This is a genomic window from Desulfosporosinus sp. SYSU MS00001 (genome assembly GCF_049943955.1).
Taxonomy (GTDB): domain Bacteria; phylum Bacillota; class Desulfitobacteriia; order Desulfitobacteriales; family Desulfitobacteriaceae; genus Desulfosporosinus.
Window position 1 is genome coordinate 115,343 of sequence record NZ_JBNFTW010000005.1, and the last position, 115,343, is coordinate 230,685.

73 protein-coding genes and 1 pseudogene (2 of these 74 running past the window's edge) are annotated in these 115,343 nt (G+C 38.3%); 25 read left to right on the plus strand and 49 right to left on the minus strand.

Going from position 1 to position 115,343, the window contains the following annotated elements; translation table 11 throughout:
- The 8 genes from ACPUYX_RS10990 to ACPUYX_RS11025 form a co-directional block, all read left to right on the plus strand.
- Nucleotides 1–530, plus strand: the end of a protein-coding gene (locus ACPUYX_RS10990) for a pyridoxal-phosphate-dependent aminotransferase family protein (protein ID WP_426379705.1). Its footprint begins 634 nt before the window's first position; only the last 530 of its 1,164 coding nucleotides appear in the window; the start codon falls outside the window, past its left edge; it ends in the stop codon at nt 528–530.
- Between the two features lie 274 nt (nt 531–804).
- On the plus strand, nt 805–1,791 hold the full coding sequence (locus tag ACPUYX_RS10995; RefSeq protein WP_426379706.1) for a (Fe-S)-binding protein: 987 nt from the start codon (nt 805–807) through the stop codon (nt 1,789–1,791).
- Entirely contained in the window at nt 1,791–2,990 is a 1,200-nt protein-coding gene (locus ACPUYX_RS11000; protein ID WP_426379707.1) for an LUD domain-containing protein, read from the plus strand. Before ACPUYX_RS10995 ends, ACPUYX_RS11000 begins: the two co-directional genes overlap by 1 nt.
- Before the next feature lie 153 nt (nt 2,991–3,143).
- A complete protein-coding gene (locus ACPUYX_RS11005; protein WP_426379888.1) occupies nt 3,144–4,037 on the plus strand; it encodes a class I SAM-dependent methyltransferase in 894 nt (297 codons plus the stop codon).
- 587 nt (nt 4,038–4,624) lie between these two features.
- Nucleotides 4,625–4,828 (plus strand): hypothetical protein, encoded by a 204-nt coding sequence (locus ACPUYX_RS11010; protein ID WP_426379708.1) that lies wholly within the window; start codon nt 4,625–4,627, stop codon nt 4,826–4,828.
- A gap of 397 nt (nt 4,829–5,225) precedes the next feature.
- On the plus strand, nt 5,226–6,401 hold the full coding sequence (locus ACPUYX_RS11015) for a metallophosphoesterase family protein (RefSeq protein ID WP_426379709.1): 1,176 nt from the start codon (nt 5,226–5,228) through the stop codon (nt 6,399–6,401).
- Complete coding sequence (locus ACPUYX_RS11020) at nt 6,391–8,823, plus strand: ATP-binding protein (RefSeq protein WP_426379710.1); 2,433 nt, start codon at nt 6,391–6,393, stop codon at nt 8,821–8,823. Before ACPUYX_RS11015 ends, ACPUYX_RS11020 begins: the two co-directional genes overlap by 11 nt.
- A 134-nt stretch (nt 8,824–8,957) precedes the next feature.
- Complete coding sequence (locus tag ACPUYX_RS11025; RefSeq protein WP_426379711.1) at nt 8,958–9,770, plus strand: EFR1 family ferrodoxin; 813 nt, start codon at nt 8,958–8,960, stop codon at nt 9,768–9,770.
- A gap of 161 nt (nt 9,771–9,931) precedes the next feature.
- On the opposite strand, the gene ACPUYX_RS11030 is transcribed toward ACPUYX_RS11025, so the two are convergent.
- Nucleotides 9,932–11,080 (minus strand): glycosyl hydrolase family 18 protein, encoded by a 1,149-nt coding sequence (locus ACPUYX_RS11030; RefSeq protein WP_426379712.1) that lies wholly within the window; start codon nt 11,078–11,080, stop codon nt 9,932–9,934.
- Nucleotides 11,081–11,651: 571 nt separating this feature from the next.
- On the opposite strand from ACPUYX_RS11030, the gene ACPUYX_RS11035 reads away from it, so the two are divergent.
- Nucleotides 11,652–12,641: a DMT family transporter gene (locus tag ACPUYX_RS11035; protein WP_426379713.1), complete on the plus strand. Its 990-nt coding sequence runs from the start codon at nt 11,652–11,654 to the stop codon at nt 12,639–12,641.
- 276 nt (nt 12,642–12,917) lie between these two features.
- On the opposite strand, the gene ACPUYX_RS11040 is transcribed toward ACPUYX_RS11035, so the two are convergent.
- A complete protein-coding gene (locus ACPUYX_RS11040; protein WP_088225414.1) occupies nt 12,918–13,118 on the minus strand; it encodes a hypothetical protein in 201 nt (66 codons plus the stop codon).
- A gap of 268 nt (nt 13,119–13,386) precedes the next feature.
- Here ACPUYX_RS11040 and ACPUYX_RS11045 point away from each other — a divergent pair, with 268 nt between their 5' ends.
- The 9 genes from ACPUYX_RS11045 (at nt 13,387) to ACPUYX_RS11085 (ending at nt 24,797) form a co-directional block, all read left to right on the plus strand.
- Nucleotides 13,387–14,046, plus strand: a complete 660-nt coding sequence (locus tag ACPUYX_RS11045; protein WP_426379714.1) for a DUF6483 family protein — start codon at nt 13,387–13,389, stop codon at nt 14,044–14,046.
- Between the two features lie 147 nt (nt 14,047–14,193).
- The gene (locus ACPUYX_RS11050) at nt 14,194–15,384 is read left to right on the plus strand and encodes an MFS transporter (RefSeq protein ID WP_426379715.1); all 1,191 of its coding nucleotides are present in this window, start codon (nt 14,194–14,196) and stop codon (nt 15,382–15,384) included.
- Nucleotides 15,385–15,693: 309 nt separating this feature from the next.
- Nucleotides 15,694–16,620 (plus strand): class II fructose-1,6-bisphosphate aldolase, encoded by a 927-nt coding sequence (gene fba / locus ACPUYX_RS11055; RefSeq protein ID WP_426379716.1) that lies wholly within the window; start codon nt 15,694–15,696, stop codon nt 16,618–16,620.
- A gap of 298 nt (nt 16,621–16,918) precedes the next feature.
- Entirely contained in the window at nt 16,919–17,968 is a 1,050-nt protein-coding gene (locus tag ACPUYX_RS11060) for an acyltransferase family protein (protein ID WP_426379717.1), read from the plus strand.
- 214 nt (nt 17,969–18,182) lie between these two features.
- On the plus strand, nt 18,183–19,193 hold the full coding sequence (gap, locus tag ACPUYX_RS11065) for a type I glyceraldehyde-3-phosphate dehydrogenase (RefSeq protein ID WP_426379718.1): 1,011 nt from the start codon (nt 18,183–18,185) through the stop codon (nt 19,191–19,193).
- A 296-nt stretch (nt 19,194–19,489) separates the two neighbouring features.
- On the plus strand, nt 19,490–20,092 hold the full coding sequence (locus ACPUYX_RS11070) for a class I SAM-dependent methyltransferase (protein WP_426379719.1): 603 nt from the start codon (nt 19,490–19,492) through the stop codon (nt 20,090–20,092).
- 486 nt (nt 20,093–20,578) lie between these two features.
- Nucleotides 20,579–22,105 carry a glutamate/gamma-aminobutyrate family transporter YjeM gene (gene yjeM / locus ACPUYX_RS11075; protein ID WP_426379720.1) on the plus strand — a complete coding sequence of 509 codons (1,527 nt, stop codon included), beginning with the start codon at nt 20,579–20,581 and terminating at the stop codon, nt 22,103–22,105.
- Between the two features lie 150 nt (nt 22,106–22,255).
- Nucleotides 22,256–23,182: an FRG domain-containing protein gene (locus ACPUYX_RS11080; protein WP_426379721.1), complete on the plus strand. Its 927-nt coding sequence runs from the start codon at nt 22,256–22,258 to the stop codon at nt 23,180–23,182.
- A gap of 811 nt (nt 23,183–23,993) precedes the next feature.
- Nucleotides 23,994–24,797, plus strand: a complete 804-nt coding sequence (locus tag ACPUYX_RS11085; protein WP_426379889.1) for a DUF5714 domain-containing protein — start codon at nt 23,994–23,996, stop codon at nt 24,795–24,797.
- A gap of 1,057 nt (nt 24,798–25,854) precedes the next feature.
- Here the strand turns inward: ACPUYX_RS11085 and ACPUYX_RS11090 are convergent.
- From ACPUYX_RS11090 to ACPUYX_RS11225, 28 genes are all read right to left on the minus strand, one after another.
- Nucleotides 25,855–28,830, minus strand: a complete 2,976-nt coding sequence (locus ACPUYX_RS11090; RefSeq protein ID WP_426379722.1) for a DEAD/DEAH box helicase — start codon at nt 28,828–28,830, stop codon at nt 25,855–25,857.
- Between the two features lie 165 nt (nt 28,831–28,995).
- A complete protein-coding gene (locus ACPUYX_RS11095) occupies nt 28,996–29,283 on the minus strand; it encodes a hypothetical protein (protein WP_426379723.1) in 288 nt (95 codons plus the stop codon).
- A 177-nt stretch (nt 29,284–29,460) separates the two neighbouring features.
- Nucleotides 29,461–30,534 (minus strand): restriction endonuclease PLD domain-containing protein, encoded by a 1,074-nt coding sequence (locus ACPUYX_RS11100; RefSeq protein WP_426379724.1) that lies wholly within the window; start codon nt 30,532–30,534, stop codon nt 29,461–29,463.
- A 411-nt stretch (nt 30,535–30,945) separates the two neighbouring features.
- Entirely contained in the window at nt 30,946–32,796 is a 1,851-nt protein-coding gene (locus ACPUYX_RS11105) for an ATP-binding protein (protein WP_426379725.1), read from the minus strand.
- A 129-nt stretch (nt 32,797–32,925) separates the two neighbouring features.
- Nucleotides 32,926–34,065 (minus strand): hypothetical protein, encoded by a 1,140-nt coding sequence (locus ACPUYX_RS11110; RefSeq protein WP_426379726.1) that lies wholly within the window; start codon nt 34,063–34,065, stop codon nt 32,926–32,928.
- Between the two features lie 327 nt (nt 34,066–34,392).
- Nucleotides 34,393–35,163: a hypothetical protein gene (locus ACPUYX_RS11115; protein WP_426379727.1), complete on the minus strand. Its 771-nt coding sequence runs from the start codon at nt 35,161–35,163 to the stop codon at nt 34,393–34,395.
- Nucleotides 35,164–35,413: 250 nt separating this feature from the next.
- Nucleotides 35,414–37,510, minus strand: coding sequence for a UvrD-helicase domain-containing protein (locus ACPUYX_RS11120; RefSeq protein WP_426379728.1), 2,097 nt, complete (start codon nt 37,508–37,510; stop codon nt 35,414–35,416).
- Nucleotides 37,507–43,854 carry a DEAD/DEAH box helicase gene (locus ACPUYX_RS11125; protein ID WP_426379729.1) on the minus strand — a complete coding sequence of 2,116 codons (6,348 nt, stop codon included), beginning with the start codon at nt 43,852–43,854 and terminating at the stop codon, nt 37,507–37,509. Before ACPUYX_RS11125 ends, ACPUYX_RS11120 begins: the two co-directional genes overlap by 4 nt.
- A 14-nt stretch (nt 43,855–43,868) precedes the next feature.
- The gene (locus tag ACPUYX_RS11130) at nt 43,869–48,596 is read right to left on the minus strand and encodes an Eco57I restriction-modification methylase domain-containing protein (RefSeq protein WP_426379730.1); all 4,728 of its coding nucleotides are present in this window, start codon (nt 48,594–48,596) and stop codon (nt 43,869–43,871) included.
- Nucleotides 48,597–48,598: 2 nt separating this feature from the next.
- Nucleotides 48,599–51,418, minus strand: coding sequence for a DEAD/DEAH box helicase (locus ACPUYX_RS11135; RefSeq protein ID WP_426379731.1), 2,820 nt, complete (start codon nt 51,416–51,418; stop codon nt 48,599–48,601).
- A 430-nt stretch (nt 51,419–51,848) separates the two neighbouring features.
- Nucleotides 51,849–52,598, minus strand: a complete 750-nt coding sequence (locus ACPUYX_RS11140) for a DUF6339 family protein (RefSeq protein ID WP_426379732.1) — start codon at nt 52,596–52,598, stop codon at nt 51,849–51,851.
- Nucleotides 52,595–53,461 carry a hypothetical protein gene (locus ACPUYX_RS11145; protein WP_426379733.1) on the minus strand — a complete coding sequence of 289 codons (867 nt, stop codon included), beginning with the start codon at nt 53,459–53,461 and terminating at the stop codon, nt 52,595–52,597. Before ACPUYX_RS11145 ends, ACPUYX_RS11140 begins: the two co-directional genes overlap by 4 nt.
- Entirely contained in the window at nt 53,445–55,340 is a 1,896-nt protein-coding gene (locus ACPUYX_RS11150) for a hypothetical protein (protein WP_426379734.1), read from the minus strand. The genes ACPUYX_RS11145 and ACPUYX_RS11150 overlap by 17 nt, the downstream gene beginning before the upstream one ends.
- Before the next feature lie 194 nt (nt 55,341–55,534).
- Entirely contained in the window at nt 55,535–57,772 is a 2,238-nt protein-coding gene (locus ACPUYX_RS11155; RefSeq protein ID WP_426379735.1) for a Z1 domain-containing protein, read from the minus strand.
- Between the two features lie 71 nt (nt 57,773–57,843).
- Nucleotides 57,844–58,464 carry a 3'-5' exonuclease KapD gene (gene kapD / locus ACPUYX_RS11160; RefSeq protein WP_426379736.1) on the minus strand — a complete coding sequence of 207 codons (621 nt, stop codon included), beginning with the start codon at nt 58,462–58,464 and terminating at the stop codon, nt 57,844–57,846.
- A gap of 87 nt (nt 58,465–58,551) precedes the next feature.
- Nucleotides 58,552–58,917: a gamma-glutamylcyclotransferase family protein gene (locus ACPUYX_RS11165; protein WP_426379737.1), complete on the minus strand. Its 366-nt coding sequence runs from the start codon at nt 58,915–58,917 to the stop codon at nt 58,552–58,554.
- Between the two features lie 52 nt (nt 58,918–58,969).
- Nucleotides 58,970–59,725: a gamma-glutamylcyclotransferase family protein gene (locus tag ACPUYX_RS11170; RefSeq protein ID WP_426379738.1), complete on the minus strand. Its 756-nt coding sequence runs from the start codon at nt 59,723–59,725 to the stop codon at nt 58,970–58,972.
- A gap of 119 nt (nt 59,726–59,844) precedes the next feature.
- On the minus strand, nt 59,845–60,255 hold the full coding sequence (locus ACPUYX_RS11175) for a hypothetical protein (protein ID WP_426379739.1): 411 nt from the start codon (nt 60,253–60,255) through the stop codon (nt 59,845–59,847).
- 137 nt (nt 60,256–60,392) lie between these two features.
- Nucleotides 60,393–60,908 (minus strand): hypothetical protein, encoded by a 516-nt coding sequence (locus ACPUYX_RS11180; protein ID WP_426379740.1) that lies wholly within the window; start codon nt 60,906–60,908, stop codon nt 60,393–60,395.
- Nucleotides 60,909–61,039: 131 nt separating this feature from the next.
- Nucleotides 61,040–64,615 (minus strand): AAA domain-containing protein, encoded by a 3,576-nt coding sequence (locus ACPUYX_RS11185; RefSeq protein WP_426379741.1) that lies wholly within the window; start codon nt 64,613–64,615, stop codon nt 61,040–61,042.
- Nucleotides 64,616–64,619: 4 nt separating this feature from the next.
- Nucleotides 64,620–65,213, minus strand: coding sequence for a hypothetical protein (locus ACPUYX_RS11190; RefSeq protein WP_426379742.1), 594 nt, complete (start codon nt 65,211–65,213; stop codon nt 64,620–64,622).
- Nucleotides 65,214–65,226: 13 nt separating this feature from the next.
- Complete coding sequence (locus tag ACPUYX_RS11195) at nt 65,227–65,799, minus strand: hypothetical protein (RefSeq protein ID WP_426379743.1); 573 nt, start codon at nt 65,797–65,799, stop codon at nt 65,227–65,229.
- Nucleotides 65,777–66,847 carry a hypothetical protein gene (locus ACPUYX_RS11200; RefSeq protein ID WP_426379744.1) on the minus strand — a complete coding sequence of 357 codons (1,071 nt, stop codon included), beginning with the start codon at nt 66,845–66,847 and terminating at the stop codon, nt 65,777–65,779. The genes ACPUYX_RS11195 and ACPUYX_RS11200 overlap by 23 nt, the downstream gene beginning before the upstream one ends.
- Nucleotides 66,848–67,470: 623 nt before the next feature.
- Nucleotides 67,471–72,291, minus strand: coding sequence for a DEAD/DEAH box helicase (locus ACPUYX_RS11205; RefSeq protein ID WP_426379745.1), 4,821 nt, complete (start codon nt 72,289–72,291; stop codon nt 67,471–67,473).
- A 28-nt stretch (nt 72,292–72,319) separates the two neighbouring features.
- Nucleotides 72,320–72,787, minus strand: coding sequence for a hypothetical protein (locus ACPUYX_RS11210; protein ID WP_426379746.1), 468 nt, complete (start codon nt 72,785–72,787; stop codon nt 72,320–72,322).
- A gap of 244 nt (nt 72,788–73,031) precedes the next feature.
- Nucleotides 73,032–73,391 (minus strand): MBL fold metallo-hydrolase, encoded by a 360-nt coding sequence (locus ACPUYX_RS11215; protein WP_426379747.1) that lies wholly within the window; start codon nt 73,389–73,391, stop codon nt 73,032–73,034.
- Nucleotides 73,392–73,442: 51 nt separating this feature from the next.
- Complete coding sequence (locus ACPUYX_RS11220) at nt 73,443–73,856, minus strand: hypothetical protein (RefSeq protein WP_426379748.1); 414 nt, start codon at nt 73,854–73,856, stop codon at nt 73,443–73,445.
- Nucleotides 73,857–74,519: 663 nt separating this feature from the next.
- Nucleotides 74,520–76,664, minus strand: a complete 2,145-nt coding sequence (locus tag ACPUYX_RS11225; protein ID WP_426379749.1) for an SIR2 family protein — start codon at nt 76,662–76,664, stop codon at nt 74,520–74,522.
- Between the two features lie 547 nt (nt 76,665–77,211).
- Here ACPUYX_RS11225 and ACPUYX_RS11230 point away from each other — a divergent pair.
- Nucleotides 77,212–77,787 carry a metal-dependent hydrolase gene (locus ACPUYX_RS11230; protein WP_426379750.1) on the plus strand — a complete coding sequence of 192 codons (576 nt, stop codon included), beginning with the start codon at nt 77,212–77,214 and terminating at the stop codon, nt 77,785–77,787.
- Between the two features lie 53 nt (nt 77,788–77,840).
- Nucleotides 77,841–78,413 carry a hypothetical protein gene (locus ACPUYX_RS11235; RefSeq protein WP_426379751.1) on the plus strand — a complete coding sequence of 191 codons (573 nt, stop codon included), beginning with the start codon at nt 77,841–77,843 and terminating at the stop codon, nt 78,411–78,413.
- Nucleotides 78,414–78,470: 57 nt separating this feature from the next.
- On the opposite strand, the gene ACPUYX_RS11240 is transcribed toward ACPUYX_RS11235, so the two are convergent.
- Nucleotides 78,471–78,863 (minus strand): hypothetical protein, encoded by a 393-nt coding sequence (locus tag ACPUYX_RS11240; protein ID WP_426379752.1) that lies wholly within the window; start codon nt 78,861–78,863, stop codon nt 78,471–78,473.
- 205 nt (nt 78,864–79,068) lie between these two features.
- Here ACPUYX_RS11240 and ACPUYX_RS11245 point away from each other — a divergent pair.
- The 4 genes and pseudogenes from ACPUYX_RS11245 to ACPUYX_RS11260 form a co-directional block, all read left to right on the plus strand.
- Nucleotides 79,069–79,899 (plus strand): annotated as a pseudogene (locus ACPUYX_RS11245) (IS110 family transposase); the annotation flags it as partial.
- A gap of 706 nt (nt 79,900–80,605) precedes the next feature.
- Nucleotides 80,606–81,754 (plus strand): restriction endonuclease PLD domain-containing protein, encoded by a 1,149-nt coding sequence (locus ACPUYX_RS11250; RefSeq protein WP_426379753.1) that lies wholly within the window; start codon nt 80,606–80,608, stop codon nt 81,752–81,754.
- A gap of 11 nt (nt 81,755–81,765) precedes the next feature.
- Nucleotides 81,766–83,622, plus strand: coding sequence for a Z1 domain-containing protein (locus ACPUYX_RS11255; RefSeq protein ID WP_426379754.1), 1,857 nt, complete (start codon nt 81,766–81,768; stop codon nt 83,620–83,622).
- A 14-nt stretch (nt 83,623–83,636) separates the two neighbouring features.
- Nucleotides 83,637–84,593, plus strand: coding sequence for a restriction endonuclease PLD domain-containing protein (locus ACPUYX_RS11260; RefSeq protein ID WP_426379755.1), 957 nt, complete (start codon nt 83,637–83,639; stop codon nt 84,591–84,593).
- Between the two features lie 44 nt (nt 84,594–84,637).
- Here the strand turns inward: ACPUYX_RS11260 and ACPUYX_RS11265 are convergent, their stop codons facing one another.
- The 18 genes from ACPUYX_RS11265 to ACPUYX_RS11350 all read right to left on the minus strand — a co-directional run bounded on the left by ACPUYX_RS11265 (nt 84,638) and on the right by ACPUYX_RS11350 (nt 113,449).
- Complete coding sequence (locus ACPUYX_RS11265; protein ID WP_426379756.1) at nt 84,638–85,690, minus strand: DNA cytosine methyltransferase; 1,053 nt, start codon at nt 85,688–85,690, stop codon at nt 84,638–84,640.
- Nucleotides 85,690–86,040, minus strand: a complete 351-nt coding sequence (locus ACPUYX_RS11270; protein ID WP_426379757.1) for a helix-turn-helix domain-containing protein — start codon at nt 86,038–86,040, stop codon at nt 85,690–85,692. Before ACPUYX_RS11270 ends, ACPUYX_RS11265 begins: the two co-directional genes overlap by 1 nt.
- A 264-nt stretch (nt 86,041–86,304) precedes the next feature.
- Entirely contained in the window at nt 86,305–87,597 is a 1,293-nt protein-coding gene (locus ACPUYX_RS11275) for a restriction endonuclease (RefSeq protein ID WP_426379758.1), read from the minus strand.
- 26 nt (nt 87,598–87,623) lie between these two features.
- Nucleotides 87,624–88,040, minus strand: coding sequence for a very short patch repair endonuclease (locus ACPUYX_RS11280; protein WP_426379759.1), 417 nt, complete (start codon nt 88,038–88,040; stop codon nt 87,624–87,626).
- 113 nt (nt 88,041–88,153) lie between these two features.
- The gene (drmB, locus tag ACPUYX_RS11285; RefSeq protein WP_426379760.1) at nt 88,154–90,046 is read right to left on the minus strand and encodes a DrmB family protein; all 1,893 of its coding nucleotides are present in this window, start codon (nt 90,044–90,046) and stop codon (nt 88,154–88,156) included.
- Nucleotides 90,043–93,564 carry a helicase-related protein gene (locus ACPUYX_RS11290; RefSeq protein ID WP_426379761.1) on the minus strand — a complete coding sequence of 1,174 codons (3,522 nt, stop codon included), beginning with the start codon at nt 93,562–93,564 and terminating at the stop codon, nt 90,043–90,045. Before ACPUYX_RS11290 ends, drmB begins: the two co-directional genes overlap by 4 nt.
- A 20-nt stretch (nt 93,565–93,584) precedes the next feature.
- On the minus strand, nt 93,585–95,102 hold the full coding sequence (locus tag ACPUYX_RS11295) for a hypothetical protein (RefSeq protein ID WP_426379762.1): 1,518 nt from the start codon (nt 95,100–95,102) through the stop codon (nt 93,585–93,587).
- A 5-nt stretch (nt 95,103–95,107) separates the two neighbouring features.
- Complete coding sequence (locus ACPUYX_RS11300; RefSeq protein ID WP_426379763.1) at nt 95,108–96,088, minus strand: hypothetical protein; 981 nt, start codon at nt 96,086–96,088, stop codon at nt 95,108–95,110.
- Between the two features lie 659 nt (nt 96,089–96,747).
- On the minus strand, nt 96,748–97,272 hold the full coding sequence (locus ACPUYX_RS11305) for a hypothetical protein (RefSeq protein ID WP_426379764.1): 525 nt from the start codon (nt 97,270–97,272) through the stop codon (nt 96,748–96,750).
- Nucleotides 97,269–99,509 (minus strand): DEAD/DEAH box helicase family protein, encoded by a 2,241-nt coding sequence (locus tag ACPUYX_RS11310; RefSeq protein WP_426379765.1) that lies wholly within the window; start codon nt 99,507–99,509, stop codon nt 97,269–97,271. The genes ACPUYX_RS11305 and ACPUYX_RS11310 overlap by 4 nt, the downstream gene beginning before the upstream one ends.
- Before the next feature lie 147 nt (nt 99,510–99,656).
- Nucleotides 99,657–100,235: a 3'-5' exonuclease KapD gene (gene kapD, locus ACPUYX_RS11315; protein ID WP_426379766.1), complete on the minus strand. Its 579-nt coding sequence runs from the start codon at nt 100,233–100,235 to the stop codon at nt 99,657–99,659.
- Between the two features lie 1,663 nt (nt 100,236–101,898).
- Entirely contained in the window at nt 101,899–103,335 is a 1,437-nt protein-coding gene (locus ACPUYX_RS11320; RefSeq protein ID WP_426379767.1) for a 3'-5' exonuclease, read from the minus strand.
- A complete protein-coding gene (locus tag ACPUYX_RS11325; protein ID WP_426379768.1) occupies nt 103,307–103,501 on the minus strand; it encodes a hypothetical protein in 195 nt (64 codons plus the stop codon). The genes ACPUYX_RS11320 and ACPUYX_RS11325 overlap by 29 nt, the downstream gene beginning before the upstream one ends.
- A gap of 2 nt (nt 103,502–103,503) precedes the next feature.
- Entirely contained in the window at nt 103,504–106,119 is a 2,616-nt protein-coding gene (locus tag ACPUYX_RS11330; protein WP_426379769.1) for a hypothetical protein, read from the minus strand.
- Nucleotides 106,119–109,184, minus strand: a complete 3,066-nt coding sequence (locus ACPUYX_RS11335) for a UvrD-helicase domain-containing protein (RefSeq protein ID WP_426379770.1) — start codon at nt 109,182–109,184, stop codon at nt 106,119–106,121. The genes ACPUYX_RS11330 and ACPUYX_RS11335 overlap by 1 nt, the downstream gene beginning before the upstream one ends.
- 547 nt (nt 109,185–109,731) lie before the next feature.
- A complete protein-coding gene (locus ACPUYX_RS11340) occupies nt 109,732–110,220 on the minus strand; it encodes a hypothetical protein (RefSeq protein WP_426379771.1) in 489 nt (162 codons plus the stop codon).
- A 356-nt stretch (nt 110,221–110,576) separates the two neighbouring features.
- Nucleotides 110,577–111,023, minus strand: a complete 447-nt coding sequence (locus tag ACPUYX_RS11345) for a hypothetical protein (RefSeq protein ID WP_426379772.1) — start codon at nt 111,021–111,023, stop codon at nt 110,577–110,579.
- A gap of 1,208 nt (nt 111,024–112,231) precedes the next feature.
- A complete protein-coding gene (locus ACPUYX_RS11350; RefSeq protein ID WP_426379773.1) occupies nt 112,232–113,449 on the minus strand; it encodes an ATP-binding protein in 1,218 nt (405 codons plus the stop codon).
- 1,501 nt (nt 113,450–114,950) lie between these two features.
- Here ACPUYX_RS11350 and tnpA point away from each other — a divergent pair.
- On the plus strand, nt 114,951–115,343 hold the 5' portion of the coding sequence (gene tnpA, locus ACPUYX_RS11355; RefSeq protein WP_426379774.1) for an IS200/IS605 family transposase. It continues 3 nt past the right edge of the window; the window shows 393 of its 396 coding nt (coding positions 1–393); the start codon lies at nt 114,951–114,953; the stop codon falls past the right edge of the window.

A 115,343-nucleotide genomic window follows, 5' to 3' on the forward strand; every position in this document is an offset into this window, starting at 1 on the left:
GAGCTCTAGCAGCACGTGAAGCAATAACTGAAGTTCATGGATACTATACTGACATCAAAAATTGGCTTCCTATTATGCAAGACCCCGGAAAATATTATGCTACTCCACCTGTCAACATGATTTATGCCTTTAACAAAGGGATGGAACTTGTTATGGCTGAAGGATTAAGCGAACGCTACCGGCGTCATGCTGCCTTAGGGAAAGCTGTAAGAGCGGGTTTAATAGTTTATGGAATGAAACCTTTGGCTTCAGAGGCTATAGCTGCTCCCACGCTGAGCTGTGTCCTTTATCCTGAAGGCGTTAACGATGTGGAATTTCGTAAACGCCTGGCTGAGAGAGGTATGGTCATTGCGGGTGCATTGGCCTCATTAGCAGGTAAGGCCTTTCGCATCGGCCATATGGGAAATGCCACAGAAGAAATGTTTGTAAAAGCCTTACAAATCGTGGGGGAAACTCTCAACGAAATGGGCCATGAAGCAAATATTGAAAAGGCAGTTGCTGAATTCACTAAAATTTATCATGCTCGCTAAAGAACAATAAGGATTTTTAATTGCATTTTAAAAAGTTTAAATATCACTTAAATTTTGCAATTATTATTTACTTTATTGATACTTCTTTTTTGTTTTTGCTAACAATATATTTGTAATTTTGATGATTGGGGTTGCACGACTGAAAAATCAGTATGGTGCAACCCCTTATTTTATTGAATACATAATACATCATTTAAAATTATTTACATTTGGCTAATTTTTTAATTTAATTATAATAATACTTTAATTCTACATAAAGAATGGATGGGATAATATGGCTGTTGAAATAAAACTTCCTCCTGTATTGGAAATTATACGTGGCAATATCGTTAAAAACGGTAATCCATTAGCACTAAAGGGGTCCGAAGTTGCGGCCTGGGCTAAAGATCTTGACCTGCCCAGCCAAGGAGATCTACTGTTTTATACTGGCGGAGAATATCAGCTGCTGCCTTTTATTGATTCTTTGGTGAGTACAATGACGGTGATGGACCAAGGAAGCAAAGTATTTTCGTTCATGATGGGAGCTCGTAATCTCATTAATAAAACAGGAATTAACGCTGAAAAAATCTATGCCTCTGTGCTGGCCAAAGACCGGGAACGTTTCAACTCAATTTCGTATAAAGCAGCGGTCATTCTGCAAAAGTTGGGTTACGACCTGTGTTATTCAGGTGACAAGGAATTATACAGCGGCGCTTTACTGACCGAATTGGGCTTTAACATTGATATGCAAACTTATGCTCTTAAAGTCTCTAAAGTCTTCAGAGAGAGTAAGGCTAAAACAATAGTCTGTTTATCACCTCATGCTGCCGAAGTGCTTAAATATATCTATCCTAAAATCGTTCAAGATTTTAAATATGACATCAAAACGTTTGTTGAACTAGTTTGGGAAAAAAGGAGCAATCTGCCGCAAATAACACTCAATAAAACGGTTGTCATCCACGATTCATGTCGTTTAGCTCGTGAAATGGAAATAACCGAAGAACTTCGGGATATTTTAAGCAGTATAGGAGTATCTGTCCAAGAAGCCTACAGCAATCGGGAATGGACTACATGCTGCGGCGGCCCCAACAAACTTCTTTATCCTGAACTTTCCCATACTATCGCAGCACGCCGAATTAATGAGCTTAAAGAAACCGGTGCTGATATTATCTTAACCTCCTGCCCCTATTGCCTTGCTGCTTTACTCGGTGGACAAACGAAAGACGACAGTACGATTGTTGAAGATCTCATTGAATATCTCTATAGGGGGTTTGAAGACTAATGACTGATTTACAAAAAGAATTTAACAGTTACAGCAAAGACATCACCATGGCAAGTAAGGATGAAAATATAGAAAAGGCCATCTCACGAGCAGTTAAGTCTTATCGTCAAACGACCGCCGAATCTCTAGAGCGCTTTCCGCATACAAAGGAATTAGCAGCTGAAGTTCGTGAAATTAAAAAAAATTCTATTGCCAATCAACAAGCGTTACTAAAACAGGCTATGGAATCTGTTGACCGCAACAAAGGCAAAGCTTTCTATGCCAAAGACCAGCAAGAAGCTTTAGAATTAGCCGCTAAAATTATTGGGACAGGAAAAACCATTGTCAAAGGAAAAAGTATGCTGGGGGAAGAACTCTCTCTGCGCGAATATCTTCAAGAACAGGGGAATGAAGTATGGGAAACAGATTTAGGGGAATTTATCTTACAGCTTAATAAAGAACGGCCCATGCACATTCTGTCACCTTCAATTCATGTGCCGAGGGAACGAGTAGCAGAGATCTTCTCCAAGTTTTTCGATAAAGAAGTTCCTCCTGATATTGCTCAAGAAGTTGCTGCGGTACGCGATTTCATGAGAGAAAAGTATTTTAATGCTGATGTAGGAATTAGCGGCGCCAATGTTGTAGCAGCAGATACTGGAGCAATGGTGATTATTGAAAATGAAGGCAACGTTCGTCTGGCAACAGGAGCTCCTCCAGTTCATATCGTCATGGTAGGCATTGAAAAAATTGTTCCGACCTTTCAAGAGGCTATGAAAGTAACGGAAGTTACCTGGAGATATGCTCAATATGGTGTTCCCGGTTATGTGAACATCATCAGCGGGCCAAGTAAAACAGGCGACATTGAAAAGGTTACCACTTATGGGGCTCATGGGCCAAAAGAATTCTATGTTATCTTTGTCGATAACGGACGGAGCACTATGGCCAAACAAGATGACTATAAAGCAGCTCTTCATTGTCTTCGCTGCGGGGGATGCATGTATGAATGTCCCGTTTTCCAAATTACTGCCGGCCATTTCGGACATATCTATATGAGTGGAATTGGATCTGTCTGGACAGCTTTTGTGGCCGGTGGTATGGAGAAAGCCGCTCCTCTTGTATTCACCTGTTTGCGCTGCGGACGCTGTGTCGAACGTTGTCCGATGCAAATTAATGTTCCTTCAATGGTTCAAAAATTAAGAGAGAAAATAGTCAATGGTTAGTATTTAGGTTTTTAGACGAAAATATCTGGTTCTATTATATTTTCACAGCAGACATAAACGATTAATATTATTATTCAATTAGTAGCAGCTCAGGTTTTTAAGCCTGAGTTGCTTTTTCTTATTCTATCTTTTGAAACAACTTTCGAAAGAAGTATGACTGGAATAATATACCATATAACCGTGAATAAAGGGGGTGAGGCATTGGCAAGCAGTAAACGTGTTGAAGATATGAATTACTTTGAACTTATCGCCTGGCTTGGTATTGGCAGTTCTCATCCAGGAGGATTTCCCGCTACGAGACAGAATCTAATTGCTCTGCGATTGAAGGCTGAAGACTATGTTCTGGATGCTGGATGTGGCAGCGGCCTCACAGCGTGTTATATTGCCAAAACTGTGGGCTGTAAAATAGTGGGGATCGATATAAATCCAATAATGATAGAAAAAGCTAAAAAACGAGCTGAAAAGGAAGGAGTTTCCCATTTAGTTCGCTTCGAGATTGCAGATGTTTACCACCTTCCTTATGAAGAGAACTCATTTAACGTAATTGTGGCTGAGTCAATAACAGTCTTTTTAGATAAAGTGAACGTTTATCAAGAATTCTATCGAGTTCTAAAACCTCACGGCAAAGTTGCAGATCTGGAAATGGTCTTATTAAAGGAATTACCTTTACCAATTCAAAAACAGATGGAGGACTGTTTCGGTTCCGGAACAAATCCATTGTTATATGAAGAATGGATTAATACTTTAGCAGACGCAGGATTTGAAGAGGTATCCATCGAAAATCCGCAGCCAATGAGAAACAACAGCAACACAATTATAAGTGAACTTAAAAAAGATTGGCTTTTACTCAAAGATCTTCCGCTCAAAATAAAAAATCAACCCGGTTTGTACAAAAGACTTCAACGCAATGCAAATTTTATGAAAAAAAACCTTTACTACTTTGGTTTTGGACTAATTACAGGTTGCAAACCAGAACCGAAACAAAAACCTGCCCTCAAAATAGGCATTCGAAAATGGTTCAGAAATTTATTTCATAAAGAGAAATAACAATACAAGGGTCCATTGCATTATGAATATCTATCTGTTTTTATAAGTGAACTCGCTTACGCTTAAGCTGAACATCAGGGCTTCATATACAATAATGTCCAGTGGACATTATTGGCGAGCCGCCTTTCCCAAAAGGATTCTTAGCGGCGAAGGAGGACTCTACCCCGCCTGAAGTTAACGAAGGACCCACCCCCACTTATAGAAGTGGGGGGCTTAAAAACTGGATAAAACCTTGCATATAAGTAGATTCGAACCGCTATTATGCAGGGTTTTGTTTAATGAGAAGCGTTTACACATTTTGAAACAGCCCCTATTCAATAGAAGGGAAGGGGTTGCGATAAAGATATAAAATATATTATTATAAAAATATTTATCTTCTGATTTTACAAAATATATTGACTCTTTTGATTAGTTCCCTTAAAATATGAGATATAGAAATAAATGTATTTTAGATTTATAGTACTTGAAGCAAAAAGCTCTCTATGGTATTATACAAGTAATATCAGATATAATGAAACGAAGTTTTATTATATGAAACATTTCTCTGACTTCAAACAGATAAGATAGATCTTAAGGAGGTGATCAGGATGACTCAGGTGAGAGAGGAAGGAAAAAGAGGTTCTGAATGGACACAATCTCAAGGAATAGCTGCAGAGTTTAACAGTTGGGAAGAGGGAGCACGAGGAATCTATTCAAATAGCAGCAATGAATTACATCCCAGAGAAGCACGTGCAATGGAAGCATACGACCTTTGTTACGATTGTGAAACTGGGTTTCACTATATGAAATAAACCCTAAAGAATTCCCTCATGGGGATTCTTTTCTTTCGAGCCATTCTTAGATAGCGAGAGAATGAATTAATATTCCATAATTGGTTACTTTAATATTATCCTCCTGATTTTGGGGTCCTGTCGAGTTTTGATGGGACCCTTTTCTGTTTAGGGAAAAGGATAGAGCATCGCTTCCAAATCTAGTCTTCGGTCATGTTATCTTAATACTTTAACGATTTTTTTCGATAATAGTATTGAAAGAAAAACTAGTATAAAAACTAGTACATATTTTTCTGAGCTTAATGGCCTATGGTTTATTGCTTTCGTTCTATAGTAAAATTAAATTATTCCTCTACCTAATAATTTAACCGAAGTAAACATACCAACATACATTGAATATCGGGATTGAGGTGAAGGTATGTCTCCGCAAATTCGTTTTTTACAATGCTCGGGGTGTCGCTTTGACAGTCCCAATTGGGAAGGTCCTGAAGAATGGATTTCACAACGTAATCAAGACTTATGGAAAACATTTGAGACGATGCTTTTAATCTGTCAATCTGAAAAGATTGATTTGCTTTTTATAACCGGGAATTTATTCGAGCAAGAATATACCCGCAAGTCAACGGTTGAACGGGTAGCAAAATCCTTAGGCGCTTTAAAAACAATGAGTGTTTTCATTGTTCCAGGCGAAAAGGACCCTTATGTTATGACATCTGCGTATCGACTTGCTGTATGGCCCAGCAATGTCCAGATATTTTCCGGTGAAATCAGTTGCTTTAACCTTAAAAGTCATAATATCAGCATATATGGGGCTGGCTGGACTGCTTATCAACAAGACAGGACTGTACTCAATCAGGAGTTTCGAGCGAAAGACGATGGAACTCTACCGATTATGCTGCTCCATTCTGAGGCAGCCGAATCAAATAGTCCCAAAAGTTTCTCTCTTAGGTCCGAGCATATTGCGGCCAGCGGGTTGGCATATCTAGGTTTGGGGCATCAAGCGATCTTTAGCGGAATTCAGAAAGCCGGAAAAACCATCTGGGCAGATAGCGGCTTTCTTGAAGCCAGAAGTTTTAACGAGCAAGGGCCCCATGGTGTGATCGTCGGCAAACTAGAACAAGGTCATGTTCAGATAGAATTTCGGGAATTAGGACAGCGGCAATATATTACGAAATATCTTGACTTTCATCATGACTATAAAACCATTATTGCAAAATTATTGTCAGAAACAAGTACTGAAGATCGTGAGCAACATTTATATAGAATAGCCTTAGTAAATCAAGTACCGAAGGAAGCAGACATAAATACCTTACAAAAGTTACTTAGTGAAAAATTTCGGTTTATCGAAGTAGTTACCTCTCAAACTGAAGCCGATTCTCAGTTCGGGTTGGACTTTATGACGCCGGATTTCTCAATATCGAATAAAACCTCACTGGAAGAGAGCAATTATCTTTCCCTAGCTCAAGTTTATTTTCAAAAGATCAAAGAGTATCAATCTACGGCGGGAACTCCGGCAGAACAAGAGCAATGGGAGTTGATTAAAAAAATCGGACTGGCAGCTCTCGAACAGGGAAGGATAAGTTATGAAAATTGAACATATCAAAGGCAGCCGGTTAAAGGGGCTTGGGAATGTCACTTGGACATTTCCTGCAAGCCCTGCTTATCTGCTTTTTAAAGACGAAACCCAACAAAAATCACTGATTGAGTTATTACTGAAATTGTTTAGTCCTCAAACGTCACCGGGTAGTATGAAATTCTTTAATAACACGAGTTTCTTAGAGCTAGTCTTCAGCGGTGATGAAAATAATCGTTGCAGTATACATCAGAATTATCTGAAAGAGAACAATGATTTTATTCCTACCTCAGCTTTAATTAAGGATGAAATAACGGGGCAGGATGTGTCGCTTTCCGACTCATCAGTATTAGGCGAATACATATTTGGCATAAAACTACAACTCTTTCAACTGGGGGTAATCGTCAATTGGTCAGACATCGATGATCTCGATCAACTCCGCCAGCGAATTAATAACCTTTGTTTGAGCGGCGATGAAGAACTATCACCCCTTAAAGTAAAAGCTTGTTTTGCCGGTGCGATGCAGAAATTAAATGAACAAAAGGGGAAAATAGCTCTGGTTAAAGCTAAATACGATACTCTCAGACAAGACTGGGAAGACTCTCACCGTCAGCAAGAGGAGGAACGGTTACTGATCATTGAGATCAATCAGTTCCAGGAAGGTGAAGCAATCCTGGCAAATAAAATTGACTCTATTAATAAAATACAAGAGCGATTGTCATTGTTAAACCAAAACCAAGACTATCGGGAATTACGCCGACTCCAAACGGAAATTATGAATTCAGAAGAGGAAATCCGCTGTGCTGAAATCAATCTAACAGCCTTGACAAGCAATTCAATTATTGAGTGGGAGTTCCTAGAGAGTTTACGGGAAGAATGTATTGAGTGGGCAGATCTTCAAGCTCAGGTAAAACGATACGACCATATCATTAAAAAATTAACCGACATGATAACACAACTTAAAATTTTTTTAGAAACCTGTGGCTATGAAGGATCAAATGAAGAAAAGGAACGAATGAGCAGCTTTTATAATGAAAGGAATTCTGCTCAGGAACAACTCAACAACTCAATTAACTATCAAGAAGCTTTGCAACGTACCCGATTACAATATTCCGAAGAGAAAACTCGCCTTCAGGAATTTGCAGAAATGACAGCTATAACAGAAGACGATAAATATCGAGTTGAACGCTGGGAAAAGCAATTGAAAAAATGGCAAACATCGAAAATCAGTCGCTCAATAGATCATACTTTAAAAAACCATTTAGGCAGAAATAGTATCGAGGAAAAGCTTAGATCGCGTATTAATCGATTATATGAAAGGTTTCATGTTCAAAATTTTGAGGAGTTCCAGAACCGTCTTATGAAGTTTCGTGAACAAAAAGAAAACATCGAAAAAATACAAGAGCAACTAGTTCAATTGCAAACTGAAATTGACAATGAAGAAGCTCTGCTTGAGATCGTCCATACACGTAATGAATTATTAAATCAAACATTTTTCATGACTAATGTCTCTGATTTTCCGGCATGGCTTGATGGATGGAAAAGCTGCAATCAAAAAAGACTTCAGTTATCCCATCTGCATAAAAAACGCCAATCGTTAATTGAAAGTTCAGAGAAAGAAACCAATAAGTTACACTCCTTCACAGAAAGCTTTCAAGAAAAACTCGTCGGCTGGAACATACCTGTAAGCGATCGGGAAGACGTCTTATCTGCAATCCTTAAAGCAGCTCATGAACTAAGAGCAAAAGACCGAGCAGAAAGAAGATTAAGCGAGTGTTCAGCCAAATTACAGTCTATGCTTGGTAATCGAAACTTGGAAGGTCTTTCTAAAAAACTGGAACCATTAGCAGAGCTGGAAAAAGAAGCCCTGATTTCGGACGAGAATCGTCTTGCAAGACTTACCTCTTGGCAAAATGAACAGGCTGAGATGCACAGTAAGCGGTTACAGGCGGAACAGCGTTTACAATTATTACAAAAACGTCCTTCCTTAGTCGTCTTAGAAGAAGAAATTGAGACTGTTAAGAAAGAATGGATGAGTTATGAAAGTTTGCTGCAAGCCTTTCATGACGCCCAAAAGTTATTTGAAAGCTCAATCAACACATGGGAAGTAAATAACGGTAATGCCTTAAAGTATGACGCCGCGAAGATTGTAAGAGAATTCTTCAGCCAACGAGAAATAGGGAAACCACAAAGTGCTCTGGACATGGCAAAACGTGACTATTTTGCTTATCGGATGGCGATTGCTCAGTTAGCTCTTAACTACAACACTAAACTTCCTTTGATCTTCTCCATTGGAAAAATGCCTGATGACCAGAACCTCTGGAATGACATTATTGAATATTTAACAGATCTATCACGTTCGAGGCAAATAATACTAACCACGACCAATTCTCAAGTTTCGGAAAAGCTTAAGGAAGTTGGTTGGACCCAAATTGTTGGATAGAAAGGTTTTTTAATTTTTTATTTTTAATTTGTTATTTCTTTATTTCGTCATCTTTCGCCGTACAAATAGACTATAGTTGTCTCTAAGGATAATGTATACTAGAGAATTTCTTAATTTACGGGGAGGGGTTTCCAATGAGTCGAACCATCAACGCCATTTATTTTAGTCCTACTGGCACTACCGAAAAGATCGTTACCGGAATAGCAGGGAGTATTTCTAAGAAAATTGATCGCCAAACATATTCCATTGATTTTACCTTGCCCGAAGTAAGATTAAAGCCTATCTCATTTTCTGCAGATGATACGGTGATTCTTGGGGTTCCTGTCTATGCCGGAAGAGTCCCGAATGTCCTCTTAAACTATTTGAATAGTATAATCGGCAATGGTGCCTTAGCTATTGCAGTTGTTGTCTATGGAAATAGAAACTATGATGATGCCTTAATCGAATTAAGAGATATCCTTACCAATAATGGTTTTAAAGTGATAGCCGGAGGAGCTTTTATTGGGGAACATTCATTTTCAAAAATCCTTGCCCAAAATCGACCTGATGAACAAGATATGAAGATTGTTGATGGCTTCGCTAATCAAATCGCCAAAAAAATAACATCACCTGAGGAGCTTACTATTGTCAGTGTCAAAGGAAATCAGCCTTATAGAAAATACTATATGCCAAAAAGTAAAGAAGGTAATCCAGTAGACATACGCAAGGTTACCCCTAAAACAAATGACGATTGTAATAAATGCAGACTTTGTGTCTCTGTTTGCCCTATGGGTTCAATTGATCCTGAAGATGTTTCGAATTTAACCGGCATTTGTATCAAATGCGGGGCCTGTATAAAAAAGTGCCCTTCTAATGCTAAGTATTATGACGATGAGAATTATTTAAGGCATAAAGTAGAATTAGAAATAGAGTTTTCTTCACGAAAAGAACCTGAAATCTTTTTTTAACGTTTAAGTTCAAATTTTCATTCTACTATTTTCCTATAAGATGACTAAAAGCAACAGAAAACCCCAAGGGTATGGCAGCAAGTTAAAAATAAGAATTTTCAAAAAGCATGGCTAACCTTCTTATGTGTCTGGTTAACCATGCTTTTAAAGTTTAATCAAATTTACCATTTCCGAACCATAAAATTTTCTTCGAGTAATAGCCAGTTCTGTGGAAACTCGTGACCCAATACCCAGTAATAAAAGCCTCGGATGCCCAACTGTTTGACTAAATCAAACTTACTTTGGATACTGCGGGCATCTTCAAACCAAACTTCATGCTGCCTGCCTTGGAGATCACGATATTTAAACCATGGGGCTTGGGAGGTTTTGCTATAGTGAATCTGAACTCCATATTGAATTGCCAATTTCAGGGCCTGTTGGGAACTAATAGAGCGGGCCCATTTTCCAGGTACATGAGGCAGAGTCCAGTCGTACCCGTAAAGGGGAATTCCCATCATAATTTTATGTCGTGGTATAACGTTCACGGCGTAGTTCATGACGTTGCGCACTAGATTGACTGGAGAAACAGCCATAGGCTCACCACCTGACCAACCCCATTCGTAGGTCATGATAAACATAAAATCTACAATCTGGCCAATTCCCGCATAATCATGCCCTTCATACAAAATTCCTCGTTGTTCACCACTTACCTTAGGCGCCACAGCAGCCGACAAAAAATAGCCATGAGGTTTTACTTTGGCAGCTGCTCTCTGTAAAAAATGAAGATATCCTAGCCTATTGTCTCCACCAAGATACTCAAAGTCAAAATCTAAACCTTGATAGCCTTTTTCTTCCATTAAAAAGAGAGCCTGATCTAAGATATAATCTTGTAAATTTACATCATTAAAAATAGCTGTTGCCAAATCCCTGCTGAATTGCCCGCCAATATAATTAGTTAGCACTAATAATGGAGCAACCCGGTTTCTTTTGGCTGCTGCAATGGGGGCTTGGTCATCGAGAGGACTAAGATTTCCGTTCTGATTTACTGCATGGCTAAAGAGTGCTAAATACGTCAGATCACGTCCAACCTGGTCAATCGTCTGGCCCGAGAGATCTCTTGTGATTCTGGGATCTAAATACGCGCTGACATCAATGGTAGGTTTGGCACTGGAAATTTGATAACTAGCAGTAGGAATAACTAAAGTTTGCCCGACAACCAAACGATCTTTATCAGGAACTTGATTGGCAGAAACGAGCGTATCCAATGGAACCTCATAGAGTTTAGCAATTTTACTTAAGGTTTCACCGGACTTAATTACGTGAATTCCCATTTTAATTCTCCTCTGTACAAAATACAATTATAGTTGATCTAATGTATGTGTCAGAAGCTTGGACGACCAGAGGGAATTTATGGTTTAAGAAGACAAGGCTTGAGAGGGTAGACATAAATATCTTCAGGAAACTTTCAGGAAGTATACAGGTTAGTTTCAACTTTAGAGAGTATCCTTAATTCCAGTAAAATAGCAGATTAAATCCCGCTCTTCAAGCAGCAATGAGTATTCGCAGACTCCAGAATAATTCAACAATGACTTTGACCACTGAGCAAAAGACAAAATTAAAAACAACCTTGCAGAAGAAATTTATCAACAACTTTTAAAATCTTTAAATTAGTTCATTAACCTACATAAAACGTCATTTCTAAGATCAAATATTTATAATCCGCCTGTTATCAGGCGGATTATTTAGTTTCCCTCATCAGAATGATGATTATTTGAGTGATCAGTTTTAACTTAAATCTTTATGATTTAAGTTCCGAAAGCTAGAAGAAATATGGTAATATAAATTGATTTGATTTAACTTAAATCAATCGTCCATTTATCGAGAATTACGAGGCGAATAACAATGGAAGTATCCACAACACCAACTAAGCAGGGCACAAAGCAAAGTTCTCCTAAAATACGAATAAAGGCTTATTCCGTTCTGATTATTTCTTCAGTCTTATATGCCGGAAATGTCATTGCTGGTAAGTTAATTGCCGGTCATGTTCCTTCCGCTGGTTTATCCGCGTTACGGGGAGTACTTGGACTTCTGATCATTGTGCCTCTAACGTGGTCACGGGTCAAAACATCAGCAAAACCTGGCAGAAAAGATTTATTCCAGCTTTTTGTTTTGGGCTTTTTCGGCATTACCCTTGCATATCTAACGTTTATTATCGGTATGCAATACTCTTCAGGTACTAATGCTTCAATCATATCTGCAACGTCCCCAGCCTTAACCAATACTCTTTTAGTCCTTGGATTTAAAGCAAAATTGAATAAGCTTCAATTTTTAGGTATCGTAACTTCATTTTTAGGCCTCTTAATTGTATTTACTGAAGGTTCCTTACATCATCTGCTCACCTTAAAATTAGGTCTCGGAGATATTATTCTTTTTATCAACGTCTCATCAATGGCAATATTCTATGTTCTTGGTCAAAAAATTATGGAAAAACTCTCCTCACTGGTCACATCCATCTACGCTCTTGCCTTTGGCACCATCTTGCTAGTTCCTCCGGGAGTTTGGCAGTTTACCAGTACGCCTTGGCATCTTACATTATTCGACTTTCTATTGATCATTTATATGGGATGTTTTGTAACAGGCTTTGCTTTTTTCCTTAATCTCGTGGGAATTAATCTTATTGGCAGCGGCCAGGCTACAATTTTAAGTAACCTGCAACCAGTACTGACCATTATTTTAAGTGTCTTTATTCTTGGCGAATCGTTATCCAGCTATCACTGGGTAGGTTTTATTCTCGTAATTTTTGGGATCGTATTGTCTCTTGCAAAACCGGAGCAATGTACTAAAAAACTTTGCTCAGGGGTAATCCCGATAGTACCAACGGCAAAAAGGTGACCATTTAACTTTGTCGAGCTTATAATTCCAATTTTATTGACCGCTATATATGGAACACATATACTCCATTTCCATATATTAGTAGTGAAATAACGTTGGAGGTGATACAAATGTTTTTTGGACCTTGGGGATGGGGTTTTGGATTTGGTTTTAGACCATTTTGGCGACCTTTCTGGGGCGGTTTTTGGTGGTAATCCTTGATTATACTTTATTTTGAAATTCTTATACCATCTGAAATAAACCGGGTCTGAAAACCTGGTTTATTTTTCTTTAACTTTATTCGGGAGCTTTTTTGGCTGATGAAGTCTTATGTTCTTTTTCGATGGTAAATATTAATTTCCCCCCCTTTGATTCCAGATTAACCAAACTGGCACCCCGGTGCAAGTTGGCGTTAATTGTTGCGATTTCTTCTCCGGAGATATTCGCTGGATCAACTTCAAGTATGCCCCTAGTAAGCTCGACCGTCTTGAGGTTCATTAATTATTTCCCCCTTAATTTAAGTAGTTCTACATTAAATTAAATAAATATATAATGATCATAGTCTTATTTTTAACGATTTCTTATTCATCATTCGTTCATTTATTTAGTATAAGTAATGTGACATCAGATATTTCCAAACTTAATTAACAGTGACAGGCAGCAGGTAATCGTTGTGTAATCCTTAGAAGAACTATAGAAATCTTTAAAGAAATAAGGATATACTAAACTGTAACTATAAATATGTTCGGGGAATTGGAGTAGAAAAATGTTTGAAGAAAAAGATTATTTAATGAAAATGGTTAAAGAGTTCACCGCAGCAATCAGTAGGATTGCAGGATTAAAGGATGAGAAGAATGTTGAAGAAAGTCAAGAAGTTCTTAATGAGACATTAAAGTCTTTCACTGACTTGGATATAAAAGTTATCGAGGCACTTCCTTATGATATCTTGATCCATAAGATAAGTGGAAATACTATTAATTCTGAGAAACATCTCATGCTCAGTGAATTATTAACATATCAAGCGGATATTTATGACCTTAAAGGAGAGACTTTGAGAGCAAAAAACTTATACAGAAAGAATTTAAATATGATGCTTAATGTTTTAGTGGAGCAAAACAATCCCATCGCAGAACAACATAATAACAAGATTGATGAACTCCTCGAGAAAATTGGATGGTTTAATTTACCTAAGGAAAGCAAAGTATTGCTGTTTCAATATTACGAACTCATACAAAACTACGGAAAGGCAGAGGATGTTCTTTTTAATCTGCTGAAAACGGATAAGCAAAATGATGCCGTTTTAAGGCAAGGAATAGCCTTTTACGAACGATTAACCAAAAAAGACCCAGCTGAGCTTCTTGAAGGAAATTTGCCGATGGATGAAGTGTTTGAAGGCTTAGAAACTCTAAAGAAGTATAAGAAATAGATCATGATAATTATTTTCTTTAAATATTTTCAGGTAATTGAGAGGAAATGAAGAGATAATGTTGAAATCATAAATACGAATCATGCCGTAGTAATTCTAACACTTCGTAATTTAGGAAAAGGACGTAGAAAATGAGGCGATAGAATAGTGAATCCGTATTTATGGTATTTAAGCATCGGTCATATGGTTGTTGATTTGAGCCAAGGGATTCTTCCTATCTTGTCCCCTTTACTGGCCCAAAGCTTTCATTTAAGCTATTTTCAAGTTGGTATCATTGCTCTGGCGTTTACCTTCAGCTCAGCAATTATCCAGCCAATTTTTGGCGTATTAAGCGATCGTCACAGCATGCCTTGGTTAATGCCCCTGGGGCTTTTCCTTTCCGGATTCGGTCTGGCTCTTACTGGAATCGTTAAATCGTACGGCTTACTTTTATTTGTGGTTTTATTGAGCGGCATAGGGGTAGCCGGTTACCATCCGGAAGGATCTAAAATTGCTCATTTTATCAGCGAAGACAGTAAAGCTGGCTCTTCCATGGCAATCTTTTCTGTGGGAGGAAATATCGGATATGGCCTAGGTCCTTTATTAGCTATGTTTGTTCTCAGCTTTTCTGGTCTGAATTCAATTGAAGGTGTAATCATTCCGGGACTTCTAGTATCATTGGGGTTTCTGCTTTTATTGCCTAAATTCAAGAAGATCCTGTCTGAGAACATGTCCAAACAGGGGGACAATAGGGGTCAAGCGCTTACCAGCAGTAATAGGGTAGGAAGCTTAATTTTTCTAATCTTGTATGTTACTATAAGATCATGGATCCAATCCGGCCTAGTCTATTTCATACCTTTTTATTTCCATAACTTAAGTGGTATTTTGAAGCCTGACTATCTTGTCAGTGCATTTTTAATTGCTGGAGCTCTGGGTACCATTATTGGAGGGCCTTTTGCCGATCGTTTCGGAGGAAGGAATGGTCTATTAATTTCCATGGTTCTTTGTCTAATCACTGTCTATCCGTTTTTGCATTTAAAGGGCTCTTGGATCCTAGTTTTTGCTTTTATTGTCGGTGCTTCGTTAATCTCAACATTTTCTACGACAGTAGTTTTTGGACAAAGACTTTTGCCTGGTAATATTGGGCTGGCTTCGGGACTTTTGCTTGGTTTTGGGGTTGGCATGGGTTCAATCGGTGTAACATTACTTGGCGCAATTGCCGATTATATGGGCTTGCCCTTTACCATGAACATTATTTGCCTGCTTCCGGCTCTAGGGATTATTCTTGCCTTAATCCTACCCGATGTGCGAGCCCAAGGATCTTCTCCAAAATTAGCTGAAAAATTACAGAAAGCGTAGTTTCCTTCTTATCGTCTTAAGGAGTAATTGAGAATTTCAGTACTTATTTTTGAATTGTTCATAATACCTACTATAACCTGATATTAATAATCATGGGAATAGAAGATCTGCTAAATGGGGAAAGTGAACTTAATGTTAAATCCTTTTAGTAACTGCTAAAAGGACATGTTTATCATTTCGAGCTTAAGGAGGAAATCGTTAGTTTGTGCCGAAGATGTTAAAGAAAAAAGAGTACAAGCGCGAACTCGAAAAAAGCAACGTTGAAATTATACCTCAACCAAAAAAATTAACTTCTTAGGAGGGAATTAAATGCCACTTGTAACGACAACAGAAATGTTTAAGAAAGTTTATGGTAAATGTGCTGTCGGAGCTTTTAATGTTAACAATATGGAAATTATTCAAGGAATCGTAGATGCAGCCAAGGAAGAAAACGCCCCGCTTATTCTCCAAGTTTCTGCGGGAGCACGTAAATATGCTAAGCATATTTACTTAATGAAATTAGTAGAAGCCGCTGTAGAGGACACCGGTTTGCCCATCGCCTTACATCTAGACCATGGGGAAGATTTTGAAATTTGCAAGGCTTGTGTTGACGGTGGCTTTACATCCGTCATGATCGATGGCTCGAAGCTGCCTTTTGCCGACAATATCGCTTTGACAAAAAAAGTTGTAGAATATGCCCATGCTAAAGGTGTTGTTGTAGAGGCAGAATTAGGAAGGCTTGCCGGGGTTGAAGATGCAATAAATGTTAGTGCCAAGGATAGTAGTTACACTGATCCCCAACAAGCCGCAGAATTTGTCCATCAAACGGGCTGTGATTCTCTGGCTGTCGCCATTGGAACCAGTCACGGAGCCTATAAATTCAAGGGAGAACCGAAACTCGATTTTCCACGCCTCCAAGAGATTACTGCTCTGCTTCCTGGTTTTCCATTGGTATTGCATGGAGCATCGACCGTATTACCCGAGTTCGTAGCTAAATGCAACGAGTACGGGGGAGAACTCAAAGGAGCTCAAGGCGTACCTGAAGAGTTACTCCACAAGGCAGGAACAATGGGGGTATGTAAAATAAACATTGATACTGATCTTCGCCTTGCCATGACTGCTTCTGTCCGTGAACATCTAGCGGTCAATCCAGCTGACTTTGACCCGCGTCAATATCTTAAACCCGCTAGAGAAGCCATTAAAAATATGGTTAAGCATAAAATTAAAGATGTATTAAATTGCAGCAATCAGCTCTAAGCATCGTATCATTAATTACAAAGACATTATTAAACATCGTTTACTATTTTCCCTCAGAATGAATCAATTTTATATGACATATAAATAGACCACTTGCCGTAGAAGAAAGACTTATTTCATTATTTTATAATCCATTGATTGCAAAAAGTCCGGTAAAACTGGACTTTTTGCTTTTGTTTGTTGTTCTTATACTTATTTAGTGCAGCAAACCTTCAGCTCAAATTCAGGAGGGATTAAGATTTAGTTCAGAAATGACGATTATAGTAGTGGATATAAATTATTAAGGGATGAAACACCATTGTCTAAACAAATTCTAGAAAGAGATTTTTACTTTGATAATGCAAAATTTATCTTAATTTTTTTTGTTGTTTTTGGGCATTTAATAGAACCCCTTATAAACCAAGACTCATTGCTAAAGGATATTTATTTAACGGTCTATAGTTTTCATATGCCGGCGTTTATAATTATTTCAGGTTATTTCTATAAAAGGACAGCCAAACTCTCATGTTATCAGCGATTACTAAAGGTTTTAAAACAATTTATTATTCCTTATCTCATATTTGACATATTGTATTGGGCTTTTTACGTTGTAACTTTAGGACAAGATTTAAATATCAACGTGTTAATTCCTATTTGGCTTATGTGGTTTCTCATGAGTTCAACGTTATGGCAAATGGTAACTCCCTATGTGATAAAGCTTAGGTATCCCATTCTCTTGACAACTGTTCTGGCATTGATCATTGGTTATACCTATCATGTTGGATACTTCATGAGTTTATCCAGAACAATTACCTTTTTTCCATTTTATCTAATTGGTTTTTATGCTAAACGGGAATGGTTTAAGAAACTTAAACATCCAGCGGTTCAATTAGTCAGCGTATTATTTTTATGCTTAACTCCCTTGTTAATTCATAAATTAAACCTGGATAATCCGGGTTGGTTTTACGGGAGCTACGCATATTCAAGCTTGGCAATTGTTAATCAATGGACATGGGCATATCGTTTAGCCGTTTATTTAATTTCATTTCTAAATTCTTTTGGAATATTGGCGCTAATTCCACAATTTAAAGTGCCTTTTACAAAAAAGGGATCACGTACAATGATAGTTTATTTGTTACATGGTTTTATTATTAAATATGTTGTTTTTAAATCAACGTTGTTGTATCAAGAAAAGGGGATAGAAGAGATTTTTATTCTCTCAGGATTTGCGGTGTTTATAACATTAGTATTCACATCGGAGATTCTTTATGAAATCGCAGCTCACGTTAACACTTTGTTAAAACCAGTCATTCAAAAATCTTATTCCAATAGTTTAAATAAGAATTTAAACAAGAATATGAAAATTTAAGTTATTGCAACATGTCTTTAAAAACATTTTTAGGAAAATATTCATCACATTAGTATATTTATGTTGGTGAATATAAACTTGGAATACTATTATTAGGGCTTTAATGCAAAAAAATAAGAAAATAATCATCCTCAAAGAAGGAATTTTGATCATAAACGCAGAATTATGTTCTGTGAAATCAACATAGATCGATGTGATTTGAGGAGGTTAAAAAGTGAGTTTCCGCGTAGCAATTACTGGTTTTGGTAGAATTGGCCGCCTAACACTGCGTGCTGCCCTTAGTCAAGCCCTTCCTTTTGAGATTGTAGCCATTAATGATATGGGCAGTCCCGATATGTTAGCCCATTTACTTAAGTATGACACATTTCATGGCACTCTTTCTCAAACAATTGAAGCAGATGGTAACTCGTTAATTATTGATGGAAAACGTATTCAAATTGTAGCCGATAGAAACCCTCTAAATTTACCATGGAGAGACCTTGGCATAGATATTGTTATAGAGTGTACAGGCAAATTCAAACAACGTGACAAAGCTGCCCAACACCTGACTGCTGGGGCTAAAAAGGTTGTTATTACTTCTCCCGCAAAAAACGAAGATATTACTATTGTTATGGGAGTTAACGAAAGCAACTATGATCCATTAAATCATCATATTATTTCTAATGCTTCTTGTACAACAAATTGCCTTGCACCTGTTGCGAAAGTTTTGCTCGACAATTTCGGTATTGAACAAGGAATGATGACTACAACCCACTCAGTTACTAACGATCAACGAACAGTTGATGTTAAACATAAAGATTGGCGGAGATCTCGCGCCGCTTATCAATCTATGATTCCCACAACAACAGGTGCAGCTAAAGCTGTAACTCTTGTTATACCTGAATTGGCTGGCAAGATGAGTGGAATAGCTGTGCGGGTACCTACACCGAATGTATCCTTAGTCGATTTTGTTGCTCTACTAACTAAACCTACAAGTAAAAACCAAGTAAATGCTTGTCTGCGGGAAGCTGCAGAGGGCTACATGAAAGGATATCTGGATTATACAGAATTACCCCTTGTTTCTCATGATTTTAACGGTAATTCTGCCAGTGCCATTGTTGACGGACTCTCAACAACGATGCTTGGTGATCATATGGTTAAAGTGTTGGCTTGGTATGATAATGAATGGGGATATTCGTGCCGAGTTGTTGACTTAGTTAAACATATTGTCGAGAAAGGGATTTAACGGGTGAACTCGTTCAACAGAAGTTGAATCGAAACTATGCTCTAGCTAACAAACTCATATAAAAAGCGTTGTCTTGACGAAAGGCAGCGTTTTTTTATTATCAATACCCTGCCATGCAATTAGATTTTGACGATATATTCTGGACATCTCCACGAGAAAGAATTTTTTATCCTTCGATAAAAAAATAATAAGAATGGTAAAATAAATGGTAATGCTTTACTTTACTAGGATAACCTTATTATTTTGATGCTTCTGTGTATTAGTATTTCAAATTAGAACAGATTGGAGAGATAATAATGGGAAATATCAATATCTTTGAAATGATGGCGAATAGATATGACACAACTGAAAGAATCCAAATTGCGAAGGTTACGTCAGATGCTATTCGTGAGCATTTAGCAGACACAAATCATAAAAAGGCTATTGATTTTGGCTGTGGAACTGGTTTAGTTGGTCTCAACTTATTAAAGGACTTCAATACTATGCTTTTTGTTGATCCATCACCAAATATGCTTAATCAAATAAAACAAAAAATTGCCGACTTTAATATTCAGAATGCAGATACCTTATGCTTTGATTTCGAAAAGGAAGGCCGAAAGGATCTACAGACTGACTATATTTTTATGGCTCAGGTTCTTCTCCATATAAATGATATCGAGTTAGTTTTAGCAAGGTTATACGATATATTAAATCCGGGAGGGCATTTAATAATCGTAGATTTTAATAAAAATGAAGAGGTATCTTCAGATTTAGTCCATAACGGATTTGATCAAGAAGAGCTTATCGATCTTATGACCAAACTGGGGTATCGAGCCTTTCAATCCAAAACATTCTATGCGGGAAGTAAACTATTCATGAACCATGATGCATCTTTGTTTATACTTGATTCTCAAAAGTAAACTTTAAATAAGTATTACCAAAATAATAAAAGATGAAAGCCAGAAAGCGGCCCATATTCGGGTCGCTCTTTAGTTTTAGATAGAAAAAAATAACGATCATCATCAACAAAGAAACAATATGCGCATATACAGACCGGGACTAGTTTGAACTCACTCAATCATTCGTTCACAAGGGTTCTATTTTAGAGTATTAAACCTCATCAAAACCGACAGAACATTTCCTGGCTGTTTTATATCTTTATTTAAATTTAATCATTTTTAACAATAAACATAAAATTTTTTTAAAAAAACTTACAGCACAGTTTTATAACACAGATCGTTAATTTTTAAAATAATCATATTACATATCTCTGAAATGAAAACAAAAGTCCTTTAAATAAACATAGAATAATATTATTATTTGAATTTAACTTAAAGGTATTGTATTATTTATCAAAATAATTATAATTAAGTTTACATTAACTTATTCCAAAGGGGGGTATAAAAATGGCAGCAAATGAAAAGAGCACAGGTAAGTTAACTTTGTTACCATTAGTTTTAATGATTTTTACTTCCGTCTTTGGCTTCACGAATATGCCGAGATCCTTTTACTTAATGGGATACGGTGCTATTCCCTGGTATTTACTGTCCGGAATTACTTTCTTTCTTCCGTATGCCTTTATGTTAGCGGAATATGGCGCTGCATTTAAAAACAAAAAGGGCGGAATCTATTCTTGGATGGAGGAATCTATTGGACCTAAGTACGCCTTTATAGGGACTTTTATGTGGTACGCATCTTATGTTGTATGGATGGTTAACGTAGCATCTGCGATCTGGATTCCCTTATCTAACTCTATCTTCGGTAAAGATACAACTTCAACGTGGACTTTATTTGGTTTGAGTTCAACTCAGACTTTAGGTTTATTAGGAATGGTCTGGATTATCCTTGTTACTTTTATTGCTTCCAAAGGCTTAGACAAAATTACTAAGGTAACATCAATCGGCGGTACAGCTGTAGCCTTGCTAAATATTGTTCTTTTAGTCGGTGCATTGTTTGTTCTTGCAGCTAATCATGGTCATCTTGCTCAACCTATTCTTTCAGCTCAATCCTTTATAAAATCACCCAACCACTCTTATGGAACTCCATTAGCAATGCTCTCCTTTATAGTATTTGCATTATTTGCCTATGGAGGTATTGAAGCTGTAGGGGGATTGGTTGACCGAACGGAAAAAGCCGAAGTAGTATTTCCCAAAGCAGTTACCATTTCTGCCGTAATTATTGCTGTTGCTTATTCATTAGGTATCTTCTTAGTGGGTATTTTTATCAACTGGAATCATGTCTTAGCTTCCAATAATGTTAATATGGCCAATGTTGCCTATATTGTAATGCAAAATTTAGGCTATCAGGTCGGTCATGGGTTGGGTCTAAATGAGGCTTCTGCCTTAACACTCGGTGCCTGGGTCGCACGTCTTGTAGGGTTATCCATGTTTCTGGCCTTGACTGGGGCATTTTTCACCTTGATTTATGCTCCCTTAAAGCAAATGATTGAAGGGACACCTTCTGAATTATGGCCAGGGAAGATGGGTGAAGTAAAAAAAGGTATGCCAATAAATGCTATGTGGATTCAATGCTTCGTTGTCATTGCCATGATCTTTATTGTATCGTTCGGTGGACAGGCAGCATCAGCCTTCTTTAATAAATTAGTGTTGATGACAAATGTAGCCATGACTATCCCCTGTATGTTCATTTCAGGAGCCTATGCAGCCTTTAAGAAAAAGACTGATATTACGAAACCCTTTGTAGTATTTAAGAGCTACAAATCTGCATTGTTCGTAACAATCATTGTGACTTTTACAGTTGGTTTTGCTAATTTCTTTACGATTATTCAGCCAGCCACTCAAGGAGATCTGCAATCAACGCTTTGGATGATTTCAGGGCCTGTATTCTTCACAGTCGTCGCGTTTTGGATGTATCACAAATATGAAAAGAAGAAAGAGGCTCATCAACCACTTCCGAAATATGCCGCGAAGTAATTCCATTCTACTAAGCTAACGTCAACGATAAAATAAAAAACTGCCGAAGCGTTTTGCAAACACTTAGGCAGTTTTTTATTTCATAGTCAGCCTATTTAGGATGACGCGAACATACACTTCCCTTCATATTCTATAGGGGAGGTGGGATAAATGGCTGTTGAACTACAACCAACAGGTCCAGTTACTAGTTGCTTTACGCGGATTACAAATGTTGAAGAGTATCTAAATGCCGTAGACAAAGCGTTTGATAAAATCTGTCCTATGACTGGGAGGTGTGAACTATGGTACCGTGGTCAAAATGAACTAAACCAACCGGCAAAACCCGTTCGGTGGGACCTAATCCCCAGCATCGCTCGAAGTCCGCTCAATCCTCTTATGGAGATTATCTATCTATCAAAGTTTAAATCCTATGCTATTCCATTTGTTCAAGAATTACCATCTTTCCCAATTCCCAATGGTCAGGCCGCATACTGGCACTGGCTATTTATGATGCAACATTATGGAGTTCCGACCCGAATTATGGATTGGAGTCGCGACGCCCTTACTGGTCTTTTCTTTGCTTTGGATGGGCGAAGAACAAATGATGGCCGACCGGATGCAGCAGTTTGGATTCTAAACCCGGTTCGCCTCAATGAAGCATTTTCCTTCCATAGTTTTGTTAAGCCTGGCTATATACCTAATGTTGACGAAGAAATTGTTGATCTTTACTTTGGTCCTAATGCTAAAATTCTTGACAACAAAAAACCAGCTGCAGTTATCGGCCCCTTAAATAACCCTCACATTGTGGCTCAAAAGGGGGTTTTTACTGTATTTCCTCATGAAAAGGAGATTACCCCATTGAATCTCTTTGCAGATGCATCAAATTATTTAGTTGAGATCTGTGTGGCTGCTGACAGAATTTCTGAAATTCTAGCCGAACTTGAACGTTATGGGGTAACAAGATTTACACTATACCCGGATATTACTCAAGTTAGAGATCAAATTAACTTGGAAGTTCGAGAGGAGGGACAGTTGCCCTCAGTTAATCCTAGTTCGATTGTGAATATTTCCAAGACTGGCGTGAATTTATCCAATTAACTGGCGTCAAGGCTGAAAGAGCAAGCCTATCTATAACTCTTGGTATAAGGGCAAAGAAGGGAAGGGGGGAAACAAACTATTAAACATAGCGATCAAATCAAGGCGTAAGTTAATTTATTGGCCCTGATAAAAAATCACATATAGAAAGTAGTTGTTGGAACGTAAAAAAATAATTTGAATATTAGAAAGAGATCGTCCTTATCGATTAAATATTTATCCTGTATGTTAATTAGTATTTGTCGTGATCGCAGCGAATTGGACAATTCCTAGCATCACTAGTTTCACACCAATCGCTATTATGCAAGCACCAGACTCTTAAACAATCACCCAATTCATATCGTTTTGCATGCTGTATATCTTTTGGGCTGACCCATTCTTTTTCAGCAAATAGACACATCGAATGTGTAGACCAATTAGTAATTATTTCTTCATGGGAATTTGATAAACTCTCCCGATACAATCCCATATATTCACCTCCAAAAGCAAATTTAAAATTTAATTATAAAGCGTTTGGTATTCCTATTATTTTCAATCGCCAAAGTATTCTTTTTAATTTATTAAATTCCTGCTCAGAAATGAAAATAAGTATATTTAGATAATTGGTAATATTGAAATCTAATACTTGACATAAGTTCATATAGCTATTTGATATCATGCCAACTTAGTCCGGAAATCAAATATACAGAATTCTTGATATAAGCGAATATTTATGATAATTTGACTGTAACGAAAGTACATGTAAACGCCATAAGATCTTCCATACAATTAAGATCGTGAAATACGTAGTTAAAAAAGAATAGGGGGGAAGATGATGGATTTAATTGGGAATCAGAATAGTAACACCATAACATCAGCATCAAGTTGTTGAGAACCTAATTTGAGTGCTGGTCAGCACGTTGAAACTAAGACTGAGAACTGTCAAATCTGCGGAGGCGAATTAGAATACTTCAATTCAGGACGGGAACTATGCTGCATTCAATGTGGCAAAAAAGAGATTGGCAATATCACTTGCCCGAATGGACACTATGTATGCGATGAATGCCATGGAAAAGGTCTCTTTGAAACTGTAAAGGAGTATGTTTTAACCAATAAATCAAATAATCCTTTCGAAATTGCCGAGTATCTAATAAACCAGGATAAAATTCCGATGCTCGGTTGTGAAAATGCCTGGATAGCATCAGGAGCTTTGATGACAGCACTCAGGAATGAAGGAACAGTTAAGGTTACGGATGACCAGATTGTTGAAGCAATGAATCGTACTAAAAGACAAGCTATCGGAGGATATTGCGGACTAACAGGGGTATGTGGAATTTTTCCCGCGATTGGTTCATGTTTTAGTGTCGTTTTAGGTGCGTCATGTCGTAAAGACCAAGAAACAGCATCAACCATGAAGGCAGTAGGCAAAATAGTTAACGCTATCGCTGCCCAAACTGGTCCGTGCTGTTGCAAAAACTTTGTAAGGATTGCACTAAGTGAGGCAGTTTTATTAGTTAAGGAATATTTAAATGTATCCTTATCAACACCAGATGAGCCAATTATTTGTATTCATAGTTCACGCCATCCCCATGGATGTAGGGAGTCCAAATGTTCCTATTTTAAATCTTATGTTGATTGAACAACCAAGATATATATTTGAAGTCAGAAGGGACGTTATGTAAAATAATATTTGGGTCCTATAATAGATATTATGTAAAGTAGAGTATATTTTACCGCAGGGGGGTAATACTAATAACAGCCTGAAAAGCTTAGATGCGGATTTATAAACCAACTTGTCCGCATTAGCGATTTTTCAGGCTATCAGTGTTTCAACGATTACGAGAATTCATATTAAATATTTTGGATAATTTAATTGACAACTCTAACTTATTAAAACCCTCGACTTTTGTCGCACAGTTTTGTCAACCTAACCCAAAAACCCTTTTGTAAGGATTACTATAAAAACGGCTCGAAAAACAGCCTCTAGAATGCTCTGTAAGGCTTTAGAAACTGGTGCCTAGTATGATTGGACAAATCCGAGTAAACTATGGACACAGGAGCTAATATAAAGCCTTGAATAGAACAATAAATACGAGCCGTTTTTTAAGGCACTAAATTTAGGATTCTATAAGTTCAATTGATGCTTTATTAAATGAATTGCATTATTAATAATTATTTGAGCCGTGAATTAGTTTATTAGAAATATTGCCCCGACAACACGCACTATCAACTATGCGTTAAATATCATTTTAATGAATAGTTGAATCTATTCTTTGTTAGCAGCATTAATAATTAAACTGTGAACTATTAAGTGCAACAAATTGATAGTAGTTAATGGAATTGATTAAATCAATTCCCCCTATCTAATTAAGATGTACTTATTTCTTTCTAGGTAACTAGGTAAAGCAATTACGCTTAAGTCTATCAAAGATATTTTTTTATCAGTTTCCCAGTATTTAATATTGGTCTCCCCTCTCCTTTATCCCTAGGTTTTATCCCTATAGACCTATTACTTTTGCATCTCAATTTTCACACCTATTCTCAGTTCTTGTTATGCTGGAATCTACCTATTAAAAGTATATTCTAAAATATAGTTCACATATTAAATTCCCCTCTAAGATAAGCAAGTATAACGATTTTTCATATAGCCAAGCGTTTCGTCTGCTTTCCCTTACTATCACTTATTATAAAAAACATCAACTACAAATGACTTGTAGATTGATACTGTATGTGTCCATTAAGTATGATGCTGTTCCGCTAAGTATACGAAGCATATCATCTGTTAATGCTGTAGAATTAATTCCAGGTTGGACAATGAATATTTCAATATTTGTTGGGAAAACACGCATCTTGTTTTTAATTTCCCGAAGCTTGCGCAAACTCCCAACTTCAAATCGTGTCCCACCTGATTGTGCACGTGAAGATTCACGCTTAATTAGGCGATCAATGATTGCAGGTGGTTCTTGACACCACTTTATTGATTTTTCTGCTTGTCCGCATACTTCATACAAATCAGCTACTCTTGAACCAGGATTATCTCCATGAGCGTATTTGCAATGATAGAAATGAATAGATACCCTATCTTTGCCATCGATAATACTTACAATGTCTGCGATTTCACCAGCGTCATCATCATCGAAGATCACACTGAATTGATTAGCGGACACAAGGTCCTGAATAACACGATATTGAATACTTTCTTCATCGCGATCGGTGCCTTGGGATTCCTTATGGATATCTATGCCATTCCAATCCCAAACCTGTATACGCTCTCTATTAAACGCTGGTGGAGTAGCGGTTATCTTAACAAGAAGGTTCCCTTCTAACATTGATTGGTCTATGAATTTTATGCGAGGAGGAAATTCATTAAAAAACTCTGTCATTCTATACTCGCGTTTGCTTCTCTTAATCGTTAATCCTGTTGACTTTACGACTTTAAATTCATATCTTCTGTTCGAAATATGTAATTCATACTCTTCGGATACTTTATTGTTCCCGACAGAAAAACGTATCGGCCCGGCTTCATTATGATCAGAAAGTTTAATATCTATTGAGTAAATAAAATAATCGTTAGGCCCGTGTGTTATAAGGATACTACTATCATTTATCAAATCCATATCGATGGGCCATTCAATTCCATAAGGAATGGACGAGGGGCGTTCATTAATAATTTCAGGGACTAATGCACCCTCAAATATTTTTGAGGTATTGATTTCCTCATTTTGTAAACATGCGGCTATATCATTGCACCAATTCATCCAATAATCAATGCTCTCAACCCACCTAGACCAAATGCGCCCTTTGTACGAACAACCGATACTTACTTTGCCGCTCCCACTATATCCGGCTCCAAACAAGTTGGATTTAAAAGAAGTCTCTTTTTGTGATTCAGTAATCCCGTTAGCGATATCAATTCCCGCAAACATTCGATACCGAATAGGGCCATCTATCGCGGATTTTAGGCCAACTGTACCGAGCATCAATCTTTTGATCCCATGTAAACAGCGGAATACATTTTCACCGCTTATTCTATATGAACGAGCAAATAGCGCATCTGCTAAGGTATCAGAAATACCTTTACTTGTGCTGTTAATGAAGAACATTTTTATTTTTGGATTCCAATAAACCAAATGCAGATTCCAGTTTGTGTCATTGATCCCCTTAAAAGAAGTCCAGTCGATATTTGAATCAAGTTTTTCGATAATTACTATTATTCCACTATCATTGTTGACGGTAAAAAAGCACTTATCCGGATCGAATACGTCATATATAGCATCAGGGTTCCAGTCTTTTTCATTGGTACTATATGCTATCATACTTATTTTTGGACGCAACTGCTGAATTGTCATTCCGCTCAAAGAAGAAGCATCAAAACCTTCGGCAAGATCTTGTAGCGACAACTCCTTATTAATCTCCCGATTAGCCATAACGTGAAGTAAAACATTCCAATCCGAATCTTGAGAATAAAGCTCTCGCAATGATTCATTAAGTTCATCATTGGCTATGTTGGTAATCACTGTCGCAGTCCCAAGTCCTACGCTTGATCTTGCAAAACGTCCAATGAACTGTAATGTTATCGGAAGTGATTTATATTTGTCATGCACAGCAGCTATTTTTAGGCTGGGAATATCAATTCCTTCCCCAAACATATCCACACAAACAACAATTCTTGAGCTTCCATTATTAAGTGCTGCCATTGCCACACCCCTGTCAGCTGCGGGGACATCACTGTGTACCAATACTGGATTATACTTTTCAAAATATGGACGATAAATTGTGTTGTACAAACGATCAGCAGAACGCTTGTCTTTGGCGCGTACAAGAATGATGTGATTATACCCGGCTTTCAGATCGATATCTAACTTTTTGGTAGCAGCGACAGCGATAGCAAGATCGCCCTTTTCTTCATCAAATTCCAGAATCGGAAGAAAATCAATTTGCTGAAAATATCCTTGTTTTTGAGCCATAGCTAAAGGAAAATTATAAATTATTTTCCCGTCAACCTTTTTTCCATCGTTTCTAAAGGGAGTTGCTGTAAACTGTAGACATTTCAATTTTCTTAATTTGTACTTTACAGTTGCCCACGTATTTGCGGCAATATGGTGAGCTTCATCCACAATTAATGTGTCGCAAGTTTCGCTGATTGCCGTCAAATAATCATCAGAAAACCTTTGCAACAATGACATTGTGGTAACTACAATATTGGATTTATCAAGAATTTCTTGTAGATCAGAAATTTCCTTGGGGGTTGTGCGCAGGGTTGTAACTGTTGGTTTAAGTGCGGTATCCTTTATAACACCAATACTTTGTAAAATACCAAATGTCAAAAATTTTTCTGCTGTTTGTTTCCTTAGCAAATTACTTGGAACAATAATAAATGTGCGCCCAATTATTTCGGATACAACGACAGCAATCATTGTTTCTGTTTTACCGGTACCAGTAGGCATAACAACAGTAGCCGGTTCGTTTGAAACGATCCAGTGCGATTTGATTGAAAACAACGCTCCAAGCTGTGCTGGCCGAAGTCCAATAGAATCGTTATATTGAGCGTCAAATGAAAACACGTTTTTCCATGAGGATAAAACAGCATCAACTTCCAAAAGTCCCACATCAGGAGATGATTGCATTTGCACAACTTTATTATTTCCAACCTCATATTTGATAATTGCCATACTATCAACTCCTATGATTAATGCATTGTTTATTAGCTGTTTCAGCCAAAAAAGCTATCTGAATTTCTCAATATATTTTCAAGCAGGCTGTTGAAAAGACAAAAGCATTAGAACAAGTATTGACTTCCTTATAGATAAAAGCGCACTTTTCATATTATTATACACTTAAAGCTTCATACCTGCTTTTTGTCTCTCCTGAGCTTCAAGAATCATACTTCTATCATCCATTGAGATGTTAATTCTTACTATTTCAAAGTCATAGTATTTGGCTGCAAACGCCTTCCATGAGTTACCAAGAAGATAACGCTCAGCTTCCTCACCGCATACTGCAATATACTTTTTGTGAGGAACATTCAGTATATTCTCAGCAAGCTTTAACTTGAGGATATCGTTTGCAAGTTTTTCATAGTGTGCTGGTGCTAATTTCCCTATCCCGGCAAATACCTCAACCATAACCTTATACTCATTACTGTAGCCATCTATTTCAACACTTACAACACTATCAAGCATTATTCGCTTGGTTGGAGTGAGCCACATGGGATGCCTAAGTATGCTTCTAACCCATCTAATATGTGCTTTTCTGCAGTCATTTGTGCCTTACTATCTGATAAATGAGCCATAATACCCCCATTATTTTACTTCTTGTTCGATGATATTGATTAAATGGTGGGCAAAGGACTCGTTAAGTCTGATTTTATCGGCTCCAAAATTTAAAGCTCCGAGAGATTTACCCCCAACATATGTTAGTTCCTTGTCGTAACCATAAGATAATTGAGCACTTGAAAGCGTGTTATTGAATGATGACCAGCTTGAACTGTATTTAGGACTAAGGTTTTCGGAATCAACTGCCCATGGCCATCTAGTATTCTCATCAGGTAAAAGGAAAGGTTCATTCAAGACCCTGAAATATCCTAAAAGCTTAGTAGTACCTACACCATAACAAATAAGAATGTCTCCTGGGCGTACAGCATTAGGCTTACGCTTGGAAAAGTGCATTTCCTGAATTGTTTCACTCAATTTTCTCGATTCATCAAATGGATGGTCTGAGGAACCGACAGGTTTAAGGAAGTACCTAGTATCATCTGGGAAGTCAATTTGCTCTGTGCTTGATGCCTTTGGTATCTCTACCTTCAACTTGTCTTTTATGTGCCTTGTTACATCTAATTTAAGCTTTGGTTCTTGAATCGTTGGATTCTCTTTTGAGTAAACATCAATTGCCTTGACGATGGCTTCAACCTCCATGTAGGTGAGGGGAGTGGTACTCACTTTCATTAGGTCAATAATCAGATTCTGAAGCAAATCTGTCTCGTCAATTTCAATCCCCCATTCATGGCTATATTTCAAACCATTATCAGTGAAGTTGGCTGACGTAATTATGCCTTTTATTGGGCTACTATCCTTTAGAGCAATGTAAATCTTACCGTGAAGTTTGTTGTCAACTCTAACCTCAAAGTTGATGCTGTTTTGGACGCAGGAAGTACAAAACGAATATAGTGAATTAGCTTTTTTAAATAGGTCTGTAGAGTTGTCTATGATCGTCGTTATGAGTAAAATGCTTTTCACCCCTAACTTTGCTGCATCATGTACAAACTCATCGAAATCTTCAGTTAAGAAGGGGCTTGCTAGAATCATCTGGTCAGCTGTAGTGAGCATTGATTGGATGCTTTGATTGTGGTTGTTTTTTATGTTATCAATAATTCTCATTGTATACCTCCGGATATGCCTTGATACTAACAATTCAGAAAGAACCTTATATCTTAACTAGGTACAATGAGTTCAAGAACGACATTCTATCTGTGAACTGTTATTACGTCAGGTATGACCATTTGCTTTGATCTTTCTTTCAACTACTGAGAGTAATGCGCCCATTATTAAAGTTTGGCAATCGAAGTATCACTCGCATTATTAGCCTAAGCGTATATAAATAACTGAAATCTTGAATTGAAAAATTCCTTAAACCAACTTGCGTAATCCGCGCCAGGACGGCGCGGTCTTTGCGTCCTATTCCATTTAACGTATCGTGAGTTCCCGACGAATCCAACCTACAAGCATGATCCTGAAAGTGTCGGGGATTCGCTCTCATAAGCCGTTGAATGCTTCTTGAACAACTTAAAATTATGATATTCTTCTAGCAATTTCCCTTAACCAACCCTCAATTTCATTGATTGTATCGATTTGAGTTAACCTTTCATATGTCATTCTCGATGCAACTTCATCATTAAGTCGTTTCTTTACTTTACCTTCTTTTTTCTTTTGTTTTTCTGGATCAAGATCGTCCCAAGGCGTTCCTGTACTTGCAATTTGGTGTACCGTCTTAGCCAATATGCATGGAACATCATCAGTGTCCGTTAATGTAATAGGAAATCCATATACTTCTTGAATAGCATCAGGATGTAAATAATTTTCTAATTCACGTTTCATTGTTAAAAAACCTATGGAACCATCGCCTCTTGCATTTACTTCATCACATGCATGTTGATATTTTGGTGGAGTTTCTGTATCCCTATCGTAGATGTGGACTTCTGGTTTTTCCAATCCTTTAAGATAGTGGTTTTGAACCCAGTCTTTTAAGGTACTACCACCCAATGGAAGAATTGCAATTCTTGGATCAGATGCTATATCAGGAAGACTTTCGTCTACTTTATTAAGCATAGAACTTATATGCCTAAGAAATCGTACATCATGTGGTCCTTCCACGCATAAGAACATTTTGACTCTCTCATCTGGTAAAACGCCTAAATCATTTGCAATTTTTGCAAATAGTTCTTCATTTCCATAGCTAACAAAGGTTTGGTCTGAAGAATCTTTATCAAGATACCGTAAACTTTCAAGAGGAAGTAAACCCGCTAATCCCGGAACATGCGTAGTTAGAATAACTTGACAATTGTCATGTTCCGACAAGTCTCTTAAAGCTTCAACAAGCATCTTTTGATTTCTTGGATGTTGTGCGGTTTCCGGTTCTTCTATTGCATAAATTATACCTGGAGAATTGCTACTACTCTGTTTCCGTTCTACTTCTGCACGGAAAAAATTGAGTAGAATCAACCTTCTAACCCCACTGCCCCTTTTATTTACTGGAATCTGATCATCTCCTTCCAATGACAACTTAAACAAACTATCCCATTTAGGATCAGCCTTAAAATTAGGTGATAGTTCATTAGCCAAATCTGGATCCATCTCTCTAAGTTTGTCTAGAGTTCTTGTAGCAACCAATAAAGTTCTTTCTTTAACGACATCTTTAATATGCTTGAGTTCTGTTTCTACTGACTTAATTGCTTCAGAAATAGCTAACTTCATAGGATCTTGTATCTCCGCATCATCATCTTTACTTGGCCGATCTGCTTGAAAGAGAGCAAATGTGGGTAAATATTTGTTAAGACTTTCCCAAATAATCTTTGCATCTTCCTTGTTTAATGGTATCGAAATAATCTTTTCATCCAAATCAGCAGTATTTTTCCAAATTGCTTTACGAATATCAGTGTTACATCTTAAGTCAATATCTTTCGTGTCAATACCCATGTTTTTTATTTTTGTTTTAAGATCCGAATTTTTAGTAAGTAGAAGGTCGTTTACCCCTGCGGCAGTAGGGTGTTTTGCGATTGCAAATATACTCTCTTTAGGATTCTTATTCGAACAATCATAAATCTTATGTATTTCAAGAAATCCAGCTTCATTTAATAAATATTCAGCAGCTAATGTGGTTGTAGCGTTTGTATCGATCACCAAAGAATCTGGTAAGTCATCAAAAATGCAGCCTATTACTACTTTATACTCCCCACTATAGACACACGCATCTTGGCTATCAATTTTTACTATTGACGAATTATAAAAAATCTCTAGAGCTTCCAATATAGTAGATTTTCCAATGTCATTTCTGCCAATAAACGCAGTTAAGTTATTTATTGGAATTCTAACCTCATTCTTATACGACCGAAAGTTCTTTAAAATTACTTCCCTCAATCTCATAATATTCCATCCTCTCTATTCAATTTTCAGAATGACATATGTGTTTTCGTGTTCCCGAGCACTTTACTGCTTTCATATTGGCAGAGTCACGGGAACACATTGTTATGTACTGTCACGAAGCAGTATAATTCATGCCCATAACCCATCAATATTATCTATATCGCGAATATTAAATAATAAACGAATTATTATATCCCTTTCTTGATCGAATCTATAAATAGTAATGTTAGACATGAATTGTTCCTTTACGTTTAATGCTCGCTCCACTGTTAATGATTCATTATCAAAAATCCAATCACCAATTGACTTAGGAAGTCCAAAGCTAAGCGAATATGTTTCAGGATTAGTTAATGGCTTTATATTCCATTGGCGTTCAAGACCATCCTGTCTTGTCCAAGTAATTGAAACTTTATGTACTGGATTTTCATCACAATACCTCAAAAAGCTTTTGGGGTTGTGAGATCTAAGAAGTAATAAAAAAGGTCCATTTGACATACCGACAAAAAACTCTCCGAACCTCTCCATTTGATTAGTAATTAAATCATTAAACTCAGCTAGATTTGGTATTCTACTGTAGAGATAATCATTCTCTCGCTCAACTAAAGCTTGTCCTAACGGCCAAGTTCCAAGAACTGTTCGAATATGCATTCTTAATAATCTAATTAGGTTATGACTTTCTCTCCCACGAATATTTTCCTCTGGTTCATTCGAATCCGAATCCTCGTCTGATTCACTATTGTTACTTAAACTTGTTACCCTCAATTGTGTTAATATCCAATTAGCCAAATTATCTAATAAATCTCTCAAATCTAGAAAATCAGTCCCGCTTAAATCAACTAAAGAAATTTGATGGGCTAGTGCCATGTCAGCAGCTGTACTAGTAAAACCGGAAGTTGAAAATAGAGCATATCTGTAGGTGTAACGGGGGAGTATACCTTTTCCTTCTCTTACTGGAGAATAATTCTGATTAATATCATCTAGTACTCCAACAGCGTTACGAATCTCTCCAATTCCAGTTCTTACTGATCTACATTTTGCTTCAACAAAGAGTCTTAGTGGAAATGTGAAAGCAGGCACCCATTTCAATTGCCCTAGTACATCAACTTGGTGATCGGCACCTCTTCCCTTAACAACTAAGCCATTACCTCTTTTATCGAGTTCACGTTGGTCTTGGGATGGATCAACAAGCAAATTGTACCCTGTATTACGAATTAAATAAGCTAGTATTTCTTCCAGTAAGTATCCTTTAAGACTCTCACGACCAATCATTCTAATCCCTCCGATTATTAAAATATTTATTAGTTTTCGCAATTGCGCCTAACTGCTGAATTTGCAAATGTACTTTCGGGTAACTAGATACATTATGAGGATACTCGAAATTAATTCTCTCCAAGCATTCAACACTTTCTTGGATTATCCTCCTATTTTTGCAATAAAAGTTATAAAGTTACAAGAAAATGCAATCAAGCCTACCAACTATTAACTGATAGGCTTGATTGCATTATTAAACATACAAAAGAGCTTAATATTGATAATGACCGAGGAACCAGGATGGGCTACTTCTTCACTTAAAAGACCTTGCAATTATATTTAATTTTAAGCAATGTCAATAATCTTCTCTAAATAACTTTCCAGGAAATTATCCCTTAATGAAGGATGGTCTAATCTAATAGAAGCAAACACCCCAAATCGGGCATAATAAATAGCTACTTTATTAACGTTCATTCCTAATTTTTTAGCCATAGCAGCGTAACCAAAAACTTGAGCGAAATCGTCTCCTTTATAGCTCAATTTATTTCTGGATTTAAAATCAATTAGAATATCATCAACAATTAAATCTGCATCAGCCCCACCGACTTTTTTGCTGTACTCGGCGAACACTGGGCCAAGAATTGCCTTTTTCCATCGTGTAGTGTGCAAAAACGATTCAAATATTAGGCATAGGCTATAAACTTGTTCTATCATATCTGCATTGCTTAAAGTTTTATACTGACTAAAGTATGTTTTGCCAGTCTTTTCAAGGAAATACTCATCGGCAATTTGAATAGCTCGATTTCTGTAGACTTCATCTAGTCGGGCTAAGAAAATTGATCCTTCAATCATTGTTTTAAGATCGCTATTCCCATCAATGAACATTTCCCTTGTATTCTTGACCTTTTCAAACCTATCACTTAAATATTGTTTGATAAGTTCGTTTTCATGAGGATTCCTTATTATGTTCAATCCCGAAATTCTTTCCTTATCTATATCATCATTACCCATTGGAGAAAACTCCATAGACTCTGCGGCTCGCTGGAAACCACGCAATCCATATTCTGCAGCTAAAACCTTTTCTCTAATAACGTTGTCCCTGCCGAAGTATTTCAAAATAATACCCCTCGCTGCATAGTCAAAGGCGGTTCCGATTAAGCTGCATTCAAACGATTTTCCCAAGCTAGGCACTTTGATTGGGAAGTTTCGCTCGGATAATTTAATCACCATGTCATTCTGGTCAGTTAAAAAACCTTTTAAATTAGGGAACTCTCTTTTAAGCTCAGGATGTTTTTTAATTAACCTAGTTAAGGACATAATGATCTCTTCCCTTCGAACTCTCAATCTTTGTCACGTTAAACTAAACTCACACCAAAAACTCAGACGGAGTACCATAGCTTGTGATATACGCTGACTCTTGAGCACGTGTCAACGCAACATACAGTAGACACCTCTCAGCAGTTATCGCCTCATCCTCTGCAATCTGATCGGCGTAACTCGTTGTTACAGCCAACGGCACCACGCGCTTATTAACGGCTACGACAAAGACATGTTGGAATTCGAGCCCCTTAACACGATGCATTGTCGCCATGCGCACACCATCGATATTTCTATCATCAAGCTTGTTCCTATTAATTTCGTATGTTTTGATACCAGAGCGATTAAGCTGGACAATATAGTCTTCCAGTAAACGGTGCGTTCGCGCAACGATACAAATATTTTTAAGATCCACACCGCTCTCTCTCAATTGCTTTAACTGGGCAACTAGGAAGTCAAATTCTTCTGTTGCCGTCCTAAAGACCTCAACTTTCGGAATATCGCCATGAGTTAATGATTGACAGACCTTCCCATCATCATACTCTTCATCTAAATCATCAAAAGGAATTCCCTTGAGTAATCCAAAGGCGAACTTGCGAATTTCTTCCGTCGTACGGTAATTAATCTTAAGATAGCTGCTGCGGCCGCGAATATTAATTCCGCACTTGGACAGATTGGCTTTATTCTTATAGATGCGCTGGTGGGCATCGCCGACAATAAACAAATCATTGGGATGCTCAGCTCCCGCCAAGGCTCTCAAAAGACGAAAAGCATTCATGCTCAAGTCCTGTCCTTCATCAACGATAACTGAAACATAACGTGGAATTCCGGCCGATTTTTCAAGAATCTTCCGGCACTCATACATAGCCGTTTCCACATCACGGAGTTGTCTTTCTTTCATAATGTTTTGATATTCTTCGAAGACATGCCAAACCTGAAGGCGCTTTTTGCGATCCAGACGAGTGCCTCGGCCCAAGCGGGAAGCTTTCATATAAAGTTCTAAGGAAAAAGCTTCTTGGGCATTGACTACTTTGGACCATTCTTCAGGAAAAAAGCCTACAGGTAAATCCGTTTCTTCGCCAGATGAGATGACGGCCTCTTCCCAAACTTCGCTCAATAATCCATCGTAGGCAATGGAAAACGAGTAGCCTTGTTCGCGAAGGAATTGCGCTACCCAGGCGTCAACGTGGATTACTTCAATATGCTTTTGTTCCTCGACGGTACAAATCTTCCGTAAATTTTCTTTGATATCGCCTGCCAGATTTGCCGTAAATGTCGTAAAGAGCAGCTTGTCCTTGCCCCTTAACTGTCCGGCAAGCATTTTAGCCCGGTGCATAGCCACGACGGTCTTACCGGTTCCTGCCCCGCCAAGCACACGCGCTGCACCGGAATACCTCTTCTCGACAATTTTGCGCTGAGTCGGATGCAAAAAGATGCGCCACTTTTCCAAGGGCTCGGCCATCATTCGGCGCAGTTCCTCTTCCCCTTCGACAACGACGAAGGTCTTTTGGCTGCGAACATTTTGTAAAGCTGCCGCAAAATCATTGTTCTGCGGAACGTTTTGTTCTTCGCTTGCCAGCAACTCGATTACTTCTTGAACAGCGAATCCATTAGCAACCCATTCCAAACCTTCATAAGCATCTTCGGGGATGCTGCCCTTGGCTTCAAATAATTCTTCAGCAGAATTAATTGCCCATATGATACCTAGCTGATCTTGAGGAACACCTAACGCCAGTAGTTCACTGTCGGTAACATGGGCAAACATGCCAGGGCTTGCGGTTTTAGGTAGTTCAACAGTTTCAACTTGTTGAATATCAAACACTTGTACATTACCGGTCTGCGGATTGATTTCACATTTCTTCCGCTTAGCCCAAGCATAGGCGTCATCATGATGATCAACCCAAAGCAGCAGATATACGCCGCTTTCCTCTTGACGAACGATAATCCCACGATAGGTATCATCTATCCGAACCGAGCACATTTTTTTGTCAGCAGCATCGTGAATCTTCTCATAATGGATACTGGGCAACTTGGGGTTATTGCGGAACTTATTGATGAATTCTGTAACTTTTCCTTGTGTTTGACGCGGCAAAGCAGCAAACGCAGTAAAGAAATCAGACGATATAGCAACTACATTTTGGTTCATCGTTCAGTCCCTCCTTGAAACATTTCCACCGATAAGGAATCATTGGTTGTAAATACAGTCCAGCCGTTTTCTTCAAAGGTTTCTTTATGATCCACTTGATCCGCTAGCAGAAAAGCAATTTTCTCATTTTCCCAGGCTAGTTCGCACTCAGCGATGATGGCCCCTTTCGAATTTGTCAGCTCGTAGCCAACCATCGATGGGGCGGAAACCCCCAGTACTATCAGCTTGCTGGCACATTCTTTGGCTTCATCTTCAAATATTTGTGTCATTACCTCTGCCCAGGCCTCATTTGCTACATTGTCCTGATTTACCTCTGCTGATTCACTCTGAACGGTCGCAGGTATTTGGTTATAAATCATCTGATTCATTCCGCTTACAGAAACAGCAGCAAAACTCTCTAAGAACTGCATCATATTGAAAAACTGCCAGAAACCGTTCCATTCTGCTTCATATTTATCGGTTCTATTCTCTTGGATATCATGTAACAGTGCACAAACGGTTACTGCCGCCTTCGATTTATACTTTTGCAACTCAGACATAGATATTCCCGCCAAAATGTTCAGATGGGAATTGGTTGTTCTCGGGCTCCATTTCCCAAACATAGTATCCGTCAATTCAAAACTGGAACTCCTCATGTCGAGGATTTCGATAATCGGTTCAATAAGATATTTCCAATCGGCAAAGACGATACTGTTATTTACATTTCGGCGATCAAGGAGTGACAATGCATAAGCCTTGGCATGGACTGCAAATATTCGTTCCGCATCTGGATTTTCTAAATACTGTACCAAGAGCTCAAAGGCGCTCTCTTTATCCGGATGTAAGTTCTGTGCATTCCCTTTCTCAACTGTTTGTCTATAAACTTGCAGACCAGATGGCATCTTTTCTGGAATAAGTGTTTCGGTAGCGTAATCACCCTGTATACGAAAAACGCTTTGAACATCTTTCCAGCTCAAAGACCAAACCCGGAATTTGCTACTGCGGCGAATTGCTTCACGCTTAAGGGTATCATCCGCAACTTTATCCTTGTGATAGATAAATCCATCAGTATAGATGGCAACCGGTCTTTGGCCACCGGACGATCTGACCGGCCACAAAACAAAGTCTGCTCGGGACTGAACACTTACACCGTATTGAGCATCAAGCAGCACTTGTGGCTCAATTTCCCACAAACAATCTCCAATCTTTAAGCGGTATCCTTCTTTGTTGTTATTGACGAGCTCCTTTGTAATTTTGAGCTCCCTATTATTGTTGCGCATCTGCTCTAGGGCTTCAATAAACCTGCGTTCCAGCTCGCTTTCAAATAGGGAATTTACAGGAATATTAGCAAGCTTAGGTATTTCCTCAATATTGCCTTTTCCACTCAAGATAAGTTTCAACAAGCGAATAGCGGTTACACGAGATATTTGACCGATATTTTGACTTTGCCGGTATGCATATAAACAGTGATAGCATCCATCCTTTTGGTCATCATCTTTGCAACTACAATTTTCCAAGACGGACAAGGCTTTTTCAAAAATCTCGATTAACGCGTTATCTCTCTGCAATAACTGCTTCAAATAACCGGTGCCACCCGGCACAGAATCATAAATCACCAGATACTGCTTGCGATAATCAGCATCCGCAACCGGAACCTCGCTCAAGCAGGCCCGTAGGTGATCGACATTACCAAAATACTGCTTCATACCTAGCATAAAAGCTGCTGTAAAGGATTCTAGCCGCACTCTGGAGGAGTCCATTGTCGTAGCCGGGACAAGAATTCGCAGGGCTTCGGTAACAAATTCACGATATAGGAAAAGATACTCTTCACAAGGGTCAGCATTAGCCGGTTGTTCCTTTTTAGCCCGACAGGTAAACGTGTGCTCCGGCTTACCCTTATCGGGCTGAATTTTCCCGCAGTACTTGCAAATCTTAAATCCTCTTCTTATATCCTCAACACCGGATACCATGAGTTTTTCGCCGACGATATCACTCTCACCAAAGTTGATTTCACGCAAGGTTGCTTTCTTGACAAACTCGTAACCGAAAGCGAACTCTTCGTTGTCCATGCGATAGGCCTTGGTGATATCCTCGTTTTCGTTGACGTCAACCAACATTTGCTTACAATAAAACATCGAATTTCTGTCTTCACTTTCATCACTGATCAGACTTTTCGTGTAATCCATGTTGGAATAGACCATCTGAACCTTGAGCATGGTACGAACCTGACCGGAGTCAGCCCAGGCGGGAGTACCACACTGCGGACATGATGCCACATTTTTACCGGCTTCTTCGATTTGGGCATGGGAACAATTGGGGCACAATCGCCACTTAGCAGCTTGCGCCGTCGTAAGATCCACCTGGTTAATCGTCAATTTGCGGCCATCGACATAGAAATTGTTTGAGGGTGCAAATTCACTGATCGCTGAGGAGGCGGAACGACTATATTCATAAACCATTTTCTGATATTTGCGTTTCTTGCCTTCAGCAGGCACTTCAGTATCGCTGTCATTTTTTCTATATAATATCGCCTTCAGGATAATTCCCGCTTCAGGAAAAGCATAGTTAGGCAACAACCCTTCATCAGAAAGGAAGTTAAAGACATCTCTGTTGTTTAAGTTGCGAACAACATTTAATAAGGCCATTCGCTCATTCTTGAGCTCCTTGATTTCTTCGTCAAAGGATTTGTCTCTCGGCTTGCTTTCAATCTCTTTGATCATGTCTTTGAGTTGCTTGATGCTAAGCGAAAGAGCATCTCTTTGCTTTTTTAAGTTTTCAAATGCCTCATAAATTTTCATATGCATAGGACTATCTGTCAGTCGATTACCTTGGGCAAATCTCTGCAGTTCAGCAATGGAGCTTTCGTCTAGGTTATGAGCAAACATCTGGATAAAGGTACGGAGTAAACCCGACAGATTATTTTGGACAAACATCAAGAAGTTAAAGGGAAAAATATCTATAGGCCGGCTGCTTAGTTTAGACAAACAAATACCCACGTGTTTTGGAATAGACCTCTCCTGCACTCCGCGCTTGATCCAACAATCCATACAATATGCTACAAACTGCCTTTCCAAAACTGCCGAGGCCTGCAAAAATATCTTGGGCGGTTCAACTGCTCCAGACAACATCTCTAAGGGGTCGGCATAGAAATAGAGATCATGGGGACGAGCATTAGCTACGGCCATAGTTAAGGCATTGCCATCTTTCCGGCCGGCTCGACCGGCTCTTTGTAGAAATTGGGCTTGAGCCGGAGGGATACTACAAAGCACTACGGTTGAAAGATCGCCGATATCGATCCCCATTTCTAAAGTAGGTGTACAGGATAACAAGTTGGTATCCCAAGGCAGTTTCTCGGTGATACTGCGTTTGAAGACACGCTCCAGTTCTTCCCGGTCATCCCGTTCCAACAGTCCGGTATGTTCCTTGGCCATGACACGTTCCATATCTCCGCTGCTGTACAGCTTACCATAATAGCCAAGGGAAGCTTGTTCATTGAGGTGAACGTGACCGCAGCACTTACTTATTAGACAGGGTGCTCCTTCCCAGATAGTAGAATTTTCTTCTGTGGTTGAGAGCATACTGCCACACTCATCACAAACAAATTGTTTGACTTGTGTAGAGATCATTGCTTTTTGCTTGTCAAGTGCCCAAACTGTGTATCCCTGGGGTGAGGGCATAGGGACTACGATTCCTATTTTAATTAACTCTTCCAAGATGATTTTTGCCATTGCATCGAATACTTCTTCACCGACGAAAAATTCATCGCTGCAGGCTTGAATCCAGTCGGTGTATCTGGTATTGGAAACTAAGTCAAAGGTAAACAGGCGCTTTCCTTTAGCAGTTGGCTCATAAATAAAGCGCGGTGTATTACGCCCAGATTGACCAGGCAGCCATTTTTCTTTATCGTTGGATATGAGATAGCTCTTGCCATCATAATTGGTAAAAGCATTAAAGATGGAATCATTGAAGGCACCTTTCGAACGCATAATATGCAAGAAGCCGATAACCATACGTTCAAAAGCGATATCCTCTGTTTTATGGAGTGCACCCAGTTCGTTAATTACCCGTTCTTGGACCGCAGCTGCAACCAGAGTAACTGTTTCGCTGTCAAATCCGATTACGGAACAACCCGATTTCTCCAGAGTTCTGCCGGTACGGCTGCTCAGGCCATATTCCAACATAATTTCATATTTCAAGCGATTCCCGATATCTGTAAGTAACTTTTTATCCTCTCTGTCTGAACCAAACTTCTGGTCATCTTTCATTTTTTCATAAGCCCGCATCCAGGTCATATTGGGGGCGATAAATAAACTTACAAATTGTTCATCGGTTAATCGGCGGCTCCAGTACTCAACGAACTTCGCAGAGAATTCTGCTAAGGACAAGCCATCCCCCTCTTCCAGGGCGAAGCACTGAATAGCATTACGCAAGCCGAATTTCCAGGTGCGTGAATTAAAGAATCCTGCTCGGTGGGCGGCATCCTGAACATTATCCGAGAAGGCCAAGGTCTTCTTGTCGTCATTAAACTTAGAAGCAAACATTTGAGAGACGCTGGCACTGATTAAGGTGGCACTGCGCAAACCGATGATGGATAAGCCATGAGTGCTGCCACAGAAGGGACAGACATAATTTTTGTTATTCTTAAATCCAGATGTACCCATATTCGTCGGAAAGACGATAGGAATCGTGTCAGTTCCACAGGAAGAACACTTTTCTTTGGCCCCATCACCGGGATCAAAATACAAGCAATTAGGGCAAAGTCGTGCCGGGGTCATTTGAAAAGGAATGTTATCATGGCGAAGAGGAAATAACATTCTTATTTTTGAGTCCTGTTTAAAGTACAAGTTATAGAAGGTATTTAGATCAGTCATCTTTAGATTGCCGCGCTCATTGGCTATCGATACCCAGCCGGTTTCACCGCAGTCACGGCAGTTTACGACAGGCAGGTATTGTTTAATCTGCTGGTCGTTGAGATCTGAGGCCAGGGCATAGGTGATATCATCCGCCGAAACCTTGGCTAGTAAACGTCGGAGTTCGCGCGTCCAGATCTGAACCTGGACAGTCAGAAAGGGGCGAAGCTTACCCACTGAGCCGGTTCTGGCATGGGATATCAGGGCAAAGAGAGCATCTAAGGCTCCCTGTGGATTTTTTAGTTCAGATAACTGAGGAAACCTCGTTTTTAGGACCTCACAAATTTGGTAGGACTGAATATAGCTGTCCCTAAGATACTCAAGCAGGCTATGGGTAAAGCTATGAACCATCAGTTGTTCCCCTAAAGCCAGTCGAGCTTTATCAGATTTGATATCATCGGCGACAAAAGTATCGTCAAACCAACTTTGCGCTGCAGCCGTAAGATAATCTGTTTGTTCACCTGCCTCGATGCAGGTACTTAGCAAGAAGACTTGTTCCTCAGTCGGTACGGTAAAATCAAGCATTTCATGTCCGGCAAAGAACTCACTGGGCGAGAGCCTGTCCTCCGTAATGACAGCATCGTCCTCAAATGGTTCACCAAACACGTCGCCGGCGTAGGTTCGAATACTTTCAGCACTATCTTTAGCACCCATTGTAGCAGATGTGCCTATGCAGCACAGATAGCCGGAAGGTGTAAATAAGCGGGCCTTAAGTCGGCGGAGCAGGCAGGCTAGATCAGTACCCTGCGCTCCGTCAAAGGTATGCAGCTCATCCACCGCGATATACTTTAAGGTTTCCGGATTGTTTTCCTGCCAAAGGGCGGCATCCTTAGGGCGTACCAGCAGATAGTCCAGCATTTTATAGTTGGTTAGCAAGATATCCGGCGGCTTAGAAAGCATGGTTTCATGATCAGTAATAATCTGATCCTCACTCATCACCCTGCTGGGGACTTTTTCATGACCACCGACATACATTCCGGCGGTCACATTGCCCCTCAACTCAGGGCTGTTGTAGATCAGTTCGGCGATACGCTTAGCCTGGTCGGAGGCCAGGGCATTCATGGGGTAGATAATCATCGCTTTAATACCGTTCTCTCCGCGATGGCGATAACAATATTCAAGGATAGGATAAAGAAAACATTCAGTCTTACCTGAACCGGTTCCCGTGGCTATAAGAGTGGAGAGACCATCCTCACCCGTTAACCGCTCAAAGGCTCTTTGCTGGTGCACATAAGGTTTGTACTGCGGATGAATTGACTCAAACAGATCGGGCATTTCATCTGCAACGCGAAACGGCAAGCGCACAGAAACATAGGGCTCGTGAAAGACAGAGTCCTTCGCGACCAGCATTTTCTCAAGTGACCCCTGAAAAAATGGATTGGTCATCGGAAATGTGGCTTTAATATAGTCTGCAAGCCCTTGCTGCAATTGTCCGGCAAGTATTGATGGTAACATCGTATCCACTCCTGTTATTTATCCTTAAATCTCTCCTCGAAAAACGCCCAGGCTGTTTCGTAGTCTTGTTCACGATCGCAGCGGTCGAACGGTGCAACGTACTCTATGGTGCGTTCGATTGGCCCACCCGGCATGGTGTCATCGGTGATGGTGCGAGTAAATGTGCCGCTCTTGGCATCCTTTATTTCGTTCCATTCGGGACGTGAGAAACCGACATTGGTCAAGCTGCGGTTGTTGGTAAAAACAATACGCCCGTTACGGTCATACCAGGTGTCGGCTTCGTAGGACTGAAGTACTGGGAACTGGATGCGATAGATAGTTTTTAATTGATCAAGGGTCATGCCTAGCGCTATTGCCGTAAGTACATCGATTTCCACAAGTGCTTGGCGGCGTTCGTATTCGGTTCGTAAAGGGGTGTGCCATGTCCATTTAGAGGTAAGAGCTGTGAAACGCTCATTACGGAGACGGGTGTCAGTTTTTGACCATGTTTTAAATACAAATTTGTCATCCCAACAGCTATGCCACAAATCGCTATAGTTAGTTGTTAAACAGTTTAACATCAACGCTAATAATATAATACGAGAACTAAACGGATCATTTATCATAGGAAAATTCGAAACAGTTTCAAAATACAAATCAGACCTGCCTGTCGTTTTAATGAAGCTATCAAATAGCAATGACGACATCATACCCTCAATTAACGTTAATAAATTTTTGTCCTTACAAGCCATTCCAAAAATAGTATGTATGTGACCTGTGTTTTGAGGAACAAGAGTACTGATAAGTGTTCGTTCACCACTCTGATTGAGCATACGACGAGCCAATATCTTATATTCGCTATGATACTTTGTACCCCAAGGCGTAGAAGGGATACGTTTAACATACTCCGTTACTTCATTTAATGGTGAATAGTTGCATCTTTGCAAGTAATCTTCCGTAACAGTAGATATATCAATGCTATCGTAATCGCTGTTTAACCTACAAATGCTACGTGATATTTTGAAGAGCGGATTAGCTACTCCAATATGAGGTCCAGAATATATTGTGTCTAGCCTAGATTCGGGAAAATGAACATTGCGCAATATTGTGCGATCATTTTGAGCACTTGTCTCATTCCACATTTGTGAAGTATATATCTCATTGTCAATTTCCCCGATAGTTTTCTTTTGTTTAGCTAAACATGATAGAACTTCCAATAACTGCTTAGCATGTAGAACTGGCAATCTTGCTTGTTTCCAATTATCACTTCCATCAAATAATTTTGCAAAAAGCAACAACTCATTTTTGCCAATTTTTAGAACCCGATCCGGATGACCTTTTACGTTCCAGTTGTTATCTTTGTCCTTGATACCCGGAACAGCACCTTGAATTGACTCATCATAGCACTGCTCGATTGTGATTACATCAAACAGATTTGCTATAGTATCAAATGTAGAACATAGTTCATTACAATACACATTTAAGCTAAAACCCATGTGGTGATCAACTTCTGAAAAGAGTTTAAGTTCATTCGTAAATTGGAAATGCTTACGTAAGCGGGGGTACAATTCCTCTCTTAATATACCGCCTCTAGGATCATCATACACTCCATCAGGGTGTACAAACGCAGAAAGGCCAGATCTTCTTAAGAACTGCCACGCTTGAGGAAGAAAACACTTAAACAGATTTGTCTGTTGCCCCTTTAAACTCTGATAGTTCTGTACGGCGTTCAAGAAGTTTTGCGTACCAGATATTGATTCATATTCAATAAAATACAAAGCACGAGTACCCCAGACAGATAATGCTGTGCTACGATTCTGAGTTGTTTGATTCGCGGTAAAATTTTTTACAGCAAACATAGGATGCCTATCAGATAGCACAGCCTGTTCATTCCATTCCATCTTAATCCAAGGCGGATTTCCAATCACTAAATCAAACCCTCCGCGTTCCTCAAACAGGTCAGCAAATTCCAGTTCCCAATGCATAAACTTATTTACAGCCGCAATTTTACTTACCAACTGTAGGCGTGGATTGCGATCGCACAGTGCAGCAAGATCCACTTTTGGCAGGTCATCATACAAAGCCAGCACTTTTTGGGCCATATAATCTATCTCAGTGGTGGGAAAAAAGGATAATTGCATATCTCGCTTATTTGTTACCGATACAACGCCACCCTCTAGAATGAGCGACATATCGAAAAGGAACTCACTTCGGGACGGTAGCATGTATGCCTCATCAATCGGCCAGAACCAGAGAGCGCACCAATAGTCCATAGCAAACTTGAGCCGCGCATATGGCCCCGCATTATTCATTTCTTCAGACTTATACAAGCGCTTATAGATCAAGTCTTTCTCACGAATTGTTGTGTGAGAGGAAGGTATTTCCTCAACATACCCATAGACTGATAAGGCATCTGCAGTCTGCGCGCTCACAGTTTTGCGCAGCTCAACCTGCTTTGCCCATAGGTTATCAATAACCGCAGAAAGGCGTAAAAGTGTCTGAATATCCTCATCACTATAAGCGCTTACAAAACGACGATTCCAGTCTTTTATTGCCTCGATTTGATCTTGGGCAAGGCTTTTGATTACCTTATCAGTATAATTTGCCATGCCAGGATCACCCATCAAGAAATGATAAACCTGCTTTTTAGGCATACGCTTTTTACCCGGCAAAATGCGTTCAGGAGCATTGCTGTGCCAAACGCCAGGCGCGCGAGTAGCGCTGAGTTGTTCAATTCGATAACACTGCTTCCTAGCACCGATAAGGGAATTACCATTCACCAATTGAGTGCCAAACCAGGGTACATAAGCTCCTTTATAAATCGTATTGAGCCAGAGAGATACTTCGGCCAGTTCCACAGCAATTGGATTCAAGTCAATGCCATAGACATTGCGGTCGGCGATATACATTTTGACACGTTGAAGTTCTTCAAAGCGATTTTCCGAAGGAATTGTTTCTCCCAGCTCTTTTTGCTTTTTATCTAAATAGGCTTCGGCCAATTGGTTAATTGCTTCATTCAAGAAGGCAGCACTGCCCATAGCAGGCTCACAAATAGTGAGTTTTAAAATCTCATCAGCTGTTTTTCCTTCCAACAGTTCCTTCAGAGCATACTTAACTAAGCACTTCGTAAGCACCTCAGGTGTATAATAAGAAGCTGATTTCTCACGCTCACGTCCGGCAAGGCGATAGATAAAAGTGCCTTTTTCATATTTTCTCAGTTTGCCTTTATTTTCACCCGAGTCGTAGTAGACGCGTTCTTCTTCGGTATAGTTATCCAACTCCCGCTCCGGTACGAAATAGCCAACATCCAGCTCGTCGAAATGATCACGCTCACGCTTGACTTCGTATAACATTTCTTCCGCAATAAATCCTCGATAAGAAAGCAGTGCTTCGTACACAGCGCCCATTTGATTGATGCCAAGGGCGGCATACGAAATGCGCCCACGACGATCATTCCTGCGCCCACTCGGCCTTGTGATACTCATAAGGTCTATAATTTTCAGCATTATTCGATTGCGTAGCTTGGCTGAAGTAATCAGGGGCGTATATTCCGGATCAAATATATGAGCCTTCAAAGGATCTATGACAAATACATCATGAAGGGATTCCCGGCCGGCTAATTCCTTAAAGGTTGCTTCATTTCCTGGATAACCTTCATAAATAAGTTCATATAACTTGGCTAAGGTCATGTGGAGGTAATAGCCTTCCCCCACCTCACTAATCTCTTCCCGGATGTTATCAGCGATGTCCCGCAAACTCTCAAAGGAATAGCCCTGCACATACGCCTGGGCCTTCATTGGCGCATAACCCAGCTCGGGCCGGGCTTCGATGAACAGCACAAAGAGCATGCGATACATGTAGCGCAGACACTCGACGGTCAGTTGGGCAGGATTGACTGGCTCTGCATCCAAGTTTCTGCCTAGTCGATGGGCCAGGTCGTAGAGCACCTCGTTACCCAGCAGCTCTATTGACTCTCTTAAGGCATACTTCAAATCTTGCGATACGCCGGAGGAGTGTCGGTTCGAGTTTTCCTCCAGCTTGTCCAGCAGCGAGGTGCCGACTTGCGGGCATAGGCTCTCTTTATGCAGTAGAACTGTCATGGCTTGAAAGGTTGTCTCTTCGCGGCGACTGAAAATTTCTTCAAGATCAAATTGAAGGTAACGCTTGGTGTTCCACTTATTACGGTCAATCAAAGCAATTTGATTCAAACCGATAAATATAATCCACCGTGGTGGCTCTGCTACCGCAAACAGGATTTTCGAAGCGAGTTCTTCGTTATCAATGGTTGTGATGGTGACATCATCACTATTGTCATCGATCAGATCGGTCGCATGGAAACAATATCCTTGCATGATATTCGCGTCCCGCTCCGAGGTATGGGCCAGCATCACCCAGAGAAGCGGGGCACCGTTGGGCTTTTTGATCTCCCGATATACGGGCGCATAAACACCCTCAGCCACTTCGACAGATAATGGAGCTAAAGTCGGGAAACCTAATGATTCGAGATATTGATCAGCCATATCACGAATCATCGGAAATACTTGGTTATCTCCACGTGTACGGAGGTATTTTTCATGGATGCTGTAATACTGCCTACTATTTTCACGCAGTAGTGACCAAGGGGTACGGATTTCTTCCGACTCCTTCGCCCGGCTTCGCCAGGCACTAATCGTTTCCTGGGCGTTCTCTTCGAATATGGAGGCAAAATAGTGGTTTGTATAGTATTCGTTGTAGTTATTGATTCCGGTTAAATCCATGCTCATACTTACACCCCCATCAATACGGCAACAATCCGCAGATAGGGATTGTTTTCGATTTCAAGTGTATCCTTCACCCAGTCGGTAAAATTGATGAAAATTTGCTCCACTTTGCGCTCCTGTTCGCTCTTTTTCCGCTCGCTTTCAAAAAGAGAAAGCTGATAATCTTTATGCCTGGCCTCAAGCTCAATCAGTTTATCAATTTCTTCATTGATCTGTGGTCCAATCACTTGACGATAGTTTGCGCAATATCCTTCCAGTACTTTTTTAGCCTCTTGCACGGCAGACGGTAACAAAGCTTCCGCATCATTTATGCTCTGGGTCGGAACATCATTACGGTTAGGGACGTCCTTGCGACCAAAGCCGGTTTTAGATATGACTTGCTCCATGCTGAGTTCCTCAGCAAATTTTCCGTAAAGGAAACGCAGACCAAACCACTCGTCCACAACAGGTGTGGATTTGCGGTTAGGAATCGTCCCGGCAACAATGAAAATATACTCCGATGTCGCCATTGTTTGAGGAATACCGATAAGCGGAGTTTCACTGCGCCCAAATAGCAATCCTGCCTTGTCATTGACCCAATCAAAAATCGGGTGAAGCGGCCAGAGGTATTGTGTTGCCGGCCAGGCAGTTTCCGACATATTGTTCTGCATGCTGCGTTTCATTTCGTCCATACAGAAGGATTTATCCGGGCTAAGGCGCAAATAGTCCGTACTTGGCATTGCTTCTTCAGGGAGCAGCGCTGCTAAGCGCCTCTTTAAATCCGGGGTGATTTCTATTTCCACACCTTCTACAGTTTGGAGATTCTGAACCGGGTGGCGCTCTGTCTGGGTAAAATAGGTCATGGCGCTGCGCAGATAATCGATATCCCTATACAGAGTATCGTCGTTATGGACTTCGGCCGGAGCCTCACTCTCTGCTGCACCCATCATTAAGAGTTCAAAGGGATCAAAATCCTCAAAAGAATCATCGATTTGCTCGCCGAATTCTTCTGGGCTTAGCTCCTTTTCTATAGCTTCAGCGGTAACAAGTTCTTCTTCTTCGACATTGAATTTTCCAAAGAGCAAGGTCGGGTCGCCGATGTTTTTGTAGGCCTCCTCTTCTTTGCGGACAAGGATCTCCATGATCCGCATATCACCCCTGATTTTTTCATTGGTGCTGCTAATCATAAAATAACGAATGTCCGGTTGCTCGTGTTGGCCATAGCGGTCAATGCGTCCGTTTCTTTGCTGAAATACCATCAGAGACCAGGGAATATCAAAATGAATTAAGCGGTGACTCAGGTAGTGCAGATTAATCCCTTCTGCCGCAACATCAGAGGCTACTAAGATGCGGATAGGTGATTCCTCACGGCCAAAATCTTCAACAATTTTTTGCTGCTCGCTGTCACTCATTCCACCGTAAATTTCTCGGACCGTATGCTCGTTTAAGTTAAGATCCTTGCGTAATTGCGCTGTTAGGAAACGCATGGTTTCAATGCGTTCGGTAAAGATTACGAGCCGGTCATTGCTTTTTTTAACGCTCCAACCGTATTGTTCGCTGTTCAGCAGTTTTAGCAACTGATGATAGCGCGAAAAAGATGCTGGTTCGATTTTTTCCAGAGCTGCCTTTAACTCTTCAAGTTTCGCGATATCACCAATATCGTCGGTGCTATATTTCTTCTTCAGTTTTCTCAACCGTTCCTCGATGCTTTTAATGCAGGCTGCCGGACTGGAAAACATCGCTTTTTCCAGGCTAGTTTTAAAGAGCTGCCCGGCAACATGATGTTTACTTGCATCCATTTCCAGTTTCATATTGGTGAACAAATCAAAGGCGTATTCTTCTGCTGCAGAAGCAGGACATTTTTCTATGCTAACTCGTCTTTCTTTAAACGCACCTTGGACCTGATCTTTGATATCCTTTTTGAAGCGGCGAATGCACAGACCTTTAATATCTTCTTTATGATAGTCATGGGGATTGGCAATCGCCGTGGGATCTAACATGTTCATCAGGGAGGCAAAGCTCTCCGATCGACCATCGTGAGGCGTTGCTGAAAGCATAATTAACGTATCGGAACGCCCAGATAGTAATTGGGCAAGCCTTGAGCGTTGTGCCTGACGACTACCTCGTTCGGCGACATTGTGCGCCTCGTCAATAACAATAATATCCCACCAGGAATTTTCTAGATGAGTTCTGTATTCAATATCTCGTTTCAGCGTATCAATTGAAACGATGGTTTTGTCATAATAAAAGAAGGGGTTATAATTTGACGGCAGTTGAGCACGTATCTTCTGAATCTTATTGGAATCAAGACGCACTAAGGGAATGGTGAAACGGTTCCACATTTCTTTTTGGAACTGAGTCATCATGCTTTTAACCGTAATAACCAGAATTCGCTTGCCCTTACCCCTGGCAATCAACTCAGACATCAAAATGCCCGCTTCCAGGGTTTTACCTAAGCCAACTGTGTCAGCAATCAAAATGCGCTGCCTTGGCCTACGCAAAGAGATCTGAGCCGGTTCCAGTTGGAAATTCATTAAATCCATCGCTGCACGGTTGCCGATATGGAGCGCCGAATCCGTGGGGATTTTCTGCCTCCATTGACTTTCTATGTACAGACGTGATTTTCTAAAAAACGGAGAATCGTCGATAACCAGCTTCACTTTTGAGGGATCGACAGGCTCAATATCTTCAAGATCCGTCAAAAACATTGCCTGATGATCTTTTACTAATTTCGATATACCAATGCAGTGGATTGTCTTTTTGTCCAGGCTGTTAGTCTCGACTTTCTTGACCATCCACTCTTCATCACGGATGATTACTCTCATTCCGGGAGAAAACTCTATCATGAACAATACCTCTTTTTATAAAAATTATGACCTTAGAAGGTAATAAAGTAATAATGGAAATTAATATACTATTTCCCCAGACCATTTCGCTGATAGACTAATTTCATTCTCTATTTCAGGATCAATTTAACTACATTATATCATTATTCACGGACAAGTTTCTGAACGTTTTAGCCCTCTTATATCGCCCTTCCAAACCAAATGAATTACCCATGCCACTAACTCTCGTTTGACATCAACTATTTTTACGTAGTTGATGTCAAACAAAGTTAAATAACGTTAAGCGACGAGTAGGGTTCACTGATAGATATACCACACCTAATAAAAAACCACTTTCTATTACTAGTGTCATAACTTTTTATAAGGTACAACTACTGCGCAAGTAATTATTATTTTAGCAGTATTGTTAAACGTATTAGGTAATTAGCCATTATCTTTGATTATCACTCAATAAAGCTGTTATTCTTTTGATAAGCTTTTCTGAAAGTTCTTCTTCTTCAAAGTAATCTAAGATGTAGGTTCCACCTAAAACATTTAGATATTTTGTGGATTCAATAAACACCTCACGACTAATAACAAATCCTTCATGTTCAAGTTTTATTAGTGAAGATAATAGAGATCTAACGATTTTTGGATTATTAGAAAAATTGCTAGAAAATAAAATCCTAATCTTGGTCGCAAAATCATGTTTTAAATATTCAGTTAATTCAAAAGGATTTTTTCTTTTTATATCATATGTTAATTTACCGATCCACCATAATTTTGCGAGAGTGTTTGTTATTAAGGATCTTTTCTTGTACTGGGAGAAAAAATAATGATTTAATATATCTTTGTCTGAAGGCTGTTTTTTACTAGTTGACCATCTATATCTTAAATAATCCCAAAAAATACTATGTTCCAATCCTGACCATAATCTTTCGTCAGTTGCATCCGTTTCAGAGATATTTGACATTGCGGGATAGATAATTTTTATATTTTCAATATCACTTTCTTCTGGCTTTTCATAAGTCATGCTAAGTTTAAAATCATTGACTTCTTTTTTGTATTCAATAAAAGGATTCTCACCGTTAAAAAAGTTGATTATCCAGTCATTAGTGATGTTAGAGTAATTACGAAGATTAGTTTTTATATTTCCCTTTAAAGTTTCTAATGCTTCTTCTTTTAAGAAATAAAGTTTCAATCCTCCTCTTCCTCCGTTCCAAAATTTAATATAGATTTTAAGCCCCTGCTAATTGGCAGTGCTAGCAACTTCTGTGCTAATTCATATGAGGGTTTGTTTTCCAGAGTTTCTTGATTTAATTTAATATTGGATTTACTTAATGCTTTTTCTATTGCTTTAAACCAATGATACATTTCATACTCGTCTGTACCGGAACGTCTTAATGTTTCAAATGTATATATTAGGGCAGGCAAAATTAGTGCTGCATGTAACAAGGCTTGAAAAGTTGGAACCGCCGCTACATTCTTGTAATTATAGAATTCTTCATTACACAAAAATAGTTTAATTTTATCACCATCTATTTCTATTTGCATTCCTAAATCATCATTCGAATCTCGTCTAAGAATGGAGAATACAGAGTTTGTTTTAGCAAGATCATTTATCTCTTTTGTAATATCAATGTTAACCTGATTGGCAATTGCTAAAATACCACCACGTTTTATATGAAAAGTCATTTTTCCATAATCTTCATTAAAAGAGTCACTTCTAAAACTACCGAGATCATCTTTTGCGACAATAAAAGTACATATGCTAACTCTACCATTTAATTTACTTTCAGGTATTCGTTTTTCGACTTCTGTTTCTGAGGTTTTTACAATAGTTCGATAAGAGGTTTGCGGACATTCAATATGAAACACGTAATCAGCTTTATTATGCGTTATTAAGTGAAGTAACTCGGAATCATCCAATAAAACACTCAAATTAAGAACAAGATCGCTAATATCTTTTATTACGTTTATCTCAGATATAAATCTAGAATTTAAATAATCGTCGGAAAATGGACTTAATACAGGATAGGGAAAGTATTTATAGCGTATGTCCATATAGCCTCACCTCCAACGAGCAATTCTCTAGATAATTTAAAATAAACATGAAATGGCATTTTTGTTTTGCAAGCATGTTATTTATAAATATCTTACCTTTAGAGCATTTTAACGGTACTGAATTTGGGCTCAGATTAGCAGATTTAATTTCAGCTTCAATATTATTTTGCTCTCCTGAAAGGCTAATTTTTATAAATCCATTCTTTATACTTTTTTCTGGCATTATAACTAACTTATATTCATTTGAAATTTCGTTAGTTAAGAACAGGCGAACAGATGCTATTCCAATTTCCATATATTTTTTTATTTCAGTTTCGCTTTCATCATTTTTATTAGCGGAAACAGTTGTTCCGATTCCACCACTAGATGAATTCGGGGCCCCCGTGGGTTTTCTACCAACTTCATCAGCGCTGTCATCCTCAGAGAAGTCGCCGGCGGCAGCTACTTCCTCATCTTCCGTGATATCAAAAATTTTCGCATTTGCTTTTGAAGAAACACTATCAACCATTTTAACCGTAATATCTTTTACCCTATCGGTAATTGTTTCATCAAAATTACTATCATTCTGACTTTCTATAGAAGCATCATTATCTGGTAAAAATTCTCCAACTCCTTCTGCATCCATCATATCAGTTGAATCACCTTTACCTAAATCGTGAATTTTTTCTTTAATAAGCCTAAATAATTCAGTACGAATCCTTTTAGCTGCTTTTCTATCAGGATGTCTATCTGGTTCCCAAGCATCATGTTGCGGCGATTCCATATCCCTAAAAAACTGGTTAACTTTTTCACCCTTCAATGTGAGTACTGCTGCAAACTGAATGGTGCTGGATATATTCTGCTTATCAAATATTTTCATCCCAGTACTTCTGGAAATTAAAACTTTTCTGTGCAAATTTGGTGCAATTAATATTTTCAATTCTATTTCACCAAGGTTAAAGAAATTTTCATTTACAATATGGCTTTCTTGAGAAGTTAATACTTGATAATAGTTATACGCATATTTGGCACTATCTTTATATTGATTAATAATTAAAGGTAATGTATTTTTGGAAATTTCAATATCATCTATTCTAACTATTAAACTTTCATCGTAAATAGATAATAAAAAGCCTTCTAAAACAGATGCTATCATTTCCTTTTTCCAATTGTTATCTTCCATAAAACCTAGGATGTAAATATCAGTTCCTGTCTCTTGTTTTCGATTATAAGTATCGTCAATACTTAATACTGTGTTTAACGCTGTGTTTCGTTCCACTTCTCCATAATATCCAATACCTTGTGTTATTTCTCCCATTGCATCTTTAAATGACACAAGCCTTGAAACCCCTTGAGTGGCAATTATACCTTCAATATCGTAGGTACTATAGAATAATGTTCTAATTTCTGAACATGCAAATGGCGCAGATTTTCCAATACCATAGCTTCCGCCCGCCGAACCGTTCTTATCGGATACACCCGATGATTTAACTAGACTTTGCCAAGGAGTAATCTCATACTCTTTATCTGAACCGGCTAGTCCTATCGTATTAAAATCGCTAATTCTCAGTGAACATATCTTCTCTTGATTTATAATGCTACAGCTATTTCGAAAAAAATCCATAGCCTTTTTATTATTACGTTCTTTCCAAAAAGCAAGGCATCTCTCCAAAGCATCCAGTAATTGTTCATATCCTGGTACATTATAATTATCAACGTAGATTTTTTTGAATTCAACCGTAACTGGCTCGCTTTGATTTAATTTAGCATCAAGAGAGTTCTGGCAAATTTCACGCGCCAAAAAACTATAGCGTGCCCCTCTAAATGTTTCTATTCCAGACTCGCTTACTCCCATTAATTGTCCAAAATTGTTAGACGGGAAATTCCAACCAATAGTCAATGCTTTCACCCTCAATTTAATATGATGTTACCAGAACGCAACTGAAGTTAAATTGGCCATTGCTACATATAAAAACACTTTAATGTATAATTCTCTATTATTTACCACGTTCCTCCATGTAAAATATTAATTTCAACTTGTTTACAGTTGTTAATCATCCCATATTGGAGCAAATTAATGACTCTAAATAATAGTTAGTAACTTTTCTTTCTAAGGTTTCCATCTAACTCTGGCATGGCAAAAACTGTTCTTTTCACATTCTGTGGAGATAATATAACAGGCCACCAAAATTCGCTTTCATTCCACCCATCTGCTGTACCGTCTTGATGAAGTAACATTATTGCAGGACTTTCTATTGCTACTCTTCTTGCAACTGACAGCTCGTCTTGTGGGGTATCGGGTGCATCCTGGTAAGTTGTCATATGGTTTTTGTATTTACTCACTTTACGGTTTCTACGGACGATTAGAAATATTTTGTTTTGGTCACGAACAAGGTAGCGTAAAGTTGTCAAAAATCTTTCTACTGATACAAATCTTGCTGATTCTTCATCTTGTTTAATTGCAGTATATAAATTAATTATAATAGGTTCTAAATCGTTTAATGAAACCGGAACTGCATCCTTTTGATTAGCATTAATTAACTTAGAAACTGCCTTATTAACCTCGTTTGATATTTTGATTGCGTTTGTTTTTGAAACTGGCGTAAAACCGATAGGTAAAAGCCTACTATTAGGCTTCAAAAGTACAATATTTGATAGCCGAACTTTATCAGGTGCGCAAGGAACAATTTCGTCCTTTATCTTTTGACCATGTTCATTTATTTTGTAGGATACATATTTTTGAATAAAATAAATACCCTCACTAAATTTTCCGCTTTCGATATCTTCACGTAAAGCCATATCAATTTCGGTAATTCTAGTCATATTCTCATAAATCCGCTGAGTTGTGTAAAAACGGGTAACTGAAAGCAAATCAGTCTTACGATAGCCGAACATCCGAGAGTGCTGCATCACAGTGTCCTGCTGCATTGTTTTTGGATTGCGACCGTAATAGAAACCAATCATTTTAGGTATTGTTACCCCACGATCTAAAACTTGACCGCCAACAAAAATCGAGAAAGGGGAGCGAAGTCTTAACTCTCCATTATCTTCATCAAGAATTGCATCCATGTCCTTATCACTATTCACAATGGTTATACTTATATAATCCTTATCAACTGCGTTATAAAAGGCCTTCTCTGTTTCTTCAAACGTAGGCATGGTAAAGTCGTACGCAATAACTGATTTTTTGATATCTTGATAAGCTTCTTTAAGCATTTCATTAATAATTGGCGAAGTGTTATTGTTACGTTCCTTAATTTGCTTGAAGAACTCATGCGCTATACTTTCAAGTTTGATATGAGATGATTTTTGAGTAGCAGTATGAATTACGTAGGAGTAGTGAGAATTTTTATTACTTTTTCTGAGCACACATCCACCAATTATAAAATTCATTAAGCCCTTTTTAAAAGTCACCAACTTATCTCTAGATGTGATAATTTCTTCTTCTTTAAAGCTTCTCCGGTCATCAATTTTTGATTTCTTTCCTTTTCTTTTTTGATCTGAAACTAGCTCATTCTCTTTTTCAGATACAGGCTCGAATATATATTGGGCAGGATGACCATCTTCTTTAGCATTAAGGAAATAATATTCTCCTCCAATGTATCCTGATCCAGATGGTACCAACACAGTTCTTTTTGGTTTAATAGGAGCTATAGTATTTTCATTAAAATTGGGTTGTAAATATAAGGCGTAAGGAGTTGCTGTTACTTGAACAAACACGCAGCCATCAAGACTTCCACGAATCTCATTAACTTTTGAAGCCACTGTTCTCAAATCAAATTCGTCATCACTGTCTTTAACTTTTGAAAATCCAATACCAGTTGTGTCCGCTTCATCATCAATAATCAAACAATTCTTACGTTGATAGATTGTATAATTGCTAATAAAATCACTTATACGATCTAAATTTCTTTTTTCTTTTTTGGCTACAATGACAATTTTCTTATCCAGTTCGTAATCCGTGAGACCTTCCAAAACCTTCATAATATCGAAAACTTCAATTTGATTTTCTCTAATAAAATCTTTAAATTCTCGTCTCATGCGCTTATATGTTTGTTGCACCAGTGCCTTACTATTTTTAGTGAGTATAAAAACCATGTCAAATCGATTGTCAAAAGCTAGTGCCATAAGACCAGTGAATGCTCTTGTTTTTCCGCTTTGAATTTTTCCTAACATCATAATTGGATGATTTTCTTTATCTGCAATACCTTCTGCACTCTGAGTAAAAGTCATGTCTATGCAGTATTGACAGGCTTCTTCGATGCATTTTTGTAATTCAGGTTGGTATTCATTCTCGATTAATTTTGTTCGATAATATATCCCTTTCTCCATAGTTCCAGCTCCTTAATCTTACTTTGTCAGCTCCGCTTGTCTTAAGACAACTGATGAATTATAAATGTCATTTAAACAGCTACTGGAATATTAAAGGCTAACTTCGATGGATTAATTGAATTATGATTTTCTGCTATCGCCTCTTCAATTTTCCATCCATCCGAGATCATTTTTTTCATAACTAAAGCGGCATTGATGGCATCATCCATTGCTGAATGTTGGATACCGGACATTTCTATTTCACTGGATTCTATCGCTCTTTTTAAAGAGGCGTGGTTTTTTAAATTTTGATGGTTACGGTAGGATAAGGCTAAGTCTACATAGTTCTCGTATGTAAAGGGATAACTTAGCCCATATTTTTCGCATACCCTTGACAAAACTTTACGATCTTCATTGCCCCATGCAACTAATGTAATATTCTCCGATTTGGCCATATTCTGAAGTTTATATAAGGCGTTCTCTAGCGGTATACCATCTTCGATATCCTTCTGCCGAATACCGGTAATACCGAAGCACTCATCGGTAATACGGGGCCACAATCGCGGTTTTGTAAAGGCACTATATGGCAACCCCATCGGATTTCCTTTATGATCCACAACAATTGCTCCAACTTCTATAATCTCTGGAAACCAAACCCTAGGATTTCCATATGCCCACATCGTGAATTCAAAATCAACGACTAAATAATTCATTGGTAAATCTCCTTTCATTTTCATTTATAGAATAAGTATAAATGATTGAACAGACAAAACTTTGGATTAATAAAACATTTGATAACATTAATTCCATGGTTGATTCAGATAGGAGACCATGTTTTCTTCCTGAACTTCTTTTTGAAACTCGTATACGAATGCCTCTAAGGTTGAACCATCAATCATCTTAACTTTTTCATATCTTCGTAGATATAATTCACCGTTATCTTCAAGAAAGTCAATTCGCCTTAAGGTATTATCATCAATTCTGTAGACTTCCCCCCGAACTTTATCGTCGCTTTTCCCACTTTTAATGGCACCTGGAAACCAGCCTATGTTATATAAATTATAGCCTTCTAAAATGGCACTCCCCAGAAATTGTTGATCCTTAAGAAATCGGGGATGATTAACTCGGCCAGACAAAAGAGTACCGTATACAAAAATATTGTTCATATTTTCAGCCACTCCTTTATTATCTTTTAGCGATTAAAAGCTGACAACCATCTTAACTATTTAATAGTTCCTTTTTAGATTGAAATTCATGGTTCAACTTTTTTAATAATTCCCGTGGAATCAGGTGCCCAAGGTCTAATTCATTCCTAAAGGCCATCTCGGTGAGTTTTACCATGATGCGAAACATCTCAGGACTTATCTGCATGTTCTCCGCTAGTTGGTTGTCATTTCCGAGAAACAAGGTCATGTCTCTTGTTAATGAATAAAACTCTGGATTGGACTGGATAAATGCCGTGTTCTCATCACTGTAATGATATAGTTGGCCTCTGTAACAATCCTTTAAATATGAACGGAAGTTTGTTCGATATGGTTCCGGCAGTTGTTCGCTGCCTCTGAGCAATTCATGGAAATAGGATGAAGATACCGGTAACTGTACCTGGCAAACGCGGTTTGACTTAGCGACATAAACAAGTACATTTGTGTACTCTTTGCCATCAAGATAAACTGTTACAGATTTCTTCGTGTAGTGGCTTGGATAACCTTCACGTCGATCCAAATAGATTTCAGCCCTGTTGCTGATTTCAAACAAATAACCATATACCACGCTGCTGCTCTTCTTCCGAATGTTGGCGTAAGCATGCATTTGATCGGAGGCGATTTTGTTAAGTCGAAATTCATAGTCATTCAGTTGGGCTATCCCTTGAAAAGAAAAATCATCAGCATATCCGTCCGTTGTCACTCTCCCCTCGTAATCCATACAAGAACCATAAGCGAAATACAATTTCTTCGAGCTTTTACGCTTTGCCATAATAAAAATCCCCCTTTAATTTTTAGAATGTTTTCCGGATGTCTCCGTCGTTAATACAATTCTAAAAGATTGTTCAGGAGGATTCATTGTAGCTCAGCTACAATTTTTTCGTATTTATTCTAATAGAAGTGTTCGGGAGGATCACATCTCAGAACCTTACTAATTTCAATGAGTTGACTTTCACCATCACACAGCACTGTAACAGTGTCATTATCATGGTTTAACCCTTTAATTTTACATTTTGTCAGTTTTTTTGTGTTTCCTTCTGAATCAACATATTCGATACAACACTCCTTCGAGTTCTTAAGAAAATCGAGAACATTTCCACCTCTTTCTGGATAGGAACACTCCATTTCTGAATAAAACAGATCTTTAGAGGAAGCTTCCTCTAGTTGCTCAAACCAATCCTTATTAAGTGAAAGACTATCCGATACCTCAATGATCCTTCTTCTACCATAGTCGGACAATTGCCTCCAAATGTTGGCCGCTAGCCGAACGGCATATTGATGATAGACATCGCTCTTGGCCATTTCTTCAAGTCCCCGGAGGATAACAACAACCTGGGTTAAATTAGGTGTTAAAAATAACGGATGAACTGATGAACTTAATTCTATAACCTTTTTCTTTCGGGTAATTCCATTGATTTTTACCCGTTGACCTAAAATGCTTATTCCTCCTCTAAGCTTTTTGAGGTCTTTTTCGATGGTTGTATTGTTGTAACATAGTGTCTCGAAGTCTCGAAGAAATACTCTACTCCCCTTCCCCGTTCATGCAATTCTTTCACGATGTGCATCTGCCGGTCAAAATCGGATGGGAAGTCTAGTTGAAATTTAATGTCGGCCTTGAACCCGTATTTTTTTTCAAGGAAGCCTAGAAAACTCTTAAAGACTTTTATTGCGAACGTTTTGTCCTTTGGGTAAGCCTTAATACTAGCGTTTATAGCAGCATCCATTTTATCAGGGTCATCTTTTGATAAATCGAACTGACCATATTCAACGTCTTTTTGTTCGAGTAAGGCATATGAACGAGCCTCTTTTTTAGTAGGGCTCGTTTTTTTGTCCTCTTCTGATTTCTTTTTATCCTTATCTAAAATAAATAAGTTTTTAACCGCTGTTTCTTTGCCCAATATTTTTGATTCTTTACTTCTTAGAAAAGATTTTACTGCCTCTGATAAAATTGCCAAAGGTCAAGCACCCTCTCGACTGATAAAATTTTTAAGTAAAACCAAATTATTCAATGCTGTAAATTGCTCCGATATCGGAAGATTTAAAGGCCTCTTCGGTATGAGGGAGAAATACATCTGCTAAACACCGTTTAATTTTGTGATGCAATTTTCACTTTTACCTCAGATAAGCCAAGTTCTTTGGCGACAACAAATCTTAGGTACTTATCAACCAAGACATATTTATCCCCTTCAGGACAAACAACAACTACTTTATCTAATTCCCCATGGTTATAAAAATACTCCTTCACACTTTCAATTTTTACTCTTTTTGGTGGTGTCTGCAGGAATTCCTCTCTTATTATTATAGAGTCAATAGGAATTACATCGAAAAGGTCTTCGGTTTTTTCAAAAGCAGTAGTCGCGATTATTTTAGGGTTTATTATTTGCCCGTAAACTTTTATATAGTCTGCTATTTGCGATAAAACATTATATTTGTCTTTAAATTTATAAAAATATTTTTGTGAGCCAATGATAATTAATTCGTTTTTTGCTCTGGATAATGCAACATTAATCCTCCTGTAATCAGAAAAGTATTTAGTAGGTTTAACCGATCTTGTTGTGCAATAAATTACAATTTCGGCCTCGTCACCTTGAAATGCATCTACGGTATTAACATCCACATTAGTACTCGATAAGTCTATTCCATTATTAAGCATTGCTCTGATTATGATACGCTTTTGCCCTTTATATGGAGTTATAACAGCGATTCTTGCCCTATCGGCACTAACACGTTTTCTGATGTCCGATATAAGTACACAAACAAATTCAGCCTCCCTTGCATTAATTACTGAAACCGAATTCTTAATATCTTCCTTATATTCTTTATCATTTGACATATCAATTAAGTTTAAGTTAGATTCAAAGTAGAACGACTTTTTACTTTCTGTTATACTTCCATTGATGATTTCACTTTTATAAAACAGTTTACTAACCAAACTTCCAATAACCGCAGGCATTCTATACTGGGTAGAAAGCATACATTTGTTTGTCTCAGGAGCATTTTCAAACATTCTATAAAAAAAGCTTTCATTAAAAAGTTGATCCTCATAGACATCACGATCATCTATTTCTATTTTACTCTCATCAAAAAGTGCCGTATTTACAGTAGGTGGTAATTGTTTATGGTCTCCTATTAAAACTACTTTTTTTGCTTTTACATATGGGATAAGTATTTCAGCCGGTAATGCTTTTCCCGCTTCATCAATAATTACTAAATCAAAGTTCATCCTGTCAAGCCCAATTCTTTTTTTCGCCAAGCCAACACAGGTTGTCCCAACAATCCTATGACCTTTCATTATAAGTTCACCTATATCCGGGTTATAACCATTTTCGGAATCAACAATTTTCAACCATCGATTCAACATAGTTTTATCGCAATTTTCTTGCTTCTTACGCATTATTTTATTTATATAGCTCTGATATTTACTTTCAAAACTTATATGTTTAATATCCTCGTCAATTTTATCTGCTAGTCCGCAACGAACAAGTTTTTCGGGAATTTTACCTACGAATCCTTTTAAAACATTATCTACAGCTACATTTGCTTGTGATACAACCAATATGTTGCAGAATTCATTTTGGGCTATATATTGCATTATTATTTCTCTTATTACAGTAGTTTTCCCCGTCCCCGGTGGTCCCTGAATCATGAAAATATTTTTTTCCGAAAGCACCTTTTCTACAGCAGCCTTTTGAGATACGTCTTCAGGCAGCTTTTCATTAAAGAAATTTTCAATTTCAAAAGGTTGAATTTCTTCTACTATGTTTTTGCTATCTAGGGCACAGATTTGCAAGTACTGATTTGCCAACTTTCCAACTCTAAATGAATGTAGAGCTGCACTTTGCTGATATTCAGCATAGCAAAAATTTTTATTGAATATACGTATACTTGATTGAGGGTTTTGGAAAAACTCATCTACGCCTTTTCCGTACACGCGCATTGATTCACAATCAGGATTAATTTCTACAAATGCATACTCCCCGAGGCTAATTTCAATAAAAAACTGAACACTGCTCGGCTTAAAAGCTTGCGTATATACCTTATCAATATAATCTGATATTAACTCTGGATCACTAAAATAAACCCTGTAAGCAATATCATCAATTTTTCGATCGTAATAATCTTCTCTTTCAACACTTTCTATATCAACTTCTATACTTCTTCCTTTATACAGGTATGTAATTAGTTTGTCAGTTATTTCTGACCATTTATTAAAATATTGCATGCCACTTTGACTTATTTTTGTTTGATGCTGTAATTTGAATTCACTGAAAACCATTATTGATAGATTACTCATATTTTCATATGTTTTACTATCTAGTTCATGCATGTCTGTATCAAGTACAACATTTAATGTGCAATCGATTGCAATAAAAATATCATCCGGCTTCACCGAGTAGCTTAAATCTAGGATGCTTTCATAAGTAAAAAATGCTCTATTAATTTCTGTTTCTACATTTGCTAAAAAGACAAGCTCAGTTCCCAACTGAAACTTAACCTTTCTTATATTTGGAATTTCTGTTTCATCAAAAGGTGCGATTTTCCACTCACTTTCGTTTTCAAGCAAACCATTTTTATTTAAATACTCTTCAAATTCGCTCCACTTGCTCTCTACAAATACTACGGGAATATCCTCAAAGTTATAATTCATAAGACTATCAGCAGGCCGTTCGCTAACTTCAACTAATTTACCAGTCAATGAAAAGTCCCATTTTGTAGGGAACACACGCAGATAGGCACCAATTGGGGGAGTACGTTTAGGGTTTTCTAGATTTCTTTTTGGCAACATCAAAGGTAAAGCATTACTATAATCTAGCTCTATTTCTCCTCTGTCAGAGTATTTAATAACTTCTGCTTTAATACCAATCCTCGGGTTATTTATTACCGTATTCTTAAATTCACCTTTTTTTGCTGATACTTCAATCTCATAAGTAGTAGGATTAAAATTACCACCCATCAGCGGGATTAGTGCGTTATCATTGCACTCTTTTATAAAATCAAATTCTGTAAAGTTATACTTTATATCACCGATACTGTCGATTGAAACTTTACCATTTGCTTGTATATCTGATTTTTTCCAAAAAACAAGCTTCCCTCTATATATAAACTCTGCTGGTAATATAAATTCAAAAGGCTTCGGAGGATCTACTTCTGGAGAAACGAAAAACTTAAGATTCTTCTCATATTTTTTCAAGTAAATAATATACGCTCTTAGTTTTTCCTTTGCTTCTTGCAACTCACGAATCAACTGTTCTAAAGCATTTATCCTAAGCATGGTGCTTTGTGCAGTTTTCGATTTAAAAACTAGTTTCAATGTACTATTAATCTCTTCTAATAACTTGCTTTTTTCTTCTATCCTCTCGTTTACACTGACCCTGAAATAATCTAAAAGTTCCTGCCGCTTATGAATTAGCACCTGATAGTGCGCATTATATAACCTTTCAGCCTCATCATCATAGTGGTTGTTCAGTTGTTCAATCCTGCGGGCTTTATACTCGTTTGTTTTATCAATATCTTCATATCTTGACCTTTCATATCGTTCATATTCATAATTCATTTCTCTTTGTTTTTCTCGTTCTGATTCTGACAATTCGTCACAAATGAATCCAATAATCCCCGCACCAATAGTAACTCCAGCTGCAATGGCAAAAATTGCTCCTAACATAACTTTACTCCTCTTCGTATGTAGTCAATAATCCTCCTATATTTGCTTGCGCAATAGTTGCCGTTAATCCTTGTATTGTACCATTCATAGTGTTTAATAGGTCAATGTTAACCACATATGAATTATTTCCACCAAAAATGATTACATCATTTTTATAAAATCGGTATTGTTCCAGGGCAACATCTACAATCTTCTCAATAATTGATAAACCCTTCATTCGAAATTCGTGTTGTTGTTTGCTTTGTTCCATTTCAAGTTCTATCCTCTTAATATTTTCACTTGATTCTGTTTCTATTTTCTTAATTGCTTTTTCTATTTCCTTTAAATCCACTTCATATTGTTTAAGAATCCTTGCCGTCTCATTTTCTCTTTGACTTATTTTATCATTGATTTCCGCCTTGATCTTAACACCTTCTAATTTTAGTTCTTCCGTTTTTCTTCTTTCATCTCCGATAGTTTTAATTATGTTCGTTACACTATTTACAGCATCTATACCTGCCCCTACAATTCCTAATACATCTACATCTTTTTCTGGGGTCTTGCCCTTCGGTGTTCTTTTCTTTGAAGAGGTTGTAGGTTTTCTTATTGATTTAGCCATGTCGTTCTCTCCTTTAGCAACATAATTTAATCATTTTAGAGTACTGAGCTGTAGATAATCGTATTTGTTCTTCTAAACTTGCAATATGAAACTTATTTCTATTATGATCCTTATTCAAGATTTCAAGAGTATCTGCAGATATAGTTAATGTATCTTTGATCATTAGTCTAACATTGTCAACAATTTGATTTCGTTTCCGCTCAAACTCTATACTTTGGATTAATTGATTCTTCTGGCTTTCTATATTTAAACAAATAGCCTCATATTCTTTCGACAATTCTAATTTTAACTTTTGAAGCCCACTTAGCAGTAGTTGATTTTTATTCTGAATCTCAAGTTCTGCAGCCCTTCGGTGCTGTTCTACCGTCAGATCTAACAGAGCTTTACTTTCATAAATTTGATGTCGTAGAATACTTGTTCTTTTACATTCGCTTGAATATGAAATAATGCTTGATGTCATATCAATTAATGCTATTCCAGCATCTATACAAGCACAAACAACATTTCCAGAGTTTATATTCATCGTACATCGCATAACATCAGTTGATAACTTGCCAATGAACTTAAAAGCAGCTGCACTCTTCATCTGCATTCTCCTTCTTTTCGATAAACAAGTTAAACGGAGCCAACTGGAAAACAGTTGTTGTTTCTATCGTTGGTTCAGAAATAATATAGTGATTATTATCAACTTCCAATTGTTCACGAACAATTTCCTCACTAATGTCGTATTGATATTCGGGAAGCTGAATTATTGTCTTTCGTTGTTTAATATAATTATTTGTTACCGAAGTAACTATTTCACCCTTGAACGCGTCAACAAATATTACTGTATTACCCTTGTTTATTTTCTTTTCCTCATCCTCCATAAGAATCAAATTGTGTGATTTATAAGACAAAAGCTCTTCATCAAATTTTTCTAGCATAGCTAATGTTGACAGAACATTTCTGTAGTTTTCTAACCTTTCATCTTTCATACTGTAACTGAATTTTTTTATTGGTCTTTTAAATAATAAAGTGGGTCCAATTATAGTTTCATTACTATAATCGAAGTCTGCGCTTGGCACCTGGTTTAATTCATAAATAATGTATTTTGTCTCTTTGTCACTTTCAATTTCTATATAAATTGACTCTTTATGTGTCTCGCTTAAATCTTGAAAAAGTTCACTGTAATTCTCAAATAAGAATTCTCTTGAATTTGCATAGTTTTTATTGAAAAAGAATTTTCTCGATACTATCTCTGGCAATTTTTGTATCTCCTCGTTGAGCGAATTTTTATCATAATTATGTTCATTGAATTTCTGAACTTCACCCGTAAAGCAATTAATATGAACCAATATATCTAGAGAATTTACATTTTCTAAAGTATCAATTAACCTTAAATAAGTAACTCCATTTTCACTTAACGAATATGTATTGTTGTTTTCTATAACAAATCCAATTTTGCATAGATAAATAACCTCTTCAAGAACAACATATTCTCCCAGTTCAATAACCCGGTCTATTTCACTCAAATTATAACCATTTCCAATTGCCCACAAAATAAATTTTGTAAACTGCCCGACATCATCAAGCGTTGCACAATTTATATTTATTTTTGCCTTTAAAACAGGACAAAACAATTTAAGTTCTTCCATTTCGTTGGTACCTCACTTCGATTACTGTAACCTATAAAAGTGCTGATACGTATAAATCTCACTAAAATCAATATCATTAAATTTTACAATTTATTTTACGTGTTGTAATTGGTAAACATTTTTCGGCAGCATCTCCTTCCAACATCTAAATTATACCATATCATATGGACATATTTGGGTTATTCACTATCTGCTCAGGAAAAAGATAACAAAAAGCAGACTGCCAATTAGAGGAGTTTTTCTCCTCCATTGGCAGCTTTAATATACTATAGTTGTATAGCCAATTTCACACCCAACACATATCGTATATTCAATGGTGTGTTTATTAAAATAAGTGTTTCGGATTATCCCTTTTTTGACCAGCAATTTAGCTTCTGTCATGATTCTCAGCCCTTTGTTCTTAACCCCGAGTCTAAAGGAGCACCCATTTTCCTTGTTATTTTATTGAATATATAAAAATGATGCTCAAAACCTGAGCCATTACCAAACTTACCACGGACTGGTTCACCTTTCCAAAGAGTCCGTAAGGCGTTTATACTGATGTAGACACGCCCTTATGGACGAAACCCTAAAAGCCAGTTAAACGCCTGATTCTGATTACGCTCACGGGCTTTTTATATATTTTATTCGTGAATCTGTACGTCTACGGCGTTATCCTCGCTGCGGACTTCATACCGCTTTTCTGGCTTTCCGTACACATTCACTAGCTGATGACTTGTGGAGAACGAATTGTCCTCAAGGTAGGTTTTGCTTCCGAACATTATTTCTTCGATAAATGGCGATAGTTGTTCGCTCCACATCGGCTGTTCTTTACACAGCCTCTCGACTTTTTTGATAAGCGTAAGGTTATCGACATTTTCAGTTTCATCGTCAGGCATAAGAATAATCAGATAATCCCTCGCTCGACTTATTGATACATTGACGATGTTCAGCTTATTTAGGAACATATCTTTGTGCGTGGAAATTTTCGGTGGTGGATTGAAAAGAGCAATAATGATGTCGCATTCGTCGCCTTGGAAGCCGTGGATTGTGCCGACTTGAACATCGATATTTTGGGGCAGAACAGACGAAGTCATCAGCTTGTCAATCAAGTCAGCCTGAGCGCGGTACGGTGCAATTAGCCCGATACGGAATTCCTCATCGCCTTTGACCAGTTCAATGATCGAAGATAGATAGTTTACAAACTCAAAGGCAAACAGAGCAGAATACACCTGATACGGAGTCTTGCCCTGTAACCGTTTCGGTCGGTAAATGCTCTCGAACTTACTAACAGGGAACTTGATAAGGTTCACGGGTTTGAGGTCGATAAAGTCCTCAATTGGAAGCGGTCGCTGGCTTCCGGCGGCTCGGTAGTGTTTCAAAACGCCACCGTAAGCAAACCGACTGAACACTTCACCAATTTCGGAAATGCTCCTATATTGGGTAGTCAGAAGTTCGACATGGTAATCGTGCGGCACAGTCGTAGGCTTGGTAAACGACTTTAGTTCTACCATCGTGTAAATATTTTCGTTTTTCCAAGTGTCAACTGTCGTAATCGGCTCAATTTGGAACGGGTCACCAGCGATAATGAACTTCTCAGGTGTTTTTTTATAGAGCGGATAGACTATGTTGGCGAGCGGTATCATGGAGGCTTCGTCGATGATAATGTAATCCCACTTCAAGGCATTCAAATGAAGTCGTGTACCGTCGTCCGGCAGAAAATAATCATAGGGGAAACGGGCAATAGTTGTGACTGTCACATTTCTTGGAAAAGTGCGAATGTCAAATGTCTTATCGCGGAAAACGCCGCTCTGCTCTATGGTGTTATCGTTCGTTGCTCCAAAGCGCACAAGCCAATTCAGATAACTTTGGTTTGAACCCATGCTCTCCATAAGTCTGCGCACAAGAACATCCGCTGACTTGTTGGTGGGTGTTAAAACAAGAACCTTTAAGTCCTGGGCCGAACGCATCATCGGCAGAAGAATATCCCTGGAGACGTGGGTCGTTTTGCCCGTGCCGGGGGGACCAAAAACAAACTCAATGTTCTCGCAGAGATTTCTTTTCATATCGAAATCGTCATCGAATCCGTTCTCTTCGCCAAGTCTGATAAACGCTTGACGCAATTCCTCAATTAGGAACACAGGATTACGGGCTTCGATTCGGGCCTCGGTGACTTGCGTAAGGTCAATGCCGTCAATCTGAACATTAGTGCGGAGTTTCGCTCGAAGCGTATAAGACTTCACATTTACGACTTCCACAGCCACTTTGACCATTGGTTGCCCCGCAAAGTGCAACTCAAGCGGAATATCGGCAAGGTCTTCCATCGACTGCGGAATGTAGCGGCTTGGGTGCTTCAAAATCAGGGTTCTGGATGTGCCTACCTCACGCTCAACCTTAGCAAACGATATTGATATTTGACGGCTGTTTGCGTTATTCTCTCCACTGTTCATGGATTCAAGCTCAAGCAATGCTTTGAACCAGCCGAAGAAATAAGTGCCCGCCTCTTGCGCCTGCTGCTTCAAGTCCTCAAGCCGTGCAATTTCCTGTATCTCGCGTTCTGCCTGTTCTTTTACTTTCTCAATTTTCTTGCTGATGTCTACGGTCGGCTTCGAATAATCGTCCTCGTCAGAGGGTGCATCGTCAGTAGCATCGTCTTTTTCTAATGGGCGTTCTTTCGGTGCAGATGTTGCCCGTTTGGTGAGTTCTTTACCGACGCGTTTGATTGATGGACGACTTATAACAGGGGTTTCTTCATCCCCGCTATCTTCGTAATCAGGCGAGTCATCATCGTCGGGTTCCATATCCTCGGTGTCCTCTTCAGCTTTTTTCCGCTTGGCGTACTCTAACAAGGCCTTCCGTTGCTCTTCCTCTGACAGTCCTAACTGTTCGCCGAAAGAGGTAATGTCTACATCCTCGTCAGGTGATTCATCGACTTCTTCTTTGATGCCTAAAATCCGGAATAGTTCGAGAGACTCATCGCCCGACACATCATATTGCGGGCTTAAGGTTTGTACGGTCAGTTCGCTTGCTGATACGAATTCTTCGTTGCTATTGAGGAGCCACGGCTGGGTGCGGAGGCGTTTAGCTTCGTTTGACTCAAATGATTCAGTTTGTTGTGAGCGGTAGAAATACTCGTACTTCCCGAACAAAACACTATCCCGTGACCACGAATAGCGGTCTTTGAAAACGCCGTATTCGACAAATCTAAGTAGCTGGCTCCATATTGTCACAGATAATTTGGCGTCTTGCTCTGCGACAATCCACTCGATATTTTCTTGACACCCATCGATATACCGCTCAGACCATTTCCGAGTATTCATATTGTAATATGCGGGTTGAGACCAATCGCATCGTGGCTTAATAGCACAAGCCTCTTCTTCCGAAAGAGTACGCTGTAATATCCTCGGCGTATCTTTAACACCGAGGTCGGTGAAAAACCTGACGAGTTCCTCTTTTTTATCATTTCCAAGCAATTCAAGATATTCATCAAAGCAAACAAATAGTGTCGCTGGCTTTACGGCGAACCACAAAGGCAAAGGTTCTAACGGCAAGTATAGACTGCTCGGTGCCGCCCGATACTTCTTTTCGTCATCCTTGGATTGGCATAAGACAAATTTCTGACCGCGCAGCAAATCGAGGAATGACTTAACTGTGGTCTGGGGACAAGATAGGTAGTATTGGAAAAATTTTTTAAAGTGCGGTTTAGTAGAGACAGAAGCATCATCTTTGTATTGCGGGAGAATGATATTATAAATCTCGTCTCGCAGGGATGGCTCGCTGACCCCTATTCGCTTAATAAATTCAAGGGTGTTCTCATTTTTCAGCAGGGATTCATTAACGGTGGTGTAGCCACTTCCACCATCTAAGGGCAAAAACAGAATTGCTTGTTCTTTGACATCATAAGCGGCGACGGCTTTTCCAGCCGAATTGAGAAAAATGGGCTTTGTTTTTATACGCTTAGTACGTTCTGCGTTTGCCGAAATGTACTTATACAGTGAGTGTAGCCATTCAATTTTCTGTGATTCAATGAAGACCTTGCTTATCAAATCGATGATGGCGTTATCAGTGACAATATTCTCGACAACCGCCCGTATGTAGTCGAACTTCACGCTTCTACCAGCACTTCGCGGAGTGCTAAGAGAAGCAAATGCCCACCTTGCATTTTCATTTTCGGTTAAGAAAGCTAATTGGTCATTCGAGAACACTTCAGCCAACTGACTATTATCAACGCCGCCCCAATAAGCGTTTGGGGAAGACATGTAGCCATATTCCAAAGTAGGTATGATGGCTTCGGTTTCAAAAGACTCTTTTACTGCTGTGTAGAACGGTTTGAACGATATTGTTTTCTTACTATTAACATCACTGAAACCGCTCTCATCATACGGCACAATATCAAAGATATTGTCATCAATTAGCGGTACGGGTTTCGATTGTCCTATGTCCCTAAGATAAACAAGACTGTCAGCCGCCAACTCCGACAGCAATGAAATCATATCAAGGTTGTGCTGAACACCAGCACGGATTCCCTCCCGGCTATCTGTGAGGAGGAACGGAGCATGAATAATGAAGTTCAACCCCGTAACTTCCTTCGTTGGGAAGAAGCAAAAGGCACTATGCGTTTTGGGGATTAAATGCCCCTCGCCATCAACGAAAAAACCGACACAATATGTATGATCCTTCCCGTCATCACGAGAAAACAACCATAGCAAATTGTCATAGAGTTCTTCTCGGCTTGCCCCGTCGTTTTGAGTAAGTCTGATAAACTCGGCGGTTGTGCCATTGAAATTATGTCGTTCCTCGACGGTCTTCCCATATAATCCAAGTATACCAGAAACCTTGAATTCAATATCCTTTAGATTTGACAGGAACAAGAGCGGGTAATCTAAAGAGCGTAATTTTTCGGAAATGTCAGCATACGCTTCTTCCGCGCTACGCTTATCGTGGTCAAATGGGAAGACAAACAAAGTTTCACCGTCCCGTCTGCCCGGATAGTCCTCTTCGAGACGGATGGGAACAATGAACCGCTCAATTTTAAAAAACACGTTCGGGTCATAAATGTGAGGGGTAGCGGTGTACTGGAACACCGCTTTAAATCCTACGCCGAATTTGCCTATAGTGGCTTCGTCAGTTTTGTTAGAACCACCGACCGCTGTAATCGCGTTTATGTCACCGAGCGTTCCACGTTCAAGGTCTTCTGCCTCCGTAGCAGGGTTAGAAACCGAAAAGCGGCGTATACCATTATGAGCAAACACAAGCCTGTCCCTTAACAACTCAAAGCGGGCCGACGTTGCCTTCGCATCGTTAGCATTTTGGAGCAGTTCATATATGAAGTGTGCCTGGTCGGAGTATTTCTCGACCACGCTATTTTTAACACCTCTCAAGCGAAAGGATTCAAGTGCCTTTGCGGATTCCATCGCATCAGCGGTTAGTGCTTCGAAGTAAATTGCCTGTTGTTTATCCATCATGGTACGACCTCGTTCTGTGTTTAGATTATTACCGCAAATATTTCTCAATAAGAGCCTTTATCGCCACAGAGTCAATGCTACCGTTCATGTCATCGTAAGACACAATCAGGTTTTCGCCTTCTATGATGTCGTGTTTGGCGTATACTGCTTTCTTTTCTTCCCACCGCTGGAGGTAGTGCCTGTCCGACATCATGCCGCAGTGTTCCCAGTAATAGAGCATACCGCTTTCAGCATCGTCGATTGTGAAATCAGGGATTCGTGTGCCGTCCTCGCCGAGGGATAGTTCCTTTTCGTATTCGTAAGGAATTCGGGCTTCGTGGAGCATATTGGCTATAATCACCTCCGACTTGGAGCGAACCAGTTCACCTTTGAGTGTTTTGTGAATCAGTGATGCCTCATAGTAACGCTGCTTGAACTCGATGATTTCAGGCTTCTCAAACAAGCAAGTAAAGCGACGAGCTATGTCCAAGAACGCTTTCGATGTTTGCCCCTGCATTTTCCCGACACTGATAACCGCATATTTCGGTTGAACCTTCGCTAAAACGCAGGTGACGTTGATGTGTCTGATCCATGGTGCCCGACCTTTAGTACATTAGCTTTAAGTAAATAGCCGGCATTGATGATCTCCGAATCAGATTACGCCTGAGCATCTCCCATAAAGAGAAAGGTATTATTCCCGTATGTTAGGTGAATTACTGCAGAATAGTCATTAGCATCTTCATAGCTTGCAGAGTTAGGAGCTAAGAGTTGCGCTGATATTCACTTCCAAAATCAAGTTTCAATCCCGCCTTCGCTTGGACGGGACTGAGGCCCTTGCTTCCCATCACGGAAACTAGATCTTTAAAGACTTGTGTGTTCGCCGATTCTTTCGGCATAACGACTTGCCCGATCATGAAATTCTTAAGAATTTCAGGCGAGGATCCTATATGATCTTCGTGCATATGCGTGAGAACAAGGGTATCAATTTTATTTACACCCTGCTTATTCAGGTAACTAGAAATTGTTCCATAATCTTCTTTGTTCCCAGTATTAACCAGTATTAATAAGAAGGTTTTTACCATTGGGAATTTGAACGAGAATTGAATCAGCCTGTCCAACATCAATATACGAAACTTTTAGTTTATCTCCGACATTGACTTGAGTTGGCTGTATCATATCGGATTTATTGTTCGTGCTGGTTGCAACTGCTTTGAAAGATCTGAGCTTTTCGTCTCTGTCACTTTAGTGTTACTTGCGGTACTTATCACGGGGACAGATGTCTTACTAGTATCTGTTGGTGAAGTTGTTGTTGCGAGCACAGTAGTCGCAAAAAGGAATATGTAGGCGATTGAAGCAATTGCCATTCTCCCTTTATGTTTTGTTCGAAATCCACAAGGTCGTTTCTGATAGGCCGTGGTCAGCATTTTCTTTGGTCGCTTCCAAAGATAGATAAGTGCTCCGACAAATGTAATAAACAGGTTGAATAAAACCCTTTTGTATTCCTTGGTCACACCCCGCTTTTGCGGATCGGTATAGATATAATAGTTTAATAGCATGGATACGACAAATAAGATGATTACAGTCATTATATCCCCCCTCCTGCATTAATTATAGCAAATTTTTTGCCGCACAAATTAGTATTAAACAAATCAAGCCGATTCCGGCTAATTTGAGATGCTGGAGAGCATCATGGTTGATAAAGTAATTTGCTATCGGATTTCCTTCCCATGCTCCTTTGCCGATTGCGAGTATGGTTGTTATCTAATCAGCTAAATTTAGAATGCAGAAAAGTAGTAACAGTTTATATACTTTTTTCAGAGGGGTTACCTCCTTTGAATTTATCCTCATTCCAACTAAAGTCAGTAAATAGTCTGCATAATATGCAAAGCTTGGCCCGTTTGAGGATAACAAGAATCCGCCAATTCGATAAGATCCTCTGCCACATCTTTATAGCAATGCTAGTTGAGTTAAGCATACAAGGATAGAGCATAATTTAAAAACATCTTTTTGATCTCTAATTTCAAAAGACATATAATGCCTTATGTTTTTATCCAAATGCTTCGAGCGTGCTTGGTGTAATACCCGTAGACAATTTTTTGCATCAATTTACATGCAACGGCTTGATTGTTCAAATACTGTGAAAGAATATCCAAATACAACTCTTCATGCCTTTTAACCCAACATTAGCATAGGAACACACAGCCGTAACTTGTGTTAATCCTGAAAAAGTCATTAAGGCCGAAAACAACTTAAGAATCCAATAATCTTTGTAGCGATGAAATTTTAATATACAGAGAATCATCTACACCATTTATTAGCTTTACTATTTCAAGTGAACAACTAATGATTGTTTTTGCATTCTGTTTATCTTCTTTTTCTATAAGGCATTCCGCTAAATAATAACCGTAATCAGCGTACCATAAATATTGCTCAAAATGGTTCTTAATTTTTTTAGAAAATTCCATTATTCTCATTTTTGGTAGAATTTCCGGAATTAATCTTATCATCAATTCTGATAATCTATTATTTAACATAACAACCTTATCAATTTGCCCAATATTTTTGTAATTTTTTATTTGAAGATATAATATTTTAACTATAAATTGCTCATCTTTCTCTTTTTCTCCTTCATCTAAAAGCTTGTTTAGAAGAGATTCAATTGTATAATATTTTCTTCTATCACAGTAAAATCTTAAAATATTATTTGTTATTTTTATAATTAAATTATCTGAAATATCAAGGTTAGACTCTGACTCTAACCACTTTAATATAATATTGTACTGTTTTTCAGCCAGATCGAAATCTTCCAGACCTTCATAATTAAAAGCTAAATTATATCTAGCAATTATATCTTCCTTTTTGTCATGACCTTTTTTTGATATTCCCAGACACAATTCGTAAAAATTTAATGAATTTTTATAATCTCCCCTATTATAATATAAATTAGCTAACCTGTTGTATTGCTCTAACAATAAACAATAATCGATCGGCTCTTCTTCTTTAATTATATTTATGAGTTTATTACAAATAAGAATTGTCTTTTCATTATTTGTTACTGCGAATTCTTTAGATAAAAAATTTAGAAGTATTTTAATTTTATGAATTTCAAGTTTGCTTAAATTTGTTAGTATTTTATCAAGTGAAATTACGGCTTCATTATTTGATATATTATTTAGTTTTTCATAAGCAATGTCTACCCAACGCTGGACAGCCTCATTATATAGAGTTATATAATTGAAAGATTGCTCAAATTTTTCTTGAGCTAAATTGAATTTTGAATTTCTTTCCTTACTTCTCTCAAGCTGGTTACCTTCTTGATATAATTGAAGACCCAGCTCCATATAAGATAGCGCTAATATATTCGATAATTTTTCATTTGATTTTGCTTGCTGGGCTGATATAAGTGTAATTACAGTCTCATAATCCGCTTTAAGAAAATGATAATTTGCATTATCTATCTCTAGTTTGTTTTCAAACTTTTTTGCTGCAGTTTGAATTATTCTTCTAGGTGTTTCTAATACATCAATCTCACCTTCTAATTCGGGTAAAAAATACTTATTTATTCTACTAAGAGAATCATCTAGATAAGAAAAAGGCTTGTTAACAAAGTCGGGGGGAAAACATCCAATCTTTTGAGCTAATTTTATTAAAAAACTATCCGCATCAAAGCCGTTAATATAAAAAGCGTATCGATTTACATTTAGCAATTTTTCAAATACCATATTAGTTGGTTTTTTGTCGTTGTGAAGAACCCAAAACAATTTTGTGTTTAAAGTAGCTACTTTTGATAATTGATCAAGAATCAAATCGTTTTCTCCACTATAACCAATAATAATCCATACTCTCCCCCTTCCGGCCTCTTCGAATACAGGCCTTAATCTCCCGGCGTAGCTATTACACTCCTCTTCTGTATTCAATAATGTAAACCCATCAAATTGACCATGCAAATAATAAATAGCTTTTTCAGGCACAAATGATTCATTGAAAATCTTAGAAACTGCCAAGTCATAAACAGCTGGAAATTCATTAAGTAACGCTAAAGCTCTTATCAATAAACGATCAAAGTTTGTCGTGAGAATTCTATCAACATGGTTCTTCTTTAACAAATTAGCTAAGCAAATATGTGCCCAATTTATATTTGTATCCTTAACTTGTTCAATAATAAGTTGCCTTCTTTCCGCATGTGACAATTTTTCCATGCATTTTGAATAGGTTTTTTCATCTACTACATTTTCGTAATGTGTCCGATATTTATCTTTTATCAGCTTTACAAATCCACTTGCCAAGGGGATACCAGCTGTTACTGAACACCCCGCCCCTACAAGGAATGAACACTTTCCTTTTGCATTAATAATACATTCAGCTATCTCATCGATACTCGAGGATTTATTCATACTATCACCTTACTTGTATTATTTTCCTTTATATTAAAATCTTTTATTTAAGATCATCAGAATAAGTTTTTACCCATAGTGTTAAGACCACAACTATTACGATCCCCGATAACAGCAATAGGGCATTTACTCACGAATCCCGGCATATATGGCTGACAGTTTTGTTTGGATGAAAAATAACTTGCTAGGAAGCGTCGTGCTACCGACATATATGGCATTCAGAGCCTTAAAGTGATACCATTAATCAAAGACATACTTACCGTGTTCTTTTATTCCATCATATAAACTCGGCAGAGCAACATAGATACTTCTATATTTCTATATGGTCCTCCATATTCCTCCATTTCTAGATGCGGTTAGAAAAAAAGACACCCATTGGGCGTCAATTAATAAATTCACATAGAGTCGGGTATCAAGGGGCGACACGCTATAAACGTGCCATCCCTTATTGCCAGATTAGGCTTAAACATTTTTAAGCTTTCACTAAATTAACTCAGCAAGAAGTTACAATTGAAGTAAAATTTTATTTCTTGAAGTTTACAAAGGGATGACAGAGCAAGCTTATTCATATCATAAACCACCCTGTAATAAAATTTACGGGGTGATATTAGTGAGATTTGAAACACATAGATCAATCGGCATTACTTCTTATTCAATTATTATACTACTGATTTTGCCTGTAACAACAATTAATCAACTATTCCAACTGTTAATCGTAATTCCGATAACTTTCGTATCTTCAGTATTACCGGATTATGATAATGACTTTAATATTGAGCACCGGGGCCCAACTCATAGTATTTTCATTTGGGCATTTTTATCCGTTCTCTTTGCTGGTTTGGTTAAATTACTTTACTGGTATTTAAATAGTCTCAAGTTGCCTCCCATACTTGCACCCATCTTAGCGTTTTCGGCCCCTTATTTTATGCACCTAATTGCTGATAGTTTTACAGATAACGGAGTACGACTATTTTGGCCATATAATATGGATAAACCTAGAAAGCCGATATTTCGGTTATGGTATTACTCAGACGGTAAAATGTATGAACAACTTGTCTCATTAGGGGTGAATACACTAAGTTTAGTGCTTTGGATTGGTTTATTCTACCACACGTTAAAATGAATAATAGGACATTCTGTCAATTTAATAGGAATGTACAAAAGGAGGGGATTGTAGTGTCCTACCGTTTGTACAAACCGTTAAATAATGCGAATAATATTCCAAGTGCAATATTAGAAAATCTTGCTACTATACTTCAAGATGCTATGGGTAAAATTAGACCGGGGAAACATGAATTCATTCCAGTAGGCCCAATTATGATTGTTAATTGTTCCGATATTAAAGAGCCAATTGAACAGGTGAAAGTCTCATCTAGTGATAATATACCGAAGAAAATCAACTATGAAGATTTACCTGATAAAATTCAGCAAACCCTCAAGCAGTTACAAACTGACTATGACCTGACCTTAAGACAAATTAACAAATTGAAAAAAGAGTTAAAAAAAGAAGAAGTCACTTTGTTGAATATTAATCAACAGATTGAGCACCTCAAAAGAGAGGCCGGCATCTTAAAAAAACAACGTCAACAGAAGAAACTCAGAAACAAATTTGAAAAAAGATATGACGATTTTACTGCAATACTGAACAGCGACTTACTGCTTCTAGAGCCCGATGACAGAAAAGAAGTAATAATATTACTTGAAAACGTATCAGCTGTGATTAGAGACACTATTTTAAAATTATACTGAATTAACTGCACAAACGCGCAGTCGCACGGTTGTTAGACCCGTTTATTCTCGAATTTTTTATGCCCAGTCTTCAAGTTTCCCTATAACCTTTCCTTCATAAGGAGTTCCTAAAGCATGGTCAGCAACAGCGATGAAAGTGTCCGGAGAAACACCTTCATTAACACAATATTGAGCAAAGATGCGTATTTGCTTGAAACCTTTATCAAACGGATCTAATGCCGGGCTACCTTCAAGTGTATATTTATTATCACCTGCATATTTAACAAATCTTAGAGTATAGTCATCGTCATAATATCTCTGCCCCAGTGGAGACAAAGCGTAGCTATGATGGAAGTCGAATTTTTGGGCTGTTTCAAAATCATATGATTCTACATAGCCGTTATTAGCTACTATTCCAAGGAAAGGTTTTTGAGCAGAATTTTTTCCGGAGTATTTATTTATTTCAGTCATAATAGGCCCCTTTTGAATTTATAATACTTATTTATATAAAGGAAAAAGCAACTCGACTTAAGCACTGTTTATCCTAAGTTTAGAACAAAATCCTGGATAAATATACTATTATTATTGAGGAGAAGTAAAACTACTAGATCACAAAAATATCTTTACTTTATATTAGACCCTCATGCCGCTTAGCGGCACCATCAAAGAATGAAGTAAAGAATGTTCTCATGTGGCCATGGAGAGCACCGGTGTCTATTAGAAACCTATTTGCAATCTTTTAGAGTTGAATGAAATTGAAACTCTCGTTGCTAATGCGCAGCACATTAAGGCGGTTCCAGGTCGAAAGACGGATGTTAAAGATGCTGAGTGGATTGCTGATCTTTTACGTCATGGATTGCTCAAAGGAAGCTTCATTCCCGATCGAGATCAAAGAGAACTTCGAGAATTAGTCCGTTATCGCCGCAGTTTAATTGAAGAGCGTGCTCGTGAGGTCAATCGATTACAGAAATTCTTAGAAGGAGCGAATATTAAACTCGCCTCTTTTGCTAGCAACGTTATGGGAGTATCCGGACGAGCAATGATTGATGCGATTATTCAAGATGTGAATGACCCCATATTGTTAGCATTTTTAGCCAAAGGAAGACTTAAGAACAGGAAGGAAGCTCTTGAAAAAGCATTAAATAGTCTAATCGGACCTCATCAGAAAATGATTCTTAAAAGTCAACTCGAACACATTGACTTTTAAGACCAAAAGATTAGTAGTCTAGATCGGGAAGTGGTGAACCGTACACTCCCTTTTGAAGAAGACCTGTAGTTTCTGGATACTGTTCCGGGCATTGGTCGACGTATTGCCGAAGAAATTGTAGCTGAAATTGGTACCGATATGAGTCGCTTTCCAAGCGATGCCCATCTCTCATCATGGGCGGGAATGTCTCCAGTTCAGAATGAAAGTGCAAGGAAACGCAAGTCCAGTCGAACTCGTAAAGGGAACAATGCACTAAGAAGAACTCTGACAGAAGCCGCACGGGCGGCAGCCCGAAATCAGGGATTAGATAAACTCAAAAAGATAAATTCCGTGAGTTTGGAGGGTAGAATTATAGTTAGTCTCTCGCACAAAATCGCCGAAGTTTAACTCTTGTATTACAATCTTACCGGAGATCGCCTCATACTCTTCCACACGATACTTTACACTTTTTGTCTAATCTATTTCTTCAGTTTCTACAGGACTGCTTAACAATCGTCTTTCCAGAATCCTTTACAGTTTCAAAAAATCAATTGCGGCATTTAATTTAAATTAAACCGTTTCATATGTAAACCATAAAGGGACGTGAATTAATTTCTCTAACCCGCTCTAAAATGCAACTCAACTTTTCGTACTACGTCAAGATCAGTGTCAAAATATACTGCATCGGAATCTGTATTTAAATCCATACATATTCAGTTTTGTCTTATACTAAATGGTTCAAATTATATTCCGATATAAATAGGACTGCCAGTAAGGCAGTCTTTCGCTTGTTACCAGGTGATGACCTAATCACATTCACAAGGATAAATTATTTAGCAGTTAAAAAGCGACTCCCCAGGATCTTGAACACGTAAATAATATTCCCATCCGCTTGCAAGGATTTCATCATTTTAATAAAATTAATATGTCTTGTATTATTGACTCAAATATATTTCTTAATTTCGTTATAATTTACCTTCTTGATTATTAGTAGGCAAGTTTACTTCAGGCGCAAAGGAGTAATAAAATGAATCTGTTATATTCTAATCTTCTGCCCCTTGGCACATTTGAGGGTCAAGAAACAATTATTGACTGTTTTAATGAGCAAATTGCAAAATCAGACCGTGTTGAAATTGCAGTTGGATATATATCACGTGCTGCATTAGAAGAACTTGACCTTCTGATTAAGGAGCACAACATATCCAGTATATGCCTTACTATTGGAATGTACTTCATCGAAGGAATGCCTGAGGGGTCTTACAATGTTGCGCTTGAACTGAACAAGAAATGGAAAGAGGCCGGCATTGGAGAGATTAGGATTGTAAAAGCCTTTAAGTATCACGGAAAATTATACTGTTTTCACCGAGAAGGACAACCTTTTTCCGCTATCATTGGTTCTGCTAACTTAGGGGTAATCAAATTAGATGCCAATAACCGCCGACAGTATGAAATCTCATCAATTACTTATGATGCTGCCGAATGCGGAGAAATCGCAGAATTTATCGAGAGGCTTAAATCACAGAATTGTTCCTCTAATATTGCAAGTATAACCGGAATGCAGCTAATCAGAGAAGTTAATACATCACTCAGCGGCATCGACACAGTAACGCAAATTCCTCAAACCGGTGTAAAGCTTTATGTACAACATAAAACAGGAGTTTCATTTGTGTTGCCGATAAAAGTTCCTGCTTATGATGAGCGACATATGGATGATGGAAAGCATTTCACAAAATCAAATATTAATGTTAGTTATGCAGCACCGCGAAGCAAGAGAAAATCCCGTGATTGGTATGAGACCCAGCTGACCGTGAGCAAAGAGATAACTCGCTCCGAGGGATATCCCGAAAAGAACAAGACCTTTTTTGTAGTTACCGATGATGGCTATTGGTTTAAAGCTCATACCACAAGTGACGGTAATAAGCAGTTCAGTGCTGTTGGCGATGAACTTATTCTTGGTCGTTGGATTAAAGGAAGACTTGCGGCAGCAGGACTTGTAACACCTGTGAATGATACCCAAGCTGATACAGACCGTAAAGGAATGATTACGAAAGAAATGTTACAAGCATATGGCTGCGATAGCCTTGTACTTTCAAAGACCGACCAAAAAGCGTTGGACGAAGACAGCTCTGAGCTTGATGTGTGGGTTTTATCGTTTGAAACAACTACTAACGAATGAGAGGTGCAACTATGCAATACTTGAAAACATATCTTCAAAAGATTATAGACCGAGGCAATGAAAAATTGGCAGAGTCCATTGCTAAAACTGCTGAAGATATTGGCCGTCAACATATTCGCAATTTCTCATTCACAAGCCATGAAATTGGTTTGTTGTTTGGTAATGTACAATCTGGAAAAACCGGCCAAATGTTTGGCATTATGTGCAAAGCTGCCGACTTAGGTTTCCCGGCATTTATCTTACTCACAACAGACAATGTTGTGTTACAACAACAAACGTTGGATCGTGTCAGAGACGATATAGACGGTTTCTGTATTTGCGGTGAAAACGACTCAGGGTTGTTTATTGAGAATAGCCTTGTTAAGCCGGCGATTGTTGTTCTAAAGAAAAATTCAAGAATACTGAGACTGTGGGCGAATGTATTTAATTCCACGGGCTTTATGAAGGGTAATCCTCTTTTCATCATTGACGACGAGGCAGATGCCGCTTCATTAAATACACTTGTAAATCGCAATGATCAGTCATCGATTAATAAGTATTTGGATTCTATAAAGAATGGCGCATCAAGCAGTTTGTATCTACAGGTCACCGGAACTCCTCAGGCGATCTTGCTGCAGACACTTGCTTCCGGCTGGCATCCGTACTTTTCATACTACTTTCGTCCAGGCGATGGCTATTTAGGTGGAGATTTTTTCTTCCCGACAAGCGGTAAGCCTGAATACATTGATTATCTTGAAAACATTGAACGACCAACACGAAATGTTCTTATACGCCACCTTGCTGTTTCTGCGCAGATATTAGCTACCGGCGGGAAAGTATCAAACTGCCTTATACATCCGAGTGTGCGCCAAGCGGTCCACCAGCGTTATGCCGACGAGGTTATAAAAGAGCTAAATTGGTGTTTTGAACATATCAATGATGATTATATTTTGGAATTGCAGTCTCAGTATTCTTCTTTAGAACCCAAGAAAAGCGAGAAACTGTCATTGAATGATATCTACAAAATTACTAAAGAATTGATAGAAAACGAAGATATAAAAATCCTCGTTATGAACGGCAAGACAGATGTTGAAAGTTCCGAATATGAAAGAGGCTGCAATTTTATCATTGGCGGAAACACCCTTGGTCGAGGTGTTACTTTCCCTGGGCTACAGACAATTTACTATACAAGAACAAGTAAAAAACCGCAGGCTGACACAATGTGGCAGCATAGTCGAATGTTTGGTTATGACAGAGATCCCGGCATGATGAAGATCTTTATAGACGAACAGCTTTATAAATTGTTTTCGGATATAAACTCTACCAATAACTCCATCATCGCTCAGATAGAGCAAGGCATTGATAATATAAAAATTTATTATCCGATTGGTATAAGTCCAACAAGAAAGAATGTGCTTGATAATAAGCACGTAGAAATTCTCTCAGGGGGAACAAACTATTATCCTTTTTACCCAGATAATGACACCATTGAGGATATATCAAAGCTATTAAAACCTTTCTCTGATGATGAGCCTTACTACCAAGTAAATTTAAGATTTATTAAGGAGATATTGTCTCACATTATTACCAGTCCGGATTTTAAGCTGAATGCGTTCGTTTCTGTCATAGAAACTATACTTTCAGAGCAACCTGCGGGACAAGGTATTTTAATAGTTCGTAGAGAAAGGAATGTTGCCCAAGGAACCGGCGCATTGTTGTCTCCGAATGACTGGAAACTTGGCGGTACTTTCCTCAACAAAATCGTCCTTACCATGTACCAAGTCACAGGAACTAAGGGATGGGGAGGAAAAGCTCTTTGGGTGCCAAATATTAAACTTCCACACGATACCGTTTATTATGATGTGTGTGAAGATGATACAGAAGCATAGGAGGGCAAGCAGGTATGTTCACTAATAATATAGCACAAAGAATCTTATTTGCTCCTTCGCTTCAAGGAGCAGACACTTTACTAATATTAAGTGGATATGCTACTCCCAGTATGGCATCGTGGTTAATAAAGAGTTATCAGGAACAGAATATATCCTCTGTTAATATTTCATTGCTGATAGGCATGGTTCCTTTCGACGGGCTGAGTATTCCTATACATGAAGGTTTTAAGGAGCTCCATGGCAAGGCATATCCAAATACTGCGGGAAGATTCACATGCAGTTATGTTTGCGAAAACCCTCCAGTCCATGCAAATTTATACATTTGGCTGAAGGGCGAGACGCCAATGCTTGCATATACAGGTTCTGCTGATTTCATACAAAACGCATTTGTTTCATCTCGAAAAGAAATCATGGAATGCATCGACCCAGAAGAAGCATTTAAATTTTATGAGGAAGTTGAAACAAATTCCATCTATTGCAATCATGCAGAGGTCGAAGATAATATTGTCCTCCGTCCAACGCATCAAATATTAGATGCGGAAAATAAACCGATAACCACCTTAGCCGGGGAAGGTATTATTTCCGCAACTCTATCTCTTCTGACAAAGAGGGGGGAAGTTGGAGCAAAGTCGGGTCTTAATTGGGGCCAACGCAAGGACCGAAACAGAAACCAAGCTTATATACATCTTCCTGCAAAAATTGCAAGAACCGGCTTCTTTCCGCTTAACAAACAGCATTTTACAGTAGTTACGGATGACGGCCATACACTCCTTTTAAGGGTTGAGCAACAAAACAATAAGGCGATTACAACACCTCTTAGTAATGCTCAACTAGGAGAGTACTTCCGAAACCGGTTAGGTCTTGGGAATGGTGCGTTCGTATCGAAACTAGATTTGCTAAACTACGGAAGAACGGATGTTACCTTTTATCGAATTGACAATGAGCAATATTTTATGGATTTTCATGTGTGAAATAAGCGGCTACTTTGCAGCAAAACAAAGTAACCGCTTATTATTTATTCATTGATACTTGGGCCAATACTCTCATAGTCAATCCCCGCAAAGGATTTCAAAATGGCCTCAAAAATTATTTTTGCACCTTTACAAGGTACTGCCATACCTATTTGCTTGCGAACGCTCTCTTTGCTTCCTATGAATCTATAGGAATCAGGGAAAGTTTGTAATCTTGCACGCTCTCTGTTGGTCAATGCTCGCGGTTCTTCCCAGTGATATATATGTGTTCCGCCGCCGCCGCTTCCTGTAACCGTATAAGAAGGCTTTGCTGGGTCGAGCCGCTTATAGATTTGACTAATTTTTGCACCGGTAATGTTAAGCTGCAAATCTTCTGGAAGATCCGCCGTGAATGCATTCTGTCCGGGAAGAATATGCTGCAGTCTTCTAACAACGGTTGCAGATTGTTTTGTTAATTCGTTGTTATATGCATCAGCCCGAATTGGAGGATTTTCGATTGCGGTTCTGCAAGTATTATCAATTCCGACATAAGGTGCTGTTGATGGAACCTTGTATTCGACGTTGATATCGTTCCGTATACCTACAATAATCAAACGATGTCTTGCCTGAGGTATTCCGTACTCCTCAAACTTATATAGATGCGGAGTAATTGTATAGCCAGATTCTCGTAACTCTTTAAGAATCTTTGTGAATGCCTTCCCGTCATTTGCATTTCTTAGACCTCCAACATTCTCTGCTAAAAACCATTGAGGTTTGAATATTCTCAGCGCTTTGACACCGAAGGAATACAATGGTCCATAAACACCATCCATACCTTTCTGTTCTCCAACCACGCTATAGTCGTTGCACGGAAAGCCAAAAGCTAAAGCATCGATAGGTGCGAGTTTTGTCATATCAAATTTCCGAATATCTTCATGATATACGGTATTTGGAGCATCTGGGCAAATATTGAAACGATATGTTTCACAGGTATCCGCATCGTAATCGTTCGCCCATTGATGGATAATCGTATAATGCGGATCGCCGACAGCGGCGTTCATTGCTCCCCACGCAATCCCGCCCGGCCCGCAAAATAATTCACCTAAACGAAATGGCATTAATGTTCCTCCTTTGAAATGTTATTCTTACCACTTCGCATTGCCAGAAAGTCAATAAATAATTGAACCATCTTTACATCATCTGCACAGAGTTTTTCTAACCCATGAATCTGCGAATTTGGATGAATATCGTTTTCTGTTATGTATCCTGCTGCTAATAAAAGTTCGAAAGGATGAAAGTCTAATGTTTGAGAGATTTCACACAAGGTATTCCAGTTTGGACTTTTGCGGCTTCCATTCTCAATCTTCATTATTTCACTATCGCTTACGCCGCAAGCAGTTCCTAATCGTTTCAGAGAGAGCCCTGCGGCTTCACGCTTGTTTTTAATAAGATCTCCTAAGCAGGACATAATCTCACCTCTTCAAATAGATTAACACAATTGCTGCCAAATATCAATAATTTTATCGATTACGCTGCTAAATAGCAGCGTAATCGATGAGCATATAATAGACATTTCATATTCTCTCGCGAGTCACCCGGTTAGAGACTTTAAAACTTCCATATATAAAAAAACTCCGTTGAGCACTGTCCTTTTGAATACTTAAAAGGAAACAGCGTTACCCAGAGTTTCTTTCGACAAAATTACCAGCCGCGGCAACCTTTGAAATCAAACTCAAATAAATAAAACTTCTTCTGGTCTTCGAATTCTAACCAGACGTTCATAGTCACTATCTATGTCTTCTAGTATATTTTTTACATCAGTTATACCCCGTTGAAACATAACTTCGGATAATTCCACTGCTATATTTAAACCATTGACAAGCATCAAAGGATATTGGTCTTCGATTATTTCCTGTTGGACTGATTCTGAAAAATACGAAGTTGTAACATAAACCCCTATCCATCCACGTTTCAGACGTGCTACTGTTCTAGCCACGTCCCTGCCATTTGTAGGAGAAGACAATTTCTCACATTTTGCTTGCCCCAAAACGACCGTTCTAAGTTTCGAAAAACCAGATCCGATTTCAAGCCTTCCAATAAAATCTGCTCCTCCATCGCCCGTCGGTGAGGTTATCCACCCTCTTACAAATTCTGTTCCGGATTTCTTAAAAATACGTTGAGTAATAAATAATGCCATCGCTTCAAATCTATGCTTTCGGCCTTCATAAAATTTGTATACAGCCGTTAGAATTCGATTTTCTTTAGTTCCAGGTTTAGTCTTTTGCTCGGCGGTCGGTATTATCTGTATAGTTGATACTCGTCTACGGCATTTCTCAATTCCCTCGATTCCGTACTTAATCCAAATTTTCCAACTATCCGGAGCATTACTAAGTGCTTCTTCATTGCTAAAATTTTTATTTCTTCGATCACTTATCCATTGCCAGGAAAAATCCTCAAACTCCCTAACTAAGCTGAATATTGTAAAGTCAAAAGCATAATTAGAAAAATACCGATTATTCTTAGGATCAAATTGGGTAATTAGTTCTATAGATTTAACAATCCCATAGCCTTGAAATAAAACATTTCCTTTTATCCGACCCGAATATGCGACTCTTCGAAAAAAGATAACAGGTACCCCAAAGTTTTTTCTTTGTTCCTTATCCGGAGAAGAATGGATTTTATAGGCCTCAATTAAAATCTTATTACCCGGAGATAACGCAGGATCATTATCTGGAGCTTTATTATCTCCGTAATATCTTATATGACCATTATCCGGATCAAATGTATCTTCCCACGGAGTCTCGATATATCCAGCCTTATGGGGGCTGCTTGAAATCAATATAGCAGGCCGTCGTTCTAGCCCCTCTGGAGTTCTTATTTTCTTAATGGGGTTAATCCCCGATTCAAGAATCGGTAAGTTTTCGCCGGGCGTGTAAACATGGTAGAAATAGTTCTCTAAGCCATCTTTTATTTTCTCTGTATGATCATACGGTCGTCCATATCTAAATACTTCGCCTATCCGCATTCCATCTCCGCCTTTGTATTTTCTAATTAGATGCGACTGGTAATTGCATCTTTAATTTGTTGAATACAATCCGGCAATTTTTTTTGTATTTCCTTTCCCCAAAATCTAATCACAAGCCAGCCATCGCTTTTAAGTATTTCATTAACCTTCTTATCCCTTTGTATATTACGTTCGATTTTTGGAATCCAATAGTCACGATTTGATTTAATTTCTTGCTTTCTAATTGCCCAGTTATAACCGTGCCAAAATTCACTGTCACAAAAAATTACAATTTTGTATTTTGCAATTACTATATCCGGTTTCCCCGTCAGTTTACTGCAATTTTTCCTATACCTTATTCCTTCTTGCCACAGAGCCTTACGCAGTATTAATTCGATGCTTGTATCTTTGTTTTTTATTGCCTGCATATTTTTATGACGCTGTTCTTTAGTAAGGTTGTCCATTTCCATTCACCAAAAATTGTTATTTTAGAAAAATATACCGCGGAAAGTTCAACTGAATAAACTTCTCTTATCTAACAAACAGATCAATATTTTTTTATGAGAAGGTTCCCGAGTTACTCTCCATTAAAGAAACCAATTGCGGGATCAATTATTAAAGTTCGGTCGAGAAATAGATTCCCCAATTCGCATGAAGTTTCAGGCAGATAAGCACAACTGTGGCATGCGGCGCCATTTAAATTATTAACCCCTTGTCCAGAAGTCCTTCCAATCTCCGAACAGACGGGATCGGAACTGCACCATTTCGCTTTTTCAACCGCTTTATTAACGACTGGGAAAAAGTATTCTTTTCTTCCCACTCTTACAAGACCTCCAAATGTACCCTCAATATCTCCTGATGAGGTGTAAATTAATGCACCGCTTTGGTCCTCGCCCAAATATAACCGCTCGCGGAGAGAAGCAGAATTATAACCGCAGGTCAAAGCAAGTTCGTCAATTATAATATGAACTAAAGTATGCAAAAGAACATTTCTGGGTCTGACGATTAGATCATACATGTTTCCGGCCTTTTTCTCAACACGCTGTTGCAGTCTGCTAAAATAATGCAGCACTTCCGGCCGTTGTTCCCATATGTCCAACTTTTCGCGGTTCAACGTAAAAAATAATCCCTCGCCGTAAACTTTATAAGCCGGCAGCCAATTGTTATCAGATGAACTCACATCTTTAAACAAGAGGGTTTTACCTTTAATAAGTTGATTCTGTTCCGAATCCTCTCCTGGGGATAGCCGGTTAAATCCGGTTAAAACTATCGTCTCTTTGAGCTTTGTCACTCGATTAATAAGATTGAAATAAGAGTTTTTATCTGCTTCATCAAAAGCCCATTCTTTCCTTACCTTAAGATTCTTCGAATCTATTTCTTGTAAAAGCACTTCAAACTCTTTCTTCCTCAGCTCAATTTCTGCATTTCTGGGGTTGGTTTGATCCAGAAACTGATGTTCTTCCGTCAATGACCCTTCTATATACAGGATCGCAAGTTCAATGTCCGATTGGTTATAATCTTGGATTTCTGGAGGACATAGTTTTTCAACTAACTTTATCTTATCCTCAAGTTTCGGAGCTACATTAAGCCATGATGAAGTAATGCCGTTTCTTTCAAACATATCAATTAGTTTTTCGACGGCTTGGTTTTCTCCCGGCAAATATATTGCACTAATTGTATTCGGATAATAGACATTTATAGAATTTTTGAGTACAGCAACCGGAAAGGCAGAGCAATCTTCTTTTTCTTTCTCTGTACCATACCAAGGCATAGAGCCGGGGCAACGATACAAGACATTGCTGGTTTCATTTAATCTTTTGCTTAATTCACTGACGGCTGTGTCATCATTATCTGAATAACTTTTGCGGGACATAATTCCTCGTAATGATCTTTCCTTATTACAGCTGCACTTAATTTTTAGAGAATCTAGAGTCGCTCCTCCGGTGGAAACAAGTTTCATTTGTCCGCCGCAGTTTGTATTCTCATCACCATGAACCCATTCTCTCCAGGGAAAATCGGAAATATGCCCGTGTTTACAGACGATGACAAATGGTACTTGAATCATCTTTTTGAGTTTCTTACATTCTTTACAATCATGCCAGCTGGACCGAGAAGACATCGGAATTTGATGCAGCGTTTTACACGCAGGACAGTAATGCCATGTCGGGAAACGAAGCAATGGTATATAAATTTCGGTATTCGTTTGAGTGTTGATATCACTTTCTCCGTTGTATTTGAAACCCGATCTGTAATCCGGAGGCATCAACAATTTATTGACCTTTAGTAATGATCTTAATCTTGGTTCATGTATTTCAAACTCATCAAGTGATTCAATACGTCGTTCATTTATATCGTAAAACCACCTGTCAAGAGCGCCTATCATTGCAGATTCTCCTTCAGGACTAATTACAAGAGCACCTGGACCAAAAGTAGTCACAAGCTGGCCTCTTCTCAAAGGTAAATCTTTCACGTGAATAATCCCTCCCAACTTACAGGTTCATTCCCTCGCTCGGCTGAGTTATAAACAGAAACAATGAGTCCTCTGCACTCTGAGTCTACATTCCGCATGGAATTAATCATGGACTCGGCTTTGCTTTTTAATGCCGGCGGAACGGAGGAACCTGCTGTATACATATACCCGTTTACATTCGATTCAACCTTCCAGGCGGTATAATCTCCTTTCTCAAGCCTCTTCAGTACATCAAGAAACCTGCTTTTAAGTTCATTAACTTGCTCATGGTCAACAAGATTAGCTCTCTCGATCAGTCTGTTATAAAACGGTACAATTCGATTATTCAAATACTTGCTGATTTCCTTCCAATCCGGAGTTCTTGCAATGGTATCATCTAACGCTTGGCGTAAAAAACCAATAATAATTGCGTGCAGTCCTCGATCCAAACACGAATCCGAAAAGGGAGTTACACTAGTCGGTTCAACTTGAGCATATAATTTCTGATGATACTCTTTGAAATGTTCAAAATGGGATTTATCTCTTGATTTTGTATTGGAGTACAGCGTAAAAATTAGTCCTGGGCTCTCCCACCAGCGGCGTCCCACCCGTCCGCTTACTTGAATATACTGGGCGGTCATTTTCGGCTGTCCAACAATGGCCATAACAGATAATCGATCAATATCTACCCCGACTTCAATAATGTTTGATGCTAAACACATGTCTATGACCGCATCTTTGTAATTTTCTTGGAAGTTATAACTCGATTTTAAGTCATCAATTGTTTTAGCAATTTCATGACTGTTTTTCCTTGACGTTAATTCAAGGACATTGTTGATATATCGAACGTTCTTTTGCATTCCTTTTCGCATGGCCATTGATTTAGAATACTGAGGTATGTCGGTTTGTATTAATGTCAGACCGCCGCCTAACTCCCGCAAAGTATTATAAAAAGTTAACAAGGTCCAATACGGATCTCTTTCTTTTTCGTCAATGTCAACAGCTGCCTGAAGAATTGAAGAAAAAGACATAACTTGAGACATCATAATCCGAACCGTTTGGGTATATACGCCTACATATTTTCGGCCGGGCATCGGTTTACCGCTTGCTTTATCGATTGCAGGAGTCGCAAAGAAAGAATCTTCATTTTCTAATCCGGGACTTGGAAACAGCCTGGCTTCTTTTCGCCCGAATAGAGCAAGGGCTTGTTCTTCAAATTGTTTAATTGTGGCTGTTGCTGCAATAATTTTGGGTTTAATTAATTGCCCATCTATTTTCTTTAAACACAGCTCCTCAATTAAGGCCTCAAACAAACCGGTTAATGTACCTAATGGCCCGGAGATTAAGTGAAGTTCATCTTGCACAATTAATGACGGCGGATTCACCGCGTTATTCCCGTTCCAGTCTATTCCGAATAAAGACCTTGCTTTAGGCTGCCAAACTAACTGTACAAATTTATCGACGGTTCCAATGAGGAATGTCGGCCTTTTTTCATAAATAGTTTGATCCACGATATAAACGGGTAATTCTTCATGAAATTCACAGTTATGATCCGGGCAGTGCAGCACTAACTTATCGTTTTCAAACTTATAACCAAGATAGATTTTTTTCTTCTTACTTGCTTTTTGCTCGTAATATCCTAAGGGAGCTCCGCACCAAGGACAACTGTTAACGATAAACTGTTTAGCCGTTTTATCATTACGCTGCAACTTACTTAGATATTTCTTTGCGGTTAGATTGTTATTTGGTGTTGCATTCGACCCTACCCATATCCCGATTGAAAACGGGGTACTGCCCAGTTTTTCTTCATTTTTCCTTCTTAGATATTCCAAAACGCAGATAAGCCTTGAAGATCTTTGAAATTGATCGGCAGTTAATAGTCTTAACGTATATCTCATCATGACATCAACACCGGCATCCGAAGGATTTCTAAGCCGTCTTAAAATCATTTGAAATGCTGCTACCCCTAAATAAGCCTCTGTTTTGCCACCGCCGGTCGGGAACCAGATCAAATCAACAATTTCCCTTGAATCACATTTCTCGTCTACGAGAGATTCCATAGACATTAAAAAAAATGCAATCTGAAAGGCTCTCCAAGTATTTTTAGCACTTTTTAATTTTGATTCATTTTTAACATTTTCTAGATAGTCTAAATCAAACTTAAGTTTCTTATCATCAATATAACCCGAACGTTTATTTTTTCCATTTTCCTGTTGCAGAAGAATGGCAATATTCGCCAGTTGAAAAGCCTCCAGTACTTGCGGAATCTTTAATAGTTCAAGACCTTTAACCATGCGTTCTAAGCTTTCATGACACAACTCAATATGCTTCTTGGCGATTGGTTTAAGCAAATCCGGAACTTCAGTCACTATTTCTTTTTCTTTTTGCTTAATCCATTCACTGTAACCTTCTACTAGTGGTTTTAAGATTTCCTCCGGATGTTTATTTGTCGAGAGGCCTGCTAAATCGCTCATCCTTATTTCGAGTTCTACTTCCTTGTCCCCTTGCTTTATAAAAACGTTGGGAGTCATGCTTAGTGCTTCGTATTCCGGCATAAAAGTAGTTGATATTTCTTTCACGTTTGAGCAATTTTGTTCACAATGTGCAGCACATCCGTGTCCGAATGCATACACTCCCTCGTTACGATAAAGCAGTTCAGTTGAGGCTTCGTCTTTGTCTTCATTGAGTAAACCTTTTAATTGATACATTTTAGGATAAAAGGAAAATGAATTATTTTCAGGAGTGCAAATACACATTTTAGCCTGGAATAAAATTAACTGCATCCTGTTAAAATCAGGAACTTCCGAGCGGTTAGTAACACTAATGGTAATAATTAATTTATCCTTTAGTTCACGAAGGCGGGTATGAAGCTGAATTTGATATTGACTAATTTTCTCGCCTTTTTTATTGGTCATAGATATATTGTTCTCGATCTGTCTGCGGCTGATTAATTCTTTTAAATTCAAATTCCAAGACCCTTCCACAGTCTCCCGCAACCACCATTTAATATTTCCGGTTTCGCCTTTTACTCTCACACTATGCGGTATATATGTTCCTCCTTCGAGTTTAACAGTCAGATACGGAACATTTCTATCAACGCAAAACGTTAAACCAATTGTTGACGGTAAAAAATCGCTTCTTTGCGGAAAGAGTTCTAATTCACCATCCTCTTCCGTGGACTCGACCCCCTCTTGATGTTCGAATAATTCATCGATCCTCTGACTCTCTTCTTCATCCGAATTTTTCTCGATAGGAGTTTCAAGGGATATTTCTTCATTTTGATCGATTCCTAAGGGAAACAAGATTCCGCTGACATATCTTTCGGTCGGCGTTTCCCTTTGCAGAATTTCTTCTTTTACGCCGCCAACTTCCCAGTAATACGGTTTGAAAAGCTCATCTTTTGATTCGAAAACTACAGAACCTATCGGGTTAAACTTCGTATAGTTATCCCTTATTTGACAGGGTCCTATCATTTCTTGACGTACATTTTCTAAAACCTTTTGACGGTTTATGAGTGATTTTTCTAAAGATACTGCCATTCTATATTACTCCTTTCTTTCTAATCCAAGTCAAAAGGCTTCATTAAATTGTGCGGGGCAATTTGATGTGCCGTGTTATCGATGGAAACGATTCTTTCAATATTAAAAGATGCACCGTTAAATTCTTGGGATTGAAAGGTATAAAAGCCCTTTTCTTTTAACTCTTGAAGGATATTGTCGGACAGTTCATTCATCAGCTTTTCAGATATCAACCGTCCTGCTTTTTGATGGGCGCTTCGTATTTCCTTCATCACGCTGTGAATATTCTTGATTTCATCTTCCTCATATTTAAACGCCCTTAAAAGTTTGGGGAGTTCGGTCGGACAAATAGAATCTTCAGCGCACCAAGACCTCACGGATTGTGCCGATGCTGTTTCTAAATGATACTTTTTCATTAATATATCGCTTACATTTTTGGCACCTTTCTTTTGGACATTTAAACGCAATTTATTTTTCCAGTTATTTTGCAAGTTTCTATAATCTTTGGCATTCATTTTTAATACGTCTTGATCGGCAACTTCTGCAATTAACTTGGTATCTCGTTCATTTCTAATAATGATATAATCGTCCTCTTCAACATCCTTAAAATTTACCTGCCTTACAGAATTAATTTTGTCATTTGGTATGTAAACACGAATTTTAGAATCGTTGGGAGCAAATAAAAAGCGGTCATTTTCCAAGTACACAATGGATGCTTCCACCGTATCCTGAGAATAATCCCCGCTTTTATTTTCTTTTCCGATAAACTGACTAACAGCTTGATTTATCAATTCTTTTTCGTTAAAGTCGATCACGCTTTTCCTAGCTGCCGACTCACCAAATGAAATGTGATTAAAAATCGTACTGTATGTTCCCTCTTCATCTATATCCTCAAATATCTTTTTAGGGATTATCTCATTAGAAAAAATATCATATGAAATAAACGTCGTATTTCCCTTGAACGTATTTTTCGCATAATCGCCGTAATAATTTATATTGCCTATATAAATTACTTCATCAAAAAAAGCAATTTCTTTTTTGAAACTATTTTCCGTAAAAAAATTAACATCAAAATAAGTTCTTAATCTTTGACTTAATATCTGTCTTTCTTCAGATGAAACAGCTCTTTTAGTAACAAGAGCTACTCTGTAACCAGGTCTCATCCTTTGGTTGATATGATCACAAAGGTATGAAGTTAAATAATTCATTGGCGAATTACTCAGTTCTTTAACCAATTCCGCAATGTGCCTTACATGAGTTGAAAAAAGTTCAGGATAACCGCTTTTAATCTGATAAAATTTGCACAGCATTTGTTTTTCTAACTCTATATTGATAACGTTGCTATAAGGGAGAAAGCTCAAAAGAAATTTATAGAATACTTTTTTGAATAAATTCAAAGACTCTACCAGGTATTCATCGTCTTCATACCATTTATTCACTTTTATTTTAAACTTATCCAGTAAATTTGCTAAGGTTAACAATTCATGACTATCGAACGATTTAAAGGAGACTTGTATATTTGTATAATCATATAAACGTAATAAGTTATTTAAATTCATCAGCGCTACCTCCATGAAAAATACTCAATTCCGTTTGGGATTTGAGCATCATGATTTTTTACATAGTCATTAATTTCAGAGGTAATAATTTTATAATCTCGCTGCAAAAGTTCAATTTTTATTTTTTCTTTTACTTCAACCAATCGATTCTCATTGTCGCATCTGCTTGTAATAATAATACTTGGGTTTTTTATAAAGTTTTTAAACTGCTTTAAGTAGCTGTTAATATCCGAATAAATAACTGGGAGCTCATTGCTTATGTCAGCTTGTATTTTTTTCATTTGTGAAGAAAACAATCGTCCGTTTTTATAACTGCAGTTATTATCAATGTACAAGAAATCTTTAACGGAGCCTTTACAGTGATCGCAAATAAATATTTCCTTGTCTATTAATTCATAAATTTGTTTTACGTTTCCAACTATATAAAAGGCATCACCTGGATAGAATGAAACTTTATTCAATTGACTAGAGGAGTATAATACACGTAATAATGGACTAGCTTCCAAGCCTACTTGCTTTTTCTTATTAACCTTTATTGTTCTTTTGATTTGATCGTATTCTTCATCTAATAGAATGACTCGTTCAATCCACTGTCTTTCAGGAATTCCTCTTTCGATCTTTCCGTCTTTGATTTTCAAAATCATTTCATCTTGAAATACAGGACTTGGTTCTATTGAAATCACAGATACTTTTCGTCTGGATTTATCATCTTGATAAATGATACGACTTCCCTTTTCTAAATTTAATACCGCTTTCCTTATGGATCTCATCTGTTTGTTAACAGAGAATCCTTTGTCAGCGATCCCCATAGCAATAAACAGTGAAAAAAAATGTTCGCTTGGCAGAGAAATAATTACGTTCGCCGGCTTCTTATACTTGATTCCATGTTCACTAATAAATGCTCCTAGGATGAACGCAAAATTTATCCAGGTTGGTAAGTTAATAGGTGTGCAATTATTCAGAACTTTCAAATCTCTAATGCCCATTGTTTTCCACAACCTTTAACAACAATTTGCACCTTTATATCTACAATACCTTTGGAAACTTTAAATTTTTCTAGACGATCTCAGTCATTTCATCCTCTTTCTACATTTAATTATAGCAAAATTTCGCATTATGAAATGGCAAGAAAGAACAAGTATTTATTGGAATTACATTATCCATATTGTTCTAGTTGTCTTAAATCAAACCGCATGTAAATGGTAATTATACTTAAGAAGATTTATTGAGCACTAAGAGGAGGGACCTTTTTAACATTCCTGTTCTATTTCTCATTAATGGCATAGTTTTAGGACTTTTAAGACCAACAATAGTAAAGTTTCCTAATCGCAAACGGGTAGCAAATGATTTTGTTACCTATCACTTTTTTCATCTAGACAAGCCCCATAGACCAAAACACAAAATGAGAGAAGTAATCTCGTCTATTCTTTGAACATTGGTAAACTTGTCGATCTACTCTTTTCGGTAGTGAGAATCGAGGACATTTTGAATCGTGCCTTAAACCTTTTTACCTATCCACAGAGGCGAGGTTCAGCACTCCCTGCTGTCCATTCTATGCGTACTTTTCGTAATCAAAAGGGCAGCCGAGAGATTGTATTATTTAATAAGGACTTGCTTATTTTGTGTATGTCTTACCCGAAAATTGCTAGTTATTTTCAAGTCGTATAATTATGGTGTCGTCTAGATTGATTTCCTCAATACTACATGGCACATGTCCTCTCAGAAATATTGCTAATCCTAAAGATTTAAGGGCTTCGTCTATATAACCAATTAAATTTGCCGACCTTCTTTTGTAACCAAATCTTGCAATCAGAGTTCTTAACTTAATTTTCCTATAGGCCTTATTAGGGGTATAGGTCAGTTCCAGCTTAATTATTTTAAAGAAACTTTCAATGATTCCCTGCTCATTAAGCTCTTCATTATTACTGGAATAATCTATGTCCTGCATCAAAATATTTAGTTCATCCAACTCATGAAGTGTGCAATCGTACTCCGACAGATCCTTATAAATCGAATCTCGGAAAAACTTCTTGTTAGTCCTATATTTTGGCAGAAGGACAGAATTCCGTTGTTCCCATAAACTTTGAAGAATTCGTTTCTCTTCAGAAACTGGAAAATCCGAGATCAAGAAATATACTGCCAAATCGATTGATGTATATAAATACTTCACGATTTGTCACTCTTTTTGAGATTACAAGTTCTGCAGAGTAATTGTAAATTCTCCGATTTCGTCAGTCCGCCTTTTGACATCGGAACGATATGATCAACCTGAAACAACGCTTTATGTGGAGATGTCTTACCGCAATCAGAACATTTATATTGACCAGAGTCTGTTTTTGCCTTTTGATAAACAGTTGCTTTTAGCTCGTTTCCATAAGCAGGAAACTGACTGCATATTTCCTGCAATGATAGAGCGGTAATATCTCTTTCTTCACCGATGACATTTTCTTCTTCAGTAGCAAATTCAAATTCTCCCAAGGCTTTGTCAATTTCTATTTCTAATTGGCGTTTAAAGAAGTACTTATTTCCGAAATATACCCTTACTAAATTACTCTCATCTTCCCATAGCGAGTTAATATAATTATTTTGTTCAGAACGCCTCATATCTTTGGCAACAATTTCACTTGCAATAATGCTTAGATCGACTTTTTTTCTATCAATTTCTTCAAACGGTATAAACAAGGGAGCTGATTCCTTCTGGGCAAAATATTTAAACAAATACTCTATATCACGCTTATTGTAAGGAGGAATCATATCTTCGTCAAAATACGTCGTCTCACATAATGCTGTTAGCTCTGACAGCATTTTTGCCTCAATGACCTCATCTTCAATTCCGTATTCCTTAAAGAGAGACGGCAAAGCAGCAATCAATTCTTCATACTGATCTTTAGTACTGTCATAAACAAGAATCTGATGATTATGTTCAATATTGTTTTCATCAATAAATGTAAAAACGTACATACCTAATGGCACTCTCTTAATAAAATCCAAACTTTCTAGACGAGTAGTGTCGACGGTCTCATTGACAATTCGGGTAAATTCCTCGATCTTATCAATGGAAATAAGGCGTACTATGCGTTTCTTATGTTCATAATCTTTGCTGACAAATCCATTCCCTTCATTAGATAATACACTTTCAGGATTTACCCACGCTATTTTACTGTTCCAATTATCTACGAAACTGACAATATAAGCGTCTTTTGTGCCGCCTGCTTTTTCTCCCCTTAAAGCCCTGCCAATCATCTGGGTCATTAAAACCGTAGAGATAGTGGGTCTTGTCAGAAAAACGGTCTGCGTTTTGGGTAAGTCGACTCCTTCTGTTAGAATATTGACTGTTATTAGTACCTGAATCTCTCCCTGGCGGAAAGACTCGATCTGCCTTTGATTCTCCTCATTAGAAATATCGACCCCTATAAATTCCTTACTGGTGCCGGAAACAATAACTCCTGCTTTAATTCCATAATTTTTTCCATACTGTTCAAAGAGTGCTTTCAAGGTAAAGGCATGGGTTCTATTAAGGGCAAAAACAAGAGTCTGACCATATTTTCTATAATTATCGTGTTCAAAAAACGTCTTTACAATAAAGCGGTTTCTTTCTTTATTATCGGCGATCGCTTCGGCAATATCTTCAGGAATAACATCAAGTTGTTCAATGCTTTTAATGGCATTGAGGCCCAAATTATCACCTAAAATTACATCTGTATCGCAGCTTTCACAAATAGGCGTTGAAAGAATACCCTTTTTGATTAGAGTATCTAAATCAATCTTATACAAAATATCATCGGTAAATATCTTGCCAAGAAGACCTTTCTCCTGTTCTGAGGTCCGAAACGGTGTTGCTGTGAGACCCAATATCTTAAGTTTTAAGTTCTTGCTTTTAACATGGTCAATGATTTTACGGTAAGACTTAGCAGTTGCGTGGTGTGCCTCGTCAATAATAAGATATAGCTCTTTTTCATTGTTTAACCATTGATCAAGAGAATTAAGGTTTCTGATAATGCTATCCTTACTTACTATTAAAACGTTTTCATCTGTTTTAATATGAATCGGTCTATCATGCTGTCCGGAAATGATTCTATATTTAAAGCTTGTCGAATTTACCATTGTTTCGGTATAAGCATTTCTGAAAAAGGCTTCCGCAGCTTGTTCTAATAATAAATGCCTATGAGCGATCCACAATACCTTTTTAGTTTTATCAACGGCACTGCTTAATAACCAGGTAGCAGCAGTCATTGTCTTGCCACCGCCGGTCGGAAGAACAACAAGTGTACTAAAAGAGTCTTGGGCATCAATTTTATTTAGGGCAGTAATGGCATTGACCTGATGCTCATATAATTGTCGCGGATTTTTGCCAGGTTTAACATTAACTGTACCTGCGTTTTTGTTCATAGCGATGATTTCGTTCATATTATTGCCTCCGAATATTTTCACAATTGTTAGCTCTTAATTCAAATTTCTACTTTCTTTCGGTATTTCCTTCTAATATTTTAGCTATTAACTTAGGCAAAAAGATTATTAATAAATGATCGATCAAAAAGTAGCAAACTATATATATTACATTGCAACACTTAACTGGTTCTGTTCGTTAACCCAGCCTTGCTTGATTAGCTTCTGCATTATTAATGCGGTATTAACTGCATCATCGTAAGCGGCATGGAGAATCCCATTCTTTTTAACACCAGTTTCCCAGATAGCTTCTTTAAGTGAAATTAAGTTATTGTTATTCTTAAACAACTTATATTCTGTGGCTAAATCGATATAATTTTCGTATACAAATGGATATTCGAAACCATATTTTTCACAACAATTCTTAAGTACTTGACGATCTTGATAACCCCATCCCCCCAGCCACGAGCCCTTGTAAGGGCTCATTTGCCAGAGAGATTCTAGCATTTGCTTAAAGGAAATTCCTTGTTCTATATCCTTTTGCCGTATACCGGTTATCCCATAACACTCTTCACTAATTCTTGGCCAGAATTTTGGTTTTACAAAAGTGTTAAAAGTCTTTCCTTGTAAATCTCCCTTTTCGTCAACAACCACTGCTCCAACTTCAATGATTTCAGGAAACCAGACTCTTGGCCTGCCATATCTTCTGTGAATGGTAAATTCAAAGTCCACAATCAGAAAATTCATAGTCCATTCCCCTTTCACATGCAAATCATCGCCCAAAGTTCATTACTAACAAACCAAGATAATAAACCTCCAACTTAACTGACTTTATAATATTAACTATATCAACAGCCCTGGACAAAAAATTGTGTCTCAGATATATCGAATAAGTACTACAAAAATGTCTTTGCGAGTGTTGATTATTTTATAGTCCGCAGGTCAAGAAAGCAGGATGATGCCAATTAGAATCTCGACGTGCAACTCTTACCACTTCTTCCCCGAGTGAGTCTAAAACGGCCTATTTAAAAAGTTACTTGCATAGTTTTAACAATATCCTGCAGTAATCATTGCCTAATAGTCATGTAATTTGTATATCATAGTGACTTTATTTTATTTATCATCGGCATTAACTCCTTCTCCTTTGTAAATTACAATTACAATAAGGGCATATCCAGATTCTAACCTTACTTACGCTATATGAATTTTTTCCGCATGCCTTACATTTTTTCTAACCAAGATCCCCTCAACTCTTTTCTTATTTATAAAACAACAGCATGGCAAAAGGCATGGACGCTCTTTGTCCATGCCATAGACTTGCATTAATTATGTTTTTTGATTGGGAGGCACTTATATCACATTGAACAAGCTCAGGGAACATGCATCATGGGAGAACCTGTCAAATCCAAATAAATGGCTCGTTACTTAAATTAGCGTTTAATCTGTCTGGTTATGTTTGGCGAATAACTATATCCGATTATTTATCTGCTAAGGAATGTTACCTTTTCTTTTTTTTGATTTTTTTATTTAGGAGTGATGAAACCCATGGTACAGGCTGATCTCAAAATGTAAGTGTTTTCAAACTTGTAACAGTCTCAACGTGCATCGTCACGATAAAAGGGCCATATTTTTTATAGACATTTTGCCGTGACAATCGAGGATTGGCTGCACTTTTTCGCATGGTCTAACTCTAGTCATACAAACATCTAACCCATAAATATGGTCAAACTCTTCCCTTCCTACAAAGCATCTAAAGCATCGGTGCATAGTAATAAAGCAGTATAATGAATTTAGCAAATTCATCATACTGCTTTATTACTATGGTCCTTTAACCCAGTAAATCTTTAATTGCTTCATCAGATATTCCTTGTTCAGCTAAAATATTAGCAATTTTGGCACGATAACTTTCATTATTTGGGACAAGGTAGTTACGAAACAATTCTAGATATACCTTATTATTGATCGCCTTATTTTTTCCTTTACTAAGATCATGAATAATTCTGTCAGGAGTGACCTTTTTTCCTCATGCTATTTGCTGCGCTAAGTTCTGCGATAATCCAATCTAAGCTTTCAATAATTTGACACTGTCAGTAGCTAATTTCGCACCAGCGACTAACACCTCTTTGTTTTTAGTAACGATGTAAATCTCAGAACCCGCTAGTAATACTGCAACAGAACACGAAAGAATAAGTGCGCCTTAAACTTTGGCCATTATTTTCCCAAAAGGCCCCGCAAACTCAAATTCTTCACTGCTCAAACTGGTCACCCTATATCTTAGGTTATTACTTCCACTTCGTTCACCCTCATAAATGGTTAACTTTTCCCTTATCGTAAATGCAAATTAATTATTTCAATACTAGAAGCTGGTTGCATAATCACTACCTATTTCAGTTATTCTTGATGGGGCTAATCAAATAACGACTTTTTCGTAGTATGCCGGATTCAATTCATTAACAAGTGTATGTCTATCACCGTATGTAAAAATATTAAGCAATTTCTTTGCTCGGGACATCGCTACATATAGCAGCCTGCGTTCAAGATCCCAATCAAAGTCTTCACTTAGCCTTTCTTCCGAATCTGGATCAACCAAATCCGATATCAATACGTACTTGAATTCCAGACCTTTAGCAGTGTGGAATGTAGTAAGCTTGATTCCGGGATCGTGGTGAGAGCCTAATTTTTGAGGGAATCTGATTTGCGATGAAGATTGAATGATATGATACGAAATGCCTGCTCGGTACAACATGTTCTCCATCTTTTTCATTTGCTCGATCTTACGGGATAAAATGCCAATCGTAGCTTCGGGTTCCTGCTCCCGAATCAACTGTAACATCTCGATTATAGCCTCTTTTTGTCCCTCAATACCGCCGGAGAAGATCACCTTCGGTTTTGGCCCCTCTTCCTTAGGAAGTTCCGGCCTCGTGAATTCCTCATCCGTGGAGATTTCATCTTTCTCTTGAATACTGTATGCAAGCTGCATGATCTGCTTAGTAGAACGGTATGAATCTCTTAAAATTTTCGTCCGTCCCCCCTTAATATTCAAGCCCACACTCTCCCAAGTAAAAGATGTCGTGAAGATCTTCTGTCCCTTATCCGCTCCAACTATACAAGATTTGCGAGCAATGTAGCAGAGCACCAACAAATTTACTTTGGTTAAATCCTGCGCTTCGTCAATGAATACATGATCAAACTTCGAATCGTCCGGGATTTTGTTCAAATTTCTCGCCATCTGTAAACCGAAATCATCGAAATCCACTTTGCCCTTCAACTGCTTCGCGTAGGCCTCATAAATATGGAACATAACTTTTCGATCTTCGGTCGACATTCTGACTTTCCCTCCCCGCCCTTTTCGCTGCGCTTTATCGTATTTATCGAATTCACATAGATCGGATCCCTTAATCCAGCTAATTTCCTTATCAATAAAGTCATGTAAATTCTTATTCGTCATAAAACGGTGCTGGGGGTATTTTTTTCTTGCTTCTTCAATCGCATCTCCTATCTTCTGTTTAATATCTTTTTCTAAGTTGAAACGCTTCCCAAATATCTGGAAATAGCTTTTCATCGCCCACCAATGAAAGGTCATGATGCTCATATTCTCTGGGATCATCCCCAACTGTTTTTTTGCCGATTCCGACAAAGGATTACCAAAAGAAAATATAGCAACCGTTTCTTTCGGATATTTTAATGCTACGTCTTTTGCTTTTTTCAGCAATACTAACGTTTTCCCGCTACCGGCAATTCCTCGTATGAGCAATTGATCACCGGAGTAATTAATAATCTCTTTTTGTTGGACTGAATAAGTCACCGGCTCCTTCAACTCATAAACCTCCCCAAAAATCATCGTCATTGTTAATCTCTAATTCGATTTCTGTCTCATCCTCATCATCACGAACGGACCTCAAATCCAGGAGCAAAAGGTTGGTGAAATGCGTCAAGTCCACGGCTGATTGAATCGCGTCCTGCTGCACGGACTGCCAGCTTGTACTCACTTGCTGCCAGAAACTCAACGTCATGGTTAATCATCCTCCTTTTGCATATCCACCGCATGAATCGCATCGTCACAATACTCGATATGAGGACAAAACCGGCAATGGTAATCTGGCCTTGCCGTCAAAGTTTGCTTCTCTATGGACTTCAGTTCATCCAGTGAGATTGTCAACGTGTTTCTGGACTCCTCCAACAAACGATCTCTATTCGCCTTAGTGAATCCAGGGAATTGGAAATTTTTTCGTGTTTCCGTATAGGCTGCCGTTTCCTCTACTTGTGTCATCCTCCCCAGTTGCTTTGGTGCATACTGGAATGCAGTTCTCGCTAACACACGTTTTTTAAAATCAAGCCATTGCGGAAACAGCGGGCTTACTTCACGATACACGTTGTCGAAGTCAGCTCTCGTACTGGTTTTCACTGTTTTGATAATTTCCGAGAATAAAAATTGGTGCATAAAATCGCTAGAGAATACCGGATACTCGTCCGTAATGCAGCTATAATAGAAACGTCTCGGGCATAGTTTGTACTCTGCCAGAAAATCTTCGAACGCCAGCATCGCCCAAGCCGCTTCGATATCATTGCGACTAAAGGAATCCACATTAAACTTATACGGGACATAAGGCTCTTCATCATCAGGATCGGAGTCTTGCTCGCTGAACGTAAAATCAACAACCTTTAATCCCAATTGCTTGACATATAAAGCACGCTGCAATTCATGCTGGTCCAGCATGTTCTTAATCCACGATAAGTTCATTCGTTCCGGAGAAAGATTCAATGCTATAAAGAACAAATACCGTGAAATAGCTTTACCAGCCCGGTTACGGATCGCATGCAGTTGTAAGACGCTATGTCGTTCGCACAATTGCTCAAAAGCGTCGTTCTGGAGCGGCCATGGAACGGTCTGTTCACTAAGCGGCAATGAATGTTCATCCAGTCCAGTCAGATAAATAGGAAGCTCATGCTTCTTAAACATTTCGCCATCGATTTCGATAAAGCCGGTAATAAAGTTTTCATCATTATCATCGAGCTTCCCGCTTAGGTAATAATGCAAAGCGTCCTTGAGATCTTCGAGCAGAACCTCGGAGTCATCTTGTAAACGACTTAGACGTTCTTCCAGCTCGTAAATAATCGTTTTCTCGTCGTTAACCGCATGCAGCTCCGCCATCGAACGATTCTCGACCAAGAATTCCTTCAACCGTCTAAAGTGATAATCTATGGTCGCAGGAGTACCCGACTGTCCGAAAATCATTTCTGTTATCTGCCGAATGCTCTCAACGAACAGTTTGACTTGTTTAATACGGTGAAGAGGAACCGTGAAGTGCCCTATTTTGGCAAATGGACTACGCATGCTTCGGACGATTCGATTTTCCTGGCTCATTGGAAAGGCTTGCTCGATCATCAATCCCTGCTGAATGAGTTGGTCCAGCTGTTTAATCCATTCATTGATCTCTTTGCATCCCTTCAAGTAAGGAGATAACATCTGCAGGTCATACATATAGTCCTGAGCATTGATCTGTTGTGCCTTATCAAAGATCCATCCGGAAGAAAACAAGTCGGTTAATATTTTTTCAGTCAACTGCTGCTTGCCATTATTATAGATTTCGTGGATGCTGACAAAGAAACGACCGATCGGATAAGATAGGAAGTTGCGCTTCTTAGCGTTCAAATCTGGATAATAGGCAACGAGTAACCCGTTCAAGTCGTCCGCATTCGGTGAAATGACTTTGACCCGTCTCTCCGGCGGCACGTTACCGCTTATCTGGAAGTTAGGCAGAATCACGTCATGTAAAAAGTCAAAGAATGATCCATAAGCCGTAATCGACTCGCTTGAGGGTTGCACTTTCTCGTTCGCCTGCTCATATGCAGCCAAAAAAGCATGTGCGCTTGGGGTTACAGGCGAATAAGGTGTCGCATCATATACCCACTCTTCCGATGACGGCCAGCCGAAGCGATCAGTGTAGAACGCTTTAACAAAATCGAAAGTTTCGGCATATCGTCCGTCGTAATAATGGAAAAACGTAATGCGTATTTGCTGTTGGCGCATCAACTTTAATACAATCTGCTGTTCCGGCGTGATGAAATAGAATCCGTGAAACACGAGATGAAGCTTCTGCGGTGCTTCCTTTGAATTCTTGCTTAACGAGCGGATTGAGACCTGTAAGCGTTTCTCTAACAGCGGCCTTTGAAGGCCCTGAACATGTTCGCGTACATCTTTGTCTTCCTGGGTGAACTGCCCCCAGACCCTCTTAAATAACCGTTCTTTGTCGGTGGCAAGCCAGTCGTCCGCGAGCGAATGTGGCTGAACGCCCGCTTGGGTTAAGAAACGAATGCTTTCTAGAATCTGCATTGCATTCTTGCGAAAAGCTTGCTTCAGATCCGGTTTCACGCCAGTTAATCCATCAATCATTTTCTTCAGACGCAGAAGTTGCTGAACCTGCGTTTCCGCGCTATACCATCGTGGGTAAAGTGTCTTGATAAATTCTCTAAACGAATAAATATGTTCAAGGTCATTTGCGTAGCAAGCCCTTATGCCGTCTCGCTGATTACGGGTCGCACAAATATGTACGGCATCGGGGAACGAGTCGAATAAAGGATGCTCTCTCCATTCAGTCGGCTTTGAGTAGGTGTGTACGGCTACCGTCATTAATACGCCTCCAATCCTTCGATCAAACCGCCGCGCTCCAAAATATACGCCCAACTGTTTTCTTTGACTTTGTTGTGTTTAGGCATTTCAATGTATACCCGTTGCTTCGCGCGAGTTAAAGCGACATAAAGCAGCCTTGTTTCCTCTTTGAGTTGTTCCTCGTCTTCATATCGTTTCAAGTTAATGAAGTGAGAGTTGGAGTATTCACTTGAACGTTCCTGCTCATTAACGACAATACTCCACCCTACTTTCCGACGTCCTGCACGCTTAGACTCTTCCGAATTCTCTTCCAAGAAAAAAGGTTGCTGAACTGTATTAAAGGGATACTTGGTAATCGGAAGAAATACCGTGTGGTATTCCAGTCCTTTGGACCGGTGCACAGTCGTGATCTCTACCTTTGCTTTATTGCCTTCAAGCACAGGCTCGTTCTCCGATCGGTTTGTGCTGATCTGTAACTGCAGCCAATCGCGCAGTACAGAAAGAGTGACCTGTTGGGAAGCGAAATTCCGTTCAATCAGGATCATAAGGTGCTGTAAATTCTTCTCATATCTCTGAACTCCCAGCCTGATCGCTTCACCCGTCGGTTCCTGTTGCGGATTCTCTTCTTTGAGCTGCTGTTTAATCGAATCAGGCAAGCGCCTGAAGAATTGGTTTTTACGAATAATCAATTGAACCAACGTCATAGGCGCAAGCGTACGTAAGCTCCGAGCATGGTTCTTCAGTTGGTCGTTTGTACTTTTGTGAATGAATCGGACCAATTGTTCCTTATGTCCTCCGAATGGAATTAGAGATTGGTACGGGATAACGCAACCGAAATATGGTGTCTGAAGCGCGTTTAAGAGATACTTCGGCTCTTCCGGATATAACAGCCCTTCTAAGAGAGCTTTAAAATGAAGCACCGATTGGCAGGTATAGAATGTCCCATCCAGATTCTCTGTCGTTGAGATCCCCAAGGATACGCAATACTCTTTGACCTTTTTTGCGTGACGATTCGTGCGGACAATAAAAGCAATTTTATCGTCTGCTCCGGGAAGCGTACGGAGCGCCTGCTGAAGATATGGTTGATAGTCCGATGTAACCTTCCAGTCGCTTCCTGAAGGGAATTGCGATTTTTGATTGCTTAACAGACGATCTTTCTTTTCATATTGAAGCCAGCCCATCTTTTGCCAACGTTCGAACAATGGATGCATAGCATTTAACAACGAACACGAACTTCGGTAGTTGAGCTGGAGCCCCGTCTCTTGATACGCAATGTCCGCCGTTTCTTGCTTCAGCTCTTGGAACGATTTATAGTCAGCGCCACGGAACCGGTATATCGCCTGTTTGATGTCGCCTACAACGAATAACCGGTACTGTAAATATTTCTGCAGACTGGCAAGCAGCTCGATCTGAACGGCATCACTGTCTTGAAATTCGTCGACGAACAGATAACGATCCCTGGGCAATTGCCGCATTTTCTCGTCGCTGCTCGTGAATAGTTTTAGTTTGCGTATCAAATCGCCCGTCGTTATGGCATTTTCTGCTCTTTTCAATTCATCGAGTCGCATTTCGCATTGGCTGAAGATAGACTTAAGTATCTCTTGGATCACAACGGAATTCGCGTCTTTGGGAGTTCCCCAATCAAGACGCAGCACTTCCTCATTGGTCAGCCCTTTTTTCTCCATCTCCTCCCACATCTTAAAGACAAGGTCGATGAACTCGTAATCTTTAACCCGAATTTTTAAAAAGGAGTCAACAGAATGCCCCTTGTGATACTCATCCAACAGCTCTTCAATGATTCTTTTTTTCTCATAAACATAGCTACGGAGCTGCACATTCAGACCATACCCTATTTCATGAGCAAGCTCCGTTAAAATTGAGCGTGCGAACGAGTGAATCGTGCTGATCTGCATATCTTTTACTTGTTCAGCGTAATGCAGAAAATTCGCTTGTCGTGTCAACTCGAATAGCGTGAGGAACTTCTCCTCTAACCTTTTTTTCATTTCATTGGTAGAGGCATTGGTGAACGTAATCATCGTAATCTTGCTCAGCGGTACGCTGGAACTTACAAGCAGGTACAATATTCTGTCAATCATTACATGGGTTTTTCCCGTACCTGCCCCTGCGGTAATGATCTGATGAGCATCAATCGGCTGATGAATTGCTTTGTACTGCCCCTTATTGAACGCTGTAAAGTGGGATGACACTAGATCAAGAGGTCCCTCGATTAAATACTCGCCATCTACAAAGCAGCGAGTAGTCACTTTGTCTGCGATTGCCTTTTCCGCCTTGTACACATTAAACTGATATTCCCCCTTGTACTTCTCGAACTCTACTAATAATTGTTTATCGAGTTCTTCATACGATAAGACGTAAACCTTCGTTCCCTTCTGCAATGCATTCTTAATCTCTTGCTTCTCCTGCACAAATTCTTCCTTAGTACCAATCACGTATAATCGTGAAAACGGCTGTCGCGGTTGCAACACCGCTTCCGAGGATTCTGGCTGCTGAATGCCAAGTTCATAACCGACCTTCTTCATTTCCAGCTTCGTTAATTTAACATCCGTTCTCCACACTGCATACTGCTGTAACTTGGACAACAGGCGCTGTAAATCGGCAAAATCGTCCTTAAACAGCACCGGTGGCACATGCAGCAGCTCATTAAAACCGCGTTCACGCCACTCCTGTTCCGTGATATAAGGAAGTGCAACAAACGCCCGTTTGCTCAACCGACGATATAGCAGCGGTTCCTTCTCCAAATGCCTGCAGAGCATATCCAATTGATGCTCGGCCTGCTGATACGGGCTACCCCAGTCTTCATAGAAATCGTTGTACAACCATACATGTCCTTGAATGTTTGCAATCTGACGTATATTCAGTCCCTTTACTTCGATTACGCAGACTCCTAGAAGTTCATTTACAATTAGAATATCAATCTCTCGTCGCCCTGTTCCACTTGAAAAAAACATAGGAAAATGGTGAATGGCCAACGTATTGCTCTCATCGAATACCCGCTCAACTGCATTCCATACCAACAATTCCGCAGCCAGTCCTGGCGCTGTCACAAGTGATGTTCGTATAAACATATTGGTCCTCTTTCGTACTAATCTATTATTATCCTTCGGCTTCTCACTAATTATTTAAGAATGATGTGAAAATATAGTTATAGGGTCCCTCGCTCCTTATTGAGCAAATAGGTATATATACCCTTTTCGACATAATTCTAAAGTTATCCTGCATATTCTGCATCCTGATAACCATTTACACAAAAACAAAACTCTCTACATTCTCAAATATTGTGGTAAATAAAAAAGAGCAAAAACTCTTGTAAAATGAGTTTTTGCTCTTGTGTCAGGCTTCTTGAACTTTTGGCCTCCACAAATAATCTTGTAAGTACTGACGTAATTATACCATTATAAAAAAACAGACCAACAAGTGTACTTGCGGCCTGTAAAAAACGAAATAAATTTCAAGACGATAAAAGATGTCAATTTACCAATCCTCACTTTATTTGACTTGCTTCCACTCTATGTTATCTCAATCTTGCAGGCATTAAAATATAAGGCCAAAATGTTTATCTTGATATCCTGGAAACAATCAACTACTTGTATCCCATCACAAATAATTTGATTACTATCTTGCGGATAGTTTTACAGAACATTCTATCCTTTTTCTGACTTGTTTTAAGGATTCCCTTGCATATTTTTGATGTGCCTCAGACATGCCTGATTGCAGTTTTAAAATCTGACGAGTAAAACCCGGAACTACAAAGCCCTTTTCGATCCTGTTAATTACAAAATCTTCAAGAAACCCATGTGGCTGAAACTGAATCTGAAATGGCCATTCAAATTGACTATAATAGAAGTCGATCGTGCCGCGAAAGCCTTTAGCTGCTAACCATAACGGATTGGGATGCTTCTTGATATTTCCTGAATACTGAAGCGTTCCACCATGGAGCGTAGAAACAAGCCCATCGTCACACAGAAACAGGCGGTTCCATAACCATGGGTTTTTACGAAGATAGCTAAACAATTCTTCTAAAGTAGCTAACTTTCCTTCATCTTCGAAAGCATGGCTTAGGACAATGTCTTGCTTTATTCTATAAGCAATTGTGACCGTCATTATCGAAGTCCCCCTTATGCTTATAGAATTGACACATAAAATAATTTTAGACTTTAAAAATTAAATATATAGATCTTAGGCCAACGTCTGATGGGTATTAAGAATGAAACGACTTTTTCATTTATAAACTTCAGAACGGCTTCAGTCACTTAACTATATCCATGACGAAAAGAGGTTTCAATTTAAGGGTTTAATTTTAATTGGGACCTCTTTTCCATATTAATATGATTTATTTTAGTCCTAAAATTATCTGATTTAACTTATTTTAGCACTTACGATGCAAAAACCTAATTTGCGAATCAATAAGTTAAAGACGTCTGATTGGCAGCTTCAGGCAAAGGAAGTTCATATTTGTTTTATTCTTTTTTTAACCCTGCCACCTGAAGCAGTCTGCGATATTCATGTCGGAAGCTATTAATACCAAGCGGTATCAGAAGATGAGCATTTTGGGATACAAATGCCTTTACATAACATTCATCGAACATATTGTTGGCTAAACCAACTTCAACTCGCGTTATTTCTTTACCTAGAATAAACTTCTTATAATACGTTTCCATCAACCAACAGCGATCGTCTAGTTCTTTACCAGCTTGATCTTCCTGTTCATCTGACCAACGAAAATGAGTTTCTAAAACTGTGTTATCACATAAACGCACATTCGCGTAGACATAGTAATCTACGATTGTCCCTAAAAACTCAATCACAAACTTACCTAAAAGCAGTTTTTCGTACTGAACCTTTATTTTTTGACCGTCAACTTCTATAAATTTATTTACCTCTTCCATTCTTGCAAATCCACTCATAATTTTCTCCCCTTTACTAAACTACTTAAGATAGACATCATTAAGTTTCAATTTCATGTTCAGAACATGTTAAAAATATACAGTGCTTAAGATATTCAAATCCGTTTTTGGCAAAAAGCAAAGCCAGCAACCCCCTTATACTTATCATTAGGAGTGTTACTGGCTGGTTTATCTACCTCACCGGAATTTTACTTGTTAATACTATTATAAAGTTTATTAAGTGGGTAATCAATCAGATTTTAGGTTCAGGAAATTAATTAATTCCAAATACTTCTCTAAGGGGAATATTAAAAAGCTTCGGCTTCCGTATTTTAAAACTAATTAGTTTAAGTCTAGCCTCACTCGCGTTTCTGATAATTAATCGTTCTAATATGAGAAACGTAATCACAAAATCATATTTTAACTACATTTTTCATATTCGTCTGCATTGCTCAATATTTTCCCAGTGTTTTTTTATAATACGGTTCACTTTTTTCCGGCGTTAGGGCTCAAATTTCTTCTGGCGAATGGCTCACTTTTTTATTGACGTTCGCAGTTACTTTCTAAGCGACATTTGGAGTGTGGCGATTATAATGTCAATGTAAGAAAATGGCATTAATATTTCTAAATATAATTACAATAAAACAATAAAAGCGGAATCTGTGTTTATCAGCAGAAACCGCTTTTACTTTGGGAATGAATTTATAAATTTTTGTTATTGTGAATTTGAACATCTTGTGCTATTTCCTCATTCTCTAGCTTTGCAATATAATTATAAAATAATTTAGTCTCATTATCGATAGCAATTATTTTTAGTTCAATTACTTGAATCTTATGGTTTTCGTTTTCTAAAAAGGAGACCTTTTTCCCATCTTGTAAAGTTGAATAAATTAAGCCCTGGTTGATAACGCTCGAATCAATTTGCCAGCAAACAATGTATTTAATGTTATCGAGATTTTCTGTAATATCTTTCGATAAAGTATGTTCCATTAATACAAAAAAGCAGTTTTCTAACAAATTAGGTGAATTTTTATGCTTTGCTAAACATGTATTTTCCGAATCGTAATCGAGAATTTCAAAATTAAATAGATATGGCAAGTAAGTATATAATACGTAAAATTTAGAATATATAAGTGATGGGGATGAAGGTTTACTTTTAATGTTTTTAAATCTTCTTTTTAGTTCGTCATATGATGTTTTAAAGCTATCTACATTCAGTTTAACGAGTTTCAGATTTTTTTTTTATTGAAAGAAAAAGATTTATTATCTTCTTGATTTTCAATAATAGTAGGAGTTTCAATTGGACTTAATTTATAATGATTAATTGCTTTTTCGATTAAAGAAGGTGCACTAGAAGATTTCTCCCCAAAATAGGGTTTTAAAAGTTTGATTATTTTCTCATTAATTAAATTGACAATAATATCATGAACTAAATATCTACTTTTATTTACTTGAACAGCGAAGAACTTGTCGAATACTGGAGAAAAGGTGATTTCGGCACGAAAGTGAGTAAATTTTTGGTGAGAGCCAATAATAAATTTTTCCGCTCTTCCAATTAACCGTTTGTTTCTTTTTATATAAAATCCCGAGTTAATAATTGACGGTTTCAAATCTACTGGCAGCTTCGCTTTGTTACCATGATATAAGCAAACAAGTCGTACAGTGATTGCATGTTTAGATATGTCATTTAAATATACTTCTTTTATTTCGTCAATAAATTGCTTATCTTTTAGATGGTCCTCAATTTCACCAAAATAAATATTAAATTTGCAAAATTCTTTTGATTTCCCATACTCCTGTACATATCTTGCTTTTTCGTTAAGTAAAAGGGGATCAATTGCCTCGGCAGTTTCGCCATTGATATAGATCTCTATACCTTGTACTAAATCATCTCCGTAAGTTTCCCCTAACTTATTCCGCAATTCCCTTAATAAGCCGTCAAAATTATAAGTTCCCGGCATATTTATTTCGTTAATATCTCTAATGTGTATTATTGTTCCAGAATCTTCTTGCTCGTTTCTTAGAGTGAAATCGAAATCCTGCGTTAATAATGGAGGGGCACATTTATAAACTTGTGGGGTTAGTCCTTTAGAACTCTCTGTGAAATCCAGATAAGTGTAATACCAATCGTCTCCAATTGTTTTAGAATATATGTCTGTCCTTTTTGCGAGAGCTAAAACTGCCCCGGTGAGTCCCCAATGATATTTTCCATTTTTCAGGATGTCAGGTTCTAGATTTTTTGAGAACTTGAATACGTCTCGTAACGTTGAACTTCTAATTCCACTGCCAGTATCTTCGTATAGCCAACACCAGGAATTTTTAAGAACATCACCTTGATAAATTGTAAGTGAAATTTTTTTGGCACCTGAGTCAATTCCATCATCAATAAGTTCGCGAGCTGAGTCATAAGTACTAAATCCAAGATTTCGGTGGCCTTCGTTTAGCATAACTCTTTTCCCCCTTTAATTCAAAAATTAGGCGTTTAAATATTTTCCATTTATTTACATAGTTATAGTTCTTCGTTAGTATGCAGAAATCCTCTATTTATAAAAGATATTTTACCAATTATTACTATAAATTGTTTTTATGTTGTTTATTGTATATATATCGCATATATGTTATTAAGAAGCAAGGAACTATTTATAGTAATGAGCACATATTTCAGCTCTCAATACGGCCGTCAACTGCCTTGAACTCGCTATGGCATTTACAAATCTTCATAAGATCATCCAACTATCTTCTATTTAGAAACCTTATAATCATCTCTATCTTAACCCCATTTCCATAATCCGAGAATTCTATTATTACTAAGGCATCATAAAAAGAGCACCATCATTTAACGATTGACGGGGCTCTTTCACGTTTCCAAAATCCTCAATATTCAGCTGTGCCATTGATGAACTGGTAACATAAGTGTGAGTATTGGATGGATGGATAGCAAGTTAATTGTTATCAAGCGCGATTTTACTCTTGTACCAATTACGATGATGAACCCAATAAGGATGACCATATTTTATCAAAGGGTAATAATAATAACTCCAGAAAACGATATATGACCCCATCATGACCATAGTCAGCCCCATGCTCCAGTAACCTAGGCGTCCACATTAACCTATTTACGTAATGATCCATGACTAATACACTCTAATATTTATAATACCATTATGGTAATGGTGATTCTCCGGTGTATTGTCAATGTAGATATTAAATTATATCTCCACAAAAAACCACATACGTATTCAGCTCATTTTTGAGCTCAAATCGACTCATCTAACCAATTTCTGACTAATAGAATTTAATACGGTTTCCTGCGATATTCTCTCAGATATCCTTTTAATTTAATCATCTCAACCTTTAACACACTTTATCATGCCGGAAGAAGATGGGGCGAGGTATTTCAGGGATATCGAAACAGTCGATCATTTCAATAGGTGTCATGACCTTTTTCTTCTCAACTACTCTATCACCTACGATGCATTCGTACATCCTCTAATATTTATGTTCTGACATACTGGAACATTGATTAATTATGTTTAATCGGCGTAGCAGTGCTCCGAACTTTATATGTCTTTCTTAAAAGAAAACGAAGTCATAAGTAAATATGATTTGGTTTTCTTTATACATAATTCGCCTAAAAGTCTTAAATACGGATTAAATAGAATAACCGGCAAGTACACCCCTTACCAAAATAGGTATAAGTAGTGTACTTGCCGATTTAAAAATAGTTATCAGTACAGCTTCTTAATCATTTTAAAACACAACTATGAGCTTTAACAGGTTGATTATATTGTACTAGTATAAAAAAACATAAACAATATATCATACCCACAAGTCAAAAATCCTATTCATGACCAGTTTAAAATAGTAAAATTATGGAAATTATATATTTAAATTAATTTTCAATACTTATTTACTGGTTATTTTATTAAAGAAAGGAAAATAATTATTATGAGTGTTCAAAAAACGGGATGTATCACGTCATCTTGTACATACTATATTGTATGGTGTACGAAATACCGACGTAAAGTTCTTAATAGTAAAGAAGTGGATGAAAAGCTTAGAGAATTAATAATTGAATATGCTAATGCGGAAGTTATTGATATTAAAATTATGCCGGACCATGTTATTCTTCTGGTTACTAATGTAGATCCTCGATTCGGAATTCACCGGCTAATTCACGATATTAAGGGAGGGACCTCTCATGCTCTCCGTAACGATAAAGAACTTCCTTGGCTTAAAACATGTTTGTCAACACTTTGGACGAGGAACTATTTCGTCTCTTCGATTGGAGATATTCAATTCGATATAATACAAAAATATATCGAAGAACAGAAATATTAT

What these genes read in the sequence shown, in the direction of transcription:
- ACPUYX_RS10995 (WP_426379706.1), top strand. Translation starts at nt 805, where the DNA reads ATGGCTGTTGAAATAAAACTTCCTCCTGTATTGGAAATTATACGTGGC.
- ACPUYX_RS11290 (WP_426379761.1), bottom strand. Translation starts at nt 93,564, where the DNA reads ATGGCAGTATCTTTAGAAAAATCACTCATAAACCGTCAAAAGGTTTTA.
- yjeM (WP_426379720.1), top strand. Translation starts at nt 20,579, where the DNA reads ATGGCAGCAAATGAAAAGAGCACAGGTAAGTTAACTTTGTTACCATTA.
- ACPUYX_RS11025 (WP_426379711.1), top strand. Translation starts at nt 8,958, where the DNA reads ATGAGTCGAACCATCAACGCCATTTATTTTAGTCCTACTGGCACTACC.
- kapD (WP_426379736.1), bottom strand. Translation starts at nt 58,464, where the DNA reads ATGAATTATTTAGTCGTTGATTTTGAATTCACGATGTGGGCATATGGA.
- ACPUYX_RS11265 (WP_426379756.1), bottom strand. Translation starts at nt 85,690, where the DNA reads ATGCCATTTCGTTTAGGTGAATTATTTTGCGGGCCGGGCGGGATTGCG.
- ACPUYX_RS11015 (WP_426379709.1), top strand. Translation starts at nt 5,226, where the DNA reads ATGTCTCCGCAAATTCGTTTTTTACAATGCTCGGGGTGTCGCTTTGAC.
- ACPUYX_RS11320 (WP_426379767.1), bottom strand. Translation starts at nt 103,335, where the DNA reads ATGACGATGATTTTTGGGGAGGTTTATGAGTTGAAGGAGCCGGTGACT.
- ACPUYX_RS11130 (WP_426379730.1), bottom strand. Translation starts at nt 48,596, where the DNA reads ATGAGCATGGATTTAACCGGAATCAATAACTACAACGAATACTATACA.
- ACPUYX_RS11340 (WP_426379771.1), bottom strand. Translation starts at nt 110,220, where the DNA reads ATGACGGTCACAATTGCTTATAGAATAAAGCAAGACATTGTCCTAAGC.
- ACPUYX_RS11300 (WP_426379763.1), bottom strand. Translation starts at nt 96,088, where the DNA reads ATGGGCATTAGAGATTTGAAAGTTCTGAATAATTGCACACCTATTAAC.
- ACPUYX_RS11230 (WP_426379750.1), top strand. Translation starts at nt 77,212, where the DNA reads ATGACAGAGCAAGCTTATTCATATCATAAACCACCCTGTAATAAAATT.
- ACPUYX_RS11325 (WP_426379768.1), bottom strand. Translation starts at nt 103,501, where the DNA reads ATGACGTTGAGTTTCTGGCAGCAAGTGAGTACAAGCTGGCAGTCCGTG.
- ACPUYX_RS11035 (WP_426379713.1), top strand. Translation starts at nt 11,652, where the DNA reads ATGGAAGTATCCACAACACCAACTAAGCAGGGCACAAAGCAAAGTTCT.
- ACPUYX_RS11170 (WP_426379738.1), bottom strand. Translation starts at nt 59,725, where the DNA reads ATGGCAAAGCGTAAAAGCTCGAAGAAATTGTATTTCGCTTATGGTTCT.
- ACPUYX_RS11010 (WP_426379708.1), top strand. Translation starts at nt 4,625, where the DNA reads ATGACTCAGGTGAGAGAGGAAGGAAAAAGAGGTTCTGAATGGACACAA.
- ACPUYX_RS11335 (WP_426379770.1), bottom strand. Translation starts at nt 109,184, where the DNA reads ATGTTTATACGAACATCACTTGTGACAGCGCCAGGACTGGCTGCGGAA.
- ACPUYX_RS11155 (WP_426379735.1), bottom strand. Translation starts at nt 57,772, where the DNA reads ATGGAGAAAGGGATATATTATCGAACAAAATTAATCGAGAATGAATAC.
- ACPUYX_RS11240 (WP_426379752.1), bottom strand. Translation starts at nt 78,863, where the DNA reads ATGACTGAAATAAATAAATACTCCGGAAAAAATTCTGCTCAAAAACCT.
- ACPUYX_RS11095 (WP_426379723.1), bottom strand. Translation starts at nt 29,283, where the DNA reads ATGGTTGAGGTATTTGCCGGGATAGGGAAATTAGCACCAGCACACTAT.
- ACPUYX_RS11090 (WP_426379722.1), bottom strand. Translation starts at nt 28,830, where the DNA reads ATGGCAATTATCAAATATGAGGTTGGAAATAATAAAGTTGTGCAAATG.
- ACPUYX_RS11040 (WP_088225414.1), bottom strand. Translation starts at nt 13,118, where the DNA reads ATGAACCTCAAGACGGTCGAGCTTACTAGGGGCATACTTGAAGTTGAT.
- ACPUYX_RS11215 (WP_426379747.1), bottom strand. Translation starts at nt 73,391, where the DNA reads ATGTTGGACAGGCTGATTCAATTCTCGTTCAAATTCCCAATGGTAAAA.
- ACPUYX_RS11080 (WP_426379721.1), top strand. Translation starts at nt 22,256, where the DNA reads ATGGCTGTTGAACTACAACCAACAGGTCCAGTTACTAGTTGCTTTACG.
- ACPUYX_RS11275 (WP_426379758.1), bottom strand. Translation starts at nt 87,597, where the DNA reads ATGCGGATAGGCGAAGTATTTAGATATGGACGACCGTATGATCATACA.
- ACPUYX_RS11110 (WP_426379726.1), bottom strand. Translation starts at nt 34,065, where the DNA reads ATGATTGGTCGTGAGAGTCTTAAAGGATACTTACTGGAAGAAATACTA.
- ACPUYX_RS11120 (WP_426379728.1), bottom strand. Translation starts at nt 37,510, where the DNA reads ATGAACCAAAATGTAGTTGCTATATCGTCTGATTTCTTTACTGCGTTT.
- ACPUYX_RS11200 (WP_426379744.1), bottom strand. Translation starts at nt 66,847, where the DNA reads ATGGAAGAACTTAAATTGTTTTGTCCTGTTTTAAAGGCAAAAATAAAT.
- ACPUYX_RS11210 (WP_426379746.1), bottom strand. Translation starts at nt 72,787, where the DNA reads ATGCAGGGGCAAACATCGAAAGCGTTCTTGGACATAGCTCGTCGCTTT.
- kapD (WP_426379766.1), bottom strand. Translation starts at nt 100,235, where the DNA reads ATGAATTTTCTGATTGTGGACTTTGAATTTACCATTCACAGAAGATAT.
- ACPUYX_RS11195 (WP_426379743.1), bottom strand. Translation starts at nt 65,799, where the DNA reads ATGAAGAGTGCAGCTGCTTTTAAGTTCATTGGCAAGTTATCAACTGAT.
- ACPUYX_RS11190 (WP_426379742.1), bottom strand. Translation starts at nt 65,213, where the DNA reads ATGGCTAAATCAATAAGAAAACCTACAACCTCTTCAAAGAAAAGAACA.
- ACPUYX_RS11330 (WP_426379769.1), bottom strand. Translation starts at nt 106,119, where the DNA reads ATGACGGTAGCCGTACACACCTACTCAAAGCCGACTGAATGGAGAGAG.
- ACPUYX_RS11020 (WP_426379710.1), top strand. Translation starts at nt 6,391, where the DNA reads ATGAAAATTGAACATATCAAAGGCAGCCGGTTAAAGGGGCTTGGGAAT.
- ACPUYX_RS11260 (WP_426379755.1), top strand. Translation starts at nt 83,637, where the DNA reads ATGTTCACTAATAATATAGCACAAAGAATCTTATTTGCTCCTTCGCTT.
- ACPUYX_RS11220 (WP_426379748.1), bottom strand. Translation starts at nt 73,856, where the DNA reads ATGACTGTAATCATCTTATTTGTCGTATCCATGCTATTAAACTATTAT.
- ACPUYX_RS11250 (WP_426379753.1), top strand. Translation starts at nt 80,606, where the DNA reads ATGAATCTGTTATATTCTAATCTTCTGCCCCTTGGCACATTTGAGGGT.
- ACPUYX_RS11175 (WP_426379739.1), bottom strand. Translation starts at nt 60,255, where the DNA reads ATGGCCAAGAGCGATGTCTATCATCAATATGCCGTTCGGCTAGCGGCC.
- ACPUYX_RS11270 (WP_426379757.1), bottom strand. Translation starts at nt 86,040, where the DNA reads ATGTCCTGCTTAGGAGATCTTATTAAAAACAAGCGTGAAGCCGCAGGG.
- ACPUYX_RS11000 (WP_426379707.1), top strand. Translation starts at nt 1,791, where the DNA reads ATGACTGATTTACAAAAAGAATTTAACAGTTACAGCAAAGACATCACC.
- ACPUYX_RS11125 (WP_426379729.1), bottom strand. Translation starts at nt 43,854, where the DNA reads ATGTTACCATCAATACTTGCCGGACAATTGCAGCAAGGGCTTGCAGAC.
- ACPUYX_RS11345 (WP_426379772.1), bottom strand. Translation starts at nt 111,023, where the DNA reads ATGAGTGGATTTGCAAGAATGGAAGAGGTAAATAAATTTATAGAAGTT.
- ACPUYX_RS11310 (WP_426379765.1), bottom strand. Translation starts at nt 99,509, where the DNA reads ATGAACGAAATCATCGCTATGAACAAAAACGCAGGTACAGTTAATGTT.
- ACPUYX_RS11030 (WP_426379712.1), bottom strand. Translation starts at nt 11,080, where the DNA reads ATGGGAATTCACGTAATTAAGTCCGGTGAAACCTTAAGTAAAATTGCT.
- ACPUYX_RS11185 (WP_426379741.1), bottom strand. Translation starts at nt 64,615, where the DNA reads ATGTTAGGAGCAATTTTTGCCATTGCAGCTGGAGTTACTATTGGTGCG.
- ACPUYX_RS11135 (WP_426379731.1), bottom strand. Translation starts at nt 51,418, where the DNA reads ATGATAGAGTTTTCTCCCGGAATGAGAGTAATCATCCGTGATGAAGAG.
- ACPUYX_RS11070 (WP_426379719.1), top strand. Translation starts at nt 19,490, where the DNA reads ATGGGAAATATCAATATCTTTGAAATGATGGCGAATAGATATGACACA.
- ACPUYX_RS11255 (WP_426379754.1), top strand. Translation starts at nt 81,766, where the DNA reads ATGCAATACTTGAAAACATATCTTCAAAAGATTATAGACCGAGGCAAT.
- ACPUYX_RS11225 (WP_426379749.1), bottom strand. Translation starts at nt 76,664, where the DNA reads ATGAATAAATCCTCGAGTATCGATGAGATAGCTGAATGTATTATTAAT.
- ACPUYX_RS11105 (WP_426379725.1), bottom strand. Translation starts at nt 32,796, where the DNA reads ATGAGATTGAGGGAAGTAATTTTAAAGAACTTTCGGTCGTATAAGAAT.
- ACPUYX_RS11005 (WP_426379888.1), top strand. Translation starts at nt 3,144, where the DNA reads ATGACTGGAATAATATACCATATAACCGTGAATAAAGGGGGTGAGGCA.
- ACPUYX_RS11145 (WP_426379733.1), bottom strand. Translation starts at nt 53,461, where the DNA reads ATGGACATACGCTATAAATACTTTCCCTATCCTGTATTAAGTCCATTT.
- ACPUYX_RS11045 (WP_426379714.1), top strand. Translation starts at nt 13,387, where the DNA reads ATGTTTGAAGAAAAAGATTATTTAATGAAAATGGTTAAAGAGTTCACC.
- fba (WP_426379716.1), top strand. Translation starts at nt 15,694, where the DNA reads ATGCCACTTGTAACGACAACAGAAATGTTTAAGAAAGTTTATGGTAAA.
- ACPUYX_RS11165 (WP_426379737.1), bottom strand. Translation starts at nt 58,917, where the DNA reads ATGAACAATATTTTTGTATACGGTACTCTTTTGTCTGGCCGAGTTAAT.
- ACPUYX_RS11205 (WP_426379745.1), bottom strand. Translation starts at nt 72,291, where the DNA reads ATGATGGATAAACAACAGGCAATTTACTTCGAAGCACTAACCGCTGAT.
- ACPUYX_RS11295 (WP_426379762.1), bottom strand. Translation starts at nt 95,102, where the DNA reads ATGAATTTAAATAACTTATTACGTTTATATGATTATACAAATATACAA.
- ACPUYX_RS11350 (WP_426379773.1), bottom strand. Translation starts at nt 113,449, where the DNA reads ATGCTAAACGAAGGCCACCGAAATCTTGGATTTAGTACTTATGACTCA.
- ACPUYX_RS11100 (WP_426379724.1), bottom strand. Translation starts at nt 30,534, where the DNA reads ATGAGAATTATTGATAACATAAAAAACAACCACAATCAAAGCATCCAA.
- ACPUYX_RS11280 (WP_426379759.1), bottom strand. Translation starts at nt 88,040, where the DNA reads ATGGACAACCTTACTAAAGAACAGCGTCATAAAAATATGCAGGCAATA.